This is a genomic window from Streptomyces tatrensis (assembly GCF_049310065.1).
Classification (GTDB): domain Bacteria; phylum Actinomycetota; class Actinomycetes; order Streptomycetales; family Streptomycetaceae; genus Streptomyces.
In genome coordinates this window covers 6,687,968-6,783,069 of the sequence record NZ_JBMDLB010000011.1, presented here as the reverse complement: position 1 = coordinate 6,783,069, position 95,102 = coordinate 6,687,968, and the positions used below count along the sequence as shown (strand labels likewise).

Sequence of the window (95,102 nt, the reverse complement as noted above, 5' to 3'; positions counted from 1 at the left end):
GTAGGCGGCGCCCGAGACCACCACCCACCCGCGCTCGGCGAGTTCACCGGCCAGGCTCTGGGCCATGTGTGCCCCGTACGGGGTGCACGCGCGGGCCCCGACCACCGCCACGGAGCGCAGGGCCCAGGTCCGCAGGCTCGGCCTGCCCCGCACCCACAGCCCGACGGGCCGGGCGTCACCGAGGTCGTCCAGCTGACTCGGCCACTCCGCCGACCCGGGGCAGACGAACCGGCCCCCGGTCTCGGCGGCGGCCTCCAGGTCCCGCCGGGGGTCGGCCGACGCGGCCCGGCGGCGGTATCCGGCGAGCCGCTCGCCGCCGACTCCGGTCAGCGCCCCGGGCTCCGGCGCGGGCCCGGTCAGCAGCCGTATCAGCCCGACGGCCCCGAACGCCCGCAGCCAGCGCCCTCCGTGTTCCTCCCCGGGCTCCAGGACCCGGGTGAGGGCGGCCCGCGCGAGCACCTCGCCCGCGGGCTCCGCCTCCGCCCCCGGGCCGGATGCCGGGCCGGGTACCGGGGCCGGCACCGCGGCGGTCATGAGGCGGCGTCCAGGTGCGCGGCGGCACCGCGGGCGATTCCGGTGCGCAGTTCGAGGGCGACGGCCACGTCCAGGGCGTCGGGGCGGTCCCGGCTCCTCAGGTCGGCCACCGTCCAGGCGACCCGGAGCACCCGGTCGAGCCCCCGCGCGGTCAGCAGGCCGCGCTCCAGGTCCCGCTCGGCCTGGGCCAGTGCACCCGGGGCGGCCGGCCAGCGGGTCCGCAGCTCGTGGCCCGGGACTTCCGCGTTGAGCCGCCAGGGCGTGCCGTCGAGCCGGGCCGCCGCCCGGTCACGGGCCTCCCGGACCCGTGCGGCCACCACCGCCGTGGCTTCGCCGCGGCCCCCGCGCCCCAGCAGATCGGAGCGGGTGACCGGCTCGACCTCCACGCGCAGGTCCACCCGGTCCAGCAGCGGCCCCGACAGCCGGGCCTGGTAGCGGCGGATCACCGAGGCCGGGCAGTCGCAGCCGGTCCCGTGCAGGGTGTGCCGCCCGCAGGGACAGGGGTTGGCGGCCAGCTTGTAGCCGCTGTTCAGTACTGACCATTGACCGTTCCTCTCGGGTCTGTCCGCGGGGTGGTGGCACTTAGCACAGCTCCTGGTGGTTGCTGTTCAGCGAAGCCGGGGCTTTTGGCGGATGTTCGTAACGCGGGAGGCCGCTTCCAACGCTTCCTTGAGGCGCTCGTTCCGAAGAGCGAGGTGCTGGACTTGTGCTGCGGCCAAGGCGAGCTGACCGGTCAGATCGCGATTTCGCCGGCGGAGCTTCGCATTGCGCGCGACGAGCCTGTCGTGCTCGGTCGGGCCGCCTCGCGGTGCCGCGGGGGCCGTCCGGTGCTCGGAGATCTCGCGGGCGATCTCCGGATAGCGGCGGCGGAAGGTGGTGTTGGTCAGACCGAGACGGCGGGCCAGCATGAGGACACTGGGCCTGCTGTTGTCTTCCCCGCAAGCGTCCAGCACCTGCTGCAGGTGCTTGCGGACGAGGGCCTCGGGCAGGTCGGGGACTCGGCGAGTCATGACGGGACAGCTTCCTGTCCGTTCGAGGTCAAGAACTCCACGACCTCGCCGCGGCGGCCCTGCAGGAGTTCCCGGAGGCGGGGCGCCAGCATCGGCCGAGAGGCAAGGCGCTTGTCGATGCGGGCAACCTCGCGCTGCCAGGCGGCAACGTTCTCCGGGGTGAGCGCAACATTCCGGCAGGCCAAGGGGAGACAGCCTCCGTGAGAGGGGAGCCCTTCGCTGTTGCCGCGCCGGGCCTTCTCGCAAAGGGCCTTGGCGGGGTCGTTGACGCAGGTGATGTACTCACCGGGATAGACAGCAGGATCGTGCCTTTTCATGATTCTCCTGATGCGGTGCTTGTCTTTGGCGACCTGCCCCTGGAACTGGGCCCGGTCACCGAAGTTCTGAAGGCGTCGTGCGGCCTCTTCAGCCGAGGGCCCGGCGAGGCCGAGGTGCTGATGGGCATCGATCATTTCCATGTAGACCTCGCCGCGGGCGATGGCCTGCTCGCTCTCGACCTCGGCCCGGAACCCTGAGTCACTGGTTCCTGCATAGCCTTCGAACATCTGGATGCTGTGGTGGCGGTATTGCAGGGCGCCAGCGATGACGCCGCCGGGGCGCCGGGCGATGAACCAGGCCAGAGTGCGTCGGAAGTGGCTGGTCTTCAGTTTGATCTTGTAACCCTGGCCGGCCGGGATGATGTCGGGGTGGTCGCCTTCGGTGCAGAGTCGGTTCACGAAAGCGGTGAACGCATTGAGCTGCAGGTTGGTCGCCAGAGTGCCCAGCGCCTTGTTTGCGCCCGTCTTGTTTCCGGCGCCGTGGGGAAGGGCTGCGAAGAGGTAGTCCCGAGCTGTCGGCTGAAGCTGTTCGAGCATCCCGATGGCGCGGGCGACCGTCGCGTTGACGGTCCAGGTCGCCGGAACGCCAGCGACGTCTTCCTCACCCTTGAAGGCCAGGCTGTTGAGCTTCCAACGGTAGGGGCGGCCGTCCTCGTCGCATTTGATCTCCAGGCATCCGCGCTTGAGGTGCTTGATCTCGGAGTCCCGCATGCCACTGAGGAAGGCGATCACGATGTAGCAGGCGATCTGCAGATGACGGGCAAGCCGAGCGAGGCTGTTGGCCGAGTTGTGATGAGTGCTGATCGAGGTAATCCAGGGCTTCTCGCCCAGCCTTCCTTGGACGCTCTCGATGAACGTGCTCTCGGTGACGCCGACGATCGCCGCTGCTTCGTCGAGAGCCTGGCGATACCAGGACAGAGCGGAGTGGTGGCAGCCAACGAGGTGGGCTAGATGGGTAAGGCTCGGTTGCCCGTGCCAGCCCGGCAGCGGCCGGCCGGCGGAGACGTAGTTCCGAAGCAGCCGCTGTAACCGTGCCCCGAGATTCCTGCGCAGGTGACGGGGACGAGGGCGCCTTGCGCGGTTTCGGCGCCATTGCTGGTCGGCGTCGAGGATGTCGGGGGCGAAGTCGTCGATGAACCGCAGGGCCCAGACCAGCAGAGGGCCGAGAACTTCCTCGGGGAGGCGGTCGGTCTCATTGTCGCCCTGGCGGACCTGCTTCGATTCGCTCCAGCCGTCGAGGCCGAGGGGATCGAACCGCAAGCCGTGCTCACCGAGATGCCTCCGCCATCGCCAGAGCAATCGCAGAACCCCACGGAGCTGCGAACGCTGTGTGCGGTTGTTCGGGAAGACGGCAAGGAGATGCCTGCGGTAGTCGTCGAGGTCGCCGGGTGAGAGTTCAGCCAGCTCGTTCCGCTCTGGTGACCACCGGCGGTCGAGCCACTTCAAGAACCGCTTGAGCCCGGTGAACTCTCCGCGGATGGTGGAAATCCGCGGAGAGTCCTCACCGTCGGGCGCTTCCAGAGACAAGAGCGCATAGAAGAGGCGCTTGGCAGCTGGGCGAAATCGCTGCGGGAGGGTGGGGAAGTTGAGGATCTGAGCCTTCTCGTGCGCTTTGAGCCCAGCGGGCGTCAGCCGCCAGACGTCGTGGCTGTAGCGGGAAGTGTCCTGCAGGTGAATCCCGCTCTTCAGCGGGCGGCCGTGCAGGACGTACGGGTCCTCGAGAGAGACGACCTCTGGGTGACGCGCGAAGGTGGCGGTACTCATGGCTGATCCCAGGGTGCTTCGACCAGGTCGAGGAGGGCGTCGGGCAGGGGCTGCTGGCGCTCTTTGTCGACTTCGGCCGGTGTGAACTTCGAGAGGATGTCGCGCTTGATCGCGACCCAGGCGGGCCCGTAGCGATCCCACCAGGCGTCCTCACTCATGCGCTGCCGCATCGCGCCCAAGCCCTCCAGCAGGCCCAGAAGCTTGGGCAGGTGGGTGCGGGTGACCAGGCAGTTTCCGCAGTGGAAGCAGGCGAGGAATGAGTCGTCGCAGGTAGCACCGGTTTCTGGGTGCTGGTCATGGTCCTTGCAGGCCGTCCAGGCGGTGTCCAGTGCGCCGTCGGCGAGGTCGCGGGCGGTCGTCGCGGGAAGTCCGGCCTGTTCAAGTTGCTGTGGTGACTCTGCTGTCGGGATCACGGTGGGTTCGCCTCGGCGTCCGACGGCGGTCGCGTGAGCGTCCCAAGCCGCCTGTTCGGCATCTGCGAGGGCCTCGGAGACCACCTCTTCAGCCCAGTCGCGGGTGTTTTCATCTGGTTGCAGATAGTTCGTGAACAGCACTTGAGCCGTGTTGCTCTTCGCTGCCGAGGGGAGATGCCCTCCGAGCTGTTTGGTGCGGCGGGCGTCGACGCTGGTCTTGATCCTGTTGAAGGTCACTTTGAGCGGCGCCGGGCCAGCGGGAGACGCCTTGCCAGCCGCCTCGACCGTCACGTCTTTGACCTGGTCATTCTTCGTTTTGGTGGCAGGCTTCGGGTCCGCGAGGAGGGGTTTCGTTCGGGCTGCCGCCCACTTCGTCATGGAAGAGGCCGAGCCGTGGCTGAGGTCGATCTCAAAGGGGGCGAAGTGCTCGACCACCCTCCCGGCGCCCTGGGGGACATTGCGCCAGACGCAGAAGGCCGAAGATGAACCGCAGGCCGCACGACTGCGTGCCGTCAGCTCGAGTAAGAGCAGATAGAGGCCGCCAGGCGTATGAAGTTCACGGCCCTTCGGCCCGATCTCCCAGGTCACGGTCTCGAACCAGCGCTTGGTTCCCTTCCGGCGTTTCACCAACACGAGCTCGATTGCCCGGTCCTCCAGCCTCCGATGCCGGACTGGGAGTTCTTTGAGGGTCTCGCCGTTGCGTTCGGTGACCAGGGCCAGAAGGGCCAACAGGGGAGACACGTCCTGCCAGGTCAAGTGCAAATGTGATGCGAGAACGGCCCGCCGGTGCCGACTGCTGGGCCCGCCCGTCAACATGGGGACCTCGCCGGAGGCGGCCATGCCGGCGAGGACCTCGGCCAGCGAATGCTGCTCTGGCTCCAACGCATCTCGCTCGTCGTGCCAGCGCCGTACGAGTTCTTCGCCGGAGCGCATGCGCCGGACGATGCGGGCCGTGTCCGTTCGGGCGGCAGCGATCAGCCTCTCGAACTCGCCATCCGAGTATCCGCCGACTGGCACTCGCTTCGGTTTGGTCAGCCGCCGTTTGAGGGCGTCCCAGGCGTCCTCGGGCAGTCGGCCTTTCAGATGGACGTCTGCGAACTGGAGTTGCATTTCCCGCATGTCGTTGTATCTCGTGTGCGGTGACGCATCGGTGCGGTCGTGGAAAGCATCGACGTGAGCTCGGGTGAGTTCCTCAGGAGCGGATGGAATCGGATCCGTTTTGGAGAGGAACTGGGCCCAGTTGGCGCAAGCCCGCCAGCTCGTCTTGCTGCCCGAAAGGGTGCGGACGTCACCGCTGGGGCCAATTCGCAGAGCCAGAGCTTCGGCCAGCAACGGATGCCATCCCGGCGACGGCAATTTCCCGAGGTCATAGCTGGCGCGACGTTTGTCATCGCCATGGAAGTCGACCACCAACCTGCCCGACGTCTCTTCGCGGACCGGTGGGGGCGCTTCGTAGCCGTCTGGCGGAAGGGCGGACGGACGGCCTGGTCCGGTGCTGCCGCGGCCTCGGCGGGTCATACCTTCTCCCCGAGCTCGGCGGGCAGGCCCGCGGGCGGGGTCTCGTCCCCGAGGACGTCGACCGTCGTGTCGCGTGGGTCCTCCCAGGTATCGGGGACCAGAGCCATACGGGTCTCCATCTCCAGTTCCTGCAAGGCGTGCAGATAGATCAAGGTCGACAGAATCGAGGCGTGCCCGAGCCGGCGCCGGACCCAGTCCAACGGGTCGCCGAAGATCCGCTGGTAGTGCAGCCGCTGTGCCGGGTTCATGTCGCCGAGGGCAGCAATGTGCCCGCGCTGGAGTTGCTCAAGGGTGATGACGGCGAACGTGTGCCGCAGAAGATGGGCGTGAGCCCGGAGGTCGAGACCTTGTTCCTCGCACCTCCGGTTGGCGTCGGTGAACATGTCCTTCCAAGTCGATAAGGACAACGGCATGCCGCTCTCGCCGAGCCAGAACATCGCGGGCTCCAAGCCGTGCTCAGCGTCGATCAGCAGCCGCTGACGCTCGCGCGGGTCGAGCAGCCGGACGTCGACTTTCTCGCCGCGGTTGATCCCGCTCGAGTACTGGGCCAGGTGTGGCCGCTCCGGATCGAAGATCACGATCGGCCGGCGGATCCTGTCGTAGCGGCCCGCGTCCCGGGCCTCCTCGATAACCCATCGACGGTCCTCGGTCGCGTAGGCCGTCAGGTCCCGGCGGACCGAGGCCGGCTCATAGACCCAGCGTGCCGAGTTTCGCTTCGCGATCGCCTTGGGCAGCCAGGACTTGCTGTAGCCGGCCGGGCCGGGACCGGTGGGGACTTCGAGAGTGAGGCGGCTGGCCTGTTCCTCCAGCCGTAGGCCGGTGCGGACCGTCGAGTCGGTGAAGGTCCCGTTGCGTGGAGCCCACCGACCACGGAAATTGTCCCGGGGCAGGCCCTCACGGTCGTAGCCGAGGATGCCGACGTCCCGCCAGCGTCGGTAGGACGGCGCGGGCAGCCACTCAAGGACTTCGCCGCCCACGTCGTGGGCGTAGCTCGCCGGCACCGTGTCCTGCGTGGGATCCGGCTTGGAACGGCGCCTGCGACCCCTTGCCGCCTCGTGCTGGCCATCACGTCGGGGCCGCTGCGGGATCGGCACCTCCGGCACCCACAGCTTCTTCTTCGCGTAGAGGTAGAAGTGCTGCAAGTGCGTGACCTCCTGGCTCCACGTATCGCCGTCGATGCGTGGCCCGCCTGGATCACGTCGCCGCCAGTAGTGGTAGGCCGTGTGGTCGGCCTCTGTCGCATCCCGCCAACCCTTGCCACCACGGCTCCAGTGCAGGAAGTTCAGGCTCCTGCAGAGGGCCGACGCCCGGTTGAGCTGGCTGTTCAGCGGGCCTTCCATGAGGTTCACCTGATGGAAGTACGAGTTCAGGTCCGTGTCGTAGACGAAGCAAGGCGACAACAGGTACGGCGTCCCGTCAGGAATGCCCAGGTCATCAAGCCACAGCTCCCACTCATCCGGTGAAAAGCGCAGGTGCCAGGGCTGTGGCTCCGGCTGCGGCAGGTCCCGAGAGCTGTAGTGGACCGACCAGGCATCTTGTCTCAGCACCCGCGGACCGTACAGCTACCTGGACACTGACCAAGCGTGCACAAGCCAGCACCATCAGGAACCGGGCCGGCAGCCGTACCACCCCGGCGGCCCGGGCGATGACCACGTGTCCCGCTTCGAGGGGCTGCCTCAGGGCGTCCAGGGCCTTGGTGCTGAACTCCGCGGCTTCGTCCAGGAACAGCACCCCCCGATGGGCCAGGGACACCGCTCCGGGCCTGGCCACACCGGCTCCGCCCCCGACGAGGGACTGCATGGTCGCCGAGTGGTGCGGGGCGCAGTACGGGGGCCGGGCGACGAGCGGTTCGCCCGGGGGCAGGATTCCCGCGACCGAGTGGACGGCCGTGACCTCCAGGGAGTCCTGTCGGGTGAGCGGGGGCATGATCCAGGGGATCCGCTCGGCCATCATCGTCTTGCCCGCGCCCGGCGGTCCGCTCAGGAAGAGGTGGTGGCCACCGGCGGCCGCCACCTCCAGGGCGCGGCGTGCCGCGTGCTGTCCGGCGACGTCGGCGAGGTCGGGGAAGTCCCGCCCGTCGCCGTCGCGGGCCACCCCCGTGCCGAGTCCGGCGCCGGGGACGACCAGCCCGGCGAGCATCGGGTCCGGGCGCCCGGACGGATCCGGGGGATCCTCCTCGGGGACCTCCCCCTCGGTGAGCACCGCGATCAGCTGCCGCAGGCTGCGTACGCCGAGCACCGAGACGTCCGGGACGAGCATGGCCTCGGCCGCGCACTGCTGCGGGACCACGACATGCCGGTATCCGGCCTCGGCGGCGGCGAGCACGGCCGGCAGGATCCCGCGGACGGGACGCACCCGGCCGTCCAGCCCCAGCTCCCCGATGAGGACGAGATCGGCGATCACTTTGGGGTCGACCACCTCGGCGGCACCCAGCACGGCCGCCGCCACGGCCAGGTCGAAGCCCGCGCCGCCCTTCGGGACGGACGCCGGGCTGAGGCCGACGGTGAGCTTCTTCTGCGGCCAGGCGGCGCCCGAATTCACCACGGCCGCCCGGACCCTGTCCCGGCTCTCGACCAGGGTCTTGTCGGGGAGCCCCACCAGGGAGAAGGTGGCGACCCCGGGCTCCAGGTCGGCCTGGACCTCCACCACCACGCCGTCGACGCCCACGAGGGCGACCGAGCAGGCCCGTGCGAACCCCATCAGGCCGCCCCCCTGACGTGCTCCACCACGGGCCCGCCGCGCCGCGGCAGGAGGACCCCGACGAGGTCGATGCGCACCCCGCCCGGGGGTGGTCCCCCGTGGTCGGCCAGCCAGCGCCCGGCGAGCCTGCGCAAGCGCTCGGCCTTGGCGGGCCGCAGCGCGGCCATGGGATGTTCGAACTCCCCCGCCCGCCGGGTCTTGACCTCGCACACGACGAGGGCGTCCCCGTCCCGGGCGACGATGTCGATCTCCCCGCCGCGACACCGCCAGTTCCGCGCGATCACGGTCATCCCGGCCTCGGTGAGCCGCCGCGTCGCGAGGTCCTCGCCGTACCGCCCCAATGCCTGCTGTGCCACGCCCTTCGCGTTCATCCGGCACCACCTCCGGCACCGACGATCCCGCGTCCCCGTCCGCCCTGTGGATCTTGGTGGACAGCCGGGGCGATGTGGACAACGCCGTCACCCCGGCGAGGAAAACGGCGAGGCGGACCGTGAGGGAATCAGCTGCCAGGAAGTTCGAGATCGCTCTTGTTGAGCTCCTCGATGTTCACGTCCTTGAAGGTCAGCACCCGCACCTGCTTCACGAACCGAGCCGGTCTGTACATGTCCCAGACCCACGCGTCGGCCATCGAGACCTCGAAAAAGACCTCCCCCTGCACCGAGTGCACCTGCATCTCGTAGTCGTTGGTGAGGTAGAAACGGCGTTCGGTCTCGATCACGTACTTGAACAGCCCGACGACGTCGCGGTACTCGCGATAGAGCTTCAGCTCCATCTCGGTCTCGTACTTCTCGAGGTCCTCGGCACTCATGGCATGTTCCCCTTCAGCCGTGCGTCCCCCTATTGTGCGCCAGGCCCGTGCGCCCCTAAACGATTTCCGGGGCCAGGTTCACGGGCGCACCCGGGGGACCGTCGTCGAGCAGCGTGCGGAGCAGCTCTGCGAGTCTGGTCGGGTACACCGTCTCATGGGCCGCAAGAAGTTCCTCGGAGGTCCACCACCTGGTGCCCGAGACACTGCGGCGCTCCAGCTCGGTGAGGCCTCCCAGCACGGTCGCCGTCTGGGTCGTCCGGGCCAGGAAGTACCACTCGTCCTGCTCCCAGCGGCGCCCGCCGAAGGGGAACGAGCAGTAGCGGTGCCACAGCACCGGCCCCAGCTCCACGTCGGTGATCCCGGTCTCCTCCGCGAGCTCGCGGAGCGCGGCCTGTTCCCGGGTCTCGGCCCCTTCCAGACCGCCGCCCGGAGTGAACCACCAGTCGTCCGCCGGGTCTCCCGGCTCGAAGCCGTGCATCAGCAGGATCCGGTCATCGGGGTCCAGCAGGATCACCCGCGCCACCTTCCGCGGCCCTGCCGGCCCGCCCGGCCCTTCCGCCCCGGAGCCGGCCCCCGGCCCCGCCGCGGCGTCAGCGGACATCGGCCCGCTCCTGCCTCCGCCCGCGCCCGAGAACCCGTGCGAACGGCCCGTACGCGGCTCCGAGCACCACCAGGGCGGCACCGGCCACCACCGCGGTCACCTGGAGCAGCAGCGGCCCCGGTGCCGAGGTCCCACCGGGCAGGGCGGCGTAGGCCTTGGGCCGCTCCAGCATCGCCATGTCGGGCCACGCGAGGGCGTCGACGCGGCCCGTCACCGCCGAGCGGGCCACGGTCCCCTGTCCGGCCTCCGCCAGGTGGGCCCGGGAGTCCAGCGAGGCTCCGCGCCGGTCTCCGAGCAGGAAGAGATTGCCCTCCGGCACCGTCACCTCGAACGGCGTCCGGGAGGCGGGCCCGGCCGGAGCACCACCCTCCACGTCGAGCGCGTCCACCTCGATGTACGGCTCGTCCAGCACCTTGCCGTTGACCGTGAGCCGGCCGCCGTCACCGCAGCACTTGACCGTGTCCCCGCCGACGCCGACGACCCGCTTGACCATCGGCGAATCGCTCCACTGCTCGTCCTTGAAGATCACCACGTCCCCGCGGCGCACGTCCCCGCCCGCGATGCGCTGCGCCAGCACCCGGTCTCCGGGCTTCACGGTGGGCATCATCGAGTCGGTCGGCACCGTGTACGGCTGGTACACGACGGCTCCCCACACGAACCCGCCCAGGAAGAGCACAAAGCCGATGGCCACGGCGACTCCCGACAGCATGCTGCCGAGAGCACCGCGGCCATCGCCGTCACCTGCTCGTATTGCTCGTGTTCCGCCCATTGCAAGCGCCCCCACACTCGGAGATCGTCGACCTGGGCGGCACCCTACCTGTCGGTACGCCCCGCGGTCAGCCTCCGCCTGCGCCACAGCACGACCGGCACCGCGCCGGCGAACCCGAGCGCGGCGGGGCCGAGCCCGACCGGCGCCAGCCCGGCGGCGTCCAGACCGAGCGCGGTGGCCTTGGTCTGCGTGCCGATGCCCGGCTGGTCGTAGGTGTCCGGAACCGGCAGGGTGGACCAGCGGGTGATCGGCCAGGCGACCACCACGGCGCGTCCGACGACATCGCTGACGGGCACGAAGCCCTGGGTGGGGTCCTGCTGGTGGTAGCGGGAGTCCTGCGAGTTCTGCCGGTGGTCACCCATCACCCAGATCTTGCCCTTGGGCACGGTGAGCGGACCGAAGGGGAAGTCGTCGCACGGGGTGTTGCCGGGGAAGATGTACGGCTCGTCGAGCTCCTTGCCGTTGACGATGACCGGTCCCCCCTTCTTGCACTCGACCGTGTCACCGCCGATGGCGATCGTCCGCTTGATCAGGTCCTTCTCCTCGGCGGACGGCATGAGGCCGATCCAGCTGAGGGCCTTCTGCGCGATGTTGGGCTCCGGGGTGGGCTCCCCGCTCAGCCAGTTCGACGGGTCGTGGAAGACCACGACCTCGCCGCGCTCGGGCTCCGATCCGAACCACGGCGTCAGCTTGTCCACGAGCACCCGGTCGCCGCGCTGCAGGGTGTTCTGCATCGAGTCGGAGGGGATCGAGAACGCCTGCACCAGGAAGGTCTTGATCAGCAGAGCGAGCAGCAGGGCGATGCCGACCAGGAGCGGAAGCTCCTTCCAGAACGATCGGTGCGGGCGTGCCGCGGTGCCGTCCTGCGCGTCGCCGTCGTTCTCGACGGCATCGAACCCGGAGGAGTCTTTCGGCTCCTCGCCGCCCTCGTCGCGTCCGGACCGTGCACCAACCGCCACGTCCCCCACATCCACTCCTCGTTCGGAAATCGACGCCCGGCCCTGATGAGCCACGGGCCCTCCCCTCCCCTAACGAGCGGGAGTTCCCGAAGGCGCGGGAGACCAAGGACACACTATGCGAACGAGGAGCCGCCCCGGCGCCTACGGGGCGCGCGGCGACCGCCGCGCGCCTGGTCGGGAACCATGCGGAAGGTGGCGGGCTGTTCCAGCCGGTGCCAGTGCCCGACGGGCCAGGCGATCACCACGGCTTCGCCGACCACGTCCTCCACGTCGATCGTGCCGTGGAAGGCCTCGTCGAGGTGGTAGCGGGAGTCGGCGGAGTTCGCCCGGTGGTCGCCCATGACGAAGATCCGCCCGGCGGGCACCCGCACCTCGAAGCGGATCTCCGAGGGCACGTTGCCCGGGTTCACGTACGGCTCGTCGAGCGGCGATCCGTTGACGCTGACCCGGCCCCGGGCGTCGCAGCACTTCACGCTGTCCCCGCCGACGGCGATGACGCGCTTGATCAGGTCCTGTTCGTTCGCCGAGGGCAGCAGGCCGATGAAGGTGAGGGTCTGCTTGATCTGCTTGATCCCCACCGGGTCCTCGGCGGGCTGGACGCTCTCGCCGCCCAGCCAGCCTCCCGGGTCCTTGAACACGACCACGTCTCCCCGCTCGACCTCGGAGCCGAACCACGGGGTGAGCTTGTCGACCAGGACCCGGTCGCCGATCCGGATCGTCTGCTCCATGGAGCCCGACGGGATGAAGAAGGCCTGGACGAGGAAGGTCTTGAGGATCAGGGCGATGCACAGCGCGACCACCACGAGCAGCGGCAGCTCCCCCGCCCGGCGGGTACGCCGTCTGCGTCGGACCCGGCGGGCGAGGCGACGCCGTTCGGCCCGGCCGCCGGGCTCCGGGGGCTCGGCCGGCGCGTCCTGCACCGGCTCCGGGTCGCGCGCGGCGGCGTCCCGGTCGTCGTCTTCGTATGCGTACCCGTCGCCGCGCGGGCGCCCGCGGCTACCCACGGCCACCACCCGTGGAACCCGTCTCACCCCAGCGCGAGAGCGGCCAGCCGATCCAGTCGGCCCGCCCGATCACCTTCTCCACCGGCACCATCCCCCCGCCCGGCTCCCCCAGGTGGTCCCGGGAGTCCCGGGACTGGGAACGATGGTCACCCATGACCCACAGGGTCCCAAGGGGTACGACGACACGGAACGGCACCCTCGATCCCGAGTCTCCGGGGAAGAGGTACGGCTCGTCCAGCGGCACCCCGTTGACCTTGATCCGGCCGTTCTCGTCGCACACCACGTCGTCGCCGCCGACGCCCACGACCCGCTTCACGAAATCGGAGTCCGCGGGCTCGGCCAGTCCGAGCGCCGAGGCCGCCCCGCGCAGGGCGTCGCCGACCGGATTGCCGTCCGGGGCCTCCCGTACGAAGGAGCCCGTGCCGTCGAAGACCACGACGTCCCCGCGCTCCGGGGCGCCGCCGAAACGGTACGCCAGCTTGTTGACCAGCACCCGGTCCCCGACGGCGAGCGTGGGCTCCATCGAGCGGCTCGGGATCAGGAAGGGCTGGAGCACGAAATTGCTGAACAGCAGCAGGAAGACGGTGCAGGCCACGCCGATCAGCCCGGCGCGCCGCCAGGTCAGCCAGCCGGCCTGGGCGGGCCCCGTTCCGGAAAGCACGAAGCGCGACCTCTCCTCCCCCTCGTCGGGGGAAGAGTGGCCGCGCTGCGTGTGAGGTGCTTCGGTGTCCATCGGGGGCGAGCCTATCCGGCCTTCCCCTGAACTCCGGGAGCAGATCAGCGGTCGCGCTTCTCCTTGATCTTCGCGGCCTTGCCGCGGAGCTCACGGAGGAAGTACAGCTTGGCGCGACGCACGTCACCGCGGGTGACGAGCTCGATCTTCTCGAAGATCGGGGAGTGGACCGGGAAGGTACGCTCCACGCCGACGCTGAAGGAGACCTTGCGGACGGTGAAGGTCTCGGAGACGCCCGCGCCCTGACGGCGGATGACGACACCCTTGAACTGCTGGATACGGGAGCGGTTGCCCTCGATCACGCGGACGTGAACGTTGACGGTGTCACCCGGGCGGAAGGCCGGGAGGTCCGAGCGCAGGGTGGCGGCGTTGACGCCATCGAGCAGGTGAGACATGAGATTCGTCTGCTTTCTTCGCATGACGCCACAGGTCGCCGATGCGGGGTTTCCGGAGAGAATTCGGGAGCTGTGGGACCCGGCGGGCGACGGTCCCCCTGTGGCAGGGGCGTCCGCGAGCACACAGCAGCCGCCTATTCTTCCACGGGCTGGGGCCTGCGCCAAAATCGGCCGTCGGGGGACGGCTTCCAGCCGAGGATGCTCAGCAGCTCGCGGTCCTTCTTGTCGAAGGCGGAGGCCTCGCAGCGCTCGATCAGGTCCGGGCGGTTGGCCGCCGTGCGGCGGAAGGCCTCGTCGCGGCGCCACCGGGCGATCTTGCCGTGGTGGCCGCTGACCAGCACGTCCGGGATCCCGTGGCCGCGCCACTCCGGGGGCTTGGTGTAGACGGGCCCCTCCAGCAGGTTGGCCATGTCTCCGGGCGCGAAGGAGTCGTCGCGGTGCGATTCGGCGTTGCCGAGCACCCCGGGCAGCAGCCGGGCCACGGCCTCGGTGACCACCAGGACGGCCGCCTCGCCGCCGGCCAGGACGTAGTCGCCGATGGACACCTCGTAGACCGGGAGGCGCGTGGCGTACTCGTCCATGACCCGGCGGTCGATGCCCTCGTACCGGGCCGGGGTGAAGATCAGCCAGGGGCGCTCGGAGAGCTCGACGGCCAGTTCCTGGGTGAACGGCCGGCCGCTGGGGGTGGGGACGACGATGACGGGCCCGTGCGCGCCCGCCTCGTAGCCGTCGGCCAGCGCCGCGTCCAGGGCCTCGCCCCAGGGCTCGGTCTTCATGACCATGCCGGGACCGCCGCCGTACGGGGTGTCGTCCACCGTGTTGTGCCGGTCGTACGTCCAGTCCCGCAGGTCGTGGACGTGTACGTCGAGCTGGCCGCGCGCCCGGGCCTTGCCGACCAGGGAGACGTTGAGCGGCTCCAGGTACTCGGGGAAGATCGTGACGACGTCGAGACGCATCAGGCGTCTTCCCCGTCCGACTCCGGCTCCGCGGCTTCCTCGTCGCGGGTGGAGACGACGATCGCCTCGCGCTCGTCGATGAGACCGGGCGGCGGGGTGATGACGCAGCGCTGCTCGTCGAGGTCGATCTCGGCGACGATCTCCTCGACGAAGGGGATCATCACCTCGGTGCCGTCCGGCCGCTCGACGATGAACAGGTCCTGCGAGGGCAGGTGCGAGATCTCGGTGATCCGGCCGATCGCGGTGCCGTCCTCGAGGACCACGTCGAGGTCCATCAGCTGGTGGTCGTAGTACTCGTCGTCCTCGGCCGGCAGCTCCGCCGGGTCCACGTCGGCGATGAGCAGGATGTTGCGCAGCGCCTCGGCGCCGGTGCGGTCCTTGACCCCGGCGAAGCGCAGCATGAGCCTCCCGCTGTGCACCCGGCCCGTCTCGACCGTCAGCGGTCCCGCCGACGCCGGGTCCGTCCGGAGCACGGCGCCGGGCCCGAGCCGCAGCTCGGGCTCGTCGGTCCGCACCTCGACGGTGACCTCACCCTTGATCCCGTGGGCGCGGCCGATCCGCGCGACTACCAGCTCCACTGCATTTCTCCTGTTCAGACGACGACGGGCCGGGGCGGGCACGAATGCCCTCCCCGGCCCGTGCCGGTGTATCAACTTCTCAGCGGACCTGGTCCACGTCGACGAGGTCGACGCGGATCCCCCGGCCGCCGATGGCGCCCACGACGGTACGCAGAGCACGTGCGGTGCGGCCGTTGCGGCCGATCACCTTGCCGAGGTCGTCGGGGTGGACCCGGACCTCCAGCACCTGCCCGCGGCGCAGGTTGCGCGAGGCGACCTGCACTTCGTCGGGGTTGTCCACGATGCCCTTCACGAGGTGCTCAAGAGCCTCCTCGAGCATGCTCAGGCCTCGGTCGACTCGGCGGTCTCGGCCTCAGCCTCGTCCGCCTTCTTGTCGGCCTTCTTCGCCTTCTGGGTGATGGCTTCGCCCTTGCCCTCGCCGATGCCCTCGAGGGCCTTGGCGAACTCGTCGAAGGTGCGACGCTTGTTCTCCTTCGTCGCCGGCTGCAGCAGCGGCGCGGGGGCCGGAAGGCCCTTGTGCGCCTGCCAGTCACCGGTGAGCTTCAGGATGGCGAGCACAGCCTCGGTGGGCTGGGCGCCGACGGACAGCCAGTACTGCGCACGCTCGGCGTTGACCTCGATGCGCGACGGGTTGTACGTCGGGTGGTAGATACCGATCTCTTCGATCGCGCGACCGTCCCGACGGGTACGGGCGTCGGCGACGACGATGCGGTAGTGCGGCTGGCGAATCTTGCCGAGGCGCTTGAGCTTGATCTTGACTGCCACTGGAGTGGTGTCTCCTGAACTTGACGTGGTTGGGCACATGAGATGCCACGTGGGGTTGCGGTACTCGGGTGCCCGATGGACGCGTCAGCCGGAGGAGAGAGGGGTCCTATGCGACTGTCGAGTACAGCTGTCCATTGTGCCACACGCCCGCGGCGCGCTCGGCCGGGAGGTCGCGCCCGCATGGACCGGGGCCACCCGCCGGGTCAGGAGGCCACCGCGATGGCCACTTCGGGGATGCGGAAGGGCTTCATACAGCCTCCGCACACGATCGGGGCCTGAGCCAGCACGGACGGGACCACGCGCACGTTGCGCCCGCAGTCGCAGACCGCCTTGACCCGTACGCCGCCGCCGGAGGACCCGTGCCGGGCGGCCGGACCGCGGAAGCTGCGCTTGGTGTCGGCGGCCGTGGCGACCGTGTGGGCCTTCAGCGCGCGCTGGAGGCGCTCCATGGTGGGTCGGTAGCGCTTCTTCGCCTCGGGATTGAGCGAGACCAGGGAGAAGCCGCTGCTCGCGTGCGGCTCGTCGGTGTGGTCCAGCCCCATCTCCTCGGCGATCGCGAGGAACCTGCGGTTGTGGTAGCGGCCTGCGCGCGAAGTGTCACGCACTCCGCGGGCTGCGGCGATGCCGTGGACTGCCTCGTGCAGCAGTCGCTCGAAGGAGAGTTCGGCGCCGCAGGCGGACGAGGACTCTCCGATCAGGGACTCGGGCGCGGCAAGGTCAGGCAGCTCGGGGTGGTACCGCTGAATATCGGCCCACGCCTGCGCCAGCTCTGCGGCGAGAACAGGTGGTGTCGTGCTCACGTCGTGACAACGAGCCGGGGTGCCCCGGTGTTCCGATTCCGGGCCATTCCAAATTTTTTGCACGTACCAGTCAGTTCAGTCTCATGCGTCCCGACGAGGACGGGTGCGCATATCTCAGGAGGAGTCGGTACGTAATGAGGCCCGTCAACAGGCGACGACGGGTGATGACGGGCACGTCCCCGGCGCGCGGCGGGTGCCGCACGCCGGGGCGTGAGAGCCGTCAGGCGGGCCCGGTCAGTACGAGCGCGCGACGATCGCGAGGTTGCCGGGGGCGTCGTCCGCCTGCGGCACCGACCCGTCCTCGGCGATCAGGCAGCGTACGGACACGGCCTGCTCGGCGAGCTTCGCCTCGCCCTCGGGGCCGAGGTCGGCCCACGGGATCCGCGCCCAGCCACCGGCGATGGCGGCCTCGGCGGCCTCCTCGATGGTCGAGACGTCGGAGGTACGGGAGATGCGGCGCTCGCGGGACTCGCGCAGCAGCTGCTCCTGGTCCTCCTCCAGCACCTTGGGCAGCAGGGCGGCGAGGTCGGAGATCTGCACGGCCTCCTTGCCGCCCGGGATCCGGCGGGCCAGCATCGCGGTGCCGGCCTCCAGGTCGCGGGGGCCGATCTCGACGCGGACCGGTACGCCCTTGAGCTCCCAGTCCACGGCGCGGCGGCCGAAGGGGGTGTCGACGCGGTCGTCGACGAACACCCGCAGGCCCGCGGCCTTGAGCTGGGCGCCCAGCTCGCGGACCTTCGCCACGGCCTCGTCGCCCTTGATCGCCATGACGACGACCTGGACGTGCGCGAGGCGCGGCGGGACCCGCAGGCCGTTGTCGTCGCCGTGCGACATGATCAGGCCGCCGACCATGCGGGTGGAGACGCCCCACGAGGTCTGCCAGACGAGCTCCTGCTTGCCTTCCTTCGACAGGTACTGCGTGTTGAAGGCCTTGGCGAAGTTGGTGCCGAGCTCGTGGCTCGTGCCGAGCTGCAGGGCCTTGCCGTCGCCCATCATGCCCTCAAGGGTGAGGGTGTTGATGGCGCCGGCGAAGCGCTCCTTGGCGGTCTTGCGGCCGAGCACGACGTCGATGCCGAGCACGTTGGTCATGAAGTCGCCGTACACGTCCGTGTGGATGCGGGCGGCGTAGTCGCGGGCGTCCTCGTACGTGACGTGGGCCGTGTGGCCCTCCTGCCAGAGGAACTCGCTCGTACGGAGGAACACGCGCGGGCGCATCTCCCAGCGGACCACGTTCGCCCACTGGTTGATCAGCAGGGGCAGGTCGCGGTAGCTCTGGACCCACTTGGAGAAGTACTCGTTGATGATCGTCTCGGAGGTGGGCCGGACGACGACCGGCTCGTCGAGCTCCTTGCCGCCGCCGTGCGTGACGATCGCGAGCTCGGGGGCGAAGCCCTCGACGTGCTCCGCTTCCCTCGTCAGGTACGACTGCGGGATGAACAGCGGGAAGTACGCGTTCTGGGCGCCCGCGTCCTTGATGCGCGCGTCCATCTCCTGCTGCATCCGCTCCCACAGGCCGTAGCCGTACGGCCGGATGACCATCGTGCCGCGGACCGGACCGTTGTCGGCCAGCTCGGCCTTGTTGATCAGATCCTGGTACCAGCGGGGAAAATCCTCCGCCTGGGGGGTGAGAACGGGTGCCTTTGCCATGGCGCGAATGGTACGGCGCCCGGAGAGCCGAGTGTGAATCGGGTGCGAATCGGGTGGCGCGCTCCTCTGGACGCGGGGGCGAATCGGGAGTTCTCTGGCAACGGGGGCATGGGGGCGACAAGGAATCAGGAGCGCTCTTTCGATGACACCGACGCCGACGGCGACGCTGGTCGCGCGGGACTGGGCGGAGATCCAGGAACGGATGCTGGTACCGCTGTACGAGGCGGTCTACGACCGGCTGGAGGTCGGGCCGGGCGACCGGCTGCTCGGCCTCGACTGCGGGGCCGGGCTGGCCCTTCTGCTGGCCTCGGGCCGGGGAGCCCTGGCCACGGGTGTGGAGGCGGATCCGGCACGCCGGACGCTGGCCCGGGAGCGCCTCCTGGAGGTCCTCGCGGCCCCGCCCGCGCCCGCGGTGCCCTACGACGTCCTGCTGGCCTTCTCGCCCACCCCGGGCGCCCTGGCCGCGGCCCTGCCGGCGCTGCGCCGGCCCGGCGGAGCGGTGGTGCTGGCCGACTGGGGCCCGGCGGAGCGGTGCACGGTGCCCTCGGTCCTGGGCGGCGGGCCCGCGCCGCGGGACCTGGACGCGACGGCGGCCGCGTTCGGGCTGGTGCCGGACGGGTCGGGGCGGGTGTTCTGCCCCTTCGGGTACGCCGACGTGGACAGCGCGGTGCGCGGGCTGCTGTCGACCGGGCTGTACGAGTGCTCCGACCCGGTCCAGGTGGAGAAGGAACTGGCGGAGGCGCTTCACCCGTACGAACGGGGTGACGGGGCCGTCTGGCTGCCGAACATCTTCCGGTACGTCATCGCCCGTACGGCCTAACCCGCGTGACCGTTGCCGTGCGGGGCTGTGGATCAGCCCCGCACGGCGCTCACTTGTGGAGGCGGGGGATGCCCGCGGCGGCGTAGGCGGCGGGTTCGTCCAGGGTTTCGTTCGCCATCAGGGCTTCCGCGAGGGCGTCCAGCTTGTCGCGGTTCTCGCGCAGCAGGCGGCAGGCCTTGTCGTAGCACTCGTCCACGATCCGGCGCATCTCGTGGTCCACCGCGTCGAGGGTGGCGGGGGCCGCGGACAGTCCGTAGGGGCTCTGCCCGTCCGAGGGGATCGCGGTGAGGCGGCCGATGCGCTCGCTCATGCCCCAGCGGCCGACCATGCCCCGGACGATGTTGGTGACCTGTTCGAGGTCGTTCTCCGCGCCGGTGGTGATGACGTCGTAGACGACGTGCTCGGCGGCCATTCCCCCGAGTGCCCCGATGATGCGGCCGCGCAGGTACTCCTCGGTGTACGCGTACCGGTCCGCGTCCGGCGTCGAGAGCGTCACGCCGAGCGCCCGGCCGCGCGGCACGATGGTGATCTTGCGGACCGGATCGGCGCCCGGCTGGAGCATGCCCAGCAGGGCGTGCCCGCCCTCGTGGTAAGCGGTGCGGCGGCGATCCTCGTCCGACATGACCAGCGGCCGTTCCGCGCCGAGCTGGACTTTTTCCAGCGCGTCGGAGAGGTCCGACTGGGTGACCTCCTTCTGCTGGCGCTTCACGGCGAGCAGGGCGGCCTCGTTGGCGAGGTTGGCCAGTTCGGCTCCGGTCATCCCCGGCGTCGTACGGGCGACCTGCGCGAGGTCGACGCCGTCGGCGAGCGGGATGTCCCTGGTGTGGATGCGGAGGATCGCCTCCCGGCCGCTCTTGTCGGGCGGGGACACGACGACGGTGCGGTCGAAGCGGCCCGGACGGGTCAGCGCGGGGTCCAGGACGTCGGCCCGGTTGGTCGCAGCCAGGACCACCACACCTTCGGAGCCGGAGAAGCCGTCCATCTCGGTGAGGATCTGGTTCAGGGTCTGCTCGCGCTCGTCGTGGCCGCCCATGCCCGCGCCGCCGCCGCGCACCCGCCCGATGGTGTCGATCTCGTCGATGAAGACGATCGCGGGGGCCACTTTCCGCGCCTCGGAGAAGAGTTCGCGCACCCGGGACGCACCGACGCCGACGATCATCTCGATGAACTCCGAGGCCGAGGCGGAGAAGAACGGCACTCCGGCCTCGCCGGCGAGCGCTCGCGCGAGCAGGGTCTTGCCGGTGCCGGGCGGGCCGGCGAGCAGGACGCCGCCGGGCATGCGGGCGCCCATCTTGCGGTACTCGTCCGGGTTCTTCAGGAAGTCCACGACGTCGTTGAGCTCGCCCTCGACCTCGTCGATGCCGGCCACGTCCTCGAAGGTCGTGCGCTTGGCGCCCTCCAGCTCGACCGGCTTGGGCGGCGTCTTGCGCCCGAGCCCGCCCATGCCGCCGCCCATCGCCGATCCCATCCGGCGGGCGATGACCACCCACAGGAGGACCAGGAGCAGCATCGGGGCCAGGGAGATGAGCAGGTTGGCCAGGAAGCTGCGCTGTTCGACGACCGGGGAGGCGGTGACGACGACGTTCTGCTTGGTGAGGTTGGCCCACAGGTCGTCGTCGGCGAAGGCGGGCCGCTGGGAGACGAACTTCTTGTAGTTGCCCTTGTCCCCGTCCGGCTCGGGCTGTTCGGTCTTCAGCTCACCCTGGATGGCGTCGCCCTTGGCGTAGATCTTCGAGACGTTGCCGTTCGCGACCTGCTTGCTGAACTCGGTGTACGAGATGGTCGGCTCGTCGCCCTCGTTGAAGAAGGACAGCACCAGGTTGGTGATCAGGTAGACGATCAGGGCGGTGAGGATCAGGCCGCGCCAGCCGCCGGGCATCCGCTTCTTCGGCGGCGGGGCGGGGGGTGCGCCTTCGGAGCGCCAGGGCGTATCGGCCCGGTCGCGGGGCGGTACGGGGGTGGGGCTGGGCACGTGGCCTCCTTCTGCCGTCCTCCCGGCCGACCATAAGCGACAAACCGGACGGTCGCCCCCGGCGGCGGGCCACACGGCGAAGCCCCGGCCGGAGTGGTCCGGCCGGGGCTCGCGTGGCTCCGTACTACTGCTTCACGAACTACAACTTCACGAACTGCTACTTCATAAACTTCTTGAACTCGTCCGGAAGGTCGAAGTCCTGACCGGGCTGGGCGCCCCCGGTGGGAAGGCCGAACGGGTTACCGCCGGCGGCGGGCTCGATCGCCTCCGGACCCGCCTCGCGGCGCGCGGCTGCCGCGGCCTCTTCTTCCTTGCGCTTCATCGGGTTGCCGCTCTTGCGCTTGCCCTTGGCCTGCTTGACCTGCTTCTTCTGCCGGCCGGGGCCGCCGCCCATCCCGGGGATGCCGGGCATGCCCGGCATGCCGCCGCCCTGGGCCATGCGGGACATCATCTTGCGGGCCTCGAAGAACCGCTCGACGAGCGACTTGACGGCGCTGACCTCGGTGCCGGAGCCCTTGGCGATGCGGGCGCGGCGCGAGCCGTTGATGAGGTGCGGGTCCTGGCGCTCGGCCGGGGTCATCGACTTGATGATCGCGGCGGTGCGGTCCACGTCGCGCTCGTCGATGTTGTTGATCTGGTCCTTGATCTGCCCCATGCCCGGGAGCATGCCGAGCAGCTTGGAGATGGAGCCCATCTTGCGGACCTGCTCCATCTGGGCCAGGAAGTCGTCGAGCGTGAACTCCTTCGGGCCCTTCTGCAGCTTGGCGGCCATCTTCTCGGCCTCGGCCTGCGAGAAGGTCTTCTCGGCCTGCTCGATCAGGGTGAGCATGTCACCCATGTCGAGGATCCGGCCCGCCATGCGGTCCGGGTGGAAGGCGTCGAACTCGTCGAGCTTCTCACCGTTCGAGGCGAAGATGATCTGCTTGCCGGTGACGTGCGCGATGGAGAGCGCGGCACCACCGCGGGCGTCGCCGTCGAGCTTGGAGAGCACGACGCCGTCGAAGCCGACGCCGTCGCGGAAGGCCTCCGCGGTGTTGACCGCGTCCTGGCCGATCATGGCGTCGACGACGAAGAGGATCTCGTCCGGGCTGACGGCGTCGCGGATGTCCGCGGCCTGCTGCATCAGCTCCTGGTCGATGCCGAGGCGGCCGGCGGTGTCGACGATCACGACGTCGTACTGCTTGGTGCGCGCGTACTCGATGGAGTCCTTGGCGACCTGGACCGGGTCGCCGACGCCGTTGCCCGGCGCGGGGGCGTAGACGGCCACGCCGGCCCGCTCGGCCACGACCGAGAGCTGGTTGACGGCGTTGGGGCGCTGGAGGTCGCAGGCGACGAGGAGCGGGGTGTGGCCCTGCCCCTTCAGCCACAGACCGAGCTTTCCGGCGAGGGTGGTCTTACCGGCACCCTGGAGGCCGGCGAGCATGATCACGGTGGGCGCGGTCTTGGCGAAGCGCAGCCGCCGGGTCTCGCCGCCGAGGATGGAGACCAGCTCGTCGTTGACGATCTTGAGGACCTGCTGGCCCGGGTTCAGGGCCTTGGAGACCTCTTCGCCGCGGGCGCGCTCCTTGACGTTCGCGATGAAGGAGCGGACGACGGGGAGGGCGACGTCGGCCTCGAGGAGGGCGATACGGATTTCCCGCGCCGCAGCGTCGATGTCCTGCTCGGAGAGGCGGCCTTTGCCCCGGAGGGACTTGAAGGTCGCGCTGAGGCGGTCGGAAAGCGTATCGAACACGGTGGTCGCGATTCCTCGGGTCAGGGGGCGTGTGGTCGTCCCCAGGGTATCGGGCCGCGCCACCCCCCTGGCCCTGCGGGCGGCATTCCCCACCCCGCCCCTTCCCGCTGCGCCGGATCTTGCGGCTCGGCCGCGTGGCGGGGCTCCGCCCCGGCCCCCGAACGCGCGCTCCGCGCACGTGCCCTCAAACGCCGGGCGGGCTGAATTGCCGCTGCGCGGCAATTTCAGCCCCGCCGGCGTTTGAGGCGCGGGTCCGGGCAGAGCCCGGGGAACGGTGGAAGGGCGGGTAGGGGACAGCCCCCGCAGGGCCCCCTACGCCAGGGCCGCCTGGACCGAGCCCGCCAGGGTCGTCGCCGCCGACGCGGTCAGGGGTTTGCCGTCGGCGTCGACCACGTACACCGTGTCCACCGCGTTCGCGCCCAGCGTGGACACGTGCGCGCTCCGCACCCGCACCCCGGCGGACTCCAGCGCGCGCCCGATCCGGTGCAGCAGCCCGACCGCGTCGGGGGCGCGCACCTCCAGGACCGTGGCGAGCGAGGAGACCTCGGGCACCACCGTGACCCGGGGCGGCGGCGGGACCACCCCGCGCCGGCGCGGGTACGCCGCCTCGCGGTCCGCCAGCTTCGACGGGACGTCCAGCGAGCCGTCCAGGGCCCGCACCAGATCGGTGCGCAGCCGTGCGGCCTCCGGCAGGGAGCCGTACTCCGCGGCCACCCGCCAGCGCAGGACCAGTACCTCGCCCAGCCGGTCCGGGAGTTCCATCGAGCGCAGGTCGGCCGCGCGCACGGTGAGCCGGTGCAGTGCCAGTACGCCGGCCACCGCGGGCAGCACGCCCGGCTGGTCGGGGACGGCCACCACCAGTTCCACGCCGACGGCGTCCTCCTCCTGGCGGGCGTGCAGGGCCAGGACCGGCTCCCCGGTGCGCAGCGCCTCCACCGCCAGGCGCTCCTGCTCCGTGGTCGGGATCTCCAGCTCCGTCGCCGCCGGGGCGGCGCCGCGCAGCACGGCGGCGACCCGGGCGACCAGGTCGGCCACGAGCGAGCCGCGCCACGCGCTCCACGCCGCCGGGCCGGTGGCCAGCGCGTCGGCTTCCGTCAGTGCGTGCAGGATCTCCAGCGTGCCGGGCGAACCGACCGCCTCGGCGACCGCCTTGACCGTCGCCGGGTCGTCCAGGTCCCGCCGCGTGGCGGTGTCGATCAGCAGCAGGTGGTGGCGTACGAGCGCGCCCAGCACGGCGACATCCTCCGCGTCGAAGCCCACCCGCAGCGCCATGTCGCGGGCGATCGTCTCGCCGGCCACGGAGTGGTCGCCGGGCCAGCCCTTGCCGATGTCGTGCAGCAGCGCGGCCATCAGGAGGAGGTCGGGGCGGCCCACCCGGCGGGTCAGCTCGGAGGCCCGGACGGCCGTCTCCACGAGGTGGCGGTCCACGGTCCAGGTGTGCACCGGGTTGCGCTGCGGCCGGCACCGCACCCGCTCCCAGTCGGGCAGCAGCTTCGTGATGATCCCCTCGGCCTCCAGGGCCTCCCACACGGCCACCGTCGGCTCCCCCGCGCCCAGCAGGGTCAGCAGCTGCTCCCGGGCCTCGGCGGGCCACGGCACCGGCAGCGGCTTCGCCTGCGCCGCGAGCCTGCGCACGGCGTGCAGCGAGACGGGCAGTCCGGCCTGGGCGGCGGCCGCGCCGAAGCGCAGGGGCAGCACCGGGTCGCGGTCGGGCCGCGCGGCCAGGGCCAGTACGGCCTCGCCGTCGGACTCGACGACGCCTTCGGCGAGGGGAGCACGCTCCGGTACGGAGCTGCGGGTGCCGAGCAGCCCGCGGAGCCGGGGGCGGGCGGACCGCGCCCGGAGCACGCGCCCGACCTCGCGCCAGGTCACGTCACCGGCGTACGAGACCACCCGCGCGGCCTCGTACACCTCCCGGAGCAGGGCGTCGGCGTCGAGCAGACCGAGCTGCGCGGCGACCGGTGTCTGTTCCTGGAGGGAGAGCCGATCGGTGGCGCGGCCGGTCACCAGGTGCAGCGCGTCCCGGGCGTCGAGCAGCCGGCGCCGGGCTTCGGCGAGGCCCTCGCGCGGGGCGTCGGCCAGCCAGGACGCGGCGACGGCCCGCAGCGCGGTGACGTCGCGCAGTCCCCCGCGGGCCTCCTTGAGGTCGGGTTCCAGCAGGAAGCGGAGCTCTCCGGCGCGCTCGGCCCGCTCGCGGCACAGGGAGTGCAGCTGGGGCAGCCGCTTGGCGGCGTGGTTGCGCCAGTCGGCCAGGACGGAGGTGCGCAGTCCCGCGAGGAGCCCGGCGTCGCCCGCGACGGGCCGGGCGTCGAGCAGTCCGAGGTGCACCTTGAGGTCTTCGGCGGCGGTCTTGCGGGCTTCGCCGGGGGTGCGCACCGAGTGGTCGAGGGCGAGGCCGAGGTCCCAGACGGGGTACCAGAGCCGGTCGGCCAGGGCGGCCAGGGCCCGCGGTTCGGCCTTGCCGTCGTGGAGCAGGACCAGGTCGAGGTCGCTGCGGGGGGAGAGTTCGGCGCGGCCGTAGCCGCCGACGGCGACGAGGGCGGCGCCCCGCACGCCCGTCTCCCGTACGGCGGTGGTGAACAGCGCCTTCAGCCAGTCGTCGGTCAGGGCCGCCAGGGCGGAACGCCGGGAAGGCCCGGACCGCGACTCCTCCTGGAGGAGTCGCAGCCGGGCCGCGGCGTATCCGCTGGGTCCCTGGTCGGCGGTGTTGCCGCCGTCAGTGGTCTCTTCGACACTCGTCACCCAGAGGTTCCCATCACCTAGAGCGCTTCAGCGCCACGTTCGCCGGTGCGGACCCGGATGACCGAGTCCACGGGGATGCTCCACACCTTGCCGTCGCCGATCTTGCCGGTCTGGGCGGCGTCGACGACGATCCGCATCACGTCTTCCGCGTCGCCGTCCTCGACGAGCACCTCTATGCGGATCTTCGGTACGAGGTCCACGGTGTACTCGGCACCCCGGTAGACCTCGGTGTGTCCGCGCTGGCGGCCGTATCCGCTGGCCTCGGAGACGGTGAGTCCCTGGACTCCGAAGCGGTGCAGGGCTTCCTTGATCTCGTCGAGCCGGTGCGGCTTCACGATCGCGGTGATGAGCTTCATGCGTCAACCTTCTTGCTCGCGGCGGCAACAGGGGCGGGGACTGCGGTGCTCCGGGAGGAGGAGCCGCCGCCGGCTCCGCTGAAGTCGTAGGCGGTCTCGGCGTGTTCGACCTGGTCGATGCCGGAGACCTCGTCGTCCTCGGTGACCCGCATCCCGATCGTCTTGTCGAGGAGGAAGGCGAGTACCGCGGATGCCACGAGAGAGTAGGCGAGGACGGCGAAGACTCCGATCGCCTGCTTGCCGAGCTGCTCCAGGCCGCCGCCGTAGAAGAGGCCCGCGACGTCGGACTGGACCCCGCCGGTGGCGAAGAGGCCGACGAGGAGGGAGCCGAGGACGCCGCCGACGAGGTGGACGCCGATTACGTCGAGGGAGTCGTCGTAGCCGAGCTTGTACTTCAGGCCGACGGCCATGGCGCAGACGACACCGGCGATGACGCCGATGGCGATCGCGCCGAGCGGGGAGACGGCGCCGCCGGAGGGGGTGATGGCGACGAGGCCCGCGACCGCGCCGGAGGCGGCGCCGAGGGTGGTGAAGGAGCCGTGGCGCAGCTTCTCGTAGCCGAGCCAGGCGAGCATGGCGGCGGCGGTGGCGACCTGGGTGTTGACGAACATGACCGCGCCGACGCCGTCGTCGTTGCCGAGCCAGGAGCCCGCGTTGAAGCCGAACCAGCCGAACCACAGCAGGCCGGCGCCGAGCATCACGAGCGGGAGGCTGTGCGGGCGCATCGGGTCCTTCTTGAACCCGACGCGCTTGCCGATGACCAGGATCACGCCGAGGGCCGCGGCGCCCGCGTTGATGTGGACGGCGGTGCCGCCGGCGAAGTCGATGACCCCGAGCTCGAAGAGCCAGCCGCCGGCGCCCCACACCCAGTGGGCGACGGGGAAGTAGACGACGGTGACCCAGAGGGCGATGAACAGGGCCCACGCGCTGAACTTGACGCGGTCGGCCAGCGCACCGCTTATCAGCGCCGGGGTGATGATCGCGAACATCAGCTGGAAGACGGCGAAGACGTAGACGGGGATGGTGTAGCCGTCCCACAGCTCGGTGATGCCGATGCCGCTGAGTCCCACGTAGTCGGAGGTCCAGCCGATGAGCGAGCCGGAGTCGGCGCCGAAGGCGAGGCTGAATCCGTAGAGGACCCAGAGGATCGTGACGATCCCGAGGCTGATGAAGCTCATCATCAGCATGTTGAGGCTGCTCTTGACGCGGACCATGCCTCCGTAGAAGAAGGCGAGTCCCGGGGTCATCAGCATGACCAGGGCGGAGCAGATGAGCATGAACCCGGTGTTCGCGGAAGACAGCGTGGGTGCGTCTGCCGCGAGGGTCGTGATGGCTGATGCCATCGGCGTCTCCTCGTCGTCGGTACGTTCGCGTGCGGGCGATCGTGAAAACCTGAGCGGCGCTGGTTCGTGAATCAGGCCTGAGGGTGTTCCGGCCCGGGGGCTGGCCGGTTATTGGCCCTGAGATTCGCGCAGGCCGGTTTCCGGCGGCGCCGCTGGGTGTTTCGCGTCGATGACGAAGAGGTCTTGCGTGTTACGCCTCCATGAACGAGTGGTTCATGGAGGGGCCGGTGGAAAACCCGGCCGCGGCGATGACCCGGGGAACCTGGCTGGGGGAGCCTGATCGGGCTTCACGGGGTGACTGCCGCGGCCGGGGGCCTTGGGGCGGCCGGGTGGCCGTCAGACGGCCTCCGCGGCCTCTGGGAGGCGGGAGGCGAGGTGGTCGGTCAGCCGCACCACGTCGGCGACGTCGCCGTACTCACGCGCGGCGGTGTCGACGGTCTTGCGCAGCCGGGTGTTGACCCGCTCGGACCGCACCTTTCCCGCCACGTCGAGGGCACGGCCGACGAGGACCGTGGCCTGCTCGGGCTCGCGCTGGAGCAGGTGCACGGTGGCCATGCCGATGAGGTTGAGGGCGTAGGAGCGCTGGTGCTCCTCGTCCTTCCCGAAGAGCTCGACGGCGCGCTGCATGACCGGCTCGGCGAGGGAGGCGTACATGGGGCTGCGGCCCGCGACGTAGGCCAGGTCCCGGTAGGAGTGGGAGTTCTCGCCGTTGAGCTCGGCCTCGGAGAAGAAGCGGATCCAGTCGGGCTCGGGGTCGGAGTCGAAGCCGACGTCGGAGAAGGTGTCCTCGGCCATCCGCACGGCCCGCTTGCAGCGGCTGGGCTGGCCCATGTTGGCGTAGGCGCGGGCCTCCATCGCATACAGCATGGCCTGGGTACGGGGCCCCGCGCAGTCGCGGCTGCCGTACTGGGCCAGGTGGATGAGCTCCAGGGCGTCCTCGGGGCGGCCCAGGTGGATCATCTGGCGGCTCATGCTGGAGAGGATGTACGAGCCCAGGGGCTTGTCCCCGCCCTCCTTGGCGGCGTGCAGCGCGAGGACGAAGTACTTCTGCGCGGTGGGGTGCAGGCCGATGTCGTAGCTCATCCAGCCGGCGAGTTCGGCGAGTTCGGCGGCGACCTTGAAGAGCCGCTTCATGACCGGCGCCGGGTGGTTCTCCTGGAGCAGGTCGGTGACCTCGTGGAGCTGGCCCACGACGGCCTTGCGGCGCAGTCCGCCGCCGCACTGGGCGTCCCACTGGCGGAACATCACGGTGGTGGCTTCGAGGAGGTCCACCTCGGGCTCGGAGAGCCGGGGCGGCCGGTGGCCGCTCAGGGCGCCCGTCGGCCCCGCCTCCCGGGGCCCCGGGTCGGCGGCCGGGACCGGTACGAGCCAGCGCTGCATGGGCTCGATGAGGGCGGGGCCGGCGGACAGGGCGAGCGAGGTCCCGAGGAAGCCGCGGCGGGCCAGCATCAGGTCGCTGCGGGAGAACTCGCCGAGCAGCTCGATGGTCTGCGGGCCGGCCCAGGGCAGGTCGACGCCGGAGACGGAGGGGGTCTGGTGGGCGGTGCGCAGGCCGAGGTGCTCGATGGCGACGACGGAGCCGAAGCGCTCGGAGAACAGCTCGGACAGGATCCGCGGGACGGGCTCGCGGGGCTGTTCGCCGTCGAGCCAGCGGCGGACCCGCGAGGTGTCGGTGCTGATGTGGTGGGCGCCCATCTGGCGGGCGCGGCGGTTGACCTGGCGGGCGAGCTCGCCCTTGGACCAGCCGCTGCGGACGAACCAGGACGTCAGCTGCTCGTTGCGGACGGTGGCGTCCTGCGGGGAGTCCTGCGCGGCATCCCGCGCGGAGTCCCGGTCCGGCATGCCGGCGGACGACACGTCGGACTCCGCACCCGTTCCGCTTGCGCCGTTGCCGCTCACTGGAACGCCCCCATCCGTCAGCCTCTTCAACACGAAACCCAGTCGGGAAACGGTCTTCACAGGTCCTTCACGCCATGCCGCCGGCATACCCGCGAACACGTCTACCTTCGCGCTTCGTGCACCGAAAGTAATCCTACGATCACCCCTTCGGCGAGGTCGATCCCGGAAACGCCACCATTCGCCACCCCTTCGAATGAACTCGCCACCCGCCAGGCGCGATTCACTTGACACGAAGGCAGAACCGATCGGTTGGACAGGAGTGCGCCGGGGCGCGCACGGCGAGGAGTGCGCCGGGTATCCGGTCGGCCGATGTCGTCACCAATGTCGTAACCACCGGCACGTCCGACCCGTTGGAGGGGGCATGGGCATGGGCTTCACGATCGGCGGCAGCCGCGGCACCAAGGAGTTCCGTTCCGGCGCTCGGCGCCGCGGCCGGACGTCGGAGTGCACGACGGTGGCGGAGTACACCGGACTCTGGGGCTGGGACGTGGTCCCCGGCGCCCGGGCCGCGGGGCCCGCACGCGACTGTTCCTGCGGTCATACGAGTTGTGGTGCGCCGGGGGCGCATCCGCTGGCCCTCGCTCCGACGGTCCCGGCCGGCGCCACCCTCGACGAGGTCACCGAGACCTGGAGCGGATACCCGGGAGCCGCCGTACTGCTCCCCGTCGGCCGCTCCTTCGACGTCATCGAGGTCGCCGAGGAAGCGGGGCGGCGGGCACTGGTCCGGCTGGAGCGGATGGGGCTGCCGCTCGGCCCGGTGACCGCGACCCCGGACGGCCGGGCCCAGTTCTTCGTCGCCCCGGGGGCGGCGGCCGGGCTGCCGCAGCTGCTGTACCGGATGGGCTGGGACGACGCCGGTCTCGATCTGCGCGCCCTGGGCCAGGGCTCCTACGTCACCGCCCCGCCCTCGGACTTCGCGGGCCTCGGCCCGGTGACCTGGATGCGCCCGCCGGCTCTGGACTCGGCCGGGGATCCGCCCCAGGCCCGCCTCCTGCTGGGCACCCTCGCCTACCTCTGCCACCGGCTGCGCCGCTCCTAGCTCCCCCCCCATGGCAGTGCCCCCGGGTCCTTTGGACCTCGGGGGCACTGGCCGGTGTAGGAGCGTCGGGAGCGTTCAGTCGCCGATCAGGGCGTCGACGAAGGCTTCCGGCTCGAAGGGCGCCAGGTCGTCCGCGCCCTCACCGAGGCCGATGAGCTTGACCGGGACGCCGAGCTCGCGCTGGACGGCGATGACGATGCCGCCCTTGGCGGTGCCGTCGAGCTTGGTCAGCACGATGCCGGTGATGTCCACGACCTCCGCGAAGACGCGCGCCTGGGTCAGGCCGTTCTGCCCGGTGGTGGCGTCCAGGACCAGCAGGATCTCGTCGAGCGGGCCGTGCTTCTCCACGACGCGCTTGACCTTGCCGAGCTCGTCCATCAGGCCGGTCTTGGTGTGCAGACGGCCCGCCGTGTCGATGAGCACCACGTCGGCGCCCTCGGCGATGCCCTCCTTGACCGCGTCGTAGGCGATCGAGGCCGGGTCGCCGCCCTCGGGGCCGCGCACCGTGCGCGCCCCGACCCGGTCGCCCCAGGTCTGGAGCTGGTCGGCGGCGGCGGCGCGGAAGGTGTCCGCAGCGCCGAGCACGACGCTGCGGCCGTCGGCGACGAGCACGCGCGCGAGCTTGCCGGTGGTGGTGGTCTTGCCGGTGCCATTCACGCCGACGACCATGATCACGGCGGGGGTGTCCACGCCGCTCTCGGTCTTCACCGCGCGGTCGAAGTCGGTGCCGAGGAGCGCGACCAGCTCCTCCTTCAGCAGGGCGCGCAGATCGGCGGGGGTACGGGTGCCGAGCACCTTGACCCGCTCGCGGAGCCGGTCCACCAGCTCCTGGGTCGGCGCGACACCGACGTCGGCGATGAGGAGGGTCTCCTCGATCTCCTCCCAGGTGTCCTCGTCGAGGTGCTCGCGGGAGAGCAGCGTGAGCAGCCCCTTGCCGAGCGTGTTCTGCGACCGGGCGAGGCGGGCGCGCAGCCGGACCAGGCGGCCGGCGGTGGGCTCGGGCACCTCGATCTCGGGCGCGGCCGGAACCTCGGCGACCGGGGCTTCGGGCTCCGCGACCGGGGCCTCGGCCTCGGGCAGCACGACCTCTTCGATCGTGCGGCGCGGCTCTTCCGCCGTCGGTGCGGCGTCCTCCCCCACCTGCGGCTCGGCGGGCGGGGCAGTGATGGTCGGCGTGCTGGGCGGGGCCGTGGGGGGCAGCTGCTTCTTGCGGCTGCTGACCACGAGCCCGCTGATCGCACCGACCGCGACCAGGGCGATGACTACGGCAAGGATGAGGATTTCCATAACCCACCCAGTATCGGCCACGCGCACCCCGGGGCGGGGACCCTGGATGTTCGTACCAGGACGTAAGCCTCTGTTTGTGCTTTTTGTTGCAAATCTACGATGATGAACAGTCCCCCCACGCCCCGCCTCCCCCACGGAGTACACCTATGCCTGCCGAGACCGCCGTCGAGTCGCGCGGCCTGGAGCCCGTCCCGGACGCCGAGCGCCGCGGCCGGGTCCGCGAGCTCGTCCCGACCTGGGTCGCCGCCAACATCAGCGTGCTGCTGCTGACCATGGGCGCCGGTCTCGTCATCTTCAACAAGCTGAACATCTGGCAGGTGCTCGTCGTCGCGATCGCCGCGCCCGTGGTCTCGTACGGGCTCGTGGGGCTCATATCCATCGCGGGCAAGCGCGGCGGCTCCCCCGGCATGGCGCTCTCCCGGGCCGTCTTCGGCCAGCGCGGCAACCTCTTCCCCGGCGCCCTGATCTGGGTCGCCCGCTGGGGCTGGGAGACCATCAACGCGGTCAGCGGCGCTTACGCCGTCCTGACCGTCCTCGACCTGGTCTTCGGCATCAAGAAGAACACCCCGCTGATCGTCGTCACCCTGCTCTTCTTCGTCGGGTGCACCTTCCTGGTCTCCGGCCTCGGCATCAACGCGCTGCGCGTCTGCTCCAAGTGGTCCACGTACTTCTTCGGCGCCTTCAGCGTGCTCGTGCTGGGCTACCTGATCGCCGAGACCGACTGGTCCGCCGTCTTCGCCAAGCCCGCCGGCTCCACGGCGATGATGATCGCGGGCATCGGCACCATCGCGGCCGGCGGCATCAGCTGGGTCCCCTCCGGCCCGGACTTCACCCGCTACCTGCCCCGTACCGCCTCCGCCCGGGGCATGGTCGGCGCGACCATCGGCGGCGCGGCCGTCGTCGTGATCCCGATGGTGCTCATGGGTGCGGTGATGGCCGTCGCCACTCCCGACCTGGCCACCGCGCAGGACCCGGTGTCCTTCATCGGCGAGCTGCTGCCGACCTGGATCGCGGTCCCGTACCTGCTGATCGCGCTCGTCGGCATGCTGCTCATCAACTCGATGTCCATGTACTCGGCGGGCTTCACCGCCCAGACCCTCGGCATCAAGGTCCCGCGCGCTGCGGCGGTCAGCGTCAACGCCGTCATCAGCCTGGTCTTCGGCTTCCTGCTGATGGTGGTCGCGACCAGCTTCTTCGGTTCGTTCATCTCCTTCCTGACCCTGCTGGCCGTGGCCTTCTCCGCGTGGATCGGCGTCTTCGGCGTGGACATGCTGCGCCGCACCTCCTACGACGGGGCCGCGCTGCTGGACACCACGCGCACCAGCGCCTACTGGTACCGGGGCGGTTTCGCCTGGCAGGCCATGACCGCCTGGGGCCTGGCCCTGGTGGTGGGCCTGCTGTTCACGAAGGTCGACTGGTTCAGCGGTCCGCTGGCCACCACCTGGATCGGGGAGAACGGCCTGGGCTGGGCTGCGGGCATCGTCACCTCGGCCGCGCTGTACGCGGTCCTGCCGCGCACCCCGGCGGCTCAGGTCCCGGTCGCGGCGACCGGGGCCCCGCGGGAAGAGCGGGTCCCCGCCGGATCCCTGTCCAACTGACGCCACGTCAGCTAACGTCCCCCTTCGCCCGCCCACCCACCTCCGGCGAAGGGGGACTTCTCCATGCCCATCACCGTGGCCCGGTTCAACCTCATCGACCCGAACGGCACCCCGGAAACCCTCTCCGCCCGCTACAAGGCCGCGCTGGAGATGGCGAAGTACGCGGACGACCGCGGGATCGACACCATCCAGACCGAGGAGCACCACGGCACCGACAACAACTGGCTGCCCTCCCCCTTCGCCTTCGCGGGCGCGGTCTTCGGCGCCACCCGCCGGATCGCGGTCACCGTCTCGGCGATCATCGGCCCGCTGTACGACCCGCTGAAGGTGGCCGAGGACATCGCGGTCCTCGACCTGCTCAGCGGCGGCCGCCTCGTCACGGTGGCCGGCATCGGCTACCGGCCCGAGGAGTACGAGCAGCACGGCGTGGAGTGGGGCCGGCGCGGCAAGCTCCAGGACGAGCTGCTGGAGACCCTGCTGAAGGCATGGACCGGCGAGCCGTTCGAGTTCCGCGGCCGTACCGTACGGGTCACCCCGCGGCCCTTCACCCAGCCGCACCCGCTGCTCCTGGTCGGCGGCAGCTCGGAGGCGGCGGCCCGCCGGGCGGCCCGCCTGGGGCTGCCGTTCTTCCCGAGCGCGCACCTGCCCGAGCTGGAGGCGTACTACAACGCGAAGCTCGCGGAGTACGGCACGGAGGGCTTCTGCATGATGCCGGCGGCCGAGACCCCGCTGCTGCACATCGCGGAGGACCCCGACCGGGCGTGGGACCAGTACGGCGAGCGGTTCCTGCACGAGGCCGGGATGTACGCCTCCTGGCAGTCCAAGGACATCCGCAGCGCGGTGCGTTCGGGTGCGACCACGGTCGCGGAGCTGCGCGCCGAGGGCGTGTACCGCATCCTGACCCCGGACGAGGCGGTCGCGTACGCCCGCGGCGCCGGCGAGGCGGGGAACCTGGTGCTGCACCCGCTGTGCGGCGGGATGCCCGTGGACGAGGGCTGGCGGAGCCTGCAGCTCCTGTGCGAACAGGTGCTGCCCCGCCTCAAGGACTGAGACGGGGCAGCCACGAGGGGGCCGTTGGCGGGGGTGGTCAGCCCATCTCCTCCAGCGACTTGCCCTTGGTCTCCGGCACCCACTTGAGGATGAAGGGGATCGAGAGCACGGCGAAGACCGCGTAGATGACGTAGGCCCCGGACAGGTTCCAGTCCGAGAGCGTCGGGAACGAGACGGTGATGACCCAGTTGGCGATCCACTGGGCGGCGGCGGCCACGCCGAGGGCCGCGGCGCGGATGCGGCCCGGGAACATCTCGCCGAGCAGGACCCAGACCACCACGCCCCAGGACAGCGCGAAGAAGAGCACGAAGCAGTTGGCCGCGATGAGGGCCACAAGTCCCTGGGTGTGCGGGAGGGCGATGTCGCCGCCGCTGGTGTCCTTGTAGGAGAAGGCCCACGCGGCGAGCGCGAGGGAGATCGCCATGCCCACGGACCCGATGAGCGCGAGGGGCTTGCGGCCGATGCGGTCCACGAAGACCATCGCGATCACCGTACCGATGATGTTCACGACGGAGGTCTCGAAGGAGTACAGGAACGAGGAACTCGGGTCGATGCCGACCGACTGCCAGAGCGAGGAGCTGTAGTAGAAGATCACGTTGATGCCGACGAGCTGCTGGAAGACGGAGAGGCCGATGCCGATCCAGACGATCGGCAGGAAGCCGAAGCGGCCGCCGAGGAGGTCCTTGAACGTGGACTTCTGCTCCGAATGAAGGGCGCGGTCGATCTCGCGGACGCGGGCGTCGGCGTCGATGCCCTCGCCCTCGACCTCGCGCAGGACCGTCTTGGCCTTCTCCATGCGGCCGGCCGAGACGAGGAAGCGCGGGGACTCGGGAATGGCGAAGGAGAGCAGCCCGTAGAGCACGGCCGGGACGACCATGACGCCGAGCATCCACTGCCAGGCTTCCAGGCCGCCGATCTTCCCGCGCTGGTCGCCGTCGGCGAGGTTCAGGATCCCCCAGTTGACGAGCTGGGAGATGGCGATGCCGATGACGATCGCGGCCTGCTGGAACGAGGCGAGCCGGCCGCGGTAGGCGGGCGGGGAGACCTCTGCGATGTAGGCCGGGCCGATCACCGAGGCCATGCCGATGCCGAAGCCGCCGATGACGCGCCACATCGCCAGGTCCCAGAGCGCGAAGGGCAGGGCGGAGCCGATGGCGCTGGCCGTGAAGAGGACCGCGGCGATCTGCATGCAGCGGATGCGGCCGATCCGGTCGGCGATCCGGCCGGCGGTGGCCGCGCCAAGGGCGCAGCCGATCAGGGCCGCGGCGATCACCTGGGCAAGGGTCGCCGAGCCGACGTCGAAGCGGTCGCGGATGGCCTCGACGGCGCCGTTGATGACGGAGCTGTCGTAGCCGAAGAGGAATCCGCCCATGGCGGCCGCCGCGGTGATGAAGATGACGTGGCCGAGGTGGTCGGGCTGCGATACGTGGCCGCCGGCTGAGGCCTGGGGCGGCGTCGTGCTGCTGCTCAAGGTGCGCTCCTGCGTGCCGGCTGCGGTGACGAGGCGTGGGTGTGACCCCTCCCAGTGGCACACGGGTCAAGATCGGGCACCACCCGGAGGGGCCATCGGAGCGCACGTGCCCCGCATCGGCCCGGCCACACCCGACCGCGCCCGGCCGCACCCGGCCCACCATCACCTCAAGCGCTGGCTGATGACCTTCGACACCCCGTCGCCCTGCATCGAGACCCCGTAGAGCGCGTCGGCGACCTCCATGGTCCTCTTCTGGTGCGTGATCACGATCAGCTGGGAGCTCTCCTGCAACTCCTCCATGATCCGGATCAGCCGCTGGAGGTTGGTGTCGTCGAGCGCCGCCTCGACCTCGTCCATCACGTAGAACGGGCTGGGCCTCGCCTTGAAGATGGAGACCAGCAGGGCCACGGCGGTCAGCGAGCGCTCGCCGCCCGAGAGCAGCGACAGCCGCTTGACCTTCTTGCCCGGCGGCCGTGCCTCGACGTCGACGCCCGTGGTGAGCATGTTGTCGGGGTCCGTCAGGATCAGCCGGCCCTCGCCGCCGGGGAACAGCCGCGAGAACACCCCCTCGAACTGGCGGGCCGTATCCCGGTAGGCCTCCGTGAAGACCTGCTCGACCCGCTCGTCGACCTCCTTCACGACCTGAAGGAGGTCGGCCCTGGTCTTGCGCAGGTCCTCCAGCTGTTCGCTGAGGAACTTGTGCCGCTCCTCCAGCGCCGCGAACTCCTCCAGCGCCAGCGGATTGACCTTGCCGAGCTGCTGGTAGGCCCGCTCGGCCGCCTTCAGCCGCTTCTCCTGCCGGGCGCGCACGAAGGGCTCCGGCCCGGCCTGCGGATCCAGGGCCTCCCCGTCCGCGGACGGGCTCGGCGGCACCGGCTGGTCGGGCCCGTACTCGGCGACGAGCCCCTGGGCCGCCATCCCGAACTCCTCCAGGGCGCGGCTCTCCACCTGCTCGATCCGCATGCGCTTCTCGGCGCCGAGCACCTCGCCGCGGTGCACGGAGTCCGTGAGCTTGTCGAGCTCGCCCTTCAGGCCGCGGCCCAGCCCCCGGGCCTCGTCGAGCTCGCGCTCCCGCACGCCCTTCGCGTACTCGGCCGACGTGCGCTCCTCCACGGCGCGGGTCAGCGACACCTCGATGTGCGCGAGCAGCTGGCGGGCGCCGGCGGCGACGGCCCCGGCCACCTGCGCCTCGTACCGCAGCCGTTCGCGGCGGCGCTCCGCCCGGGCACGGGCCTCCCGCTCCGCCCTGGCCCCGCGGTCGAGGGAATCGGCCCGGCCGGCGAGCCCCTTCACCCGCTCCTCGTGGGTCCTGAGCTGCAGCCGGGCCTCCATCTCGGTCTGTCGCGCGTTCGCCCCGTCGGCCGCGAGCCGGTCCCTGCGCGAGGTGTCCGGCTCCTCCTCCGCCGGCATCTCCTCGGCGACGGCGAGCCGCTGCGCACACTCCTCTACGTCGGCCAGCGCCTGCTCGAGCGCGTCCTGCGCCGTGGCTGCGGCGGCGGCGGCCCGCTCGGCTTCGCCCAGCGCCCCCTTCGCCTGCCCGGCGAGCCGCCCCAGCTGCTGCGCGACGCCGGCCCGGGCCCGCTCGGCGGCCCGCCGGAGCTCCCCGAGCTCCTCGACCCGGGCCCCGGCCGCCACCCGGCGCGCCTCCGCGGCCTCCTTCTCGCCCGCCAGCACCAGACACCGGCCGTCCAGCCGGGCAAGCTCCGCCGCGGCTTCGTCGACAGCGGCCTGCACCTCGATCAGGCTCGGCACCCCGGCGGACCCGCCGTGCGCGAGGTGCGCCCCGAGCACGTCCCCCTCGGCGGTCACGGCCACCAGCTCGGGCCGCGCGGCAACCAGCGCCTCGGCCTCGTCGAGCCCCCCGACCACCACGAAGTCCCGCAGCACCCACGCCACGGCCCGCACCACTTCGGCATCCCCGACCACAAGCCCCGCGGCGGCAACCGCCCGCAACTGAGCCCCGTCGGCCTCGACGGCCGGCCCCGGCACACCCGGCGCCTCCGACGTGCGCACACCCGGCCCCGCCGGCCCCGGCGAACTCGTCCCCGCCGACGCGTCCACGCCCGGCCCCGCCGGCGCGTGCACACCCGACCCTGCCAGCGCGTGCGCATCCAGGCCGGCGGCCGGCGTTTGCAAACCCAGCCTCGCCGGCGTTTGAGGCGCGGGGTCCGGGGCGGAGCCCCGGTCTCGGGAAGGGGCGGGGTGGGGAAAACAGCCCCCGGCCCGACCCCGCCGGCCACCCCGACCCCGGAAGCGCGCTCCAGGCCCATGGGGCCGCCCGCGATCCCCGGACCCGAGTCCTGGGAGGACGCCGGACCCGAAACGGAATCCGGAGCCGCAGCCGCGACCGCAACCGCAGCCGCAGCCGCCGGCCCCGAATCAGGACCCTGCCCCTGCCCCGGGACCCCGGCCCCACCCGCACAACCGCCGGAGGCCACCGCCCCCGGAGCGATCAGGAACGCGGCCCGCCCCGCCTCCCCGTCCCGCAGGTACCGGATGGCTCCGGCCGCCGCGGCCGTCGACGTGACGGCCACCGCGTCCGCCGCCGCACCCAGCGCCGCCGCCACCGCGACCTCGTACCCCGGGGTCACGGACAACCGCTGCGCCGCCGGCCCGAGGAGTCCCTCCAGCCGCGCGGCGAGCAGCTCCGCCGTGCCGTCCTTGCGGCGCAGCCCCATCGCCAGGGCGTCCCGGCGCGCCGATACCGCCGCCCGCGAACGCTCCGCCGCCGCCAACGCGTCCCGGGCCTCGCCGAGTCCGGCCTCCGCCGCCGCCAGCTCGGCGCGCGCAGCCTCGTACTCCCCGAGCCCCGAAGCGGAACCAGCATCAGCCGCCCCCGGGACCTCCTCCTCCCCGACCTCCTCCGCCAGCGCCTCGTACTCCTCGCGCGCCTCCTCGGCCCGCGCCCGCGCCCCGTCCCGCGCCAGCACCAGCCGGTCGATCTCCGCCTGCGCCGCGCCCGCACGGGAGCGGGCCGCGCCGAGCCGGCCCGTCAGCCGCGCCAGCGCCTCGCGCCGGTCGGCGATGGCCCGCGCCACGTCCCGTAGCCGCCGTTCCTCGTCGGCCAGCGAGCGCTCCAGCTCGGCCCGGTGGGCGACCGTGTCCTCCAGCGCCCGCGCGGCGGCCTCCAGCGCGGCCTTCAGCTCCGCCTCCTGCTCGCGGATCCGGGCAGCCTCCTTCTCCATGTCCTCGGGGTCCCGGCCGTGGCGCTCCTCCTCGGCCGGCGCCGAGGCGGAGGTGACCCGGGCGTCCGCCAGCGACACCGTCCCGCGCACCCGTTCGGCGAGCTGCGACAGCTCGTACCAGGTCTGCTGTGCCCGCTGGAGCCGGGGCGCGAGTTCGCGTACGGCCTCCTCCAGTTCGGATTCCCGCCGCACCGCCGCCGCGAGCTGCGCCTCGGCGGCCTCCTTGCGCTCCTTCAGCGCGGCCTCGTCCGCGAGCTCCGCGTCGAGGGCGCCCTTGAGCGTCACGAGGTCGTCGGCGAGCAGCCGCAGCCGCGCGTCCCGCAGGTCCGCCTGGATCACCGCCGCGCGCCGGGCCACGGCCGCCTGCCGGCCCAGGGGCTTCAGCTGCCGCTGCAGCTCGTTGCCCAGGTCCTGCACGCGCGCGAGGTTGGCCTGCATCGCGTCCAGCTTCCGCAGCGCCTTCTCCTTGCGCTTGCGGTGCTTGAGCACTCCGGCCGCCTCCTCGATGAAGGCGCGGCGGCCCATCGGATCGGCGTGCAGTACGGAGTCCAGCTGGCCCTGTCCGACGATGACGTGCATCTCGCGGCCGATGCCGGAGTCGGAGAGCAGTTCCTGGATGTCGAGGAGGCGGCAGGTGTCGCCGTTGATCTGGTACTCGCTGCTGCCGCCGCGGAACATGATCCGCGTGATGGTGACCTCGGCGTACTCGATGGGCAGCGCGCCGTCGGAGTTGTCGATGGTGAGCGAGACCTCGGCGCGGCCGAGCGGCGGGCGGCCGGTCGTCCCGGCGAAGATGACGTCTTCCATCTTCCCGCCGCGCAGGGACTTCGCCCCTTGTTCTCCCATGACCCAGGAGAGCGCGTCCACCACATTGGACTTGCCGGAGCCGTTGGGGCCCACGACACAGGTGATGCCCGGCTCGAAGCGCAGGGTGGTTGCGGAGGCGAAGGATTTGAAGCCACGCAGGGTCAGGGACTTGAGGTGCACGCCGCCGGACTCTACCTTTCACGTTCGGTTTCGCCCATGAAGGTGCAGGGCAGATCAGACGCTAAAGGAAGGAGCCCCCCACCTGGCGCAACGCCGCCCGGCGGCCTTGTCCGAGGTGGGAAAGACGGAAGGAAAGCAGAGAAGGGAAGAGCGGAAAGAAAGAAGGGACGCCGAAGCGTCCCTTGCAGATCATGCGGTTCCGTAGATCGAGCGACGAGGGAGCGCGGATCAGGTGAGCGCAGGCTCCGCCTGGGGTACGTCGAGGTCGATGCTGTCAAGCAGCGAGTCTCCGTGCTGTGCGGCGGCCGCGTTCAGAGCGTCGTTTTCGGACTGGATTCGTCCGAGCTCGGACTCGAGGTCCTGGACGCGCTGCTGAAGCCGTCGCATCTCGGCGAGGAGTCGCGGGTCGGAACCGCCGACGTAACCGAGAAGCGCCTTTGCCATGATGGATGGTCCTCCACACTGAGTGACCGACCGAAGCGGTGTGGGTCGTGAGGGAATCGCACCCGCGAGGTCCGGCAGCGACTGTCAGTCACTGCATCGATCTTTGGCTGACACTGTGTACTGCCAGCACTGCCAAACAGCTCAGGTGCGCGGGGCTTCCAGCGTCTCACCAAAAAGTTTGACGGTCAACACGATCACGCCCCGTATCGGCGGGCATCCCGGCCCCCGCAAGGGGCGTGGAGATCATCCTCGTCCCCGAGCCTTCCACGGATCCGCCGCGTCGGCAACGCGTCGGCGATGAATGCGCAGTTCCGACCGCATGCGGACCATCCGGCGATGTGTTCAGTACATGATCAGTCGATCGCTCACCGGATCGCGAACCTGTCGTAGACACCGCGCGGTGTGCCCCAGATCTCTGTCACCCCGTCCACGCTCCCGGGCGTGTCGGCGCCGTGCAGCCACTCCAGGAGCCGGTGGCAATTCTCACGTTGACCTTCGGCCACCACCTGTACTCGCCCGTCGTCCAGGTTGAGGGCGAAGCCGGTCAGTCCGCCGATCTCCATGGCGTTGGCCCTGGTGAACCAGCGGAAGCCCACTCCCTGTACACGGCCGCGCACCCAGGCGGTCATCCGCACATCTTCATTCATGCCTGAACGCTAACCGGGCAAACAATTCCGGGTCACCTCACCCCCTGTCGCCATGGCGTACAGTCGCGCAGCAATGAGCTCACCCATTTGGGTGAGTAAAGGTTGATCTTGAACCGCTGATCCCGCAGTGCTGATCTCGAACCCCCAGGAAGGTGAGCCGCGATGGGACGCCACCGACTCCACGCCGCGCCGCGCCCCGGCGGCAAGCGCCGCGCCGCCCTGCGAGGCGGTCTGCTCGGCGTATCCGTGGCCGTCGCCCTCGGCACGGCCGCCGTCACCACGGGCGTCGTCCCGGTCGGCTCCGCCTTCCCCTACGTAGGGGTCACGGCCGCGGGCTCCGACGCGAAGACCGCGAACGCCAAGGCCCAGCCCTCTCCGAGCCCCGAGAGCGCGCTGGAGCAGCAGGGCGGCCTCGCCAACCTCTCCGGGCGGGCTTCCGCGGGAGCGGTCACCCCTTCCTCCTCCCCCACCCCCTCCGCGTCGCCGTCCCCGTCGGCCACCCCTTCCCCGTCTCCCTCCACGAAGCCGTCGAAGACCCCGGAGGCGAGCCCCACCCCGACCCCGGTGAAGCCGAAGCCTGCCGCGCCGAAGCCTTCCGCCCCCGCGGCCCCGGCGGCGCCGCCCACCTCGTCCGGCCACTCCGCCGAGGAGAGCGCCGTACTCACCCTGGTGAACCAGGAGCGCGCACAGGCCGGCTGCGGCCCGGTCCGGGCGAACCCGCCGCTGGCGGCGCTGGCCGGAGCCTTCAGCAAGGACATGGCCGTCCGGGGCTTCTTCGACCACACCGACCCCGACGGCAACACCCCGTGGGACCGCGCCACCAAGGCCGGGGTCTCGGGGATGGGCGGCGAGAACATCGCCCGCGGCCAGGGTGACGCGGCGGCCGTGATGAAGGCCTGGATGGACAGCCCGGGCCACAAGGCCAACATCCTCAACTGCGAGTTCCGCACCCTGGGCGTCGGCGTGTACAACGCCGCCGGCGGCCCCTGGTGGACCCAGGACTTCGGCTTCTAGCAGCCCGGACCGGCAGAGCACTGCCTTTTCGAAAGCGCGCCCTGGATGGTGGCGCTGCGCGGCAGTAGGCTGAAGCCATGCAGACTCCAGGGTGTGGCGAGGCCAAGGACGACGGCGCGCCCGAACAAGCGGCCGATGCCTTCGACGTGTTCGCTCGCGCATGCCCTTCCCGCGAGACGCTGGAACACGTCACGGGTCGCTGGGGCAGCCTCACCGTCGGCGCCCTGTCCAGGGGGCCGTGCCGTTTCAACGAGCTGCGCCGCCGCGTGGACGGCATCAGCGAGAAGATGCTCTCCCAGACCCTGCACGCGCTGGAACGCGACGGGATCGTCAACCGGGAGGCCCAGCCGACCAACCCGCCCCGCGTCGACTACGAGCTGACTCCGTTCGGCGCGGAGGTCGCCCAGCGCGTGGACGCGCTCATCGGGCTGCTGGAGGGCAGCATGCCCGCGGTGCTCTCGTCCAGGTCCGCCTACGACACCGCGCGCGAAGGCCTCTGGCAGCGCGGGCAGAAGTAGCTCGACCGGTTCATCCAGGGCCGGCGCCGCATCGGGGTGCCGCAGCGCCGGCACGGCTCGTCCTCCCGCCCGTAGGCGTCGAGCGAACGGTCGAAGTATCCGGACTCGCCGTTGACGTTGACGTAGAGGCTGTCGAAGCTGGTGCCGCCGACGGCGAGGGCCTCGTTCATCACGTCACGGACGTGGCCGAGCAGTTCCGTGCTCCGGGGGCGCGTGAGCGTGGCCGTGGGGCGCTCGTAGTGCAGCTTGGAGCGCCAGAGCGATTCGTCCGCGTAGATGTTGCCGACCCCGCTGATCAGCGACTGGTCGAGCAGCGCCCGCTTCACCGTGGTGCGCTTGGCGCGCAGCGCCAGGTGGTAGGCGGTCTCGTCGAAGAGCGGGTCCAGGGGGTCCCGCGCGATGTGCGCGATGACGTCGGGCAGCCCGTCCTCGCTGCCGGGGACGCAGGGGTGCAGCGACAGTCCGCCGAAGGTCCGCTGGTCGACGAAGCGCAGCTCGGTCCCGGCGTCGTCCGCGAACCGCACCCGGATGCGCAGGTGCTTCTCGTCGGGTGCGCCCTCGGGCTGCACGAGGAGCTGCCCGCTCATCCCGAGGTGCCCGAGCACGGAGTGCTCGCGCTCCTCCAGCGGCAGCCACAGGTACTTGCCGCGCCGCTGCGGCACCCGGAAGGTCTCCCCCGTGAGCCGCGCCGCGAAATCGGCGCCGCCGCCCACGTGGCGCCGTACGGCACGCGGATGCAGCACCTCGACGGCCGTGACGGTACGCCCGGCCACCCAGCGCTCCAGCCCGCGCCGCACCACTTCGACCTCGGGCAGCTCGGGCACGGTGTTCCTCCGGAGGGTTCGGATCGGGCTCTCTCCCGCGAGCGTACCGACTCGCCCCGCGGGCCCCGTCCCCCGCCCGGCCTTTCCCCGTACCCCGGGCTCCGCCCGGAAACGGGTCCGCCCCGCCACCTGCCGGAGCAGGTGACGGGGCGGGGAGTTCCCGGAAGAACGGGTCAGGCGTCCGGCGCCGGGTCGGCGGGGGTCGTCGCCCCGTCGGCCTCGGCCGGAGCCTCGGTCACGGAACCCTCCGCGGTACTGATACCGCGCCACGCGGACTCGGCCGCCTGCTGTTCCGCTTCCTTCTTACTGCGTCCGACACCGGAACCGTAGGAGACGCCACCGACGCGCGCGGCGGCGGTGAAGGTCTTCTCGTGGTCCGGGCCGGTCTCGGTGACCAGGTATTCGGGAACGCCCAGCCCCTCGGCCGCCGTGAGCTCCTGGAGACTGGTCTTCCAGTCCAGGCCGGCACCGAGGTTCGAGGACTTCTCGATGAGCGGGTCGAAGAGCCGGTGAACCAGCTCCGAGGCCGCGTCGAGGCCCTGGTCGAGGTAGACCGCGCCGATCACCGCTTCAAGGGTGTCGGCGAGGATGGAGGCCTTGTCCCGGCCACCCGTACCCTCTTCACCCCGGCCGAGCCGGATGAAGGAGCCGAGTTGGAGGCCGCGGCTGACCTCCGCCAGTGCACGCGAGTTGACTACCGCGGCCCGCAGTTTGGCCAGTTGGCCTTCCGGCAGATCGGGGTGGGTCGTGTACAGCGTGTCCGTGACCACCAGGCCCAGCACGGAGTCCCCGAGGAACTCCAGCCGTTCGTTGGTGGGCAGACCGCCGTTCTCGTACGCGTACGAGCGGTGGGTCAGCGCACGCACCAGAAGGGCGGACTCGAGTCGATACCCGAGCCGCCCTTCCAGAAGCACGTGGGACGAGGCCGCGTTGTTACTGACTGCCTGCTTCTCAGCGTTGGACAGCTCAGACATTGCGCCTCTCACCAGCCGCTCAGACCTCGAGGACCTGGCGCTTGTTGTAGGTGCCGCAGCTCGGGCACGCAATGTGCTGGAGCTTCGGCTCCTGGCAACGCTCGCACGAAACCAGGGTGGGGACCGCAGCCTTCCACTGCGACCGGCGGTGGCGCGTGTTGCTGCGCGACATCTTCCGCTTCGGAACAGCCACGGCTACTTCTCCTGCTTCTCGGCGGCGCTCTGAACTCCGTCGGAGGCAGTGCCGCTCATATTGTCCTTCTCGACGCCCTGATCGGTGACGAGTCCCTGCAATGCCGCCCAACGGATGTCGACGGCGTCATGGTGGTGGTCCGGGTCGTCGTTCAAGCTGAGCCCGCAATCGGGGCACAGTCCGAGACAGTCCTCCCGGCACACCGGCTGCAGCGGCAGTGCGAGCACCACCACATCGCGCAGCACGGATTCGAGGTCGAACAAACCGTCCTCGATAAAGAGCGTGTCCTCGTCGTCCTCGGCGTCGTCGGCCGGCTCCGCCTTGGAGCGGATCCGGTCGTCGGCGTCAGGGTACGAGAACATCTCCTGGAAGTCCGCCTTGAGCTCACACTCGACGGCCTCCAGACACCTTACGCATTCCCCGGTTGCCGAGCCACGGGCGGTGCCTGTGACAAGCACCCCTTCCATGACCGCCTCCAGGCGGAGCTTGAGATTCAGCCGACTGCCTTCCGGCACTCCGATGACACCGGCGAGACCGAGGTCCGCCGGCGCCGCGATCTCGCGGGACAGCCGCAGCATGGCACCAGGACGCCGACCCAGCTCGTGCGTGTCGAACACGAGGGGGTTGCGGTGGTCGAGGTGGGTGTTCAGGGCTGTTCCCGCTTTCACAAAATCACTGGAGACTGCTGAAGATCAAGATTTCCGCCACTCAAGGGCAGCATGGATCGCGGTGCATACGCGCGACCGAAGAGCCAGGATACCCGCCGCTTCGCCCTGAGCCCAATCCAGGTCCGGAGTGGACTCAGCGGCCCTGCTCGTACTGGCGCAGCTGGTCCAGATTGATCATGCTCGTGTCGAAGAAGCTGGTCTCGTCGAGCGCCGCCTGCTGGTCCTGCACGGGCTGCGGCTGCTGCTGGTAGCCGCCGTAGGGGTCGGGCTGCTGCTGGTCGTACGAGACCGCGTAGGGGTCGGGCTGCTGCTGGACCTGCTGGTAGCCCGAGTACGGGTCCTGGTACGCGTAGGCGTCCTGCTGGACCGGCTGCCCGGAATAGTGCGCGGCGTAAGCCGCTCCGGTGGAGCCGGTGCTTGCACCGGGATAGGCGTCGTACGCCGGCTCCGGCTGCGCCTGCGCGGGGATCAGCGGGGCCTGCGGCTCGGCCAGGCCCGCCAGGAAGTCCGCGTCGCTCGAGGAGCGCGACTGCTGGTGCCCCGCCGCGTCCTGGGCGGCCATGTGCGCGCCGAGGTCGTCGGTGGCCACGCGGCCGAGGAGCTTCTGGCGGCCCCGGCCGACGGCCTCCAGGGTCTTGGAGAGCACCGCTTCGAAGGTCGCCAGCTTGGTGTCCACGTACGCGTCCGCCTGCTGCCGCTGCGTCTCGGGGTCGTGGCTGCGCTCGGGCGCTTCGGCGTCGGGGTAGCCCTGCTCGTCGAGCCCGGCGCCCCGGCCGAGCAGCTTCTCGCGGCCCCGGTCCACCGAGCCGATGGTCTTGGTGAGCACGACCTCGAAGTTCGCGAGCTTGCTGTCGACGTAGTCGTCGGCCTCGGCCTTGACCTCGTCCGCCTCCCGGCGGGCATCCGCCAGGATCCGGTCCGCCTCGTCCTGGGAGCGCCGTGCGACCTCGGTGTCGGAGATCAGCGAACCGCGCTGGGCGTGCGCCGACTCGATGATCCGGTCGGCCTCGCGGCGGGCCTCCTCGACCATCTGCTCCCGGCCGCCGATGAGCTCCTGGGCCTGTGCGAGCGAGCCCGGCAGGGCGCCCCGCACCTCTTCGAGCAGGGCGAGCAGCTCGGCGCGGTTGATCACGCACGAGGCCGACATGGGCATGGACCGGGCGCTGCCGACGGCCGCGACGATCTCGTCGAGCTTCTTCTGCACGTCCATGGGTGCTCGCACTCTCTCGGCCCCGGGCGGTTCCCGAGACGGACGGGACGACTGTAAGGCCACCGGCCCGGGAGCCGACAACGGCTGACTCCCGGTCAGGGGGCGCCGGCGACCGGGGTCAGCGCCGGGGCAGGCGCTCCAGCAGCGCCGCGTGCACGTGTGCGGGCAGCAGGTGGGCCACGTCGCCGCCCCACGCCGCCACTTCCTTGACCAGGGAGGAGGACAGGAAGCTGTAGGTGGGGTTGGTCGGGACGAAGAGCGTCTCGACGCCCGACAGACCCATGTTCATCTGGGCCATCTGCAACTCGTAGTCGAAGTCGCTGACGGCGCGCAGACCCTTGACGATGGCCGGGATCTCCCGCTGCTTGCAGTAGTCGACGAGGAGTCCGTGGAAGGACTCGACGACGATGTTGCCGTAGCCGGCGGTCGCCTCGCGGATCAGCTCGATCCGCTCCTCGACGGTGAAGAGTCCCTGCTTGGACTGGTTGATCATCACGGCGACGTGGACCACGTCGTAGAGCCGCGAGGCCCTGCCGATGATGTCGAGGTGTCCGTTGGTGATGGGGTCGAACGACCCCGGACAGACGGCGCGGCGCAACTGCATTCCCTCGTTCCCGGGTGCGGGCTTCATGCTTCTTCGCTGATGGAGGCGGCGCGACCGTACCAAAGGGTGCCCTCGCCGTACTTCCTGGAGCGCAGCGGCTCGAAGCCGTCCGGCCACGGGAAGGCCCCGCTGCGGGTCCTGCGCTCCACGGTGACGAGCGCGTCGTCGGTGAGCCAGCCATTGGACCGGAGTGTGAGGAGGATCTCGCAGAGGTCGGCGTGCTCCACCTCGTACGGCGGGTCCAGGAAGACCACGTCGTACGGGTCCCCGTGCGCGGCGCCGGCCGCGATCTGCTCGGCCTTGCCGGACCGGAATTCGGCGCCGGACAGGCCGACCGACGTGATGTTGTCCTTGATCGCCTTGGCGGCCTTGGCGTCGGGCTCGACCAGGAGCGCGTGGTCCGCGCCGCGGGAGAGCGCCTCCAGGCCGACGGCGCCGGAACCGGCGTAGAGGTCGAGGACGCGGGCCCCCTCGACTCCGTGCAGCGACTCCCAGGTGGAGAAGAGACCTTCGCGCATCCGGTCCGAGGTGGGGCGGGTGCCGGTGCCGGGCGGTACGGCGAGGCGTCGCCCGCCGGCGCTTCCGGCGATCACGCGGGTCATCTGGGGTCCTTCTGTGAGCGGGGCGGGGGGTGGTGCAGGGGGTGGTGCAGGCCTTCAACGATAGGTCGTGCCCGTCACCCCTTCTCCAGGTACTGCTCCCGCTCGGTGTCCAGCAGGGCGTCCAGGGCGGTCCGCAGGCCCGGCAGCTGCGTGAGCTCGGGGTCCGCGGCGACCACGCGGGTGGCCTCCTCCCGGGCCTGGGTGATGACCTCCTCGTCCTCGATGACCGCGAGCATCCGCAAGCTGGAGCGCACGCCGGACTGGGCCTGGCCGAGCACGTCGCCCTCGCGGCGCTGCTCCAGGTCGATGCGGGAGAGCTCGAAGCCGTCCAGGGTGGCGGCGACGGCCGCGAGCCGGGCGCGGGCGGGGCTGGCCTCGTGCATCTCGCTGACCAGCAGGCAGAGGCCCGGGGCGGAGCCGCGGCCGACGCGGCCGCGGAGCTGGTGGAGCTGGGAGACGCCGAAGCGGTCCGCGTCCATGATCACCATGACGGTGGAGTTCGGGACGTTCACCCCGACCTCAATGACGGTGGTGGCGACCAGCACCTTGACCTCGCCCGCGGTGAAGCGGCGCATGACGTCGTCCTTGTCGGCGGGGTCCATCCGCCCGTGCAGCACCTCGACGGACAGTCCGGCGAGGGGGCCCCGGGTGAGCTGCTCGGCGATCTCCAGCACCGCGAGCGGGGGCCGCTTGTCGCCGTCCTCCTCGGCGGCCGCCTTCTTCTTGGCGGCCGGGCCCTTCGCCCCCTTGGCGCCCTTGCCGTTCTCGTCCTCACCGTCGCCGATGCGCGGGCAGACCACGTACGCCTGGTGGCCGTTCTCCACTTCCTCGCGGACCCGCTCCCAGGCCCGGGCCAGGAAGTGCGGCTTGTCCTTGGCGGGCACCACGTGGGTGGCGATCGGGGAGCGGCCGGCGGGGAGCTGGTCCAGTACGGAGGTCTCCAGATCGCCGAAGACGGTCATGGCGACCGTGCGCGGGATCGGGGTGGCGGTCATGACGAGCAGGTGCGGGGGCTGCTTGCCCTTCGAGCGCAGGGCGTCGCGCTGTTCCACGCCGAAGCGGTGCTGTTCGTCGACGACGACCAGGCCGAGGTCGTGGAACTGCACCTTGTCCTCGATCAGCGCGTGCGTGCCGATCACGAGCCCGGCCTCGCCGGTGATCAGGTCGAGCAGTGCCTGACGGCGGGCGGGCATCCCCATCGAGCCGGTGAGCAGCACCACTTTGGTGCCCCGGTCGGAGCCGCCGAGCATGCCGCCCTCCCGTCGCCCGCCACCACCCTTCTGCGGAGGCGCTTCGCGCCACAGTCCCCAATTTTCGGCGAGCTCGCCCATCATCTCGGTGATGGACCGGTGGTGCTGCTGCGCCAGCACCTCGGTGGGCGCGAGCATGGCGGCCTGCCCGCCGGAGTCGACGACGGCGAGCATGGCCCGCAGGGCGACCATCGTCTTTCCGCTTCCGACCTCGCCCTGGAGGAGGCGGTGCATGGGGTGGTCGGTGGCGAGGTCGTCGAAGATCTCCTTCGAGACGGTCCGCTGGCCTTCGGTGAGGGTGAAGGGGAGCTTGGCGTCGAAGGATTCGAGGAGGCCGCCGGCGGTGGGGCGGCGGGGTACGGCCGGGAGCTGGGAGTCTGCGTGGCGGCGGCGGGCCAGGGCGACCTGGAGGACGAAGGCCTCGTCCCACTTGAGACGGCCGCGGGCGTCCTCGATGTCGGCCTTGGTGACCGGGCGGTGGATCTTCAGGAGGGCCTCGGTGAGCGGGACCAGTCCGCGGTCCTCGCGCAGGGCGGGCGGCAGCGGGTCGACGACCTCCTGGGCCCTGGGGAGCACCGCGTCCACGCACTTGGCGATCTTCCAGGACTCCAGCTTGGCGCAGGCCGGGTAGATCGGGATGAGCTGGCTCGCGAAGGCGGCGGCCGCGTCCCGGTCGGAGGCGTCCTCGCCGAGGGGCTCGTAGGCGGGGTGGGCGAGCTGGAGCTTGTGGTTGAACATCCCGACCTTGCCCGCGAACATCGCGCGGCTGCCGGGCAGCAGTTCCTTGTGCGGTTTGTGGACGCCGGACCCAAAGAAGACGAGCTGGAGCCGTCCGCTGCCGTCGGTGATGGTGACTTCGAGGCGCTTTCCGCCGCCCCGGCTGCCCTGGTACGTCAGCAGGCGCGCGTCGGCGACCTGCGCGACCACCGTGACGTGTTCGTCGATCTGGTCGGCGAGTTCGGCCAGCGAGGTCAGCTCGCCGCGCTCCGCGTACCGCCGGGGGTAGTGGTGGAGCAGGTCCAGGGCCGTGTGCAGGCCGAGCTGCTCGGCCAGCACCTTCGCGGTGGCGGGGCCGAGGGTCTTCTTGAGGTCTTCGTCGAGCGCGGGCACGTGTTCCATTGCACACCATGGGGCCGACAACCCGGCTATTCCACCCCGATGAGCAGCGGTGCGGACCCGCGCCCGCCCTGGTAGGTGACGGTGTCGACGGCGAGGTGGCCGTGCTGGACGTACGCCTCCAGGCGCTCGGCCAGCCCGTCCGGCGCCCCGGGGCCCAGGACCAGGGTGACGAGTTCGCCGCCGGAGCCGAGCATGCGGGCCAGGACGGCCTCGGCGGTCTCGGCCAGGCCGGTGCCGATGACGGCCACGTCTCCGTCGATGAGCCCGAGCACGTCGCCCGCCTGGCAGATGCCGGCCGAGGTGAAGGACTGCCGTTCAGCGACGGCGAGTTCGCCGTGGCGGGTGGCTCCGGCGGCCGCCGTCATGGCGACCACGTCCTCGTCGAAGCTGCCGTCCGGGTCGTGCACGGCGAGCGCGGCCAGGCCCTGGACCTCGGAGCGGGTGGGGATCACGGCGACCCGTACGCCCTCGGCGCGCGCCTGCTGGGCGGCGGCTGCCGCGACCGCCCGCAGTTCGGCGCCGTTCGGGAGCAGGACGACCTCGCGGGCGTGCGCCTCGCGGATGGCGTCGGCCAGTTCGGCGACGACCGGCGGTTCTCCCGGCCGGGCGAGCACGGTGGTGGCGCCCGCTTCTCCGCACAGCCCGGCCAGTCCCTCGCCCTGGACCACGGCGACGACCGCGCGCTGGGAGCGCTCGCCGCGGGCCCGGCGGCGTTCGTCGCCGAAGTGCGTGATGCGGATCCGGTACGGGCGTCCGGCGACCACGGCGGCCTCCACGGCCGCGCCGGGGTCGTCGACGTGGACGTGGACGTTCCACAGCCCGTCGCCGCCGACCACCACGAGGGAGTCGCCGAGGGCGTCGAGCCGGGTGCGCAGCCGGTCGACCTCGGTCTCGGCGGCCTCCAGCAGGTAGATCACCTCGTAGGCAGGTCCGCCGTGCTCCTCGGCGCAGGGCTCGTGCGGCCCCGGTACGGGCACGGCCCGGCCGCGCACCGGTTCGGGGGCCGGCTCCGCCCGGACAGCGCCTGCCACAGGGCCCCGAGTACGGCCACCAGCCCGCAGCCCCCGGCGTCGACCACCCCGGCCCGGCCCAGCACGGCCAGTTGCCCCGGGGTTTCGGCGAGGGCCGCGCGGGCTCCGTCGTAGGCGGCCCCGGCCACGTCGGCGGCGGTCCCGGCAGCCTTGGCGGCGGCCTCCGCGGCCCGGGCGGCGGCGGTGGCGACGGTGAGCATGGTGCCCTCCACCGGGTGCGCGACGGCCCGGTACGCCTCCTCGGCGGCCCGGGTCAGCGCCTGCGCGAGCAGCCGCGCGGGGTCACGGTCCGCGGGATCACGGTCGGCGGGCTCGTCGCCGAGTACGTCGGCCACCCCGCGCAGCAGCTGCGCGAGGATCGTCCCGGAGTTGCCCCGGGCGCCTATCAGGGCGCCGTGCGCGAAGGCCCGTACGGCCTCGGGGAGGGAGGTCGCGGGTGTGCCGTCCGTCACTGCGGCCAGGAGGTCCGCGAGCTCGCGGTCGGCCGATTCGGCGGTCAGGTAGAGGTTGGTGCCGGTGTCCGCGTCGGCGACGGGATAGACGTTGATCGCGTCGATGTCCTCGCGGGCCCGGCCCAGTGCGGCCAGGGCCAGCGAACTCCAGGTGCGTACCGCTTCGGCGTTCAGGGGGTACGGCTGAGGCTGGTGCGCCACCGGGCGTTCCTCCTTGTGCGGGCCAGGGTTCACCGCAGGGTAACGAAGGACTGCCGGGCGGGCGGGACCCCGGGGCGGGGGCGGCCGTGGACATGGTAGTTTTCTTGGACCGAGGCAGTCGTTGTATGCTGCTCCGGTTGCCCGATGAGAGTCGGGCCATTCCCCCCGGCAAACCACTTCAGATCCCTGATACCGGTGCGCCGGGATTCACTGTAAGTGCATCTGAAGTCTTTGGAGTGACCTGTGGCTGCCAACTGCGACGTTTGCGCCAAGGGGCCGAGCTTCGGCAACAGCATTTCCCACTCGCACCGCCGCACCTCGCGTCGCTGGAACCCGAACATCCAGCGTGTCCGTGCCGTGGTCAATGGGACGCCGAAGCGCCTCAACGCCTGCACCTCGTGCATCAAGGCCGGCAAGGTCTCGCGCTGACGCCTTCCGTCGTAGCGCAGCCCTTTCCGGTTGCTGAGAAGGCCGGTCCACCTGGTGGACCGGCCTCTTGCTTTGCCTGATCGAACATGATCAAACCTGTAGGGCCTGCTCCACCCCGTGAACCCACGGGGTGGAGCAGGCCCTACAGGCGTTTCGGGACGCGTTCCCGGTCCGGCAGGTGCCGCTTCAGCGCCACCGCCACGCGTGGTCCACCGGTCCGATGCCCGCGCCCAGCGCGAACCCGGCGGCGATGGCGCCGGTGACGTACTCCTTGGCCTCGGTGACGGCCTCCGGGACGGTCCGGCCCTTGGCCAGGCCCGCGGCGATCGCGCTGGCGAGGGTGCAGCCGGTGCCGTGGCTGTGCCGGTTGTCGTAGCGGGGGGCCCGCAGCCAGCGTTCGTCGGAGCCGTCCGTCAGGAGGTCCACGGCCTCGTTCCCGTGGGCGGCGAGGTGGCCGCCCTTGATCAGCGCCCACGCGGGCCCGTACGCGAGGACCGCGTCGGCGGCCCGGCGCATGTCGTCCTCGCTCTCCACGACGACTCCGGTGAGCTGGGTCACCTCGTCCAGGTTCGGCGTGGCCACGGTGGCCCGGGGCAGCAGTTCTCCCCGTACGGCGTCCAGCGCGGAGGCGGCCAGGAGCGCGTCCCCGTGCTTGGAGACGCCGACCGGGTCCACGACGGCCGGGGCGGCGGTCGAGGCGAGCAGCTCGGCCACGGTCTCCACGAGTGCGGCGGAGGACAGCATTCCCGTCTTCACGGCCTGGACGCCGATATCGTCCGCCACGGCCCTGTACTGGCCCCTGACGGCCTCCGCGGGCAGCTCCCAGACGCCCTTGACGCCCAGCGAGTCCTGCGCGGTCACAGCGGTCACCACGCTCATGCCGTGGACCCCGAGCGCCAGCATCGTCTTCAGGTCGGCCTGGATGCCCGCGCCGCCGCCGGAGTCGGATCCGGCGACGGTCAGGCACAGCGGCGGGTGCGGGCGTCCTATGGAGGATCCGCTCATCGCGGGGTGTCCTCGGCGGCCGTGTCGCCGCCGAAGTGGTCCCAGCCTCCGGTGGAGGCCCAGGGGGCTCCGTCGACGGTCACCTGGGGCAGCGCGGAGCGGTTCTGGACCTCGCCGATGACCTTCCAGCGGGCCGGGAGCTTCACGTCCGGCGGGAAGGTGGCGACGATCGCGTGGTCCTCTCCCCCGGTGAGGACCCACTGGAGCGGGTCCACGCCGACGGCCTGCCCGATGTCGTGCATCTGCGTCGGGATGTCGACGGCCGCCGAGCGCAGGTCGATCCGTACCTTGCTGGCCTCGGCGATGTGCCCGAGGTCCGCGATCAGGCCGTCGCTGACGTCGGTCATGGCGGTGGCGCCGAGCCCGGCGGCCGCGGGGCCCGCGTGGTACGGCGGCTCGGGCCTGCGGTGGGCCTCCACGAAGGCCCGCGGCGAGCGGAAGCCGCGCGAGAGCACCGCGAAGCCGGCCGCGGACCAGCCGAGCCAGCCGGTGACGGCCACGACGTCGCCGGGCTGGGCGCCGGAGCGCAGCACGGGTTCGTGGTTGCGCAGGTCGCCCAGCGCGGTGATGGCCACGGTGATGATGTCGCCGCGGACCACGTCTCCGCCGACCACGGCCGCGCCGGCGACCTGGCATTCGTCGCGGATGCCGTCCATCAGCTCGGTGGGCCAGGTGGCCGGCAGCTCGGCCGGGACGACGAGGCCGAGAAGCAGGGCCGTCGGCACCGCGCCCATGGCGGCGATGTCGGCGAGGTTCTGCGCGGCGGCCTTGCGTCCGACGTCGTAGGCCGTGGACCAGTCGCGCCGGAAGTGCCTGCCCTCCAGCAGGATGTCCGTGCTCGCCACGACCCGCCGGTCGGGGGCCGACACCACCGCGGCGTCGTCGCCCGGACCGACCCGGACCGCCGGGGTGGTGGTGAGCCGTGAGGTGAGCTCCCGAATGAGCCCGAACTCCCCCAGCTCGCCCACAGTGCCCTTCATCGCTGTGCCCCTTCTTGCCCAGTCCGCTTGCGGTCGCGAGCCGTCACAGCTCTGGGTACCGTCAACAGATACGTCAACTTCTGATCTCCGCACGCCCCGCTCTGCGCGCGGCCGGACCCGCGGGTCTCCCCGCGGCGCTCGGCGACGCGGTACCGTGGCGTCCCTTCACCGGGCCCACCCGTCATCCCCGGGCCCACCCGAAGGGTAGGGGAAATGATCCTCGTGGCCGCCCTGGAGGTTCCGTGGTACAGGCGTACATCCTCATCCAGACCGAGGTGGGCAAGGCGTCGTTCGTCGCCGAGTCCATCGCGCAGATCGCGGGGGTGATCCAGGCCGAGGACGTGACCGGCCCGTACGACGTGATCGTGCGCGCCCAGGCCGACACCGTGGACGACCTCGGCCGCATGGTCGTGGCCAAGGTCCAGCAGGTGGAGGGGATCACCCGCACCTTGACCTGCCCGGTCGTCCATCTGTAGCCCCCGTCTACTCTTGGCCGGTGATGTCACGACACCGCCGGCCCTTCTCTCTGCTCGCCGCACTGACCGCGCTGGCCGCCGCTTCGGCGGCCCTCGCGGGCTGTTCCCCGGGTGAGTCCGAGGCCCGGGTGGAACCGCCGTCCGCTCCCCCCGCCGATGTCGCGGGTCTCTGTGCGGCGCTGCACAAAGAGCTCCCCGGAACGGTGGCGGAACTGGGCCGGTCCTCGACCGTGCCGAAGTCCGACCTGACCGCCGCGTGGGGCGGCTCGGCGATCGTACTGCGGTGCGGTGTCGGCAAGCCCGTGAAGATGCTGGATCCGAAGCAGGACGGCATCGAGGTGAACGGTGTCGGCTGGCTCATGGAGCGGCTGGACGACGGCGGGTTCCGGTTCACCACCGGGCTGCGGCTGGCGTACACGGAGGTCTTGGTCGACAAGGAGCATGCCACGGATGCGGGGATGCTGGTGGGCCTGTCCGCCGCGATCGCCAAGACCGTTCCGGTGGGCATCTCGTCTTCCTGACGTTCCCGGACCCTCCCGGACCCTCCCGGACCCGCTCGCGCGGACGAGGACCGCCCGCCGCCATCCTCTTGCGAGGGGCGGCGGGCGGTCCTCGTCCGCGTACGGGGCTTCGTGGCGGGGCTTTATACGGGGTTAGCGCAGCCCGGTGGAGCGGCGCAGGGCGGCCTGGATCAGGCGGTCCACCAGCTCCGGGTACTCGATGCCCGACTCCTGCCACATGCGCGGGTACATGGAGATCGGCGTGAAGCCCGGCATGGTGTTGATCTCGTTGATGACGAAGGTGCCGTCCTCGGTGAGGAAGAAGTCGGCGCGCACCAGGCCCTCGCAGGACGCGGCGTCGAAGGCCTCGATCGCCAGCTTCTGGACCTCGGCGGTCTGCTCCGGGGTGAGCGGGGCGGGCACGAGTCCGGAGGCGGAGTCGATGTACTTGGCCTCGAAGTCGTAGAAGTCGTGGCTGGAGACCGGCGGGATCTCGGCGGGCACGCTCGCGCGCGGGCCGTCCTCGAACTCCAGGACCCCGCACTCGATCTCGCGGCCGCGCAGCAGCGCCTCCACGATGATCTTCGGGTCGTGGCGGCGGGCCTCGCGGATCGCGGCGTCCAGTCCGGCGGGCTCGTCGACCTTGGTGATGCCGATCGAGGATCCGGCGCGGGCGGGCTTGATGAACAGCGGCCAGCCGTGCTCGCCGGCGAACTCCGCGATGCGCGCGAGGGCGCCCTCGCGGTCGTTCTCCCACTCGCGGGGGCGGATGGTCACGTACGGGCCGACCTTCAGCCCGAAGGACGTGAAGACCCGCTTCATGTAGTCCTTGTCCTGGCCGACGGCCGAGGCGAGGACGCCCGAGCCGACGTACGGGATGCCGGAGAGCTCCAGGAGGCCCTGGAGGGTGCCGTCCTCGCCGTACGGGCCGTGCAGGACGGGGAAGACCACGTCGACCTCGCCCAGCGCCTTGGGGACGGCGCCCGGCTCGGTGTAGACGACCTCGCGGCTGGCCGGGTCGACGGAGAGCACGACGGCGCCGTCTTCGGATTCGGCGAGCTGCCCCACGTTGGGGAGCTCGCCGCCGGAGATGGCCATCCGGGCGGGCTCGTCGGCGGTCAGCGCCCACCGGCCGTCCGTGGTGATGCCGATGGGCAGCACCTCGTACTTGGAGCGGTCGATGGAGCGCAGGACGGCGCCCGCGGTGACGACCGAGATGGCGTGTTCCGAGCTGCGGCCGCCGAACACGACGGCCACGCGGGGCTTGCGGCCCTGCTGCTCAGGGGTCTGGGGGAGGTTCTCGCTGCTCATATCGCCACGAGAGTACCCGCTCACGCATCCGGAAAGCAGTCAGCGCCGTTCCGGTTTGGCGCTGCGCCCCATGAGTTCCTTGAGCGCGACCAGGGTGGGCTTGCCGTGGTGGACGATGTCGACGACCGTGTCGGTGATCGGCATGTCCACTCCGTGGCGACGGGCCAGATCGGCCACGGACTGGCAGGACTTGACGCCCTCGGCGGTCTGCTTGGTGACGGCGATGGTCTCCTCCAGGGTCATCCCGCGGCCCAGGTTGGTGCCGAAGGTGTGGTTCCGGGAGAGCGGCGAGGAGCAGGTGGCGACGAGGTCGCCGAGGCCCGCGAGGCCGGAGAACGTGAGCGGGTCGGCGCCCATCGCCAGGCCCAGGCGGGTGGCTTCGGCCAGACCGCGGGTGATGAGCGAGCCCTTGGTGTTGTCGCCGAGGCCCATGCCGTCCGCGATGCCGACGGCGAGGCCGATGACGTTCTTGACGGCGCCGCCGAGCTCGCAGCCGATGACGTCGGTGCTCGTGTACGGGCGGAAGTACGGGGTGTGGCAGGCGGCCTGGAGGCGCTGGGCGACGGCTTCGTCGGTGCAGGCGACCACGGAGGCGGCGGGCTGCCGGGCGGCGATCTCACGGGCCAGGTTGGGGCCGGTGACGACCGCGACGCGGTCGGCGGGGACCTTGGCCACCTCTTCGATGACCTCGCTCATCCGCTTGGCCGTGCCGAGTTCGACGCCCTTCATCAGGGAGACGAGCACGGTTTCGGGGGCCAGCAGCGGGGCCCAGACGGCGAGGTTGCCGCGCAGGGTCTGCGAGGGCACGGCGAGGACCGTGAAGTCGGCGCCGGCCGCGGCCTCGGCCGGGTCGCTCGTGGCCCGGATGTTCCCGGGGAGTTCGATGTCGGGGAAGTAGTCCGGGTTGGTCCGGGTGCCGTTGATGGCGTCGACGAGCTCTTGGCGGCGGCCCCACAGGACCACCTCGCAGCCGGCGTCGGCGAGGACCATGGCGAAGGCCGTGCCCCAGGAGCCGGTTCCGAATACGGCTGCCTTGACGGGACGTGTCACTTGTTGCCCTCCCCTGCGGCCTTGCGCCGCTGCTGAGCCCTGGCGTTGCGATGGTCGTACGGCTGCGCGGGTGCACTCTCGCCCCGCAGTTCCTCCAGCAGCCCGGTGATGGCCGCCATGATGACTTCGGTGGCCTCCCTGAGCACCTCCGGGGTGGGTTCCCGGTCGTAGTACGCGGAGAGGTCCACGGGCGGCCCGGCGAGCACCTGGAGGGTCTTGCGCGGGAACAGGCTGACCTTGTTCTCCTTGGCGTAGGGCGGCATCGCGAGATTCGCGCCCCACTGGGCCACCGGAATGACGGGGGCCCTGGTCATCAGGGCCACGCGGGCGGCACCGGTCTTGCCGGCCATCGGCCACACGTCCGGGTCCCGGGTGAGGGTGCCTTCCGGGTAAAAGGCCACGCATTCGCCGCGCTCGATCGCGTCCACGGCGGCCCGGAATGCGTCCAGGGCGTTGGTGGACTCCCGGTAGACGGGGATCTGGCCGGAGCCGCGCAGGATCGCGCCGACAATGGGGACCTCGAAGAGGGCCGCCTTGCCGAGCAATCGGGGCACCCGGCCGGTGTTGTACTGGAAGTGCGCGTAGGACAGCGGGTCCAGATACGAGTTGTGATTGACGGCGGTGATAAACCCGCCCTCGGTCGGAATGTGTTCCATTCCCCGCCAGTCCCGCCTGAAGAGCACTACCAGCGGCGGTTTCGCGATGGCCGCCGCAAGGCGGTACCAGAAGCCGATTCTGCGGCGGGACACTCGGACACCTTCCTCTAGGACCGGTGCGCGGCTTGGGCACCCCGGGGACGGACAAGTGTGGCCCCGGGTCCGGTCTCTGTCGAGAACACCGTACGCCCCGGACACCCGGACCAGACCCCGGGTCGACCGGCATGAGGTGACAATGGGGCTCCGCATGACCTGGCCATGACCCGCACATGGTCTGAGCGGCGCGCGAGCGTGCCGGAGGGAAGGGGTCCGTCACGAACGCCGTCTGGAGTCTGGTGGTCCCCCTGAAGCCGCTCGCGGTGGCCAAGAGCCGCCTCGCGGCGGCCGTGGGGGCGGCCCGGCCGGGGCTCGCCCTGGCGTTCGCGCTGGACACCGTGGCGGGGGCGCTGGCCTGCGCGGCGGTCGCGGATGTGGTGGTCGTCACGGACGACCCGGCGGCCGGGGCGGAACTGGCGCGGCTGGGGGCCCGGATCGTGCCGGACTCCCCGGCGGCGGGGCTCAACGCGGCGCTGGCCCACGGGGCGCGGGAGATACGGGCGGGCAGGCCCGGGGCGGCGGTGGCCGCCATGAACGCGGATCTGCCGGCGCTGCGGCCACCCGAATTGCTACGCGTGCTCGAAACCGCTTCGGCATTTCCCAGGGCATTTCTGGCGGATGCGGCGGGAATCGGGACGACCCTGCTTTCCGCTGCTCCGGACGTGGAATTGGCGCCCTCGTTCGGCGGCCCCTCACGGGCCCGGCATTCGGCCTCGGGCGCGGTGGAAATGGCCCTCTCCGGCGTCGAGAGCATCCGCCGGGACGTGGACACGGGGGCGGATCTGCGTACGGCCCTGGCCCTCGGCGTGGGGCGTCATACGGCCCGATACAGTGCCCGTATGCAGGCGACCGCGTACACGTACGACTCCCAGACCCGCAGCGGCAGTGTGCTGCTGGACGACGGCACCCCGGTGCCCTTCGAGGCCCCGGCGTTCGACGCGGGCGGCCTGCGGCTGCTGCGTCCCGGGCAGCGGGTCCGGATCGAGACGGACGGCGAGGGCACGGGCCTGCGGATCACCCTGGTCACCCTGCAGACCTTCTGACCCCGGGCGTTACGGCCTACCGGAACCGCCGGAACCGCCGGATCTGCCGGACTCATCGGATCCGCCGGACGCACCGCGGGCCGGTCTCCCCGCCGTGGGGAAACCGGCCCGGCGTGTGTGACTCCTTGCCCTACTTGGTCTTGCGGGCGGTGGTCTTCTTCGCGGTGGCCTTGCGCGTCGCCGTCTTCTTGGCGGGCGCCTTCGTCGCAGCGGTGGCCTTCTTGGCCGCCGGGGCGGTCTTCTTCGCGGTGGCGGTGGTCTTCTTGGCCGCCGGGGCGGCCTTCTTCGCGGTGGCGGTGGTCTTCTTCGCCGCCGGAGAGGCCTTCTTCGCCACGGCGGTCTTGGCGACCGTCTTCTTGGCGGTGGCCGTGACCTTCTTGGCCGTGGCCTTCTTCGCGACCGTGGTCTTGGCCGCGGCAGCCGCCTTCTTGGCGGGTGCGGCCTTCTTCGCGGCGGCCTTCTTGACCGTCGCCGAAGCGCCACCGGTGAGGCTGCCCTTGGGCGCCTTCTTCACCGAGACCTCGCCGCCCTTGGGCAGCTTCTTGGTGCCGCTGACCAGGTCCTTGAAGCCCTGGCCCGCACGGAAGCGGGGAACAGAGGTCTTCTTGACCCGGACGCGCTCACCCGTCTGGGGGTTGCGGGCGTAGCGGGCCGGACGGTCGACCTTCTCGAACGAGCCGAAGCCCGTGACCGAGACCCGGTCGCCTCCGACGGTCGCGCGGACGATGGCGTCCAGTACCGCGTCGACGGCGTCCGCGGCCTGCTGACGGCCGCCCAGCTTGTCGGCAATCGCTTCTACGAGCTGCGCCTTGTTCAACGTCTTCCCCTTCGGAGACTTCGCCAGAACGAATGTGTTCAAGCTTATTTCGCACGTTAGGCGGATATATACCGCAAATCAAACACGAAACGGGCTTATCACCCTAGTGCCGCAACGTTGTAGGCCGTTACGGAGTTCCTTCGCATCAGTCGCCTTCAGGGAATCGACCCTCGTCGAGGTCCTTCATCAACCTGTCCAGGCGCCTTGCCGCGTCGGCGAGATCATGCTTCGCCACGGCGGTGACGACCAACAGCTTCCGGGACAGCGCCATCCTTACGCCCTCCGGGACTTGCAGCGTGCGCACCCTTGTGTGTGCTTCTTTCAATCGGTCGGCGACAAGTCCGTAGAGCTCAAGTTGACTGTCGCGTTCCATGCACAGATTGTGCCATCTGGGGCGAGTTGTCGCCTCACGGGGCCTCAACACACGACTGTGCCCCCTGCCGGATGGCAGGGGGCACAGTGTTGCCTATGTGATCACCCTAAGGCGAATAAGCGCTGATCAGGCTGGAATCACGCCTGAATCGTGCGGGGCTTGTGGGCCGGCCGAACGCTTTCGTAGGTGGCGATGTCCGCTTCGTTCTGAAGGGTGAGGGAGATGTCGTCCAGCCCCTCCAGGAGGCGCCAGCGGGCGTTGTCGTCGAGTTCGAACTCCGCTACGACGCCTTCGGCTCGGACCTGGCGGTCGACCAGGTCGACCGTGATCTCGGCGGTGGGGTCGGCCTCGGTCAGCTTCCACAGCTGCTCGACGGTCTCCTGCGGCAGGACCACGGTCAGCAGACCGTTCTTCAGCGAGTTGCCGCGGAAGATGTCGGCGAAGCGGGAGGAGATGACCGTCTTGAAGCCGAAGTTCTGCAGGGCCCAGACGGCGTGCTCGCGCGAGGAACCGGTGCCGAAGTCGGGACCGGCGACCAGGACGGTCGCGCCGGCGCGCTCGGGACGGTTGGTGATGAACTCCGGGTCCTTGCGCCAGGCCTCGAAGAGCCCGTCCTCGAAACCGTCGCGGGTGATCTTCTTCAGCCAGTGGGCCGGGATGATCTGGTCGGTGTCGACGTTGCTGCGGCGCAGCGGGACGGCCCGGCCGGTGTGCTTGGTGAAGGCTTCCATCGTTCTCAGACTCCGGCGGTCTCGGTGGCTTCGGACAGGTCGGCGGGCGAGGCCAGGTGGCCCAGCACCGCGGTGGCGGCGGCCACCTGCGGGGACACCAGGTGGGTGCGCCCGCCCTTGCCCTGCCGGCCCTCGAAGTTGCGGTTGGAGGTGGACGCGGAGCGCTCACCGGGGGCCAGTTGGTCGGGGTTCATGCCCAGACACATCGAGCAGCCCGCGTGCCGCCATTCGGCGCCGGCCTCCTTGAAGACCTTGTCCAGGCCCTCCGCCACGGCCTGCAGGGCGACCCGGACCGAGCCCGGGACGACCAGCATCCGTACACCTGTCGCGACTTTGCGGCCCTCGATGATCCCGGCGACGGCGCGCAGGTCCTCGATGCGGCCGTTGGTGCAGGAACCTACGAAGACGGTGTCGACCTTGATGTCGCGCAGCGGCTGTCCGGCGGTCAACCCCATGTACTCCAGGGCCTTTTCGGCGGCGTTGCGCTCCGAAGCGTCCTCGTACGAAGCAGGGTCGGGGACGTTGGCCGACAGGGGCGCACCCTGGCCGGGGTTGGTGCCCCAGGTGACGAACGGCGACAGCGTGGTGCCGTCGATGACCACCTCGGCGTCGAAGACGGCGTCGTCGTCGGTGCGCAGGGTCTTCCAGTACGCGACCGCCGCGTCCCAGTCCTCGCCCACGGGGGCGTGGTCGCGGCCCTCGAGGTAGTCGAAGGTGGTCTGGTCGGGGGCGATCATGCCCGCGCGGGCGCCGGCCTCGATCGACATGTTGCAGATGGTCATGCGGGCTTCCATCGACAGCTGCTCGACGGCCTCGCCGCGGTACTCCAGGATGTAGCCCTGGCCGCCGCCGGTGCCGATCTTGGCGATGATCGCCAGGATCAGGTCCTTGGCGGTGACGCCGTCGGCCAGCGCGCCGGTGACGGTGATCGCCATCGTCTTGGGGCGGGCCAGCGGCAGCGTCTGGGTCGCCAGCACGTGCTCGACCTGGCTGGTGCCGATGCCGAACGCCAGCGCGCCGAAGGCGCCGTGCGTGGAGGTGTGCGAGTCACCGCAGACCACGGTGGTGCCCGGCTGGGTCAGACCCAGCTGCGGTCCCACGACGTGGACGACACCCTGCTCGACGTCGCCCAGCGAGTGCAGGCGTACGCCGAACTCGGCGCAGTTCGACCGGAGCGTCTCCAGCTGGGCCCGGGAGACCGGGTCCGCGATCGGCTTGTCGATGTCGATGGTGGGGGTGTTGTGGTCCTCGGTCGCGATGGTGAGGTCCAGGCGCCGGACCTTGCGGCCGGCCTGCCGCAGGCCCTCGAAGGCCTGGGGGCTGGTCACCTCGTGCAGCAGGTGCAGATCGATGAAGAGGAGATCGGGCTCGCCCTCGGCGCGCCGGACGACATGGTCGTCCCAGACCTTCTCCGCGAGTGTCCTACCCATCGCTTTCCCTCCGGCCGGCCGGTTGTGCCGGCGCTTGATAGAGATCTCGTGCGCCTGATCGTCCGTACCCCACGTCCCGGACGACGGCTCGGACCCAGTGGTTCGTGGACCCGCACATACAGACTCGCTGGTTCTTGGAAAAATTGAACTTGCGTTTCACAGTGTGAGACGCGAATATCGTTTCATGGACAACTCTAGCGGCGTCGGCGTTCTCGACAAGGCAGCTCTGGTATTGAGCGCACTGGAGTCCGGTCCGGCCACCCTCGCCGGGCTGGTCGCGGCGACAGGGCTCGCACGACCCACGGCACATCGCCTTGCCGTGGCTTTGGAACACCACCGGATGGTGGCGAGGGACATGCAGGGCCGGTTCATCCTCGGACCGCGGCTGGCGGAGCTCGCCGCCGCGGCCGGCGAGGACCGCCTGCTGGCCACGGCCGGACCGGTGCTCACCCACCTCCGGGACGTTACGGGCGAGAGCGCGCAGCTCTACCGGCGTCAGGGCGACATGCGCATCTGCGTGGCGGCCGCGGAGCGGCTGTCGGGCCTGCGGGACACCGTCCCGGTGGGCTCCACGCTCCCGATGAAGGCCGGCTCGGCCGCGCAGATCCTGATGGCCTGGGAGGAGCCCGAGCGGCTCCACCGCGGCCTGCAGGGCGCGCGGTTCACGGCGACGGCGCTCTCGGGCGTACGGCGTCGCGGCTGGGCGCAGTCGATCGGCGAGCGGGAGCCCGGCGTGGCCTCCGTGTCGGCGCCCGTGCGCGGGCCGTCGAACCGCGTGGTGGCCTCCGTATCGGTCTCCGGGCCGATCGAGCGCCTGACCCGTCACCCGGGGCGCATGCACGCCCAGGCCGTCATCGACGCGGCCGCCCGACTGACCGAGGCCCTGCGCCGCTCCAGCTGAGCACCTCTCCGGTCGCAGACCTCCCCCACCACTCCCCCCGGGCCCGGGGGCGCGTGAGACGCCGCACACGTCCGCACACGCGCCGCCGGGCCCGAACTCATATCGTCCGCGCCCGTCCGGAAACAGCGAAGAGGCCCTCCGCGATGAACGCGGAGGGCCTCTTCTGTGCGTACCCCCGACCGGATTCGAACCGGCGCTACCGCCTTGAGAGGGCGGCGTGCTAGGCCGCTACACAACGGGGGCTAGCTGTTACTGCTGTACTGCGCTGGGCTACCAGGACTCGAACCTAGAATAAGAGAACCAGAAACTCTCGTGTTGCCAATTACACTATAGCCCACAGGTCTAGACCAGCTAGACACCGTACCCCCGACCGGATTCGAACCGGCGCTACCGCCTTGAGAGGGCGGCGTGCTAGGCCGCTACACAACGGGGGCCCTAGCGATCCTGCATCAAAAAATCCGGGTGCGACCCTGGAAATCTCACGGGAAGGATCTGTACCCCCGACCGGATTCGAACCGGCGCTACCGCCTTGAGAGGGCGGCGTGCTAGGCCGCTACACAACGGGGGCAAGCACTGCGTTACTACTGAACTGCGCTGGGCTACCAGGACTCGAACCTAGAATAAGAGAACCAGAAACTCTCGTGTTGCCAATTACACTATAGCCCACCAAAACGCAAGACCTTGAGGGACTTTCGTTCGGTTAGCGTCTCCGGCCCGGCCTTTCGGCCCGAGCGGGCGGCGCAGAAAGAACATTACCGGATGGCTGACCGTGCTCCAAAACGGGTATCCCCGGCCAGCACCTGCGGGAGCCGGTCGAGTCCGGCGATCCGGTGCACGCCCTCGGGCCCGGGGCCGCGCGATCCGTCGCGGTCGAGCCACACGGCCGTCAGCCCGGCGTCACGGGCGCCGCGCGCGTCGATCTCCGGCTGGTCCCCCACGTAGACCACTTCCCCCGGCTCCAGCCCCATCTCGGCGCACGCGGCGAGGAAGGCCCCTGCCTCGGGCTTGCTGACGCCCAGCTCCACGGCGCACACCAGGACCTCGAAGCGGTCGCGCAGGCCGAGGTGGCGCAGCTTGGGGTCCTGGTTGGCCACGGAGGAGTTGGTGAGCACCCCGTGCCGGTAGCCGCCGGCCAGGGCGTCCAGTACGGGCACCACGTCGGGGAAGACCTCCCAGGCGGCCGTGTAGTGCTCCACGTACCGCCCGAACCAGTCGTCGGCCTGTGCGTCGCTCATGGCGGGCTCCCCGAGGAACTCCCGCACCCGGTCCCGGCGCTGCCCCTGGAAGGTGCCCTCGCCGCCCGCGAACCGCTCCCAGTGCCGGTCGGTGATCCGCCGCCACAGCGCGAGCGCCTCGCGCGGAGCCCCGTACCGCTCCGCGAGCCCCTCGGCGACCAGGTGCGCCGCGAGCCCGGCGCGGTCGGCCCCGGTGTAGTCGAAAAGGGTGTCGTCGATGTCCCAGAGCACCGCACGGATCGCCATGTGGCCGACCCTACGCGGAACGCCCCGGGGGCGGCAGCCCTTTGCGGAGCTGCCGCCCCCGGGGGACGTACGAGTGCTGCTGCCTACGCGGTGGCGAGCTTCGCCAGGGTCGCGTCGATGCGGGACAGGGAGCGGTCCTTGCCCAGGATCTCGAGGGACTCGAAGAGCGGGAGGCCGATCGTGCGGCCCGTGACGGCCACGCGGACCGGGGCCTGGGCCTTGCCGAGCTTGAGGCCGTGGGCCTCGCCGGCGGTGAGGACGGCCTGCTTGAGCGACTCGGGGTCCGACCAGTCGGCGGCGGCGAGGTTCTCGCGGGCCGTGGTGAGAAGGGCCGCCGGGTCGCCCTTCATGGCCTTGTCCCACGAGGCCTGGTCCTCGACGGGCTCCTTGAGGAACAGGAAGTCGACGTTGGCCGTGATGTCGGACAGGACCGTGACGCGGGTCTGGGCGTACGGCGCGATGCGCTCCCAGGCGGCGGTGTCGAAGTCCTCGGGCGCCCAGTTGGCGTGCGGGGCCTGGAGCCACGGGGCGCAGCGGTCCGCGAAGGACTTCGGGTCGAGCAGGCGGATGTGGTCCGCGTTGATCGACTCGGCCTTCTTGAGGTCGAAGCGCGCCGGGTTGGCGTTGACGTCCGGGATGTCGAACTTCTCCACCATCTCCTCGATCGAGAAGATGTCCTGGTCCTTGGAGAAGGACCAGCCGAGCAGCGAGAGGTAGTTCAGCAGGCCCTCGGGGAGGAAGCCGCGCTCGCGGTACAGGTTGAGCGAGGCCTCGGGGTCGCGCTTGGAGAGCTTCTTGTTGCCCTCGCCCATCACGTACGGCAGGTGGCCGAAGGCCGGCACGGCCTTGGCGATGCCGAGCTCGATCAGGGCCCCGTAGAGCGCGATCTGGCGGGGGGTGGAGGACAGCAGGTCCTCGCCGCGCAGGACGTGGGTGATCTCCATCAGCGCGTCGTCGACCGGGTTGACGAGCGTGTAGAGGGGCGCGCCGTTGGCCCGGACGATGCCGAAGTCCGGCACGTTGTCGGGGGTGAAGGTCAGCTCGCCGCGGACCAGGTCCGTGAAGGTGATCGGACCGTCGGGCATCCGGAAGCGGACGATCGAGGTGCGGCCCTCGGCCTCGTACGCGGCCTTCTGCTCCGCGGAGAGGTCGCGGCACTGGCCGTCGTAGCCGGAGGGCTTGCCGGCGGCGCGGGCCGCGTCGCGGCGGGCGTCCAGCTCCTCGGTGGTGCAGTAGCAGTGGTAGGCGTAGCCGCCGTCCTGGAGCTTCTGCGCGACGTCCTTGTAGATGTCCATGCGCTCGGACTGGCGGTACGGGGCGTGCGGGCCGCCGACCTCGGGGCCCTCGTCCCAGGTGAAGCCGAGCCAGCGCAGCGAGTCGAGCAGCTGGCCGTAGGACTCCTCGGAGTCGCGGGCCGCGTCGGTGTCCTCGATGCGGAAGACGAACGTACCGCCGTGGTGGCGGGCGAACGCCCAGTTGAAGAGGGCCGTGCGGACCAGACCCACGTGGGGGTTGCCGGTCGGGGACGGACAGAAACGTACGCGGGGGGTCGCGTTAGCCACGCTTGATCACCTTGTTGGTGAGAGTGCCGATGCCTTCGATGGTGACGGCGACCTCGTCGCCGACGTTCAGGGGGCCGACTCCGGCCGGGGTCCCCGTGAGGATGACGTCGCCCGGGAGCAGCGTCATGGCCTCGGTGATGTGCACGATCAGGTCCTCGATGGAGCGGACCATCTGGCTGGTGCGGCCGAGCTGGCGCTGTTCGCCGTTGACGGTGCACTGGATGGTCAGGTCACTGGGGTCGAGGTCCGTCTCGATCCAGGGGCCGAGCGGGCAGGAGCTGTCGAAGCCCTTCGCCCGGGCCCACTGCTTCTCGCGCTGCTGGACGTCGCGCGCGGTGACGTCGTTGGCACAGGTGTAGCCGAAGATGACGTCCTTGACGCGCTCACGCGGGACCTCGCGGCACATGCGGCCGATGACCACGGCGAGCTCCGCCTCGTGGTGGAGGTCCTGGGAGAAGGAGGGGTAGGCGATCGGGTCGCCGGAGCCGACCACCGAGGTGGAGGGCTTGAAGAAGGTGATCGGGGCGTCCGGGACCTCGTTCCCGAGCTCCGCCGCGTGCTCCGCGTAGTTGCGGCCGATGGCCACGACCTTGTTCGGGAGCACGGGCGGCAGCAGCCGGACCTTGCTCAGCGGAACCTTCGTGCCCGAGAGCTCGAAGTCCGCGAACGGGATGCCCTTGATGATGTCGAGGACGAGCTCACCTTCGGACGCCGCGAGGGCAGTGCTGCCCTCGACCGCGCCGAACGCGACATTGCCGTCGATCGAGAACCTGGCGATGCGCACGTGTTGCGTCTGCCCCTCTGTATTTCCGCTGGCTGGAGTCTGCGGACTCCAGGCTAACGCGGTGGGGGCCGACGCTTCGCGCGGCTTTCGGCGGGGAACTACTGCGCGGCGGTGGCGACCGGCGCGTCCATGAGGATGGTGCGGCGCGGGTTCGCGGTCTGGGTCGGCAGCTCGACGGTGTGCTCCGGGACCGGCACGGCCTGCAGCTCCTCTGCGTCCTTGAGGTGCGCGAGGGTGGTGCGGCGCGGGTTGGCTATGTTGCGGAACATCATCGTCGTCTTCATCGGAGTGGGAAGCCCTCGGCTCACTAGGTCGGATGGTGGCGGCGGGTGCCGCCGGGATGCCTTCAAAAGTGCCACTTGTCGCTCGCGGCAACCCTGTAAAGCTCAAGGCTAAACATCTGAATCCCCCGCCGAACCGGGAAGTAATGGCCAGGGCTATGTGAGTTTGCTCACCAGTGGCCAGGCATTACGGGCATAACGGGCAGTCAATCCTGCCCCACAAAGGGGACATTGCGCCACTGAATGCGCCATTCCGCTCCCGATCATCGCGACTGGGACAGCATGCCAGGCGCGGAGTTTGGGCGGCGTAAGTCCGATTCCATATGAATTGATACGCACGACGGGTAGTGCACGCGTCACCAGAAGTGACCGACTGTCCAGGGCGGGACTCGCACCTTGTTGGAGATCCGCCTCTGTGCTGGAATTCGCGGGACCGCCGCGGGAATCAGCCGGCGCGCAGGTGGCGCGAGACAGCGCCGAGCGCGGCGGCAACGGAGAGGGAGACGCGCCGGTCACCGACGACCACCATGGGGCGCATTGCCCCACGACTCGACACCGTCCCACCGGTCGCCCGGCGGGACGCCTGGTCCAGAGGTTGCGACGCTAGTGCAGGGACGATTCAAGAGGGATGACAAGGGGTCTCCCCAGGCCCGTCAGGGCCGTGGGGAAGCCGCGCCGGAGCAGGACCCGCGCGGCGGGACCGACCGTGGCTCCTCGCCCCAGCACGCCCAGAACCGCGGGCCGGCTGTCGAGAGCGGGGGCCCCGACGGCTCCGCCGCGGTGAAGCCCAAGGGCCGCGCCAAGCCGAAGGGCGGCTCCAAGGCCGACGACGAGTCGGGCAGTCGCGACGTCGCGATACCCCAGACCTCGCGTGGGTCCGGATCGCGCCTCGCCATGCAGAACTGGCGCATCAGTACGCGACTGGTGTCGCTGCTGACGCTGCCGGTCGTCGCCGCCACCACCCTCGGTGGCTTCCGCATCAACGACTCGCTCAACGACATCGCGCAGCTGGAGCACATGCAGCTGCTGACGACGATGACCCGGCAGGCCACCAACCTGGCCGCCATGCTCCAGGCCGAGCGTGACAACTCCGCCGGTCCGCTGTCCGTCGACAAGTCGGGCAAGCCCAGCACCCTCGTCAAGGGTGTCCGCGACTCCACGGACTCCGCCGTCAGGGCCTTCGCCGCCGCGACCGACAAGGTCGACGTCGCCGAGGGCAACGACGAGACGCTCAGGTCGATCCGCAACAACATCCTGCAGATCGCACACGGGCTCAACAACCTCGAAGAGATCCGCAAGGGCGCGTACCAGAACGGCGCCCAGCAGACCGTCACCGAGTACAACGCGCTGGTCGTCTCGCTGCTCTCGCTCTCGCAGGAGATGGCGCAGGCCACCTCCAACCCCGAGATGATCAAGCGCACCCGCGCCCTGGCCGCGTTCTCCTCCGCCAAGGAGTACGCCTCCATCCAGCGAGCGATCATCGCCGCCGCGCTCCCCGCCGACCCCTCGCAGCCCGGCAGCCTCAGCGAGAACGACCGTCTGTACGCCCGCTCCGCGCAGAACAGCGAGGAGCAGGCGCAGAAGACCTTCGAACTCGCCTACCAGGGCAAGCCCGAGGAGCTCCTCGCCTCGCTCGGCGACGGCAACCAGGAGATCGGCAACGCCGACGGCTACGCGCGCCGCGTCCTCGGGAACAAGGACCAGTTCGTCAAGGAGAAGCCCCGGTCCTGGATGGACTGGTACGACGCGGACGACGTGAAGCTCCAGGCCATGAAGGTCATCGAGCTCACCCTGCTCGAGGACATGGAGCAGAAGGCCCGCGAGCTCAAGAACGAGTCGCAGCGCGACGCGCTCATCAACGGTGCGCTGATCCTCCTCGTCCTCGGTGTCTCCCTCGTCGGCGCCTTCGTCATGGCCCGCTCGATGATCCGCTCCCTGCGCCGCCTCCAGGACACCGCGACCCGCGTCGCCCAGGACCGGCTGCCCGAGCTCGTCAAGCAGCTGTCCGAGTCCGACCCGCAGGACGTGGACACGACGGTGGAGTCCGTCGGTCTGCACACCCGCGACGAGATCGGCCAGGTGGCCGCGGCCTTCGACGACGTGCACCGCGAGGCAGTCCGCCTCGCCGCCGAGCAGGCCCTCCTGCGAGGCAACGTCAACGCGATGTTCACCAACCTCTCGCGCCGTTCGCAGGGCCTCATCCAGCGCCAGCTCTCGCTCATCTCCGAGCTGGAGTCGCGCGAGGCCGACCCGGACCAGCTCTCCTCGCTCTTCAAGCTCGACCACCTCGCGACCCGCATGCGCCGTAACGGCGAAAACCTCCTCGTCCTCGCGGGCGAGGAGCCGGGCCGCCGGTGGACCCGCCCCGTCCCGCTCGTCGACGTGCTCCGTGCCGCGGCGTCCGAGGTGGAGCAGTACGAGCGCATCGAACTCTCGTCGGTGCCCGGCACCGACGTCGCCGGCCGCGTCGTCAACGACCTCGTCCACCTCCTCGCCGAGCTGCTGGAGAACGCCACCTCGTTCTCCTCCCCGCAGACCAAGGTGAAGGTCACCGGGCACGCGCTGCCCGACGGCCGCGTGCTCGTCGAGATCCACGACACCGGCATCGGCCTCTCCCCCGAGGACCTCGCCGCGATCAACGAGCGGCTCGCGTCGCCGCCGACCGTGGACGTCTCCGTCTCCCGCCGCATGGGCCTGTTCGTGGTCGGCCGTCTGTCCCTGCGACACGGCATCCGCATCCAGCTCCGCCCCTCCGACTCGGGCGGTACGACGGCCCTCGTCATGCTGCCGGTGGACGTCGCCCAGGGCGGCAAGAAGCCGGCCCCGATGCCCGGCCAGGGCGGTCAGGGTTCCCCCGGCGCCCCCGGTCAGGGTGGTCCCGGCGGCCAGGCGCAGGGCTCGATACCCGCTCCCGGCGCGCGTCCCCCCGTGGGCGCCGCCCCACAGCGCGGCCAGGTTTCCGGCGGCAACCAGCGCGCGGCCCTGCCGGGCCGCGACGGCGGCCCCGGCGGCCAGCCCCAGGGCCCCGGCCCGCAGGGCGGACGGCCCCAGCAGCAGGGCCCCGGCGGCCAGACCCAGAGCGCCTTCGGTTCGGGTGCTCCGCTGCCCGGCCGCGGTCCGGTCTCCGGTCCCGGCGGCCCGGGCGGCTTCGGCGGTCCGCAGGCCCGTCCGGTCGGCGCCCCCACGGCGTCCGGTCCCGGCGGCTTCCCGCAGGGCAACGGCTTCGAGCGCCCGCAGCAGCCCCAGCAGCCGGCTCCGTTCCAGCCCCAGCAGCCGGCCCCGCAGCAGCAGGGCCAGGGTCAGCAGCAGACCGGCGGCCCGGTCGCCCGCGGTCCCCGGCCGCAGCTTCCGCCGCGCGGTGACGCGCCCCGTCCGGAGCTCCCGGGCGCGGGCGGCGGACCCTCCGCGATGCCCCAGACCACCAGCTGGGGCGCGGGCCAGCGCGGGCACGACGTACCGCGCGGCCACGACGAGCTGTCGGGCCCCGGTTCCACGTCCGAGTTCCCCCGCCCCGACTTCAACGCCCCGGCCCCGCAGGCCGGCGGCAGCGGCGGCCAGGCCGGCCACGACAACGGCACCACGGGCCAGTTCGCCCGTCCCGACTTCGCCGACCCGGCCTCCACCGGCCAGTTCGCCCGTCCCGACTTCGGTGACCCGGCCTCCACGGGGCAGTTCGCCCGCCAGGACTTCCAGGCCCAGCGGCCCGGCGGCCCCGGTGTCGGCGGCTACGCCCAGCCCGGCCAGGCCCCGCAGCCCCAGGGCGGCTACGCCCCCGTACCGCCCGCGCGCGCCGAGGCTCCGCGGCTGCCGCAGGCGCCCCGTCCGGAGGCGCTGCCCCCGGCCGGTCCGGGCACGGGCGAGGGCCGCAGCCCGATCTTCGACACGCTGGAGTCGAACTGGTTCCGCCAGGAGGCCGGCCAGGCCCCCGCGCAGGCACCGGCCGTACCCCAGCAGCCGGGCCAGCAGTCCGCTCCGGCGGCTCCGGCTCCCGCCGCCCCGCAGCGCCCGCAGCAGCACCAGCTGCCGCAGCGCGGCCAGGAGGCGGCTCCGGCCGAGTCCGCGGCAACGGCCACCGGCGCGGTACCGACCGTGAGCTGGCGCTCCTCGCCGAACGACGAGCTGATGCGGCAGGCCGAGCGCGTGCGCCAGCCCGCCGCCGGCGGCATCACCACGTCGGGTCTGCCCCGCCGGGTCCCGCGGGCGAACCTCGTGGCCGGCACCGCGCAGCAGCAGGCCGAAGCACAGGCCGGCCCCCAGGTTTCGCGATCCCCGGACGATGTCCGCGGGCGTCTCACCAACCTCCGACGCGGTATCCAGCAGGGTCGGCAGGCCGGCACCACCGGCCCGGCCACCGGCAGTTACCACATCGACCCCACTTACCAGCAGGAGCGATAGTTGAGTTCGATGAGCCAGGCGGCACAGAACCTGAACTGGTTGATCACGAACTTCGTGGACAACACCCCCGGGGTGTCCCACACCGTGGTGGTCTCCGCCGACGGCCTCCTTCTGGCGATGTCCGAAGGCTTTCCCCGCGACCGGGCCGACCAGCTCGCCGCGGTGGCCTCCGGGCTGACCTCCCTCACCGCGGGCGCGTCCCGCATCTTCGAGGGCGGCGCCGTCAACCAGACGGTGGTGGAGATGGACCGCGGATTCCTCTTCCTGATGTCCGTCTCCGACGGATCCTCGCTGGCCGTACTGGCGCACCCCGAGTGCGACATCGGCCTCGTGGGCTACGAGATGGCCCTCCTCGTGGACCGCGCCGGCAGCGTCCTCACCCCGGACCTGCGCGCGGAACTGCAGGGAAGCCTGCTCATCTGACTGCCGCTCTCCCGGCCGGACGGTACTGCCGGCCGGGGGACCGGGGCCGCGGCCCCGGAACCCAGTACCACCGCCAGGCCGTCATACCGTCCCCCCACCGGCCGCCCCGTCAGACGGCACGCTGACCTTTGCTGTCCAGCCCGGAGGATCAATGACCCCGCCCCCCGCCTATTCCGATCAGTACGGAGATTCGTACTCGGAAGGCGACCAGCCGCTGGTTCGTCCGTACGCGATGACCGGTGGCCGGACCCGACCGCGCTACCAGCTCGCCATCGAGGCCCTGGTCAGCACCACGGCCGATCCGATGCACCTGTCCGGGCTGCTCCCGGAGCACCAGCGCATCTGCACCCTGTGCCGCGAGGTCAAGTCGGTCGCGGAGGTCTCCGCGCTGCTGAACATGCCCCTCGGTGTCGCCCGGATCCTCGTCGCCGACCTGGCGGAGGCCGGCATGGTGGCCATCCACCAGCCGGGCAATGGAGAGGCCGGCGGAACGCCGGATGTAACGCTGCTCGAGAGGGTTCTCAGTGGACTTCGCAAGCTCTAACGGCGGAGCGGCTCCTCGCTCCACCACCTCCGCGAAGATCGTGGTGGCGGGTGGCTTCGGCGTGGGCAAGACCACGTTCGTGGGCGCCGTCTCCGAGATCAACCCGCTGCGCACCGAGGCCGTCATGACGAGCGCGAGCGCCGGCATCGACGACCTGACCCACACCGGGGACAAGACGACCACCACGGTCGCCATGGACTTCGGCCGCATCACCCTGGACCAGGACCTGATCCTGTACCTCTTCGGTACCCCCGGTCAGGACCGCTTCTGGTTCATGTGGGACGACCTCGTCCGCGGTGCGATCGGGGCGATCGTCCTGGTCGACACGCGGCGCCTGGCCGACTGCTTCCCGGCCGTCGACTACTTCGAGAACAGCGGCCTGCCGTTCGTCGTGGCGCTCAACGGCTTCGAGGGGCACCAGCCCTACACCCCGGAGGAAGTCCGCGAGGCCCTGCAGATCGGCCCGGACGCCCCCATCATCACCACGGACGCCCGCCACCGCGCGGACGCCAAGAGCGCGCTCATCACGCTCGTCGAGCACGCCCTGATGGCGCGGCTCAAGTAGCGGCTCGCTCAGGGGCGCCGCGCAACGAGGGCTTCACCGGCTGGTTTTGGGGGGCGGGCTGTGTCATACGACACGGCCCGCCCCCTTCGTTCATAACGTTTCGACAGAGAATTGCCGGTAGTTGGCGACACGGTGCGTTCGTCCGGTGTCACTGCGCTCACAACTGGCCCCGCTTTTGCCGCAGGACGCTCTTTATGTCCGATTTATGTGGGACATAAGGCTCTTGGAATGGCCGATTTCAACTGTTTGGAACACGGCCGTTAACCGTGCTGGAATTCAACGAACTAGCTAGTAGCACCGCCGAGAGGTTGTTGGTCGAGTGAGGCGAAGCAACTCGAGCCCCGCGGATGAACCCGCGCGCGGCAACTTCACCCCGCCGCCGCGAGCGGCCGCGTCATCCTTTGACGTACCCGTGGAACCATCCGTGAGCAGCGGCAGCACCAGCAGGTTCTCGCCCCGCAACTGGCGCGTGCCGACCCGTCTGAACGCCATCCTGCTCGTCCCGGTCCTCGTCGGACTGGTGATGGGCGGCTTCCAGGTGAAGGGTTCCATCGACACCTGGGACGAGGCCAAGGACGCCGAGAAGACCGCCGTCATCGTCCAGGCCGCAGCCGAGTACGGCCAGGCGCTCCTCAACGAGCGCGACCTGACGGCCGAGCCCCTCCTCAAGGGCCAGCGCGATTCCGAGCCCGTCCTGAAGGCGTACTCCGCCACGGACGCGGCCAAGGCCAAGTTCGCCGAGGTCGCGAAGGACCTGCCCGAGGGCCAGGGCCTGGAGCGCCGCCTGGAGCTCTTCCGCCAGGAGGAGCCGAAGCTGGAGCAGGTCCGCAAGACGGCCTACCTGTCGCAGCTGGAGACGCAGAAGAAGGCCCTCCCCAAGGCAATGGGCCCGATTCCGACCGAAGAGGGGTACGTGCTGGTCCAGCACTACCTCATGCAGTTCTCCAACGAGCTGGGCCTCGGCACCGGCAACGTGACCTCGTACGGCCGCATGGTCTACGCGCTCGAACTGTCCAAGGCCGCGAACTCGCTGCAGCGCTCGGTGGGCACGCACCTGCTGGTGCGGCCGAACGAGAACGAGGACATCCGCAAGGCCCAGCTCGTCGCCTTCTCCTCGTACGCGTACCTCGAAGAGATCGCCATCGGCGAGTACGTCGCCGCCGGCACCGACGAGGACGTCGCGCGCCTCAAGGACATCATGGGCGCGAAGTCGCAGGAGGGCGCCAAGAAGCTCGCCGACGCCAAGCAGGCGGCCGAGCAGGCCGGCACCGTCTTCCGCGCCCCTCCGGTGGTCAACAACTCCGCGCTCACCGGAATGACCGAGGCGATAGCCGGCGGCGAGAAGCCCGCCAAGCTCGCCCTCGGCGGCACCACCCCGGCAGCCTGGCAGGCCGCCGCGACCGCCAAGTTCGACGGCTACAACCAGCTCGAGAAGGAACTCCTCGACAAGGCCCTCAAGGACGCCGGATCGGTCTCCGACGAGGCCCGGGGCGACGCCATCCTGACCGGCGCCATCGTGGTCGTGGCCCTGCTCGCCGCCTTCATCCTGGCCGGCATGATGGCCCGCCAGATGGGCAAGGCGATGCGCCGTCTGCGCGGAGCGGCCTTCGACATCGCCGAGCAGCGCCTGCCGATGCTCGTCGACCAGCTCTCGCGCACCGACCCGGGCAAGGTCGACACCCGCGTGGTGCCGATCCCGATCGACTCCCAGGACGAGATCGGCGAGGTCGCCCGCGCCTTCGACCAGGTCCACCGGGAAGCCGTCCGGCTCGCCGCCGAGCAGGCCCTCCTGCGGGGCAACGTCAACGCGATCTTCACGAACCTCTCCATGCGCAACCAGTCGCTGATCGAGGGCCAGCTGAGCCTGATCACCGAGCTGGAGAACAACGAGGCCGACCCGGACCAGCTGGAGAACCTCTTCCGCCTGGACCACCTGGCCACCCGCATGCGCCGCAACGGCGAGAACCTCCTCATCCTCGCGGGTGAGGAGCCGGGCCGCCGCTGGGACCAGCCGGTCCCCCTCGTCGACGTCCTGCGCGCCGCCTCCTCCGAGGTGGAGCAGTACGAGCGCGTCGAGCTGTCGGGCGTCTCCGAGGCCGAGATCCACGGCCAGGCCGTGACCGACCTCGTGCACCTGCTCGCCGAGCTGCTGGAGAACGCCACCACCTTCTCCTCCCCGCAGACCAAGGTCCGGGTCAACGCGACGCGTCTGCCCGACGGCCGGGTCATGGTCGAGATCCACGACAAGGGAATCGGCCTGACGGCCGAGGACTTCGCGGACATCAACCACAAGCTGGCCAACCCGCCGACCGTGGACGCCGCGATCTCGCAGCGCATGGGTCTGTTCGTGGTCGGCCGGCTGGCCGACCGGCACGGCATCCGCGTCCAGCTGCGCCCCTCGGGCGAGGCGGCCGGCACCACCTCGCTGGTCATGCTCCCCGACGCCATCACCCACGGTGGCGGTGGCGAGGAGGTCCCGGCGGACGACTTCACGGTCTCCTCGATGATCCCGCGCCAGCAGTCGCAGCAGGCGGTTCCGCTGCGCACGGCCGCCGAGCTCGGCTTCGACGACTCCCGCTACGAGGTCCACCGGGCCGACCAGCCGGGATTCGAAGAGCCCGCCGCCGACCCGGTCGGCCGGTCCCTGGGCCGCGAGGAGCGCCGGGCCACGCTGGAGGCGCAGGTCGGCTACCCGCAGGCGCAGCCGGCGTACGACGAGCCCGCGGCGGGTTATCCGGAACCGCAGCCGGAGCACGCGTACCAGCCGTACCAGGGCTACGAGCAGCAGCCCGCGCAGGGCTACGACCTCGGTTACGAATCCGCTCAGGCCGGGCAGGGATACGACGCGTACACCCAGCAGGAGTACGCGTATCCGGAACCGGAGTACACGGATCAGCGACAGGAACTCCCGGCCTATGACGGTGGTTACGATTCCCCTCCCGCTACGGCGGAGTGGCCCCAGCAGAACACCTACTCGGGCTCCTACCAGCAGGATTACGGGACCGAATCGGAATCACCGGCCGCTCCCGAACCCGCTCCGGAGCGCGTAGGCTTCGACCGTCCGGGCGCCACTGCCGACGCCGGCCACCAGGTGACCGGGGCGGGCCTGCCGCGACGCGGCAGCCAGCCGCAACAGCGGCCGGGACAGCAGGAAACGGAGTCCTCCGGATCCCTCTTCGAGCAGCGGCCGCAGCGTCAGCAGCAGCCCGCGGAACCGGAGCGGGCCACCGAGGAAGCCGAAGGGCCCGCCGACTGGCGCTCGAACAACGACGAGCGCTGGCAGCAGGCCGCCAAGCTCCGTGAGCCGAAGGCGGGCGGGGTCACCCCGTCCGGTCTCCCTCGGCGGGTACCCAAGGCCAACCTGGTCGAGGGTGCCGCAGAGACGACTCCGCAGGGCGGCCCCCAGGTCTCCCGGGCCCCGGAGGACGTCCGTGGCAGGTTGAGCAACCTGCGACGCGGTGTCGAGCAGGGCCGCAATGCGGGATCCGAGCAGTCAAGTAACAGCTATGACCAGGAGCGTTAGTGTGAGCGCGATGAGCCAGGCGGCACAGAACCTGAACTGGTTGATCACGAACTTCGTGGACAACACCCCAGGGGTGTCTCACACGGTGGTGGTCTCCGCCGACGGCCTCCTTCTGGCCATGTCCGAAGGCTTCCCCCGCGACCGGGCCGACCAGCTCGCCGCGGTGGCCTCCGGGCTGACCTCCCTCACCGCGGGCGCGTCCCGCATCTTCGAGGGCGGCGCCGTCAACCAGACGGTGGTGGAGATGGACCGCGGATTCCTCTTCCTGATGTCCGTCTCCGACGGATCCTCGCTGGCCGTACTGGCGCACCCCGAGTGCGACATCGGCCTCGTGGGCTACGAGATGGCCCTCCTCGTGGACCGCGCCGGCAGCGTCCTCACCCCGGACCTGCGCGCGGAACTGCAGGGCGGACTTCTCAACTAGCAGACAGGCAGTGCGTTTCGCGTCACTGCACCATAGGGTGCGGTGGCGCGGTTCCACAGGGAGTACTGCGTACTTGGAGTCGGAGGAGGAAACGTGACAACACCCGGAGGACATCCCTATGGCGGCGCGCAGCAGCCGCAGGGTGGGCACGACCAGAACCGCTTCAACTTTCCCTCCGCTCCCAGCAACCGGCCCGGGCCGGAGCACGACCCGGCCTCCGGGCAGCCGTACCAGCAGCCCTACCAGCAGCAGCCGTACGGCAGTCGGCCGCAGCAGCCCGGCCAGTCCTACCGGTCCCCGCAGCAGCCTCAGCGCGGCGGTCGCCCGCCGGCTCCGCAGGCGCACAACCCGCTGGTGCGCCCGTACGCGATGACCGGTGGCCGGACCCGGCCGCGCTACCAGCTCGCCATCGAGGCACTGGTCAGCACCACGGCCGATCCCGCGCGTCTGCAAGGGCAGTTGCCCGAGCACCAGCGCATCTGCCTCCTGTGCCAGGAGATCAAATCCGTCGCGGAGATCTCGGCACTTCTCTCCATTCCCCTTGGCGTAGCCCGGATCCTCGTCGCCGACCTGGCGGAGGCCGGCCTCGTAGCCATCCACCAGCCCGGCGGCGACGAGTCCGCCGGCGGCCAGCCAGATGTGACACTGCTCGAAAGGGTGCTCAGTGGACTTCGCAAGCTCTAACGGCGGAGCGGCTCCTCGCTCCACCACCTCCGCGAAGATCGTGGTGGCGGGTGGCTTCGGCGTGGGCAAGACCACGTTCGTGGGCGCCGTCTCCGAGATCAACCCGCTGCGCACCGAGGCCGTCATGACGTCCGCGAGCGCGGGCATCGACGACCTGACCCACACCGGGGACAAGACGACCACCACGGTCGCCATGGACTTCGGCCGCATCACCCTGGACCAGGACCTGATCCTGTACCTCTTCGGTACCCCCGGTCAGGACCGCTTCTGGTTCATGTGGGACGACCTCGTCCGCGGTGCGATCGGCGCCGTGGTCCTCGTCGACACCCGCCGTCTCGCCGACTGCTTCCCCGCCGTCGACTACTTCGAGAACAGCGGCCTGCCCTTCGTCATCGCGCTCAACGGCTTCGACGGGCACCAGCCCTACACCCCGGAGGAAGTCCGCGAGGCCCTGCAGATCGGCCCGGACGCCCCCATCATCATCACCGACGCCCGCCACCGCACGGACGCCAAGAGCGCGCTCATCACCCTGGTCGAGCACGCCCTCATGGCCCGCCTGCGGTAGCCGTCCCGGGTCGCACGAGAAAGCCCCCCGCACTCCGAGGAGTGCGGGGGGCTTTCTCGTGCGCTCGGGGTACTAGCCCTGCCAGCTGCGCGGGCCGCGGAAGCCGGGGGTGCGCTCCAGGCGGCGCCAGCCGGCCTGGGAGCCCACGGCGGCGGCCGGGGCGTACTCGGGGGTGGCGGCGGCGCGGGCGAGCAGGATCGCGGTGATCGCGGCCAGCTCCTCGGGCTCGGCGTTGCCCTTCTCGACCTTCAGCAGGGTGCCGTTGGCGTTGCTCATCGGTGGCAGTTCTCCTTCGACGTCTCTACTGGGGCGGGTTGCCGTGCTTGCGCGACGGCAGATCGGCGTGCTTGTTGCGGAGCATCGCGAGGGCGGCGACGAGGACCTCGCGGGTTTCCGCGGGGTCGATGACGTCGTCGACGAGGCCTCGCTCGGCCGCGTAGTAGGGGTGCATCAGCTCGGCCTTGTACTCCTTGACCATGCGCGCGCGCATCGCCTCGGGGTCTTCGGCGTCCGCGATCTGCTTGCGGAAGATGACGTTGGCGGCGCCCTCGGCGCCCATCACGGCGATCTCGTTGGTCGGCCAGGCGTAGGTGAGGTCGGCGCCGATGGACTGGGAGTCCATGACGATGTACGCACCGCCGTAGGCCTTGCGCAGGATCAGCGAGATCCGCGGCACCGTCGCGTTGCAGTACGCGTACAGCAGCTTGGCGCCGTGGCGGATGATGCCGCCGTGCTCCTGGTCGACGCCCGGCAGGAAGCCGGGGACGTCCAGGAGGGTGATGATCGGGATGTTGAAGGCGTCGCAGAGCTGGACGAAGCGCGCCGCCTTCTCGGAGGCGTGGATGTCCAGGACGCCGGCGAGGTGGCCGGGCTGGTTGGCGACGATTCCGACGACCTGGCCGTCCATCCGCGCGAGCGCGCAGATGATGTTGCGGGCCCAGCGCTCGTGGATCTCCAGGACGTCGCCCTCGTCGACGAGCTCCTCGATGACCTTGAGCATGTCGTACGGGCGGTTGCCGTCGGCCGGCACCAGGTCCAGCAGGACCTCGGACCGGCGGTCGGCCGGGTCACTGGTCTCGTGGACCGGGGGGTTCTCGCGGTTGTTCGAGGGCAGCATCGTGATGAGGTAGCGGACCTCGGAGATGCAGGTCTCCTCGTCGTCGTACGCGAAGTGCGCGACGCCCGAGGTCTCGGCGTGCACGTCCGCGCCGCCGAGGCCGTTCTGGGTGATCTCCTCGCCGGTCACCGCGCGGACCACGTCCGGGCCGGTGATGAACATCTGCGAGGTCTCCCGGACCATGAACACGAAGTCCGTCAGCGCCGGGGAGTAGGCCGCGCCGCCGGCGCAGGGGCCCAGCATCACCGAGATCTGCGGGATGACGCCCGAGGCCCTGGTGTTGCGCTGGAAGATGCCGCCGTAGCCGGCGAGCGCGGAGACGCCCTCCTGGATACGGGCGCCGGCGCCGTCGTTGAGGGAGACCAGCGGGGCACCGGCCGCGATGGCCATGTCCATGATCTTGTGGATCTTCTGGGCGTGGGCCTCGCCCAGGGCGCCGCCGAAGATCCGGAAGTCGTGCGCGTAGACGAAGACCGTACGGCCCTCGACCGTGCCCCAGCCGGTGATGACACCGTCGGTGTAGGGCTTCTTGGCCTCCAGGCCGAACCCCGTCGCCCGGTGGCGGCGCAGCTGCTCGACCTCCTTGAAGGAACCTTCGTCGAGCAGCAACGCGATCCGCTCGCGGGCGGTGAGCTTGCCCTTGGCGTGCTGCGCTTCGGTCGCCCGGTCACTCGGGCCGCGGCGCGCCTGCTCGCGCAGGTCGTGCAGCTCGGCCACGCGCCCGCGGGCGTCCGTCGGCTCGCTCGGAATCTGGTCCACAACGGTCATGTAATGACCTTACGAAGCCGGACCGGGAAAACCCTCCGTCGAATCCACACAGTGTCGGGTGTCTTCCGCTGTCCGTCCCGGACAGAACCACCGGGGCTGCCGCCGAGCCCACCAGGCAGGACCTTGGTCCTTTGTCGCCTTCCCACAAAACTCCCTCCAAGCGGGCGCCGGGGCGCCGCCGGGGCGCCGTCACGCCACGCGCAGGAAACCCAGAGGTTGAAATTTGAACGGAATGGGTCTAGCGTCGTTGTTGTTGAAAGTTCAACGAGTGCCGACATCGAGCGGCACCACTACCAAGGAGCAGTCATGGGTCTCTTCAACCGCCGCACGCAGGACACCGCCGACACCGCGACCGCCGTCGCCACCCTCGACGTGGACCCGGCCCTCGCCGCGCTCACCGGTGACTACGTCATCGACGCCTCCCACAGCAGCATCGGCTTCACCGTCCGCCACGCGATGGTCACCAACGTGCGCGGCACCTTCGCCGAGCACGAGGGCGCCCTGCACCTGGACGGCGCCGACCCGTCCCGCTCCACCGCCTCCATCGAGGTGAAGATCGCCTCCATCGACACCGGCATCGGCGACCGCGACGGCCACCTGCGCTCCGGAGACTTCTTCGACGCCGAGACCTTCCCGCTGATGACCTTCCGCTCCACCGAGGCGCAGCAGCTGGGCGGCGACAAGTACCGCATCACCGGAGAGCTGACCATCAAGGACGTCACGCGCCCGCTCTCCATCGACCTCGAGTTCGGCGGCGCGGCCACCGACGTCTACGGCAACGAGCGCGTCGGGTTCGAGGGCTCGGCCGAGATCCTGCGCTCCGACTGGGGCCTCACCTGGAACGCGGCCCTGGAGACCGGCGGCGTGATGGTCAGCGACAAGGTGAAGCTGACCTTCGACATCTCGGCGATCAAGCAGGCTTGAGCCCGGTTCCACGCTGCGGGGCAGGGGGCGGCTAGAAGTCGCCCCCGCCGAACCCGCCTCCGCCGTCGAAGCCCCCTCCGCCGCCGAAGTCCCCGCCGCCGAAGTCGGACGGGTTGAAGTCGGCACCGGAGACGTCACCGCCGTCGAAGCCGTTGCCGCCGCCGAAGTCGGAGGCGTAGGCCGGACTGGACATCATCGAACCGAGCATCGTGCCCATGAGCAGGCCGGGCAGGATGCCGCCGCCGAAGTAGCCGCCGGCCCAGGGACCGTACGCCGGGCCGGCGTCGTAGTAGGGGCGCGGACCGTGCTCGGTGTCGACGGTGCGGACCGCCGGGTCCTGGCCGTCGCGCAGCCGGACGGCGTCCGCCGCACAGACCGGGACCGTACGGGCGGCCCCGCCCGCCGGGGCCCAGGCCGCGTCCTCGGTGCTCGGCCCGTGGCGCGGGTCGAAGAAGCAGGGTGCGCGGCGCTCGGGCAGCGGCCGGCCCTGCCGGCGCGCGTCGAGGCGGGCCAGGGCGAACCGGCCGTCCTCGATGGCTTGCGTGACCCCCTTGACCTCCTCCGGATGCTGCACGGAGGCCATGATCTGCTTGGCCTTCTCGTACGAGTCGAGGCCCTGCTCGTAGTCCGCGCGCATGGCGTCGTCGGCTCCGGGCTCACCGGGGTGGAAGTCGAGGCGCTCCAGCTCCTCGCCGAAGGCCGTGATGTCCTCGTCGACGACCACGCCCAGCCGGGCGATGGACTCGCGCCGGAGCTCTTCCTTCTTCTTGCGGTTGCGCTTGACCAGCGCGTACGCCCCGCCACCGCCGACGGCGGCCACCACGCCGAGCCCGATCAGGGCGCCCACCGGGGCCCCGCTGTCGGTGCTCGCGGTGCCCCAGGAGGCGGGGGCCTTGCCCTTGGCCTGGGCGAGGGCCTGGTCCACGAAGTTGTTGAGCTCGGTGCTCGCGTCGACGGCTCCGCCCGCCTTGACGGCGTCGACCAGGTTGCGGACCGCGTTGGCCGGCATGACGGCCCGGTCGGCCCTGGCGTTGAAGCCGTCCCCGAGCCGGATCGCGTAGAGCCCGGTGATACCGGTCTCGGTACGGACCGTCTTGAGCACGCTGGCGGCGGGGAACTCGGCGGTGGCCGGCAGCACGGCCACGAACACCGGCTTCCCCGCGTCCTTGATCTTCTTCGCGAGCGCGTCCGCCTGCGCGGGCGGCAGCTGCGCCTCGGCACGGGGATCCACGTAGACCGGGCCCTTCTTGAGGGCCTGGGCCACGGTGGTGGTCCCGTCGGCTGCCGACGCCCCCGGGGCGACCAGCAGCGCGGTCGCGGACAGCGCCAGCAGCAGAGCGGCCAGCAGCGATCCCATACGTACGGATGTAAGCCTGGTCCTCATAGTCACGACGCTACCCGAACGGGTGCAATCCTGTGTGAGCTGGACATAAGGTCTATCGCTCTCACCGAGCAGGCGTGCGACCTACACTCCCGGACCAGGGGGTGGGCGATGCGACGCACATGGCTGGCTGGGACGGTGCTGGTGGCGGCCGTGCTGGCGGGATGCAGCCCTCCGACACTCGATCTCGCAGGCGTGTCGAAGGACGCGCAAGGCCTGCCTCAACTGGAGCTGACCCTGTGCAAGGGAGACGTCGCCGGGTCCTTCGTCTACTTCTCGGCCCGCGGCACGGCGGTTTCAGGCTGGCACACCGGGCTCGGAGCCGACCTGGGCAGACCAGGTCCCTTCCCCCCGTTCTCTCCTCCGGAGGACTGGGAGATCACCCGGGAAGGACAGCAGTCCCTGACGGCGGACGAGTACTACGTGTCCTACAAGGCTGTCGAAGGCGACAACGTCGAGTACTCGGTCAGGAGCCACTTCCGGACCGAGGACATAGAAGCCCTCGGTCCGGACCAGGTGTGGGCGAACGGCAAGGCCATGAGCCGCAAGAAGTACCGGGCGTACGTGAAGGACGAGTGCTGACCTCCGCCGGGGCTACTCCGCCGGCTCCACGCCCGCGTGGAGGAGGCCGTAGGTGAAGGCGTCTTCCAGGGCCTGCCAGGAGGCCGCGATGACGTTCGGGGCTACGCCGACCGTGTTCCATTCGCGGGAACCGTCCGTCGTGGTGACCAGGACCCGGGTCGTGGACGACGTGCCGTGGGCGCCCTCCAGGATGCGGACCTTGTAGTCGATCAGCTCGAACTTCGCGAGCTGGGGGTAGAAGCGCTCCAGGGCGACCCGCAGCGCGCGGTCCAGCGCGTTGACGGGGCCGTTGCCCTCCGCGGTGGCGACGATCCGCTCTCCCTTGGCCCGCAGCTTCACCGTGGCCTCGTTGGCGTGCGTGCCGTCGGGGCGGTCCTCGACGATGGCCCGCCAGGACTCGACGCGGAAGTACTTGCGCGCCCGGCCCTCGGCCTCGGCGCGCAGCAGCAGCTCGAAGGAGGCGTCGGCCGCCTCGTACGTGTAGCCCTGGAGCTCGCGCTCCTTGACCCGCTCCACCACCCGGGAGACCAGCGCGCGGTCCCCGCCGAGGTCGACGCCGAGCTCCTTGCCCTTGAGCTCGATGGAGGCCCGGCCGGCCATGTCGGAGACGAGCATCCGCATGGTGTTGCCGACGCGCGCGGGGTCGATGTGCTGGTACAGGTCCGGGTCGACCTTGATGGCCGAGGCGTGCAGGCCCGCCTTGTGCGCGAAGGCGGAGACGCCGACGTAGGGCTGGTGCGTGGAGGGCGTGAGGTTGACGACCTCGGCGATGGCGTGCGAGATCCGGGTCATCTCGGCCAGGGCGCCCGCCGGGAGGACCGTGCGGCCGTACTTGATCTCCAGCGCGGCGACGACCGGGAAGAGGTTGGCGTTGCCGACCCGCTCGCCGTAGCCGTTCGCGGTGCACTGCACGTGCGTGGCGCCGGCGTCCACGGCGGCCAGCGTGTTGGCGACGGCGCAGCCGGTGTCGTCCTGGGCGTGGATGCCCAGGCGTGCGCCGGTGTCGGCCAGTACGGTCGCCACGGTCGCGGTGATCTGCGCGGGCAGCATGCCGCCGTTGGTGTCGCAGAGGACCACGACGTCGGCGCCGGCCTCGTGCGCGGCGCGCACGACGGACTTCGCGTACTCGGCGTTGGCCCGGTAGCCGTCGAAGAAGTGCTCGCAGTCGACGAAGACCCGGCGGCCCTGGGAGACCAGGTGGGCGACGGTGTCGCGGACCATCTCCAGGTTCTCGTCGAGGGTGGTGCGCAGGGCGAGCTCGACGTGCCGGTCGTGGGACTTGGCGACCAGGGTGATCACCGGGGCGCCGGATTCCAGCAGGGCACGGACCTGCGGATCGGTGGCGGCGGAGCCGCCCGCCCGGCGGGTCGCGCCGAAGGCGACGAGCTGGGCGTGCTTGAAGTCGATCTCCGCGCGGGCACGGGAGAAGAACTCCGTGTCGCGAGGGTTCGCGCCGGGCCAGCCGCCCTCGATGAAGCCCACCCCGAAGTCGTCCAGGTGGCGGGCGATCGTCAGCTTGTCCGCGACCGTGAGGTTGATGCCCTCACGCTGGGCACCGTCGCGCAGGGTCGTGTCGAAGACGTGGAACCCGTCGTCGGGGCCGGGGCCCGAAGCCGGCGCAGTCGGCTCGGTCGCCTCTGTCGTCGTCATGCTGATCTGACTCCTGTCGGATGGGTGGTTCCGGATGCCCGCCCGCGGGCAGGCCGACGCCACTGCCCCCATCATCGCGCGCTGCCCGATCCCGGCATGTTCGAGGCCGGAAAACGAAAAAACCTCTCGCGGGTGCGAGAGGTCTGCGCGCGGGTCCGAGGCACGGTGGCCGCCTCCGCGAAGTTCTTCCGCGGCTCAGCGGCCACTGAGGACCGGCGCGCTGCTGTCCATAATCATGAGCTGAGCAGGCACGTCGGCAGTCTGCCATACCGCATGCCGCGGGTGGACGGGGATCTCAGCATGCGGGCACATCCGTCCGCCCCGGACCGCGCGCCTCACACGCCGGCGGGGCTGGAATCACCACGGGGGGTCAGCGCCTCGTTGAGGAACTCGCGGACGTGGTCGAGGATGTCGCCCCGGTCTATCCCGGGCAGGCCGACGGCGACCTGGATGCTGAACCCGTCGAGCAGGGCCCGCAGCCGGGCCGCGAACCGGTCCGGGTCGACGGGGCTGAACTCTCCGCGCGAGATGCCCTCGGCGAGCAGGGCGACCAGGTCGCGGTGCCAGGCCCCCTCGATGGCCCCCTGGCGCTCCCGCTCCCCCGGTCCCGCGTTCTGCGAGCGGTTCCAGACCTCCAGCCACAGCGTCCAGTGCGGATCCCGGGCGCCCTCGGGCACGTACAGGTCCACGTACGCCTGCAGGCGCTCGCGCGCCGGGCCGCGGCGGGACAGCAGGGCGCGGCGGCGGGTGCCGAGCGCCGCCTCGCTCCACTCCAGGGTCTGGAGCAGGAGCTCGTCCTTGGTGCGGAAGTAGTAGAGGAGGTGGCCGCTGCTCATGCCGACCTGGCGGCCGAGGCCGGCCATGGTCAGACCGTCCAGGCCGCGTTCGGCGATGGTGGCCATGGCGGCGACCAGTACGTCCTCGCGCGGCGGCGCGTTCTTGCGCGCGGCACGTACCTCACCCGCCACCATGGCCCACTCCTCGTCCCGGCCGCCCTCTCGGGTCAGACCTTCGGCTGCTGCTGGGTGATGCAGTGGATACCGCCACCCCCGGCGAAAATCGTACGTGCGTCGACGAGCGTCACGGTCCGCTCGGGGAACAGGCCGCGGAAGATCTCCGCCGCCTCCTCGTCGCGCGGGTCGTCGAAGGCGCACAGGACCACGCCGCCGTTGCACAGGTAGTGGTTGATGTAGGAGTAGTCGACCCACTCCCCGTCCTCCTCCAGCACCGTCGGTGCCGGGATCTCCACGACCTGGAGCTGCCGCCCCCGGGCGTCGGTGGACGCACGCAGTATGGCGGCGATGGTCTTGCCGCGCTCGTGGTCCGGGTGGGCCGGGTCGGGCTGGGTGTGGACCATGACCACGCCGGGGCGGGCGAAGGCGGCGACGATGTCCACGTGGCCCTGGGTGCCGTAGGTGCCGTAGTCGCCGGCGAGGCCGTACGGGAGCCAGATCGCCTTGGTGGTGCCCAGGTGGGCGTGGATCTCCGCCTCGACCTGCTCGCGGCTCCAGTCGGGGTTGCGGCCCTTGCCGAGCTGCACGGTGTCGGTGAGGAGCACGGTGCCCTCGCCGTCCACGTGGATGGCGCCGCCCTCGTTGACCAGCGCGGTGCTGTAGGTGCGGGTCCCGACGATGCCGGAGATCTCCCGGGCGATCTTCGAGTCGTGGTCCCAGCGGGCCCAGTCCTGGGCGCCCCAGCCGTTGAAGGTCCAGTCGACGGCCGCCAGCTCGCCGGCGTCGTTGGTGACGAAGGTCGGGCCGATGTCGCGCATCCAGGCGTCGTCGAGCTCGCGCTCGACCAGCTCGATGTCGTCGCCCACCACGGCGCGGGCGCTCTCCGCGTCACCGGGCGAGACGACGAGGGTCACCGGCTCGTACGCGCGCACCGCGCGGGCGACGGCGCCCCAGGCCTCGCGGGCTTCGGCGAGCTCCTGCTCGTTGGTGAAGGTGGGGTTGGGGCTGGGCCAGGCCATCCAGGTGCGCTCGTGGGGCGTCCACTCGGCGGGCATCCGGAATCCGGCGTTCACGGGGGTGGTGTCGGTCATGGCAGGGAGGTCCTTACAGGCTCTGCTGACTTGAAGGCTGTGCTGGCTCAAAGGAAGTACAGGCGGTTGAGGGAGACCGATTCGGCGGCTTCGGAGCGCAGCGGTTCCCCGTCGAGGGAGACGAGTCCGCTGCGCGCGTCCACATCGACCGCGCCCACCCGGGAGTTGAGGAGCAGGTCCCCGGGGCCGATGCCGCGGGTGCCGCGGACGGCGACCCGGCGCCTGCGGGTGGGCATCTCGTCGCTGCCCAGCGCCGCGGCGGCGGCCGAGACGAAGGCGACGGAGATGTCGGCCGCGGTGGCCCCGTACGAGCCGAACTGCGGGCCGAGGACCAGCGGTTCGCAGGTGTCGGTGGCGGCGTTGGGGTCGCCGGTGACCCCGTAGGCCGGGAAGCCGGACTTGAGGACCAGCTGCGGCTTGGCGCCGAAGAACTGGGGGCGCCACAGCACGATGTCGGCGAGCTTGCCGACCTCGATCGAGCCGATCTCGTGGGCCAGGCCGTGGGCGATGGCCGGGTTGATGGTCAGCTTGGCCATGTAGCGCAGCACGCGGGCGTTGTCGTCGCCCTCGCCGTCGCCGGCCAGCGGGCCCAGCTCGCCCTTCATCTTGGCGGCCATGGCGAAGGTGCGCCGGATGGTCTCGCCCGCGCGGCCCATGCCCTGGGCGTCGGAGGAGGTGATCCCGATCGCGCCGAGGTCGTGCAGGACGTCCTCGGCTCCCATCGTGCCCGCGCGGATCCGGTCGCGTGCCATGGCGGCGTCGCCGGGGAGGTCCGGCTTGAGGTCGTGGACGGAGACGATCATCCCGTAGTGCTCGGCGACCGCGTCCCGGCCGAAGGGCAGGGTGGGGTTCGTCGAGGAGCCGATGACGTTCGGGACGCCGGCCATCTTCAGGACGTTGGGGACGTGACCGCCGCCGCAGCCCTCGATGTGGAAGGCGTGGATGGTCCGGCCGTCCAGCACCCGCAGGGTGTCCTCGACCGAGAGGCACTCGTTGAGGCCGTCACTGTGGAGGGCGACCTGGACGTCGTACTCCTCCGCGACCCGCAGGGCGGTGTCCAGGGCGCGGGTGTGTGCGCCCATGTCCTCGTGGACCTTGAAGCCGGACGCGCCGCCTTCGGCGAGGGCCTCGATGAGCGGGGCCGGGTCCGAGGAGGAACCGCGGGCCAGGAAGCCGATGTTGACGGGCCAGGCGTCGAAGGCGTTGAAGGCGTGCTTCAGCGCCCACGGGGAGTTGACCCCGACGCCCCAGACCGGGCCGAACTCCTGGCCGATGATCGTGGTGACGCCCGCGGCGAGCGAGGCTTCCATGATGCGCGGGGAGAGCAGGTGCACGTGGGTGTCGACGGCGCCGGCGGTGGCGATCATGCCCTCGCCGGAGACGATGCTCGTGCCCGTGCCGACCACCACGTCCACCCCTTCGAGGGTGTCGGGGTTGCCGGCCCGGCCGATCGCGTGGATCCGCCCTTCGCGGATGCCGATGGAGACCTTGCGGATGCCGAGGACGGCGTCGATGACCAGCACGTTGCTGATCACCACGTCGCAGGTGTCGCGGACGGCGGCGGCCTTCAGGTGCAGGCCGTCGCGGGCCGTCTTGCCGAAGCCCGCCAGGAACTCGTCCCCGGGCTTCTGAGAATCGGACTCCACGCGGACGGTCAGCCCGGAGTCGCCGAGCCGGACCCGGTCTCCGGCGCGGGGGCCGAAGACGGAGGCGTACTCGTGCGGGTCGATGTGCCGGCTGCCGGGTGCGCAGTGGTCGCTGTGCCGGGTCTGCTTGCTCACGCCTGGTCTCCGTCCGTGGCGTCGGGTCCTTCGGTGCCGTCGGTGCCTTCGGTGCCTTCGGTGCCTTCGATTCCGAGGTAGCCGCAGGCAGCCGCGCGGCGGAGGGCTTCGGCCTTGGCGCCCGGGGCGTCCAGCGGTCCGTCGACCAGTCCCGCGAAGCCGATCGCGACGCGGCCCCCGCCGATGGGGACGAGGCCGACCTCGCCTTCGCCGTGCGGGTCGAACCGTACGGACGAGCCCGCCGGCACGCACAGCCGCATGCCGTACGCCGCCGCGCGGTCGAAGTCGAGGCGCGGGTTGGCCTCGAAGAAGTGGAAGTGGGAGGTGACGCTCACCGGCACCGCGGCGGTGTTGCGCACGTGCAGGTGGACCGCGGGCTCCGGCTGGGGGGCTCCGGGGCCGGGTACGACCGCGCCCGGGGCGTTCTCGCCCAGGCCGACGGCGCCCCGGATCGGGGACGAGACCACCGCGAGGCGGGATCCGTCGTCGAAGACGGCCTCCACGTGCACCTCGGTGACCACGTCGCTGACGCCGGGCAGCACGTCGGCGGGGCCCAGCACGGAGCGGGCCTCCTCGATGGCCTCCGCCAGCCGCTTGCCGTCGCGCGCGGCCTCGCAGACCGTGTCCGCGATGAGCGCGGTGGCCTCCGGGACGTTGAGTTTGAGTCCGCGGGCCCGGCGGGCCCTGGCCAGTTCCGCAGCGCTGCGCAGTAGCAGCCGGTCGCGCTCCGTAGGGGTCAGCCGCACGGCGATCCACCACCCTTTGAGTCGATGCGTTAGAGCATCACTCTAACTCTTCATTTCCCTGCAATGAAGCATTGACCTGAGACCAGGGCTTAGGTCACATTGAGTGTCGCTCAAACATTGCATTGCCACCCCCCGCCCTGCCAAGGGAGTCCCCCATGCCCATCGAACAGCGCGGAGTCGACACCATCCCGGAGGAGGAACGGACGAGCGGTCCCCGTGACCTGATCTCGATCCTCCTCGGCTCCAATCTCTGCCTCGGTGTGATCGTCTTCGGCTGGCTGCCCCCGTCCTTCGGACTGGGTCTGTGGCCGTCGGTCACCGCCATCGTGACCGGCACCCTCGTCGGCATCGCCTTCACCGCGCCGCTGGCGCTCGTCTCCCTGCGCACGGGGACCAACCTCTCCACCTCCAGCGGAGCCCAGTTCGGCGTCCGCGGCCGGCTCGTCGGCTCGGTGGTCGGCCTGCTGCTCTCGCTCGGCTACACCGCGCTGACCCTGTGGATAGGCGGCGACGTGATGGTCGGCGCCCTGTCCCGGCTCACGGGGCTGCCGGACACCGGCCTCTCCCGGGCCGTGATGTACGGCGTGCTCGCCGCGTGCACCGTCGTCGCGGCCGTCTTCGGCTACCGCCTGCTGCTGCGCATGAGCAAGGTGCTCTCCATCGGCATGGTGCTGCTGCTGGCCGTCGGCGTGTTCGCCTACGCACCCGACTTCACCACCGCCGCCCCGCCCGACACCGCGTACCTGCTCGGCTCCTTCTGGCCGACCTGGCTGCTCGCCGCCGTAGCGGCCGGGCTCAGCGGGCCCGTCGCCTTCATCACCCTGCTCGGCGACTACACCCGCTACATCTCCCCGCGCAGGCACAGCTCCCGCAAGGTCCTCTGGTCCACCGGGCTCGGCCTGCTCATCGGGCTGCTGATCCCGCAGCTCTTCGGCACCTACACCGCGCTCGCCGCCCGGGCCGGCGCCGAGTACGCCGGTCCGCTGGTCGACGCCGCGCCGTTCTGGTACTTGATTCCGCTGCTGGTCGCCGCGGCGGCCGGATCGGTCGGCAACGCCGGGCTGATGCTCTACTCCATGGGCCTCGACCTCGACGCCATCGTCCCCAAGGCCACCCGTACCGTCTCCACCGTGATCGCCGCGGCCGTGGCCACCGCGTTCGTGTTCGTCGGCTCCTTCTCGTGGGACGTCCAGGCCGCGATGACCTCGTTCGTCCTGCTGCTGACCGCGATCGGCACCCCGTGGGCCGTGATCACCCTCATCGGCTACGTCCGCTGCCGCGGCCGCTACGACGCCGAGGCCCTCCAGGTGTTCAACCGCCGCGCCAAGGGCGGGATCTACTGGTTCCGCGGCGGCTGGAACATCCAGGCCACCCTCTCCTGGGCCGTCGGAGCGGGCGTCGGCCTGCTCGCCGTGACCACCCCGTTCTACGAGGGCCCGCTGCTGGCCCTGACCGGCGGCGTGGACTGTTCCTTCGTCCTCTCCGGCCTTGCCGGCGGCCTGCTCTACGCGGCCCTGACCGCCCGCACGGCCCCCGCCCCGGCGCCCGCCGAAGCCGCCGAGGAGCCGGTGGCCGCGTAGGACTCCCCGTACGTACGAAGGCCCGCGCCCCGGTATCTCCCGGGGCGCGGGCCTTCGTACGTACTCACGCGGCTACGCGTCCACCGCCCGCGCCAGAGCGAATCCGCCGCCCTGCATGTCGTCGCACAGCTCACGGCAGCCGCCGAAGTGCTCGGCGAACTCGGGCTTGTCCTGCCAGCCCTTCATGGCCTCCGCGTCGCTCCAGGAGGCAAAGGACACGTAGTGGCGAGGGCTGCTCAGGTCACGGATCAGGCGGGCGAAGAGGAACCCTTCGTTCGCTTCCCTGGTCCACGTCAGGAACGCTTCCCAGCGGGTCTCGAACTCGTCTTCCCTGCCTTCGGAGACCTGCCAGGCACCGGAGGCCCAGAACTTGCTTGCGTCGGACATCGCACACCACCTCGGTACGGGACACCCCTGTTCCAGACTAGGCCCGTACCGGGTGGTCACCCGTGGGTCAGCCGAGCGGGTGCATCCAGCCGTGGGTGTCGGCCTTGTGGCCGGTCTGGAGGTCCAGGAGGGCCTTGCGGAGCTTCATGGTGACCTCACCGGGCTCGCCGGTGCCCTGGGTCCAGTTGGCGCGCTCGGACTTGACCGAGCCGACCGGGGTGATCACGGCGGCCGTACCGCAGGCGAAGACCTCGGTCAGGGTGCCGTTCTCGTTGTCGCGCTTCCAGTCCTCGGTGGTGATGCGGCCCTCTTCGGCGGTGTAGCCGAGGTCGCGGGCGATGGTGAGGAGGGAGTCGCGGGTGATGCCGGGGAGGAGCGAGCCGGTGAGCTCGGGGGTGACGATGCGCTGTGCCCCATCCTTTTGCCCGTACACGAAGTACAGGTTCATCCCGCCCATCTCCTCGATCCAGCGGTGCTCGACGGCGTCGAGCCAGACCACCTGGTCGCAGCCGTGCTCGGCGGCCTGGGCCTGCGCGACGAGCGAGGCCGCGTAGTTGCCGCCGGTCTTGGCCGCGCCGGTGCCGCCCTTGGCGGCGCGGACGTACTCCTCGGAGAGCCAGACGGAGACGGGCTTGACGCCCCCGGGGAAGTACGCGCCGGCCGGGGAGGCGATGACGATGAAGAGGAACTCGTTGGCCGGGCGGACGCCGAGGCCGACCTCGGTGGCGAACATGAAGGGCCGCAGGTAGAGCGAGGCCTCGCCGGAGTCCGGCACCCAGGCGCGGTCCTGCGTGATCAGCGCGTCGCAGGCGGCGATGAACAGCTCGGTCGGCAGCTCCGGCATCGCCATGCGGCGGGCGGAGGCCTGGAAGCGCTCGGCGTTGGCCTGCGGGCGGAAGGTGGCGACGGTGCCGTCGGGCTGCTTGTAGGCCTTGAGGCCCTCGAAGATCGTCTGCGCGTAGTGCAGGGTCATGTTCGCCGGGTCCATGGACAGCGGCGCGTACGGAACCAGCTCCGCGTCGTGCCAGCCGCGGCCCTCGGTCCACTTGATCGTCACCATGTGGTCGGTGAAGTGGCGGCCGAAGCCGGGGCTCACCAGGATCGCGTCGCGCTCCGCGGCGGACAGGGGGGTCGAGGAGGGCTTCAGCTCGATCGTGGGCGTCGTCGTCATGAGTGCTTGTCCTTCACCGGTTTTGTAGGGCGGACCGCGCTCACGGCGTACTAGGACGTCCGAGCTTCCCCGTTTTCCACGGCCTCGCGTTCGATTATCGCGCGCGAGGGGCACTTCGGTGCAACGGGGTGAATGCGGCCCAGGGGAGATGGTGACACCCGGGGCCGCACAGGAAAAGCCGCCGGGTGCGGTGGTCGCGACCCGGCGGCTTCCTGAGGTGGGGCTACCGGGTCAGCCGGCTACTCGCGCGGCGAGGGCGTCGCCGATGGCGTCGGTGGAGCGGAAGGTGCCGTCGCGCTCGGCCAGGTCGGCGGAGACCGCGTCCTCGATGCGGGCGGCCTGGGCCTCGTAGCCGAGGTGGCGCAGCAGGAGGGCGACCGAGAGGATCGTCGCGGTCGGGTCGGCCTTGCCGGTGCCGGCGATGTCCGGGGCAGAGCCGTGGACGGGCTCGAACATGGACGGGAAGGCGCCGGTCGGGTTGATGTTGCCCGAGGCGGCCAGGCCGATTCCGCCGGTCACGGCGGCGGCCAGGTCGGTGAGGATGTCACCGAAGAGGTTGTCCGTGACGATGACGTCGAAGCGCTCCGGCTGGGTGACGAAGAAGATCGTCGCGGCGTCGACATGCAGGTAGTCGGTGGTGACCTCGGGGTACTCCTGGCCGACCTTGTCGAAGATGTTCTTCCACAGGTGACCGGCGTAGACGAGGACGTTGTTCTTGTGGACCAGCGTCAGCTTCTTGCGCGGGCGGGCGTTGGCACGCTCGTACGCGTCACGGACCACGCGCTCGACGCCGTAGGCCGTGTTGATGCTGACCTCGGTGGCCACCTCGGCCGGGGTGCCGGTGCGCAGGCTGCCGCCGTTGCCGGTGTACGGGCCTTCGGTGCCCTCGCGGACCACGACGAAGTCGATCTCCGGACGGCCGGCGAGCGGGGTGGCCGTGTTGGGGAAGAGCTTCGACGGGCGCAGGTTGATGAAGTGGTCGAAGGCGAAGCGGAGCTTCAGCAGCAGACCGCGCTCCAGGACGCCCGACGGGACCGAGGGGTCGCCGATGGCGCCCAGCAGGATCGCGTCGTGGTGCTTGAGGGCCTCGAGCTCCGCGTCCGGGAGGGTTTCACCGGTGCGGTGCCAGCGCTGGGCGCCGAGGTCGTATTCCTTGGTCTCCAGCTTCACATCCTGGGGCAGGACCGCGGTAAGGACCTTGAGGCCCTGAGCCACGACTTCCTGGCCGATGCCATCACCGGGGATCACTGCGAGATTGATGCTGGTCGACATGGTGGAACCGTACTCCTTGTCCCATCCCTCAGACATATTGCGTCCACGATGTGGACGCAATATGTCTCGGGTGCGGGGGTGTCCAGCGGCAGGTCAGTGGCCGGTCGAGCCGCCGTTGTCACGGCGGTCCAGCGCGCGCTGTAGGGCGGCGGCGGCGTTCTTGCGGTCCGCGTCGGCGGCGGCGGAACGGCGGACGCGACGGGCGGTGGTGGAGGGGGTGGTGTGCGTCATGGTGATCGACTCCTTGAGATCACGGCGTGGCGGGGCCACGGATGAGGGGTTCCTTCAAGGCGCCGGATGAGGCGGGGAGCGGTGCGCGGCAGGGGTTGCCTGCCATGGGGCGCGCGCTCTCGACCGCCATTCGCCGGATCGGCGAGACGTTCGGCTTCTACAACGTAGGCCAGCTCCCGCTGTATGTCTCCGCAATTACTCGGACTTCCTACTATCTGAGACGGTGCACGGCCCGGAAGGCCCCTTCCGGAGCTCCGTTTTCAGCTGCTTCCGGCACGGAGTTCCCTGATCAGAGCCCGTATGGCGAGGGTGGCGGCGGATTCCGGTGTGGTGACGTACCCCACGCGCCTCACCGGCCCCTGCGGACCCAAACCGGTGACGTCGACGGCTCCGGTCGCCTCCCGCAGCGACAGCTCGGGCATGATCGCCATGCCGAGCCCCCGGCCGACCATGGTCAGCACCATCGCGTCGTCCTCCGCCTTGACGGTCGCCCGCGGGATCCAGTCCTGCGCCAGCCACCAGGTGCGGGTGTAGGAACCGCAGTTCTCGTCCCAGTCCATCAGCGGCAGTGCCTTCGGGTCGGGATGCCCGGCCGGGTGCACCAGGGCGTACGCCTCCTCCACGAGCACCCCGCTCAGCAGGCCGGGCGGCAGGCCCTGCGAAGCGCCCAGCGTCGCGATACCAAGGTCCGCGCGGCCCGCGGCGACCTCCCCGGCCGTACCGGCGCCGATCTCGCGCACCACCCGGACCTCGGGGCGGATGCCGGGGTGGCGGGCGGTGAGCCGCTCCAGGACGGGGGGCAGCAGGTGCAGGGCCGCGCTGCGGAACGCCGCGATCCGCAGCACGCCGTCCAGTGCCACCGGGTCCCCGGCCCCGCCCGCGCCGCGCGCCTCCGCGCCCATCACCTCGTAGAGCCGCAGGATCCGGCGGGCGTGG

General features: G+C 70.8%; 84 protein-coding genes, 5 tRNA genes and 5 pseudogenes (1 of these 94 cut by a window edge). 22 read left to right on the top strand and 72 right to left on the bottom strand.

What is annotated here, in order from left to right:
- The 21 genes and pseudogenes from ACODT5_RS46875 to proS form a co-directional block, all read right to left on the bottom strand.
- On the bottom strand, positions 1 to 534 hold a 534-nt coding region (locus tag ACODT5_RS46875), incomplete at its 3' end, for a DNA-processing protein DprA (RefSeq protein ID WP_422524936.1).
- A pseudogene (locus ACODT5_RS46870) lies at positions 531 to 1,049 on the bottom strand (magnesium chelatase subunit ChlI family protein); the annotation flags it as partial. The gene ACODT5_RS46875 and the pseudogene ACODT5_RS46870, both read right to left, overlap by 4 nt.
- 93 nt (positions 1,050 to 1,142) lie before the next feature.
- A complete protein-coding gene (locus tag ACODT5_RS46865; protein WP_422517344.1) occupies positions 1,143 to 1,544 on the bottom strand; it encodes an MreC domain-containing protein in 402 nt (133 codons plus the stop codon).
- Positions 1,541 to 3,625: a hypothetical protein gene (locus ACODT5_RS46860; RefSeq protein ID WP_422524935.1), complete on the bottom strand. Its 2,085-nt coding sequence runs from the start codon at positions 3,623 to 3,625 to the stop codon at positions 1,541 to 1,543. Before ACODT5_RS46860 ends, ACODT5_RS46865 begins: the two co-directional genes overlap by 4 nt.
- Positions 3,622 to 5,451 (bottom strand): hypothetical protein, encoded by a 1,830-nt coding sequence (locus tag ACODT5_RS46855; RefSeq protein ID WP_422517341.1) that lies wholly within the window; start codon positions 5,449 to 5,451, stop codon positions 3,622 to 3,624. Before ACODT5_RS46855 ends, ACODT5_RS46860 begins: the two co-directional genes overlap by 4 nt.
- Positions 5,452 to 5,552: 101 nt before the next feature.
- Positions 5,553 to 7,103, bottom strand: coding sequence for an integrase (locus ACODT5_RS46850; RefSeq protein ID WP_422517340.1), 1,551 nt, complete (start codon positions 7,101 to 7,103; stop codon positions 5,553 to 5,555).
- 43 nt (positions 7,104 to 7,146) lie between these two features.
- A pseudogene (locus ACODT5_RS46845) lies at positions 7,147 to 8,256 on the bottom strand (YifB family Mg chelatase-like AAA ATPase); the annotation flags it as partial.
- A complete protein-coding gene (locus ACODT5_RS46840) occupies positions 8,256 to 8,627 on the bottom strand; it encodes a YraN family protein (protein WP_243337661.1) in 372 nt (123 codons plus the stop codon). The gene ACODT5_RS46840 and the pseudogene ACODT5_RS46845, both read right to left, overlap by 1 nt.
- Before the next feature lie 128 nt (positions 8,628 to 8,755).
- Positions 8,756 to 9,064, bottom strand: coding sequence for a DUF2469 domain-containing protein (locus ACODT5_RS46835; protein ID WP_005311352.1), 309 nt, complete (start codon positions 9,062 to 9,064; stop codon positions 8,756 to 8,758).
- A gap of 55 nt (positions 9,065 to 9,119) precedes the next feature.
- Complete coding sequence (locus ACODT5_RS46830) at positions 9,120 to 9,665, bottom strand: NUDIX hydrolase (RefSeq protein WP_422524934.1); 546 nt, start codon at positions 9,663 to 9,665, stop codon at positions 9,120 to 9,122.
- Positions 9,655 to 10,374, bottom strand: a complete 720-nt coding sequence (gene lepB / locus ACODT5_RS46825) for a signal peptidase I (protein ID WP_422524933.1) — start codon at positions 10,372 to 10,374, stop codon at positions 9,655 to 9,657. Before lepB (ACODT5_RS46825) ends, ACODT5_RS46830 begins: the two co-directional genes overlap by 11 nt.
- Before the next feature lie 104 nt (positions 10,375 to 10,478).
- Positions 10,479 to 11,393, bottom strand: a complete 915-nt coding sequence (lepB, locus tag ACODT5_RS46820) for a signal peptidase I (RefSeq protein ID WP_422524932.1) — start codon at positions 11,391 to 11,393, stop codon at positions 10,479 to 10,481.
- 113 nt (positions 11,394 to 11,506) lie between these two features.
- Positions 11,507 to 12,397: a signal peptidase I gene (lepB, locus tag ACODT5_RS46815; protein ID WP_422524931.1), complete on the bottom strand. Its 891-nt coding sequence runs from the start codon at positions 12,395 to 12,397 to the stop codon at positions 11,507 to 11,509.
- Entirely contained in the window at positions 12,390 to 13,130 is a 741-nt protein-coding gene (gene lepB, locus ACODT5_RS46810; protein WP_422524930.1) for a signal peptidase I, read from the bottom strand. The genes lepB (ACODT5_RS46815) and lepB (ACODT5_RS46810) overlap by 8 nt, the downstream gene beginning before the upstream one ends.
- Before the next feature lie 44 nt (positions 13,131 to 13,174).
- The gene (gene rplS / locus ACODT5_RS46805; RefSeq protein ID WP_112450506.1) at positions 13,175 to 13,525 is read right to left on the bottom strand and encodes a 50S ribosomal protein L19; all 351 of its coding nucleotides are present in this window, start codon (positions 13,523 to 13,525) and stop codon (positions 13,175 to 13,177) included.
- Between the two features lie 134 nt (positions 13,526 to 13,659).
- The gene (gene trmD / locus ACODT5_RS46800) at positions 13,660 to 14,481 is read right to left on the bottom strand and encodes a tRNA (guanosine(37)-N1)-methyltransferase TrmD (protein WP_383942887.1); all 822 of its coding nucleotides are present in this window, start codon (positions 14,479 to 14,481) and stop codon (positions 13,660 to 13,662) included.
- Positions 14,481 to 15,059: a ribosome maturation factor RimM gene (rimM, locus tag ACODT5_RS46795; RefSeq protein ID WP_422524929.1), complete on the bottom strand. Its 579-nt coding sequence runs from the start codon at positions 15,057 to 15,059 to the stop codon at positions 14,481 to 14,483. The genes trmD and rimM overlap by 1 nt, the downstream gene beginning before the upstream one ends.
- A 79-nt stretch (positions 15,060 to 15,138) precedes the next feature.
- A complete protein-coding gene (locus ACODT5_RS46790) occupies positions 15,139 to 15,378 on the bottom strand; it encodes an RNA-binding protein (RefSeq protein WP_030011889.1) in 240 nt (79 codons plus the stop codon).
- A gap of 2 nt (positions 15,379 to 15,380) precedes the next feature.
- Positions 15,381 to 15,824, bottom strand: a complete 444-nt coding sequence (gene rpsP / locus ACODT5_RS46785; protein WP_403712659.1) for a 30S ribosomal protein S16 — start codon at positions 15,822 to 15,824, stop codon at positions 15,381 to 15,383.
- 203 nt (positions 15,825 to 16,027) lie between these two features.
- Positions 16,028 to 16,624: a hypothetical protein gene (locus ACODT5_RS46780; protein WP_243337678.1), complete on the bottom strand. Its 597-nt coding sequence runs from the start codon at positions 16,622 to 16,624 to the stop codon at positions 16,028 to 16,030.
- A 234-nt stretch (positions 16,625 to 16,858) separates the two neighbouring features.
- Positions 16,859 to 18,271 (bottom strand): proline--tRNA ligase, encoded by a 1,413-nt coding sequence (gene proS, locus ACODT5_RS46775; protein WP_389435148.1) that lies wholly within the window; start codon positions 18,269 to 18,271, stop codon positions 16,859 to 16,861.
- A gap of 142 nt (positions 18,272 to 18,413) precedes the next feature.
- Here proS and ACODT5_RS46770 point away from each other — a divergent pair, with 142 nt between their 5' ends.
- Positions 18,414 to 19,091 (top strand): class I SAM-dependent methyltransferase, encoded by a 678-nt coding sequence (locus ACODT5_RS46770; RefSeq protein WP_422524928.1) that lies wholly within the window; start codon positions 18,414 to 18,416, stop codon positions 19,089 to 19,091.
- 49 nt (positions 19,092 to 19,140) lie between these two features.
- On the opposite strand, the gene ftsH is transcribed toward ACODT5_RS46770, so the two are convergent.
- The 6 genes from ftsH to nsdA form a co-directional block, all read right to left on the bottom strand.
- The gene (ftsH, locus tag ACODT5_RS46765; RefSeq protein WP_422525265.1) at positions 19,141 to 20,970 is read right to left on the bottom strand and encodes an ATP-dependent zinc metalloprotease FtsH; all 1,830 of its coding nucleotides are present in this window, start codon (positions 20,968 to 20,970) and stop codon (positions 19,141 to 19,143) included.
- A 250-nt stretch (positions 20,971 to 21,220) separates the two neighbouring features.
- Positions 21,221 to 22,795, bottom strand: a complete 1,575-nt coding sequence (gene ffh, locus ACODT5_RS46760) for a signal recognition particle protein (RefSeq protein WP_243337683.1) — start codon at positions 22,793 to 22,795, stop codon at positions 21,221 to 21,223.
- A 312-nt stretch (positions 22,796 to 23,107) separates the two neighbouring features.
- Positions 23,108 to 25,537 (bottom strand): [protein-PII] uridylyltransferase, encoded by a 2,430-nt coding sequence (locus ACODT5_RS46755; protein ID WP_422524927.1) that lies wholly within the window; start codon positions 25,535 to 25,537, stop codon positions 23,108 to 23,110.
- 17 nt (positions 25,538 to 25,554) lie between these two features.
- Positions 25,555 to 25,893: a P-II family nitrogen regulator gene (locus ACODT5_RS46750; RefSeq protein ID WP_422524926.1), complete on the bottom strand. Its 339-nt coding sequence runs from the start codon at positions 25,891 to 25,893 to the stop codon at positions 25,555 to 25,557.
- Positions 25,890 to 27,236 carry an ammonium transporter gene (locus ACODT5_RS46745; RefSeq protein ID WP_422524925.1) on the bottom strand — a complete coding sequence of 449 codons (1,347 nt, stop codon included), beginning with the start codon at positions 27,234 to 27,236 and terminating at the stop codon, positions 25,890 to 25,892. Before ACODT5_RS46745 ends, ACODT5_RS46750 begins: the two co-directional genes overlap by 4 nt.
- Before the next feature lie 336 nt (positions 27,237 to 27,572).
- Positions 27,573 to 29,078, bottom strand: coding sequence for a transcriptional repressor NsdA (gene nsdA, locus ACODT5_RS46740; RefSeq protein WP_422525264.1), 1,506 nt, complete (start codon positions 29,076 to 29,078; stop codon positions 27,573 to 27,575).
- A 424-nt stretch (positions 29,079 to 29,502) separates the two neighbouring features.
- On the opposite strand from nsdA, the gene ACODT5_RS46735 reads away from it, so the two are divergent.
- Positions 29,503 to 30,174 (top strand): bifunctional DNA primase/polymerase, encoded by a 672-nt coding sequence (locus ACODT5_RS46735; protein ID WP_422524924.1) that lies wholly within the window; start codon positions 29,503 to 29,505, stop codon positions 30,172 to 30,174.
- Positions 30,175 to 30,249: 75 nt separating this feature from the next.
- Here the strand turns inward: ACODT5_RS46735 and ftsY are convergent, their stop codons facing one another.
- On the bottom strand, positions 30,250 to 31,461 hold the full coding sequence (gene ftsY, locus ACODT5_RS46730) for a signal recognition particle-docking protein FtsY (protein WP_422524923.1): 1,212 nt from the start codon (positions 31,459 to 31,461) through the stop codon (positions 30,250 to 30,252).
- Between the two features lie 146 nt (positions 31,462 to 31,607).
- Here ftsY and ACODT5_RS46725 point away from each other — a divergent pair, with 146 nt between their 5' ends.
- Together ACODT5_RS46725 and ACODT5_RS46720 are read left to right on the top strand one after the other, a co-directional pair.
- A complete protein-coding gene (locus ACODT5_RS46725; RefSeq protein ID WP_422524922.1) occupies positions 31,608 to 33,059 on the top strand; it encodes a cytosine permease in 1,452 nt (483 codons plus the stop codon).
- 63 nt (positions 33,060 to 33,122) lie between these two features.
- Positions 33,123 to 34,109 carry an LLM class flavin-dependent oxidoreductase gene (locus tag ACODT5_RS46720; RefSeq protein WP_327255144.1) on the top strand — a complete coding sequence of 329 codons (987 nt, stop codon included), beginning with the start codon at positions 33,123 to 33,125 and terminating at the stop codon, positions 34,107 to 34,109.
- A gap of 37 nt (positions 34,110 to 34,146) precedes the next feature.
- Here ACODT5_RS46720 and ACODT5_RS46715 read toward each other — a convergent pair whose 3' ends face one another.
- The 4 genes and pseudogenes from ACODT5_RS46715 to ACODT5_RS46700 all read right to left on the bottom strand — a co-directional run bounded on the left by ACODT5_RS46715 (position 34,147) and on the right by ACODT5_RS46700 (position 40,843).
- Positions 34,147 to 35,580: a sugar porter family MFS transporter gene (locus ACODT5_RS46715; protein WP_422524921.1), complete on the bottom strand. Its 1,434-nt coding sequence runs from the start codon at positions 35,578 to 35,580 to the stop codon at positions 34,147 to 34,149.
- 162 nt (positions 35,581 to 35,742) lie between these two features.
- Positions 35,743 to 39,752, bottom strand: a pseudogene (locus ACODT5_RS46710) (AAA family ATPase).
- A gap of 228 nt (positions 39,753 to 39,980) precedes the next feature.
- Positions 39,981 to 40,196 (bottom strand): hypothetical protein, encoded by a 216-nt coding sequence (locus tag ACODT5_RS46705; RefSeq protein WP_030227372.1) that lies wholly within the window; start codon positions 40,194 to 40,196, stop codon positions 39,981 to 39,983.
- 365 nt (positions 40,197 to 40,561) lie between these two features.
- On the bottom strand, positions 40,562 to 40,843 hold the full coding sequence (locus tag ACODT5_RS46700; RefSeq protein ID WP_422524920.1) for an acylphosphatase: 282 nt from the start codon (positions 40,841 to 40,843) through the stop codon (positions 40,562 to 40,564).
- A gap of 162 nt (positions 40,844 to 41,005) precedes the next feature.
- Between ACODT5_RS46700 and ACODT5_RS46695 the strand changes: the two genes are divergently transcribed.
- Positions 41,006 to 41,857, top strand: coding sequence for a CAP domain-containing protein (locus ACODT5_RS46695; RefSeq protein ID WP_422524919.1), 852 nt, complete (start codon positions 41,006 to 41,008; stop codon positions 41,855 to 41,857).
- Positions 41,858 to 41,934: 77 nt separating this feature from the next.
- Positions 41,935 to 42,375, top strand: a complete 441-nt coding sequence (locus tag ACODT5_RS46690; RefSeq protein ID WP_422524918.1) for a winged helix-turn-helix transcriptional regulator — start codon at positions 41,935 to 41,937, stop codon at positions 42,373 to 42,375.
- On the opposite strand, the gene mutM is transcribed toward ACODT5_RS46690, so the two are convergent.
- From mutM to ACODT5_RS46645, 9 genes and pseudogenes are all read right to left on the bottom strand, one after another.
- Positions 42,330 to 43,199, bottom strand: a complete 870-nt coding sequence (gene mutM / locus ACODT5_RS46685) for a bifunctional DNA-formamidopyrimidine glycosylase/DNA-(apurinic or apyrimidinic site) lyase (protein ID WP_422524917.1) — start codon at positions 43,197 to 43,199, stop codon at positions 42,330 to 42,332. The genes ACODT5_RS46690 and mutM overlap by 46 nt on opposite strands.
- Before the next feature lie 173 nt (positions 43,200 to 43,372).
- The gene (gene rnc, locus ACODT5_RS46680) at positions 43,373 to 44,173 is read right to left on the bottom strand and encodes a ribonuclease III (protein ID WP_422524916.1); all 801 of its coding nucleotides are present in this window, start codon (positions 44,171 to 44,173) and stop codon (positions 43,373 to 43,375) included.
- Between the two features lie 19 nt (positions 44,174 to 44,192).
- Positions 44,193 to 44,366: a 50S ribosomal protein L32 gene (rpmF, locus tag ACODT5_RS46675; RefSeq protein ID WP_003965982.1), complete on the bottom strand. Its 174-nt coding sequence runs from the start codon at positions 44,364 to 44,366 to the stop codon at positions 44,193 to 44,195.
- Between the two features lie 2 nt (positions 44,367 to 44,368).
- Positions 44,369 to 45,034, bottom strand: a complete 666-nt coding sequence (locus tag ACODT5_RS46670; RefSeq protein ID WP_422524915.1) for a YceD family protein — start codon at positions 45,032 to 45,034, stop codon at positions 44,369 to 44,371.
- Positions 45,035 to 45,167: 133 nt separating this feature from the next.
- Entirely contained in the window at positions 45,168 to 46,244 is a 1,077-nt protein-coding gene (locus ACODT5_RS46665; protein WP_422524914.1) for a cell division initiation protein, read from the bottom strand.
- A gap of 118 nt (positions 46,245 to 46,362) precedes the next feature.
- On the bottom strand, positions 46,363 to 46,842 hold the full coding sequence (gene coaD / locus ACODT5_RS46660; RefSeq protein ID WP_266912663.1) for a pantetheine-phosphate adenylyltransferase: 480 nt from the start codon (positions 46,840 to 46,842) through the stop codon (positions 46,363 to 46,365).
- Between the two features lie 29 nt (positions 46,843 to 46,871).
- A complete protein-coding gene (gene rsmD / locus ACODT5_RS46655; protein WP_422524913.1) occupies positions 46,872 to 47,450 on the bottom strand; it encodes a 16S rRNA (guanine(966)-N(2))-methyltransferase RsmD in 579 nt (192 codons plus the stop codon).
- A 74-nt stretch (positions 47,451 to 47,524) separates the two neighbouring features.
- The gene (gene recG, locus ACODT5_RS46650) at positions 47,525 to 49,819 is read right to left on the bottom strand and encodes an ATP-dependent DNA helicase RecG (protein ID WP_422524912.1); all 2,295 of its coding nucleotides are present in this window, start codon (positions 49,817 to 49,819) and stop codon (positions 47,525 to 47,527) included.
- Positions 49,820 to 49,845: 26 nt separating this feature from the next.
- Positions 49,846 to 51,503 (bottom strand): annotated as a pseudogene (locus tag ACODT5_RS46645) (DAK2 domain-containing protein).
- Between the two features lie 243 nt (positions 51,504 to 51,746).
- Between ACODT5_RS46645 and rpmB the strand changes: the two are divergent.
- Positions 51,747 to 51,932: a 50S ribosomal protein L28 gene (gene rpmB, locus ACODT5_RS46640; RefSeq protein ID WP_073911113.1), complete on the top strand. Its 186-nt coding sequence runs from the start codon at positions 51,747 to 51,749 to the stop codon at positions 51,930 to 51,932.
- Between the two features lie 186 nt (positions 51,933 to 52,118).
- Here rpmB and thiD read toward each other — a convergent pair whose 3' ends face one another.
- Together thiD and ACODT5_RS46630 are read right to left on the bottom strand one after the other, a co-directional pair.
- Entirely contained in the window at positions 52,119 to 52,937 is an 819-nt protein-coding gene (gene thiD / locus ACODT5_RS46635) for a bifunctional hydroxymethylpyrimidine kinase/phosphomethylpyrimidine kinase (protein ID WP_422524911.1), read from the bottom strand.
- Positions 52,934 to 53,917: a thiamine-phosphate kinase gene (locus ACODT5_RS46630; protein ID WP_274549736.1), complete on the bottom strand. Its 984-nt coding sequence runs from the start codon at positions 53,915 to 53,917 to the stop codon at positions 52,934 to 52,936. The genes thiD and ACODT5_RS46630 overlap by 4 nt, the downstream gene beginning before the upstream one ends.
- A gap of 242 nt (positions 53,918 to 54,159) precedes the next feature.
- Here ACODT5_RS46630 and ACODT5_RS46625 point away from each other — a divergent pair, with 242 nt between their 5' ends.
- Together ACODT5_RS46625 and ACODT5_RS46620 are read left to right on the top strand one after the other, a co-directional pair.
- Complete coding sequence (locus tag ACODT5_RS46625; RefSeq protein WP_112450218.1) at positions 54,160 to 54,393, top strand: Lrp/AsnC ligand binding domain-containing protein; 234 nt, start codon at positions 54,160 to 54,162, stop codon at positions 54,391 to 54,393.
- Between the two features lie 23 nt (positions 54,394 to 54,416).
- Positions 54,417 to 54,914 (top strand): DUF3515 domain-containing protein, encoded by a 498-nt coding sequence (locus ACODT5_RS46620; protein ID WP_422525263.1) that lies wholly within the window; start codon positions 54,417 to 54,419, stop codon positions 54,912 to 54,914.
- A gap of 132 nt (positions 54,915 to 55,046) precedes the next feature.
- Here the strand turns inward: ACODT5_RS46620 and ACODT5_RS46615 are convergent, their stop codons facing one another.
- The 3 genes from ACODT5_RS46615 to ACODT5_RS46605 are packed head-to-tail and all read right to left on the bottom strand — an operon-like array spanning position 55,047 to position 58,003.
- A complete protein-coding gene (locus ACODT5_RS46615) occupies positions 55,047 to 56,204 on the bottom strand; it encodes a D-alanine--D-alanine ligase family protein (RefSeq protein WP_422524910.1) in 1,158 nt (385 codons plus the stop codon).
- 39 nt (positions 56,205 to 56,243) lie between these two features.
- The gene (locus ACODT5_RS46610; RefSeq protein WP_422524909.1) at positions 56,244 to 57,254 is read right to left on the bottom strand and encodes an NAD(P)H-dependent glycerol-3-phosphate dehydrogenase; all 1,011 of its coding nucleotides are present in this window, start codon (positions 57,252 to 57,254) and stop codon (positions 56,244 to 56,246) included.
- The gene (locus ACODT5_RS46605) at positions 57,251 to 58,003 is read right to left on the bottom strand and encodes a lysophospholipid acyltransferase family protein (RefSeq protein ID WP_422524908.1); all 753 of its coding nucleotides are present in this window, start codon (positions 58,001 to 58,003) and stop codon (positions 57,251 to 57,253) included. The genes ACODT5_RS46610 and ACODT5_RS46605 overlap by 4 nt, the downstream gene beginning before the upstream one ends.
- Before the next feature lie 239 nt (positions 58,004 to 58,242).
- On the opposite strand from ACODT5_RS46605, the pseudogene cofC reads away from it, so the two are divergent.
- Positions 58,243 to 58,848 (top strand): annotated as a pseudogene (gene cofC / locus ACODT5_RS46600) (2-phospho-L-lactate guanylyltransferase); the annotation flags it as partial.
- Between the two features lie 331 nt (positions 58,849 to 59,179).
- Here cofC and ACODT5_RS46595 read toward each other — a convergent pair.
- The 4 genes from ACODT5_RS46595 to leuC form a co-directional block, all read right to left on the bottom strand.
- Positions 59,180 to 59,866 carry an HU family DNA-binding protein gene (locus tag ACODT5_RS46595; protein ID WP_403712687.1) on the bottom strand — a complete coding sequence of 229 codons (687 nt, stop codon included), beginning with the start codon at positions 59,864 to 59,866 and terminating at the stop codon, positions 59,180 to 59,182.
- Positions 59,867 to 60,011: 145 nt separating this feature from the next.
- Positions 60,012 to 60,239, bottom strand: coding sequence for an SCO5555 family protein (locus ACODT5_RS46590; RefSeq protein WP_243337737.1), 228 nt, complete (start codon positions 60,237 to 60,239; stop codon positions 60,012 to 60,014).
- 137 nt (positions 60,240 to 60,376) lie between these two features.
- Positions 60,377 to 60,970, bottom strand: a complete 594-nt coding sequence (gene leuD, locus ACODT5_RS46585; RefSeq protein ID WP_422524907.1) for a 3-isopropylmalate dehydratase small subunit — start codon at positions 60,968 to 60,970, stop codon at positions 60,377 to 60,379.
- 5 nt (positions 60,971 to 60,975) lie between these two features.
- Positions 60,976 to 62,400, bottom strand: coding sequence for a 3-isopropylmalate dehydratase large subunit (gene leuC, locus ACODT5_RS46580; protein WP_422524906.1), 1,425 nt, complete (start codon positions 62,398 to 62,400; stop codon positions 60,976 to 60,978).
- A gap of 184 nt (positions 62,401 to 62,584) precedes the next feature.
- Between leuC and ndgR the strand changes: the two genes are divergently transcribed.
- The gene (gene ndgR, locus ACODT5_RS46575; RefSeq protein ID WP_112450208.1) at positions 62,585 to 63,301 is read left to right on the top strand and encodes an IclR family transcriptional regulator NdgR; all 717 of its coding nucleotides are present in this window, start codon (positions 62,585 to 62,587) and stop codon (positions 63,299 to 63,301) included.
- A 170-nt stretch (positions 63,302 to 63,471) separates the two neighbouring features.
- Here the strand turns inward: ndgR and ACODT5_RS46570 are convergent.
- From ACODT5_RS46570 to ACODT5_RS46530, 9 genes are all read right to left on the bottom strand, one after another.
- Positions 63,472 to 63,544, bottom strand: a tRNA-Glu gene (locus ACODT5_RS46570).
- Between the two features lie 22 nt (positions 63,545 to 63,566).
- A tRNA-Gln gene (locus tag ACODT5_RS46565) sits at positions 63,567 to 63,638 on the bottom strand.
- Positions 63,639 to 63,662: 24 nt separating this feature from the next.
- Positions 63,663 to 63,735 (bottom strand) — tRNA-Glu (locus tag ACODT5_RS46560).
- A gap of 61 nt (positions 63,736 to 63,796) precedes the next feature.
- Positions 63,797 to 63,869, bottom strand: a tRNA-Glu gene (locus tag ACODT5_RS46555).
- Positions 63,870 to 63,895: 26 nt separating this feature from the next.
- Positions 63,896 to 63,967, bottom strand: a tRNA-Gln gene (locus ACODT5_RS46550).
- Between the two features lie 86 nt (positions 63,968 to 64,053).
- Entirely contained in the window at positions 64,054 to 64,782 is a 729-nt protein-coding gene (locus ACODT5_RS46545) for an HAD family hydrolase (RefSeq protein ID WP_422524905.1), read from the bottom strand.
- A gap of 83 nt (positions 64,783 to 64,865) precedes the next feature.
- Positions 64,866 to 66,344 carry a glutamate--tRNA ligase gene (gene gltX, locus ACODT5_RS46540; RefSeq protein ID WP_422524904.1) on the bottom strand — a complete coding sequence of 493 codons (1,479 nt, stop codon included), beginning with the start codon at positions 66,342 to 66,344 and terminating at the stop codon, positions 64,866 to 64,868.
- Positions 66,337 to 67,128 carry a fumarylacetoacetate hydrolase family protein gene (locus ACODT5_RS46535; protein WP_422524903.1) on the bottom strand — a complete coding sequence of 264 codons (792 nt, stop codon included), beginning with the start codon at positions 67,126 to 67,128 and terminating at the stop codon, positions 66,337 to 66,339. The genes gltX and ACODT5_RS46535 overlap by 8 nt, the downstream gene beginning before the upstream one ends.
- Positions 67,129 to 67,226: 98 nt before the next feature.
- On the bottom strand, positions 67,227 to 67,412 hold the full coding sequence (locus tag ACODT5_RS46530; protein WP_422524902.1) for a hypothetical protein: 186 nt from the start codon (positions 67,410 to 67,412) through the stop codon (positions 67,227 to 67,229).
- Between the two features lie 603 nt (positions 67,413 to 68,015).
- On the opposite strand from ACODT5_RS46530, the gene ACODT5_RS46525 reads away from it, so the two are divergent.
- The 8 genes from ACODT5_RS46525 (at position 68,016) to ACODT5_RS46490 (ending at position 78,532) form a co-directional block, all read left to right on the top strand.
- Entirely contained in the window at positions 68,016 to 71,804 is a 3,789-nt protein-coding gene (locus tag ACODT5_RS46525) for a sensor histidine kinase (RefSeq protein WP_422524901.1), read from the top strand.
- Positions 71,805 to 71,813: 9 nt separating this feature from the next.
- Positions 71,814 to 72,227, top strand: coding sequence for a roadblock/LC7 domain-containing protein (locus ACODT5_RS46520; protein ID WP_008739864.1), 414 nt, complete (start codon positions 71,814 to 71,816; stop codon positions 72,225 to 72,227).
- A 151-nt stretch (positions 72,228 to 72,378) separates the two neighbouring features.
- The gene (locus ACODT5_RS46515) at positions 72,379 to 72,771 is read left to right on the top strand and encodes a DUF742 domain-containing protein (RefSeq protein WP_243337752.1); all 393 of its coding nucleotides are present in this window, start codon (positions 72,379 to 72,381) and stop codon (positions 72,769 to 72,771) included.
- Positions 72,752 to 73,336 carry a GTP-binding protein gene (locus ACODT5_RS46510; protein ID WP_243337754.1) on the top strand — a complete coding sequence of 195 codons (585 nt, stop codon included), beginning with the start codon at positions 72,752 to 72,754 and terminating at the stop codon, positions 73,334 to 73,336. Before ACODT5_RS46515 ends, ACODT5_RS46510 begins: the two co-directional genes overlap by 20 nt.
- Before the next feature lie 319 nt (positions 73,337 to 73,655).
- A complete protein-coding gene (locus tag ACODT5_RS46505) occupies positions 73,656 to 76,859 on the top strand; it encodes a sensor histidine kinase (RefSeq protein WP_422524900.1) in 3,204 nt (1,067 codons plus the stop codon).
- A 10-nt stretch (positions 76,860 to 76,869) separates the two neighbouring features.
- Positions 76,870 to 77,283 (top strand): roadblock/LC7 domain-containing protein, encoded by a 414-nt coding sequence (locus tag ACODT5_RS46500; RefSeq protein ID WP_243337850.1) that lies wholly within the window; start codon positions 76,870 to 76,872, stop codon positions 77,281 to 77,283.
- Between the two features lie 93 nt (positions 77,284 to 77,376).
- Positions 77,377 to 77,967 carry a DUF742 domain-containing protein gene (locus ACODT5_RS46495; protein WP_422524899.1) on the top strand — a complete coding sequence of 197 codons (591 nt, stop codon included), beginning with the start codon at positions 77,377 to 77,379 and terminating at the stop codon, positions 77,965 to 77,967.
- Positions 77,948 to 78,532, top strand: coding sequence for a GTP-binding protein (locus ACODT5_RS46490; RefSeq protein ID WP_243337760.1), 585 nt, complete (start codon positions 77,948 to 77,950; stop codon positions 78,530 to 78,532). The genes ACODT5_RS46495 and ACODT5_RS46490 overlap by 20 nt, the downstream gene beginning before the upstream one ends.
- 72 nt (positions 78,533 to 78,604) lie before the next feature.
- Here ACODT5_RS46490 and ACODT5_RS46485 read toward each other — a convergent pair whose 3' ends face one another.
- On the bottom strand, positions 78,605 to 78,808 hold the full coding sequence (locus ACODT5_RS46485) for an acyl-CoA carboxylase subunit epsilon (RefSeq protein WP_327304361.1): 204 nt from the start codon (positions 78,806 to 78,808) through the stop codon (positions 78,605 to 78,607).
- Positions 78,809 to 78,833: 25 nt separating this feature from the next.
- A complete protein-coding gene (locus tag ACODT5_RS46480; protein WP_422524898.1) occupies positions 78,834 to 80,417 on the bottom strand; it encodes an acyl-CoA carboxylase subunit beta in 1,584 nt (527 codons plus the stop codon).
- Between the two features lie 306 nt (positions 80,418 to 80,723).
- Between ACODT5_RS46480 and ACODT5_RS46475 the strand changes: the two genes are divergently transcribed.
- Positions 80,724 to 81,341: a YceI family protein gene (locus ACODT5_RS46475; RefSeq protein ID WP_422524897.1), complete on the top strand. Its 618-nt coding sequence runs from the start codon at positions 80,724 to 80,726 to the stop codon at positions 81,339 to 81,341.
- Between the two features lie 31 nt (positions 81,342 to 81,372).
- Here ACODT5_RS46475 and ACODT5_RS46470 read toward each other — a convergent pair whose 3' ends face one another.
- On the bottom strand, positions 81,373 to 82,725 hold the full coding sequence (locus tag ACODT5_RS46470; RefSeq protein ID WP_422524896.1) for a hypothetical protein: 1,353 nt from the start codon (positions 82,723 to 82,725) through the stop codon (positions 81,373 to 81,375).
- 108 nt (positions 82,726 to 82,833) lie between these two features.
- Between ACODT5_RS46470 and ACODT5_RS46465 the strand changes: the two genes are divergently transcribed.
- Entirely contained in the window at positions 82,834 to 83,304 is a 471-nt protein-coding gene (locus tag ACODT5_RS46465) for a hypothetical protein (RefSeq protein ID WP_422524895.1), read from the top strand.
- 12 nt (positions 83,305 to 83,316) lie between these two features.
- Here the strand turns inward: ACODT5_RS46465 and cimA are convergent, their stop codons facing one another.
- The 5 genes from cimA to ureA form a co-directional block, all read right to left on the bottom strand.
- Positions 83,317 to 84,954, bottom strand: coding sequence for a citramalate synthase (cimA, locus tag ACODT5_RS46460; protein ID WP_422524894.1), 1,638 nt, complete (start codon positions 84,952 to 84,954; stop codon positions 83,317 to 83,319).
- 335 nt (positions 84,955 to 85,289) lie between these two features.
- Entirely contained in the window at positions 85,290 to 85,925 is a 636-nt protein-coding gene (locus tag ACODT5_RS46455) for a TetR/AcrR family transcriptional regulator (RefSeq protein ID WP_422524893.1), read from the bottom strand.
- Positions 85,926 to 85,957: 32 nt separating this feature from the next.
- Positions 85,958 to 86,998 carry an agmatine deiminase family protein gene (locus ACODT5_RS46450; RefSeq protein ID WP_422524892.1) on the bottom strand — a complete coding sequence of 347 codons (1,041 nt, stop codon included), beginning with the start codon at positions 86,996 to 86,998 and terminating at the stop codon, positions 85,958 to 85,960.
- 47 nt (positions 86,999 to 87,045) lie between these two features.
- On the bottom strand, positions 87,046 to 88,779 hold the full coding sequence (locus ACODT5_RS46445) for an urease subunit alpha (RefSeq protein ID WP_422524891.1): 1,734 nt from the start codon (positions 88,777 to 88,779) through the stop codon (positions 87,046 to 87,048).
- Positions 88,776 to 89,525, bottom strand: a complete 750-nt coding sequence (ureA, locus tag ACODT5_RS46440) for an urease subunit gamma (RefSeq protein ID WP_422524890.1) — start codon at positions 89,523 to 89,525, stop codon at positions 88,776 to 88,778. Before ureA ends, ACODT5_RS46445 begins: the two co-directional genes overlap by 4 nt.
- Before the next feature lie 155 nt (positions 89,526 to 89,680).
- Here ureA and ACODT5_RS46435 point away from each other — a divergent pair, with 155 nt between their 5' ends.
- Positions 89,681 to 91,105, top strand: a complete 1,425-nt coding sequence (locus ACODT5_RS46435; RefSeq protein WP_422524889.1) for a cytosine permease — start codon at positions 89,681 to 89,683, stop codon at positions 91,103 to 91,105.
- A gap of 72 nt (positions 91,106 to 91,177) precedes the next feature.
- Here ACODT5_RS46435 and ACODT5_RS46430 read toward each other — a convergent pair whose 3' ends face one another.
- From ACODT5_RS46430 to ACODT5_RS46410, 5 genes are all read right to left on the bottom strand, one after another.
- Positions 91,178 to 91,492: an antibiotic biosynthesis monooxygenase family protein gene (locus tag ACODT5_RS46430; protein ID WP_422524888.1), complete on the bottom strand. Its 315-nt coding sequence runs from the start codon at positions 91,490 to 91,492 to the stop codon at positions 91,178 to 91,180.
- A gap of 67 nt (positions 91,493 to 91,559) precedes the next feature.
- Positions 91,560 to 92,663 carry a branched-chain amino acid aminotransferase gene (locus tag ACODT5_RS46425; RefSeq protein WP_422524887.1) on the bottom strand — a complete coding sequence of 368 codons (1,104 nt, stop codon included), beginning with the start codon at positions 92,661 to 92,663 and terminating at the stop codon, positions 91,560 to 91,562.
- 231 nt (positions 92,664 to 92,894) lie between these two features.
- Positions 92,895 to 93,935 carry a 3-isopropylmalate dehydrogenase gene (locus tag ACODT5_RS46420; protein WP_422524886.1) on the bottom strand — a complete coding sequence of 347 codons (1,041 nt, stop codon included), beginning with the start codon at positions 93,933 to 93,935 and terminating at the stop codon, positions 92,895 to 92,897.
- Positions 93,936 to 94,028: 93 nt separating this feature from the next.
- Positions 94,029 to 94,166 carry a hypothetical protein gene (locus tag ACODT5_RS46415; protein WP_422524885.1) on the bottom strand — a complete coding sequence of 46 codons (138 nt, stop codon included), beginning with the start codon at positions 94,164 to 94,166 and terminating at the stop codon, positions 94,029 to 94,031.
- Positions 94,167 to 94,426: 260 nt separating this feature from the next.
- On the bottom strand, positions 94,427 to 95,102 hold the 3' portion of the coding sequence (locus tag ACODT5_RS46410) for a LysR family transcriptional regulator (RefSeq protein ID WP_422524884.1). The gene runs 206 nt beyond the window's last position; only the last 676 of its 882 coding nucleotides appear in the window; its start codon lies beyond the right edge, outside the window — the gene reads right to left on this strand; the stop codon is at positions 94,427 to 94,429.

Bases quoted from the DNA above. Each gene is read 5' to 3' on its own strand.
- ACODT5_RS46720 (WP_327255144.1), top strand. From the start codon at position 33,123: ATGCCCATCACCGTGGCCCGGTTCAACCTCATCGACCCGAACGGCACC.
- ACODT5_RS46430 (WP_422524888.1), bottom strand. From the start codon at position 91,492: ATGTCCGACGCAAGCAAGTTCTGGGCCTCCGGTGCCTGGCAGGTCTCC.
- ACODT5_RS46790 (WP_030011889.1), bottom strand. From the start codon at position 15,378: ATGCTCGAGGAGGCTCTTGAGCACCTCGTGAAGGGCATCGTGGACAAC.
- proS (WP_389435148.1), bottom strand. From the start codon at position 18,271: ATGGCAAAGGCACCCGTTCTCACCCCCCAGGCGGAGGATTTTCCCCGC.
- ACODT5_RS46620 (WP_422525263.1), top strand. From the start codon at position 54,417: ATGTCACGACACCGCCGGCCCTTCTCTCTGCTCGCCGCACTGACCGCG.
- ACODT5_RS46830 (WP_422524934.1), bottom strand. From the start codon at position 9,665: ATGTCCGCTGACGCCGCGGCGGGGCCGGGGGCCGGCTCCGGGGCGGAA.
- ACODT5_RS46735 (WP_422524924.1), top strand. From the start codon at position 29,503: ATGGGCTTCACGATCGGCGGCAGCCGCGGCACCAAGGAGTTCCGTTCC.
- cimA (WP_422524894.1), bottom strand. From the start codon at position 84,954: ATGACGACGACAGAGGCGACCGAGCCGACTGCGCCGGCTTCGGGCCCC.
- ACODT5_RS46590 (WP_243337737.1), bottom strand. From the start codon at position 60,239: ATGGAACGCGACAGTCAACTTGAGCTCTACGGACTTGTCGCCGACCGA.
- ACODT5_RS46415 (WP_422524885.1), bottom strand. From the start codon at position 94,166: ATGACGCACACCACCCCCTCCACCACCGCCCGTCGCGTCCGCCGTTCC.
- leuC (WP_422524906.1), bottom strand. From the start codon at position 62,400: ATGGGTAGGACACTCGCGGAGAAGGTCTGGGACGACCATGTCGTCCGG.
- ACODT5_RS46420 (WP_422524886.1), bottom strand. From the start codon at position 93,935: ATGTCGACCAGCATCAATCTCGCAGTGATCCCCGGTGATGGCATCGGC.
- ACODT5_RS46865 (WP_422517344.1), bottom strand. From the start codon at position 1,544: ATGACTCGCCGAGTCCCCGACCTGCCCGAGGCCCTCGTCCGCAAGCAC.
- ACODT5_RS46425 (WP_422524887.1), bottom strand. From the start codon at position 92,663: ATGACGACGACGCCCACGATCGAGCTGAAGCCCTCCTCGACCCCCCTG.
- ACODT5_RS46770 (WP_422524928.1), top strand. From the start codon at position 18,414: ATGACACCGACGCCGACGGCGACGCTGGTCGCGCGGGACTGGGCGGAG.
- ACODT5_RS46835 (WP_005311352.1), bottom strand. From the start codon at position 9,064: ATGAGTGCCGAGGACCTCGAGAAGTACGAGACCGAGATGGAGCTGAAG.
- recG (WP_422524912.1), bottom strand. From the start codon at position 49,819: ATGGAACACGTGCCCGCGCTCGACGAAGACCTCAAGAAGACCCTCGGC.
- rplS (WP_112450506.1), bottom strand. From the start codon at position 13,525: ATGTCTCACCTGCTCGATGGCGTCAACGCCGCCACCCTGCGCTCGGAC.
- ACODT5_RS46515 (WP_243337752.1), top strand. From the start codon at position 72,379: ATGACCCCGCCCCCCGCCTATTCCGATCAGTACGGAGATTCGTACTCG.
- ACODT5_RS46695 (WP_422524919.1), top strand. From the start codon at position 41,006: ATGGGACGCCACCGACTCCACGCCGCGCCGCGCCCCGGCGGCAAGCGC.
- nsdA (WP_422525264.1), bottom strand. From the start codon at position 29,078: ATGCCGGACCGGGACTCCGCGCGGGATGCCGCGCAGGACTCCCCGCAG.
- ACODT5_RS46615 (WP_422524910.1), bottom strand. From the start codon at position 56,204: ATGAGCAGCGAGAACCTCCCCCAGACCCCTGAGCAGCAGGGCCGCAAG.
- ACODT5_RS46455 (WP_422524893.1), bottom strand. From the start codon at position 85,925: ATGGTGGCGGGTGAGGTACGTGCCGCGCGCAAGAACGCGCCGCCGCGC.
- rsmD (WP_422524913.1), bottom strand. From the start codon at position 47,450: ATGACCCGCGTGATCGCCGGAAGCGCCGGCGGGCGACGCCTCGCCGTA.
- ftsH (WP_422525265.1), bottom strand. From the start codon at position 20,970: ATGCCCGGCGGCTGGCGCGGCCTGATCCTCACCGCCCTGATCGTCTAC.
- ACODT5_RS46435 (WP_422524889.1), top strand. From the start codon at position 89,681: ATGCCCATCGAACAGCGCGGAGTCGACACCATCCCGGAGGAGGAACGG.
- ACODT5_RS46630 (WP_274549736.1), bottom strand. From the start codon at position 53,917: ATGAAGGGCACTGTGGGCGAGCTGGGGGAGTTCGGGCTCATTCGGGAG.
- ACODT5_RS46500 (WP_243337850.1), top strand. From the start codon at position 76,870: ATGAGCCAGGCGGCACAGAACCTGAACTGGTTGATCACGAACTTCGTG.
- rnc (WP_422524916.1), bottom strand. From the start codon at position 44,173: ATGTCTGAGCTGTCCAACGCTGAGAAGCAGGCAGTCAGTAACAACGCG.
- ACODT5_RS46480 (WP_422524898.1), bottom strand. From the start codon at position 80,417: ATGACCGTTGTGGACCAGATTCCGAGCGAGCCGACGGACGCCCGCGGG.
- ACODT5_RS46725 (WP_422524922.1), top strand. From the start codon at position 31,608: ATGCCTGCCGAGACCGCCGTCGAGTCGCGCGGCCTGGAGCCCGTCCCG.
- trmD (WP_383942887.1), bottom strand. From the start codon at position 14,481: ATGCGTCTCGACGTCGTCACGATCTTCCCCGAGTACCTGGAGCCGCTC.
- ACODT5_RS46450 (WP_422524892.1), bottom strand. From the start codon at position 86,998: ATGACCGACACCACCCCCGTGAACGCCGGATTCCGGATGCCCGCCGAG.
- ACODT5_RS46705 (WP_030227372.1), bottom strand. From the start codon at position 40,196: ATGGCAAAGGCGCTTCTCGGTTACGTCGGCGGTTCCGACCCGCGACTC.
- ACODT5_RS46520 (WP_008739864.1), top strand. From the start codon at position 71,814: ATGAGCCAGGCGGCACAGAACCTGAACTGGTTGATCACGAACTTCGTG.
- ACODT5_RS46840 (WP_243337661.1), bottom strand. From the start codon at position 8,627: ATGAACGCGAAGGGCGTGGCACAGCAGGCATTGGGGCGGTACGGCGAG.
- ACODT5_RS46750 (WP_422524926.1), bottom strand. From the start codon at position 25,893: ATGAAGCTCATCACCGCGATCGTGAAGCCGCACCGGCTCGACGAGATC.
- ACODT5_RS46545 (WP_422524905.1), bottom strand. From the start codon at position 64,782: ATGGCGATCCGTGCGGTGCTCTGGGACATCGACGACACCCTTTTCGAC.
- ACODT5_RS46470 (WP_422524896.1), bottom strand. From the start codon at position 82,725: ATGAGGACCAGGCTTACATCCGTACGTATGGGATCGCTGCTGGCCGCT.
- ACODT5_RS46530 (WP_422524902.1), bottom strand. From the start codon at position 67,412: ATGAAGACGACGATGATGTTCCGCAACATAGCCAACCCGCGCCGCACC.
- ACODT5_RS46665 (WP_422524914.1), bottom strand. From the start codon at position 46,244: ATGGACGTGCAGAAGAAGCTCGACGAGATCGTCGCGGCCGTCGGCAGC.
- ACODT5_RS46465 (WP_422524895.1), top strand. From the start codon at position 82,834: ATGCGACGCACATGGCTGGCTGGGACGGTGCTGGTGGCGGCCGTGCTG.
- ACODT5_RS46475 (WP_422524897.1), top strand. From the start codon at position 80,724: ATGGGTCTCTTCAACCGCCGCACGCAGGACACCGCCGACACCGCGACC.
- ACODT5_RS46700 (WP_422524920.1), bottom strand. From the start codon at position 40,843: ATGAATGAAGATGTGCGGATGACCGCCTGGGTGCGCGGCCGTGTACAG.
- lepB (WP_422524930.1), bottom strand. From the start codon at position 13,130: ATGGACACCGAAGCACCTCACACGCAGCGCGGCCACTCTTCCCCCGAC.
- ndgR (WP_112450208.1), top strand. From the start codon at position 62,585: ATGGACAACTCTAGCGGCGTCGGCGTTCTCGACAAGGCAGCTCTGGTA.
- ACODT5_RS46485 (WP_327304361.1), bottom strand. From the start codon at position 78,808: ATGAGCAACGCCAACGGCACCCTGCTGAAGGTCGAGAAGGGCAACGCC.
- ACODT5_RS46745 (WP_422524925.1), bottom strand. From the start codon at position 27,236: ATGGCATCAGCCATCACGACCCTCGCGGCAGACGCACCCACGCTGTCT.
- ftsY (WP_422524923.1), bottom strand. From the start codon at position 31,461: ATGGAAATCCTCATCCTTGCCGTAGTCATCGCCCTGGTCGCGGTCGGT.
- ACODT5_RS46690 (WP_422524918.1), top strand. From the start codon at position 41,935: ATGCAGACTCCAGGGTGTGGCGAGGCCAAGGACGACGGCGCGCCCGAA.
- lepB (WP_422524933.1), bottom strand. From the start codon at position 10,374: ATGCTGTCGGGAGTCGCCGTGGCCATCGGCTTTGTGCTCTTCCTGGGC.
- thiD (WP_422524911.1), bottom strand. From the start codon at position 52,937: ATGAGCGGATCCTCCATAGGACGCCCGCACCCGCCGCTGTGCCTGACC.
- leuD (WP_422524907.1), bottom strand. From the start codon at position 60,970: ATGGAAGCCTTCACCAAGCACACCGGCCGGGCCGTCCCGCTGCGCCGC.
- ACODT5_RS46860 (WP_422524935.1), bottom strand. From the start codon at position 3,625: ATGAGTACCGCCACCTTCGCGCGTCACCCAGAGGTCGTCTCTCTCGAG.